Origin of the sequence: Streptomyces pseudovenezuelae (genome assembly GCF_001513955.1) — a bacterium.
Classification (GTDB): Bacteria; Actinomycetota; Actinomycetes; order Streptomycetales; family Streptomycetaceae; genus Streptomyces; species Streptomyces pseudovenezuelae.
The window spans coordinates 98,476-213,818 of the sequence record NZ_KQ948146.1 but is presented as its reverse complement, the minus strand read 5'-3'; the positions used below and the strand labels follow the sequence as shown (position 1 = coordinate 213,818).

Annotated in this window: 95 protein-coding genes and 5 pseudogenes (1 of these 100 running past the window's edge); 51 read left to right on the top strand and 49 right to left on the bottom strand. The window is 72.0% G+C overall.

Annotated features, from left to right (window positions below; genetic code table 11):
* Positions 1–103: the start of a hypothetical protein gene (locus tag AQI94_RS13085; protein WP_020134776.1), read on the bottom strand. It extends 113 nt beyond the left edge of the window; the window shows 103 of its 216 coding nt (coding positions 1–103); the start codon lies at positions 101–103; its stop codon lies beyond the left edge, outside the window.
* A 1,079-nt stretch (positions 104–1,182) separates the two neighbouring features.
* Between AQI94_RS13085 and AQI94_RS13080 the strand changes: the two genes are divergently transcribed.
* Positions 1,183–2,586, top strand: coding sequence for a S1 family peptidase (locus AQI94_RS13080; protein ID WP_062229733.1), 1,404 nt, complete (start codon positions 1,183–1,185; stop codon positions 2,584–2,586).
* A gap of 202 nt (positions 2,587–2,788) precedes the next feature.
* On the opposite strand, the gene AQI94_RS13075 is transcribed toward AQI94_RS13080, so the two are convergent.
* A complete protein-coding gene (locus AQI94_RS13075) occupies positions 2,789–4,933 on the bottom strand; it encodes a SpoIIE family protein phosphatase (protein ID WP_031052725.1) in 2,145 nt (714 codons plus the stop codon).
* A gap of 280 nt (positions 4,934–5,213) precedes the next feature.
* On the opposite strand from AQI94_RS13075, the pseudogene AQI94_RS42745 reads away from it, so the two are divergent.
* Positions 5,214–5,798, top strand: a pseudogene (locus AQI94_RS42745) (LuxR C-terminal-related transcriptional regulator); the annotation flags it as partial.
* On the opposite strand, the gene AQI94_RS46390 reads toward AQI94_RS42745, so the two are convergent.
* From AQI94_RS46390 to lanKC, 4 genes are all read right to left on the bottom strand, one after another.
* Positions 5,721–7,841 carry an ATP-binding cassette domain-containing protein gene (locus tag AQI94_RS46390; RefSeq protein WP_318658106.1) on the bottom strand — a complete coding sequence of 707 codons (2,121 nt, stop codon included), beginning with the start codon at positions 7,839–7,841 and terminating at the stop codon, positions 5,721–5,723. The pseudogene AQI94_RS42745 and the gene AQI94_RS46390 sit on opposite strands and share 78 nt — an antisense overlap.
* Positions 7,838–9,550 carry an ABC transporter ATP-binding protein gene (locus AQI94_RS13065; protein ID WP_062229732.1) on the bottom strand — a complete coding sequence of 571 codons (1,713 nt, stop codon included), beginning with the start codon at positions 9,548–9,550 and terminating at the stop codon, positions 7,838–7,840. The genes AQI94_RS46390 and AQI94_RS13065 overlap by 4 nt, the downstream gene beginning before the upstream one ends.
* A gap of 88 nt (positions 9,551–9,638) precedes the next feature.
* Positions 9,639–9,755, bottom strand: a complete 117-nt coding sequence (locus AQI94_RS13060) for a SapB/AmfS family lanthipeptide (RefSeq protein WP_020117173.1) — start codon at positions 9,753–9,755, stop codon at positions 9,639–9,641.
* A 59-nt stretch (positions 9,756–9,814) separates the two neighbouring features.
* Positions 9,815–12,439, bottom strand: coding sequence for a class III lanthionine synthetase LanKC (gene lanKC, locus AQI94_RS13055; RefSeq protein WP_031052148.1), 2,625 nt, complete (start codon positions 12,437–12,439; stop codon positions 9,815–9,817).
* Positions 12,440–12,633: 194 nt separating this feature from the next.
* Between lanKC and AQI94_RS13050 the strand changes: the two genes are divergently transcribed.
* From AQI94_RS13050 to AQI94_RS13035, 5 genes are all read left to right on the top strand, one after another.
* On the top strand, positions 12,634–15,081 hold the full coding sequence (locus tag AQI94_RS13050) for a SpoIIE family protein phosphatase (RefSeq protein WP_062229731.1): 2,448 nt from the start codon (positions 12,634–12,636) through the stop codon (positions 15,079–15,081).
* A gap of 47 nt (positions 15,082–15,128) precedes the next feature.
* Positions 15,129–15,548 (top strand): CBS domain-containing protein, encoded by a 420-nt coding sequence (locus tag AQI94_RS13045; RefSeq protein WP_031049913.1) that lies wholly within the window; start codon positions 15,129–15,131, stop codon positions 15,546–15,548.
* A 154-nt stretch (positions 15,549–15,702) separates the two neighbouring features.
* Positions 15,703–15,879 (top strand): hypothetical protein, encoded by a 177-nt coding sequence (locus AQI94_RS45020; RefSeq protein ID WP_167364499.1) that lies wholly within the window; start codon positions 15,703–15,705, stop codon positions 15,877–15,879.
* Between the two features lie 76 nt (positions 15,880–15,955).
* A complete protein-coding gene (locus AQI94_RS13040; protein ID WP_107064282.1) occupies positions 15,956–16,324 on the top strand; it encodes a glycosyltransferase family protein in 369 nt (122 codons plus the stop codon).
* Between the two features lie 421 nt (positions 16,325–16,745).
* The gene (locus AQI94_RS13035) at positions 16,746–17,549 is read left to right on the top strand and encodes a class I SAM-dependent methyltransferase (protein WP_031049907.1); all 804 of its coding nucleotides are present in this window, start codon (positions 16,746–16,748) and stop codon (positions 17,547–17,549) included.
* A 71-nt stretch (positions 17,550–17,620) separates the two neighbouring features.
* Here the strand turns inward: AQI94_RS13035 and AQI94_RS13030 are convergent, their stop codons facing one another.
* Positions 17,621–19,573: a glycosyltransferase family 2 protein gene (locus tag AQI94_RS13030; protein WP_031049905.1), complete on the bottom strand. Its 1,953-nt coding sequence runs from the start codon at positions 19,571–19,573 to the stop codon at positions 17,621–17,623.
* Between the two features lie 312 nt (positions 19,574–19,885).
* On the opposite strand from AQI94_RS13030, the gene AQI94_RS13025 reads away from it, so the two are divergent.
* Positions 19,886–20,398 (top strand): metallophosphoesterase family protein, encoded by a 513-nt coding sequence (locus AQI94_RS13025; protein WP_031049902.1) that lies wholly within the window; start codon positions 19,886–19,888, stop codon positions 20,396–20,398.
* Positions 20,399–20,725: 327 nt separating this feature from the next.
* Here the strand turns inward: AQI94_RS13025 and AQI94_RS13020 are convergent, their stop codons facing one another.
* Genes AQI94_RS13020 through AQI94_RS12990 form a run of 7 tightly spaced genes read right to left on the bottom strand, consistent with a single transcriptional unit; the run spans position 20,726 to position 28,127 of the window.
* A complete protein-coding gene (locus tag AQI94_RS13020; RefSeq protein ID WP_031049899.1) occupies positions 20,726–21,349 on the bottom strand; it encodes an SRPBCC family protein in 624 nt (207 codons plus the stop codon).
* Positions 21,350–21,368: 19 nt separating this feature from the next.
* Positions 21,369–22,469, bottom strand: a complete 1,101-nt coding sequence (locus tag AQI94_RS13015; protein WP_031049895.1) for an XdhC family protein — start codon at positions 22,467–22,469, stop codon at positions 21,369–21,371.
* The gene (locus tag AQI94_RS13010) at positions 22,462–23,571 is read right to left on the bottom strand and encodes a vWA domain-containing protein (RefSeq protein ID WP_062229782.1); all 1,110 of its coding nucleotides are present in this window, start codon (positions 23,569–23,571) and stop codon (positions 22,462–22,464) included. Before AQI94_RS13010 ends, AQI94_RS13015 begins: the two co-directional genes overlap by 8 nt.
* A gap of 5 nt (positions 23,572–23,576) precedes the next feature.
* Positions 23,577–24,458, bottom strand: coding sequence for an AAA family ATPase (locus AQI94_RS13005; RefSeq protein WP_078902864.1), 882 nt, complete (start codon positions 24,456–24,458; stop codon positions 23,577–23,579).
* Positions 24,455–25,309, bottom strand: a complete 855-nt coding sequence (locus AQI94_RS13000) for an FAD binding domain-containing protein (RefSeq protein ID WP_062229730.1) — start codon at positions 25,307–25,309, stop codon at positions 24,455–24,457. Before AQI94_RS13000 ends, AQI94_RS13005 begins: the two co-directional genes overlap by 4 nt.
* Positions 25,306–27,651 (bottom strand): xanthine dehydrogenase family protein molybdopterin-binding subunit, encoded by a 2,346-nt coding sequence (locus AQI94_RS12995; protein ID WP_031046537.1) that lies wholly within the window; start codon positions 27,649–27,651, stop codon positions 25,306–25,308. Before AQI94_RS12995 ends, AQI94_RS13000 begins: the two co-directional genes overlap by 4 nt.
* Positions 27,648–28,127, bottom strand: a complete 480-nt coding sequence (locus tag AQI94_RS12990; protein WP_031046540.1) for a (2Fe-2S)-binding protein — start codon at positions 28,125–28,127, stop codon at positions 27,648–27,650. Before AQI94_RS12990 ends, AQI94_RS12995 begins: the two co-directional genes overlap by 4 nt.
* 227 nt (positions 28,128–28,354) lie before the next feature.
* Between AQI94_RS12990 and AQI94_RS12985 the strand changes: the two genes are divergently transcribed.
* Together AQI94_RS12985 and AQI94_RS12980 are read left to right on the top strand one after the other, a co-directional pair.
* Positions 28,355–30,319, top strand: a complete 1,965-nt coding sequence (locus AQI94_RS12985) for an elongation factor G (protein WP_031046543.1) — start codon at positions 28,355–28,357, stop codon at positions 30,317–30,319.
* A 76-nt stretch (positions 30,320–30,395) separates the two neighbouring features.
* Complete coding sequence (locus AQI94_RS12980) at positions 30,396–32,255, top strand: cellulase family glycosylhydrolase (RefSeq protein WP_031046546.1); 1,860 nt, start codon at positions 30,396–30,398, stop codon at positions 32,253–32,255.
* A 98-nt stretch (positions 32,256–32,353) separates the two neighbouring features.
* Here AQI94_RS12980 and AQI94_RS12975 read toward each other — a convergent pair whose 3' ends face one another.
* Entirely contained in the window at positions 32,354–33,598 is a 1,245-nt protein-coding gene (locus AQI94_RS12975; protein ID WP_031046548.1) for a YncE family protein, read from the bottom strand.
* Positions 33,599–33,783: 185 nt separating this feature from the next.
* Here AQI94_RS12975 and AQI94_RS12970 point away from each other — a divergent pair, with 185 nt between their 5' ends.
* Positions 33,784–34,446 carry a TetR/AcrR family transcriptional regulator gene (locus tag AQI94_RS12970; protein WP_031046552.1) on the top strand — a complete coding sequence of 221 codons (663 nt, stop codon included), beginning with the start codon at positions 33,784–33,786 and terminating at the stop codon, positions 34,444–34,446.
* Between the two features lie 196 nt (positions 34,447–34,642).
* Here the strand turns inward: AQI94_RS12970 and AQI94_RS12965 are convergent, their stop codons facing one another.
* Positions 34,643–35,875 (bottom strand): glycosyltransferase, encoded by a 1,233-nt coding sequence (locus AQI94_RS12965; protein WP_031046556.1) that lies wholly within the window; start codon positions 35,873–35,875, stop codon positions 34,643–34,645.
* Between the two features lie 206 nt (positions 35,876–36,081).
* On the opposite strand from AQI94_RS12965, the gene AQI94_RS12960 reads away from it, so the two are divergent.
* Positions 36,082–38,049, top strand: a complete 1,968-nt coding sequence (locus AQI94_RS12960) for a ricin-type beta-trefoil lectin domain protein (protein WP_031046559.1) — start codon at positions 36,082–36,084, stop codon at positions 38,047–38,049.
* Positions 38,050–38,139: 90 nt separating this feature from the next.
* Here AQI94_RS12960 and AQI94_RS12955 read toward each other — a convergent pair whose 3' ends face one another.
* Positions 38,140–38,505, bottom strand: a complete 366-nt coding sequence (locus AQI94_RS12955; protein WP_031046562.1) for a nuclear transport factor 2 family protein — start codon at positions 38,503–38,505, stop codon at positions 38,140–38,142.
* A gap of 173 nt (positions 38,506–38,678) precedes the next feature.
* Between AQI94_RS12955 and AQI94_RS12950 the strand changes: the two genes are divergently transcribed.
* Positions 38,679–38,972, top strand: coding sequence for a hypothetical protein (locus tag AQI94_RS12950; protein WP_031046565.1), 294 nt, complete (start codon positions 38,679–38,681; stop codon positions 38,970–38,972).
* Positions 38,973–39,033: 61 nt separating this feature from the next.
* Here AQI94_RS12950 and AQI94_RS42740 read toward each other — a convergent pair.
* The 3 genes and pseudogenes from AQI94_RS42740 to AQI94_RS12940 form a co-directional block, all read right to left on the bottom strand.
* Positions 39,034–39,264, bottom strand: a pseudogene (locus AQI94_RS42740) (type III PLP-dependent enzyme); the annotation flags it as partial.
* Between the two features lie 10 nt (positions 39,265–39,274).
* Positions 39,275–41,029, bottom strand: a complete 1,755-nt coding sequence (locus tag AQI94_RS12945; RefSeq protein ID WP_031046569.1) for an ABC transporter ATP-binding protein — start codon at positions 41,027–41,029, stop codon at positions 39,275–39,277.
* 34 nt (positions 41,030–41,063) lie between these two features.
* Positions 41,064–41,681, bottom strand: a complete 618-nt coding sequence (locus AQI94_RS12940) for a rhodanese-like domain-containing protein (protein ID WP_079062539.1) — start codon at positions 41,679–41,681, stop codon at positions 41,064–41,066.
* 90 nt (positions 41,682–41,771) lie between these two features.
* Here AQI94_RS12940 and AQI94_RS12935 point away from each other — a divergent pair, with 90 nt between their 5' ends.
* Positions 41,772–42,059, top strand: a complete 288-nt coding sequence (locus AQI94_RS12935) for a metal-sensitive transcriptional regulator (protein WP_028807630.1) — start codon at positions 41,772–41,774, stop codon at positions 42,057–42,059.
* A 3-nt stretch (positions 42,060–42,062) separates the two neighbouring features.
* Here the strand turns inward: AQI94_RS12935 and AQI94_RS12930 are convergent, their stop codons facing one another.
* From AQI94_RS12930 to AQI94_RS12925, 3 genes and pseudogenes are all read right to left on the bottom strand, one after another.
* Positions 42,063–42,812: a sulfite exporter TauE/SafE family protein gene (locus AQI94_RS12930; protein WP_031054136.1), complete on the bottom strand. Its 750-nt coding sequence runs from the start codon at positions 42,810–42,812 to the stop codon at positions 42,063–42,065.
* A pseudogene (locus tag AQI94_RS45560) lies at positions 42,809–43,627 on the bottom strand (rhodanese-like domain-containing protein); the annotation flags it as partial. The pseudogene AQI94_RS45560 and the gene AQI94_RS12930, both read right to left, overlap by 4 nt.
* A 72-nt stretch (positions 43,628–43,699) precedes the next feature.
* Positions 43,700–45,049 (bottom strand): annotated as a pseudogene (locus AQI94_RS12925) (MBL fold metallo-hydrolase); the annotation flags it as partial.
* 174 nt (positions 45,050–45,223) lie between these two features.
* Between AQI94_RS12925 and AQI94_RS12920 the strand changes: the two are divergent.
* The 4 genes from AQI94_RS12920 (at position 45,224) to AQI94_RS12905 (ending at position 48,298) form a co-directional block, all read left to right on the top strand.
* Positions 45,224–46,309, top strand: coding sequence for an S-(hydroxymethyl)mycothiol dehydrogenase (locus AQI94_RS12920; protein ID WP_031038956.1), 1,086 nt, complete (start codon positions 45,224–45,226; stop codon positions 46,307–46,309).
* The gene (locus tag AQI94_RS12915; protein WP_007386653.1) at positions 46,309–46,938 is read left to right on the top strand and encodes an MBL fold metallo-hydrolase; all 630 of its coding nucleotides are present in this window, start codon (positions 46,309–46,311) and stop codon (positions 46,936–46,938) included. Before AQI94_RS12920 ends, AQI94_RS12915 begins: the two co-directional genes overlap by 1 nt.
* Positions 46,928–47,302, top strand: coding sequence for a DUF4180 domain-containing protein (locus AQI94_RS12910; protein ID WP_031038963.1), 375 nt, complete (start codon positions 46,928–46,930; stop codon positions 47,300–47,302). Before AQI94_RS12915 ends, AQI94_RS12910 begins: the two co-directional genes overlap by 11 nt.
* Positions 47,303–47,383: 81 nt before the next feature.
* On the top strand, positions 47,384–48,298 hold the full coding sequence (locus AQI94_RS12905; RefSeq protein ID WP_031038967.1) for an SDR family oxidoreductase: 915 nt from the start codon (positions 47,384–47,386) through the stop codon (positions 48,296–48,298).
* Here AQI94_RS12905 and AQI94_RS12900 read toward each other — a convergent pair.
* On the bottom strand, positions 48,289–48,834 hold the full coding sequence (locus AQI94_RS12900; RefSeq protein WP_031038970.1) for a hypothetical protein: 546 nt from the start codon (positions 48,832–48,834) through the stop codon (positions 48,289–48,291). The genes AQI94_RS12905 and AQI94_RS12900 overlap by 10 nt on opposite strands.
* Positions 48,835–48,883: 49 nt before the next feature.
* Between AQI94_RS12900 and AQI94_RS12895 the strand changes: the two genes are divergently transcribed.
* Both AQI94_RS12895 and AQI94_RS12890 read left to right on the top strand, forming a co-directional pair.
* Positions 48,884–49,687, top strand: coding sequence for an SDR family NAD(P)-dependent oxidoreductase (locus AQI94_RS12895; RefSeq protein WP_031038973.1), 804 nt, complete (start codon positions 48,884–48,886; stop codon positions 49,685–49,687).
* A gap of 103 nt (positions 49,688–49,790) precedes the next feature.
* Positions 49,791–50,486 carry a L,D-transpeptidase family protein gene (locus tag AQI94_RS12890; RefSeq protein ID WP_031038976.1) on the top strand — a complete coding sequence of 232 codons (696 nt, stop codon included), beginning with the start codon at positions 49,791–49,793 and terminating at the stop codon, positions 50,484–50,486.
* 29 nt (positions 50,487–50,515) lie between these two features.
* Here the strand turns inward: AQI94_RS12890 and AQI94_RS12885 are convergent, their stop codons facing one another.
* From AQI94_RS12885 to AQI94_RS12870, 4 genes are read right to left on the bottom strand one after another with little or no spacing between them, the layout of a single operon-like run.
* Positions 50,516–51,718: a Gfo/Idh/MocA family protein gene (locus AQI94_RS12885; RefSeq protein WP_031038979.1), complete on the bottom strand. Its 1,203-nt coding sequence runs from the start codon at positions 51,716–51,718 to the stop codon at positions 50,516–50,518.
* 29 nt (positions 51,719–51,747) lie between these two features.
* Positions 51,748–53,088, bottom strand: a complete 1,341-nt coding sequence (locus AQI94_RS12880) for an ABC transporter substrate-binding protein (protein ID WP_031038982.1) — start codon at positions 53,086–53,088, stop codon at positions 51,748–51,750.
* A 10-nt stretch (positions 53,089–53,098) separates the two neighbouring features.
* Positions 53,099–54,031 carry a carbohydrate ABC transporter permease gene (locus AQI94_RS12875; RefSeq protein ID WP_031038985.1) on the bottom strand — a complete coding sequence of 311 codons (933 nt, stop codon included), beginning with the start codon at positions 54,029–54,031 and terminating at the stop codon, positions 53,099–53,101.
* A gap of 16 nt (positions 54,032–54,047) precedes the next feature.
* On the bottom strand, positions 54,048–55,013 hold the full coding sequence (locus AQI94_RS12870) for a carbohydrate ABC transporter permease (RefSeq protein ID WP_031038988.1): 966 nt from the start codon (positions 55,011–55,013) through the stop codon (positions 54,048–54,050).
* Between the two features lie 169 nt (positions 55,014–55,182).
* On the opposite strand from AQI94_RS12870, the gene AQI94_RS12865 reads away from it, so the two are divergent.
* Positions 55,183–56,343, top strand: a complete 1,161-nt coding sequence (locus AQI94_RS12865) for an ROK family transcriptional regulator (RefSeq protein ID WP_031038992.1) — start codon at positions 55,183–55,185, stop codon at positions 56,341–56,343.
* Between the two features lie 113 nt (positions 56,344–56,456).
* Entirely contained in the window at positions 56,457–56,642 is a 186-nt protein-coding gene (locus AQI94_RS12860; RefSeq protein ID WP_007386663.1) for a hypothetical protein, read from the top strand.
* A gap of 209 nt (positions 56,643–56,851) precedes the next feature.
* Here AQI94_RS12860 and AQI94_RS12855 read toward each other — a convergent pair whose 3' ends face one another.
* Positions 56,852–58,219, bottom strand: a complete 1,368-nt coding sequence (locus AQI94_RS12855) for a S1 family peptidase (RefSeq protein ID WP_031038994.1) — start codon at positions 58,217–58,219, stop codon at positions 56,852–56,854.
* 319 nt (positions 58,220–58,538) lie between these two features.
* Between AQI94_RS12855 and AQI94_RS12850 the strand changes: the two genes are divergently transcribed.
* Positions 58,539–58,919 (top strand): PPOX class F420-dependent oxidoreductase, encoded by a 381-nt coding sequence (locus AQI94_RS12850; protein ID WP_031038997.1) that lies wholly within the window; start codon positions 58,539–58,541, stop codon positions 58,917–58,919.
* 70 nt (positions 58,920–58,989) lie between these two features.
* Here AQI94_RS12850 and AQI94_RS12845 read toward each other — a convergent pair whose 3' ends face one another.
* Positions 58,990–61,734, bottom strand: coding sequence for an alpha/beta hydrolase (locus AQI94_RS12845; protein ID WP_031038999.1), 2,745 nt, complete (start codon positions 61,732–61,734; stop codon positions 58,990–58,992).
* 209 nt (positions 61,735–61,943) lie between these two features.
* Between AQI94_RS12845 and AQI94_RS12840 the strand changes: the two genes are divergently transcribed.
* On the top strand, positions 61,944–63,296 hold the full coding sequence (locus tag AQI94_RS12840) for a Gfo/Idh/MocA family protein (protein ID WP_031039002.1): 1,353 nt from the start codon (positions 61,944–61,946) through the stop codon (positions 63,294–63,296).
* Between the two features lie 21 nt (positions 63,297–63,317).
* Here the strand turns inward: AQI94_RS12840 and AQI94_RS12835 are convergent, their stop codons facing one another.
* Together AQI94_RS12835 and AQI94_RS12830 are read right to left on the bottom strand one after the other, a co-directional pair.
* A complete protein-coding gene (locus AQI94_RS12835) occupies positions 63,318–63,728 on the bottom strand; it encodes a Zn-ribbon domain-containing OB-fold protein (RefSeq protein WP_031039005.1) in 411 nt (136 codons plus the stop codon).
* A gap of 172 nt (positions 63,729–63,900) precedes the next feature.
* Positions 63,901–64,590 (bottom strand): TetR family transcriptional regulator, encoded by a 690-nt coding sequence (locus AQI94_RS12830; protein ID WP_031039008.1) that lies wholly within the window; start codon positions 64,588–64,590, stop codon positions 63,901–63,903.
* 135 nt (positions 64,591–64,725) lie between these two features.
* Between AQI94_RS12830 and AQI94_RS12825 the strand changes: the two genes are divergently transcribed.
* The 3 genes from AQI94_RS12825 to AQI94_RS12815 all read left to right on the top strand — a co-directional run bounded on the left by AQI94_RS12825 (position 64,726) and on the right by AQI94_RS12815 (position 66,831).
* Entirely contained in the window at positions 64,726–65,559 is an 834-nt protein-coding gene (locus AQI94_RS12825; protein ID WP_031039010.1) for an ATP-grasp domain-containing protein, read from the top strand.
* A 109-nt stretch (positions 65,560–65,668) separates the two neighbouring features.
* Positions 65,669–66,331: a peptidoglycan-binding domain-containing protein gene (locus AQI94_RS12820; protein ID WP_031039014.1), complete on the top strand. Its 663-nt coding sequence runs from the start codon at positions 65,669–65,671 to the stop codon at positions 66,329–66,331.
* A gap of 17 nt (positions 66,332–66,348) precedes the next feature.
* A complete protein-coding gene (locus AQI94_RS12815) occupies positions 66,349–66,831 on the top strand; it encodes a flavin reductase family protein (RefSeq protein ID WP_031039018.1) in 483 nt (160 codons plus the stop codon).
* A gap of 34 nt (positions 66,832–66,865) precedes the next feature.
* Here the strand turns inward: AQI94_RS12815 and AQI94_RS12810 are convergent, their stop codons facing one another.
* From AQI94_RS12810 to AQI94_RS12795, 4 genes are all read right to left on the bottom strand, one after another.
* Entirely contained in the window at positions 66,866–69,277 is a 2,412-nt protein-coding gene (locus AQI94_RS12810) for a SpoIIE family protein phosphatase (RefSeq protein WP_031039021.1), read from the bottom strand.
* 162 nt (positions 69,278–69,439) lie between these two features.
* Positions 69,440–70,006, bottom strand: a complete 567-nt coding sequence (locus AQI94_RS12805; protein ID WP_031039024.1) for an antibiotic biosynthesis monooxygenase — start codon at positions 70,004–70,006, stop codon at positions 69,440–69,442.
* 48 nt (positions 70,007–70,054) lie between these two features.
* A complete protein-coding gene (locus AQI94_RS12800) occupies positions 70,055–70,441 on the bottom strand; it encodes a hypothetical protein (protein WP_031039026.1) in 387 nt (128 codons plus the stop codon).
* A gap of 354 nt (positions 70,442–70,795) precedes the next feature.
* Positions 70,796–71,719 carry a MurR/RpiR family transcriptional regulator gene (locus AQI94_RS12795; RefSeq protein ID WP_031039029.1) on the bottom strand — a complete coding sequence of 308 codons (924 nt, stop codon included), beginning with the start codon at positions 71,717–71,719 and terminating at the stop codon, positions 70,796–70,798.
* A gap of 169 nt (positions 71,720–71,888) precedes the next feature.
* On the opposite strand from AQI94_RS12795, the gene AQI94_RS45015 reads away from it, so the two are divergent.
* Together AQI94_RS45015 and AQI94_RS12790 are read left to right on the top strand one after the other, a co-directional pair.
* Complete coding sequence (locus AQI94_RS45015; RefSeq protein WP_167364498.1) at positions 71,889–72,053, top strand: hypothetical protein; 165 nt, start codon at positions 71,889–71,891, stop codon at positions 72,051–72,053.
* A 40-nt stretch (positions 72,054–72,093) separates the two neighbouring features.
* Positions 72,094–72,495, top strand: coding sequence for a DUF3662 domain-containing protein (locus AQI94_RS12790; RefSeq protein WP_031039032.1), 402 nt, complete (start codon positions 72,094–72,096; stop codon positions 72,493–72,495).
* A 29-nt stretch (positions 72,496–72,524) separates the two neighbouring features.
* Here the strand turns inward: AQI94_RS12790 and AQI94_RS12785 are convergent, their stop codons facing one another.
* The 3 genes from AQI94_RS12785 to AQI94_RS12775 all read right to left on the bottom strand — a co-directional run bounded on the left by AQI94_RS12785 (position 72,525) and on the right by AQI94_RS12775 (position 77,301).
* The gene (locus AQI94_RS12785) at positions 72,525–74,204 is read right to left on the bottom strand and encodes an ArnT family glycosyltransferase (RefSeq protein ID WP_167364497.1); all 1,680 of its coding nucleotides are present in this window, start codon (positions 74,202–74,204) and stop codon (positions 72,525–72,527) included.
* A gap of 94 nt (positions 74,205–74,298) precedes the next feature.
* On the bottom strand, positions 74,299–76,230 hold the full coding sequence (locus AQI94_RS12780) for a phosphatase PAP2 family protein (RefSeq protein ID WP_031039041.1): 1,932 nt from the start codon (positions 76,228–76,230) through the stop codon (positions 74,299–74,301).
* 171 nt (positions 76,231–76,401) lie between these two features.
* The gene (locus AQI94_RS12775; RefSeq protein ID WP_062229729.1) at positions 76,402–77,301 is read right to left on the bottom strand and encodes an N-acetylglucosamine kinase; all 900 of its coding nucleotides are present in this window, start codon (positions 77,299–77,301) and stop codon (positions 76,402–76,404) included.
* A 309-nt stretch (positions 77,302–77,610) separates the two neighbouring features.
* Between AQI94_RS12775 and AQI94_RS12770 the strand changes: the two genes are divergently transcribed.
* From AQI94_RS12770 to AQI94_RS12745, 6 genes are all read left to right on the top strand, one after another.
* The gene (locus tag AQI94_RS12770; protein WP_225890182.1) at positions 77,611–78,732 is read left to right on the top strand and encodes an ROK family protein; all 1,122 of its coding nucleotides are present in this window, start codon (positions 77,611–77,613) and stop codon (positions 78,730–78,732) included.
* A gap of 276 nt (positions 78,733–79,008) precedes the next feature.
* Entirely contained in the window at positions 79,009–80,331 is a 1,323-nt protein-coding gene (locus AQI94_RS12765; RefSeq protein ID WP_031042402.1) for an extracellular solute-binding protein, read from the top strand.
* 125 nt (positions 80,332–80,456) lie between these two features.
* Complete coding sequence (locus AQI94_RS12760) at positions 80,457–81,377, top strand: carbohydrate ABC transporter permease (protein ID WP_031042401.1); 921 nt, start codon at positions 80,457–80,459, stop codon at positions 81,375–81,377.
* On the top strand, positions 81,374–82,276 hold the full coding sequence (locus AQI94_RS12755) for a carbohydrate ABC transporter permease (RefSeq protein WP_031042399.1): 903 nt from the start codon (positions 81,374–81,376) through the stop codon (positions 82,274–82,276). Before AQI94_RS12760 ends, AQI94_RS12755 begins: the two co-directional genes overlap by 4 nt.
* Positions 82,277–82,278: 2 nt before the next feature.
* Positions 82,279–83,970: a hypothetical protein gene (locus AQI94_RS12750; RefSeq protein ID WP_031042394.1), complete on the top strand. Its 1,692-nt coding sequence runs from the start codon at positions 82,279–82,281 to the stop codon at positions 83,968–83,970.
* 13 nt (positions 83,971–83,983) lie between these two features.
* The gene (locus AQI94_RS12745; protein WP_031042391.1) at positions 83,984–85,816 is read left to right on the top strand and encodes a hypothetical protein; all 1,833 of its coding nucleotides are present in this window, start codon (positions 83,984–83,986) and stop codon (positions 85,814–85,816) included.
* A gap of 27 nt (positions 85,817–85,843) precedes the next feature.
* Here AQI94_RS12745 and AQI94_RS12740 read toward each other — a convergent pair whose 3' ends face one another.
* Positions 85,844–86,500, bottom strand: a complete 657-nt coding sequence (locus AQI94_RS12740; RefSeq protein WP_031042387.1) for a nucleoside/nucleotide kinase family protein — start codon at positions 86,498–86,500, stop codon at positions 85,844–85,846.
* Positions 86,501–86,577: 77 nt separating this feature from the next.
* On the opposite strand from AQI94_RS12740, the gene AQI94_RS12735 reads away from it, so the two are divergent.
* From AQI94_RS12735 to nicT, 6 genes are all read left to right on the top strand, one after another.
* Positions 86,578–87,018: a YybH family protein gene (locus AQI94_RS12735; RefSeq protein ID WP_051832042.1), complete on the top strand. Its 441-nt coding sequence runs from the start codon at positions 86,578–86,580 to the stop codon at positions 87,016–87,018.
* A gap of 42 nt (positions 87,019–87,060) precedes the next feature.
* A complete protein-coding gene (locus AQI94_RS12730; protein ID WP_031042373.1) occupies positions 87,061–87,798 on the top strand; it encodes a beta-phosphoglucomutase family hydrolase in 738 nt (245 codons plus the stop codon).
* A complete protein-coding gene (locus AQI94_RS12725; RefSeq protein WP_031042370.1) occupies positions 87,795–90,149 on the top strand; it encodes a glycoside hydrolase family 65 protein in 2,355 nt (784 codons plus the stop codon). The genes AQI94_RS12730 and AQI94_RS12725 overlap by 4 nt, the downstream gene beginning before the upstream one ends.
* Before the next feature lie 132 nt (positions 90,150–90,281).
* On the top strand, positions 90,282–91,769 hold the full coding sequence (locus AQI94_RS12720; protein ID WP_031042367.1) for a hypothetical protein: 1,488 nt from the start codon (positions 90,282–90,284) through the stop codon (positions 91,767–91,769).
* Entirely contained in the window at positions 91,766–92,707 is a 942-nt protein-coding gene (locus tag AQI94_RS12715) for a lysylphosphatidylglycerol synthase domain-containing protein (RefSeq protein WP_031042365.1), read from the top strand. Before AQI94_RS12720 ends, AQI94_RS12715 begins: the two co-directional genes overlap by 4 nt.
* 271 nt (positions 92,708–92,978) lie before the next feature.
* Positions 92,979–94,136: a Nickel transporter NicT gene (nicT, locus tag AQI94_RS12710; RefSeq protein ID WP_031042362.1), complete on the top strand. Its 1,158-nt coding sequence runs from the start codon at positions 92,979–92,981 to the stop codon at positions 94,134–94,136.
* A gap of 68 nt (positions 94,137–94,204) precedes the next feature.
* On the opposite strand, the gene AQI94_RS12705 is transcribed toward nicT, so the two are convergent.
* Positions 94,205–95,164 (bottom strand): hypothetical protein, encoded by a 960-nt coding sequence (locus tag AQI94_RS12705; RefSeq protein ID WP_031042359.1) that lies wholly within the window; start codon positions 95,162–95,164, stop codon positions 94,205–94,207.
* Between the two features lie 11 nt (positions 95,165–95,175).
* The gene (locus AQI94_RS12700; protein WP_031042356.1) at positions 95,176–96,648 is read right to left on the bottom strand and encodes an APC family permease; all 1,473 of its coding nucleotides are present in this window, start codon (positions 96,646–96,648) and stop codon (positions 95,176–95,178) included.
* Between the two features lie 359 nt (positions 96,649–97,007).
* On the opposite strand from AQI94_RS12700, the gene AQI94_RS12695 reads away from it, so the two are divergent.
* Positions 97,008–97,490: a DUF5709 domain-containing protein gene (locus AQI94_RS12695; RefSeq protein ID WP_031042353.1), complete on the top strand. Its 483-nt coding sequence runs from the start codon at positions 97,008–97,010 to the stop codon at positions 97,488–97,490.
* Between the two features lie 5 nt (positions 97,491–97,495).
* Here the strand turns inward: AQI94_RS12695 and sthA are convergent, their stop codons facing one another.
* On the bottom strand, positions 97,496–98,899 hold the full coding sequence (gene sthA, locus AQI94_RS12690; protein ID WP_031042350.1) for a Si-specific NAD(P)(+) transhydrogenase: 1,404 nt from the start codon (positions 98,897–98,899) through the stop codon (positions 97,496–97,498).
* Positions 98,900–99,054: 155 nt separating this feature from the next.
* Here sthA and AQI94_RS12685 point away from each other — a divergent pair, with 155 nt between their 5' ends.
* Positions 99,055–100,194, top strand: a complete 1,140-nt coding sequence (locus AQI94_RS12685) for a sulfite oxidase (protein WP_031042347.1) — start codon at positions 99,055–99,057, stop codon at positions 100,192–100,194.
* A gap of 69 nt (positions 100,195–100,263) precedes the next feature.
* On the opposite strand, the gene AQI94_RS12680 is transcribed toward AQI94_RS12685, so the two are convergent.
* Positions 100,264–100,470, bottom strand: coding sequence for a hypothetical protein (locus AQI94_RS12680; protein ID WP_007386699.1), 207 nt, complete (start codon positions 100,468–100,470; stop codon positions 100,264–100,266).
* 180 nt (positions 100,471–100,650) lie between these two features.
* On the opposite strand from AQI94_RS12680, the gene AQI94_RS12675 reads away from it, so the two are divergent.
* Complete coding sequence (locus AQI94_RS12675; protein WP_031042344.1) at positions 100,651–102,900, top strand: MMPL family transporter; 2,250 nt, start codon at positions 100,651–100,653, stop codon at positions 102,898–102,900.
* On the opposite strand, the gene AQI94_RS12670 is transcribed toward AQI94_RS12675, so the two are convergent.
* Both AQI94_RS12670 and AQI94_RS12665 read right to left on the bottom strand, forming a co-directional pair.
* Complete coding sequence (locus AQI94_RS12670; RefSeq protein ID WP_062229727.1) at positions 102,857–103,936, bottom strand: PP2C family protein-serine/threonine phosphatase; 1,080 nt, start codon at positions 103,934–103,936, stop codon at positions 102,857–102,859. The genes AQI94_RS12675 and AQI94_RS12670 overlap by 44 nt on opposite strands.
* Before the next feature lie 56 nt (positions 103,937–103,992).
* A complete protein-coding gene (locus AQI94_RS12665) occupies positions 103,993–105,180 on the bottom strand; it encodes a beta-1,3-glucanase family protein (protein ID WP_031037401.1) in 1,188 nt (395 codons plus the stop codon).
* 343 nt (positions 105,181–105,523) lie between these two features.
* Between AQI94_RS12665 and AQI94_RS12660 the strand changes: the two genes are divergently transcribed.
* Complete coding sequence (locus tag AQI94_RS12660; RefSeq protein ID WP_031037398.1) at positions 105,524–106,420, top strand: GNAT family N-acetyltransferase; 897 nt, start codon at positions 105,524–105,526, stop codon at positions 106,418–106,420.
* Positions 106,421–106,458: 38 nt separating this feature from the next.
* Positions 106,459–106,744, top strand: a pseudogene (locus AQI94_RS45555) (hypothetical protein).
* A gap of 487 nt (positions 106,745–107,231) precedes the next feature.
* Here AQI94_RS45555 and AQI94_RS12655 read toward each other — a convergent pair.
* A complete protein-coding gene (locus tag AQI94_RS12655; RefSeq protein WP_031037382.1) occupies positions 107,232–108,131 on the bottom strand; it encodes a Gfo/Idh/MocA family protein in 900 nt (299 codons plus the stop codon).
* Positions 108,132–108,389: 258 nt separating this feature from the next.
* Here AQI94_RS12655 and AQI94_RS12650 point away from each other — a divergent pair, with 258 nt between their 5' ends.
* Positions 108,390–109,247 (top strand): aldo/keto reductase, encoded by an 858-nt coding sequence (locus AQI94_RS12650; protein ID WP_031037379.1) that lies wholly within the window; start codon positions 108,390–108,392, stop codon positions 109,245–109,247.
* 102 nt (positions 109,248–109,349) lie between these two features.
* Positions 109,350–110,168, top strand: coding sequence for an SAM-dependent methyltransferase (locus tag AQI94_RS12645; RefSeq protein WP_031037376.1), 819 nt, complete (start codon positions 109,350–109,352; stop codon positions 110,166–110,168).
* 724 nt (positions 110,169–110,892) lie between these two features.
* Here AQI94_RS12645 and AQI94_RS12640 read toward each other — a convergent pair.
* Together AQI94_RS12640 and AQI94_RS12635 are read right to left on the bottom strand one after the other, a co-directional pair.
* Positions 110,893–111,810, bottom strand: a complete 918-nt coding sequence (locus tag AQI94_RS12640; protein WP_031037373.1) for a helix-turn-helix domain-containing protein — start codon at positions 111,808–111,810, stop codon at positions 110,893–110,895.
* Between the two features lie 131 nt (positions 111,811–111,941).
* Complete coding sequence (locus tag AQI94_RS12635; protein WP_031037370.1) at positions 111,942–112,172, bottom strand: DUF397 domain-containing protein; 231 nt, start codon at positions 112,170–112,172, stop codon at positions 111,942–111,944.
* A 209-nt stretch (positions 112,173–112,381) separates the two neighbouring features.
* On the opposite strand from AQI94_RS12635, the gene AQI94_RS12630 reads away from it, so the two are divergent.
* From AQI94_RS12630 to AQI94_RS12620, 3 genes are all read left to right on the top strand, one after another.
* Positions 112,382–112,933 carry an ATP-binding protein gene (locus tag AQI94_RS12630; RefSeq protein ID WP_037941041.1) on the top strand — a complete coding sequence of 184 codons (552 nt, stop codon included), beginning with the start codon at positions 112,382–112,384 and terminating at the stop codon, positions 112,931–112,933.
* A 28-nt stretch (positions 112,934–112,961) separates the two neighbouring features.
* On the top strand, positions 112,962–113,504 hold the full coding sequence (locus AQI94_RS12625) for a hypothetical protein (RefSeq protein ID WP_031037366.1): 543 nt from the start codon (positions 112,962–112,964) through the stop codon (positions 113,502–113,504).
* A gap of 88 nt (positions 113,505–113,592) precedes the next feature.
* Positions 113,593–115,343, top strand: a 1,751-nt coding sequence (locus AQI94_RS12620; RefSeq protein ID WP_062229781.1) for an ABC transporter ATP-binding protein, incomplete at its 3' end; no start/stop codon positions are given.

Below are 115,343 nucleotides of genomic sequence, written 5' to 3'. Positions count from 1 at the left end.
GGCTGGTGACGGTGCCGAGGGCGTTGAGCTGCAGGCCGCCGGAGACGTTGTCGAGGTCGGCGTCCGAGATCTCGACGGTCTCAACCTGGGGGGTGGAGTTCATGATGGAACTTCCCTTCGTATGGGTATTTCACAAGGGGGGAGCGGCCCCCTCTGGGGACAGATGACGGCCGCAATCGCATGGCGCCGGATCCCGTTTCCGGGAAACCCAACGGCCCTGCGGTGCGATGGATCAAAGCACGCTGCGGCTCCGCGCTTCCAATTAACCACCGGTCTCACCAGGGCACTTGAGTCACAGAAGCCTTCATCCGTGCAGGCTTGCGCACGCCTTGGTGCCGACTTCTTCACATTCCATGGCGCGGCGGCGCGAAGTGCCTCTTGCTGTCGCCGCGGCGAATGCGACACACCTCGCCAATGACATGGGTGCCGGGCCGCGCTTGTGCAGAACTCCCGCTCGCGGTGACTTGGTTGCGCATTCGATGTGCAGATTCGCTGGAGGGAGGATTCGGGGCGCTGTTCACGACGGACCGCTGTCGACCGATCGCTGAGCGTGTCAGTCCGGAAGTGTGCGGACCATGCTCGCCCGAGCCGCGGGATCGCCCCTCGCGAAATCGGTCATCGTGCGGTCGGCGAACGCCATCCGCCGGCCCGGCCGGGTGCCGACCGCCCTGATCAGGACATCCCCAACCGGCCACCGCCCGCCGGAAGCCCGGGGACTGCCGCACCGTCGTCACCGGAACGCGGACACCCCGGACCCCCGGGACGGCGATCACGATGGCGGTGTCGGCGGTCGCCGTCGGAGTCCGGCCCGACAGCGCTCCCGCCCTCCCGTGCCGACCGCTGCGACCAGGAAAGACGCAGGACAGAAGCAGGACAGACGCAGGACGGCGCGGTCGCCGGCGAGCCCCCCGACCGGCAGGCCGGGGGGCCAGGACCCAAGGGGCGAAGCTGTCGGCGAGGGTCTTGTCGGCTTCGGTGGGCGTCATCGCCATATGGGGGATTGGTCCCACCCGTCGCGCGCCCGGGACGGCACGTGGCCGGATCGGCATGGCAATCGGCGCGTAAAGAAACGGCATTGAACGCCCCGCGCACACCGTGCGTACCCATGGCCATCCAGGCGCCCCGAACAACCGACTGCCGTACGGCGGTTACAGACTCCGGTCCCCCAGGAGGTCGAGAAGTTTGAGTCACAAGCGAATTCCGAAGCGCAAGGCCGCATTCGCGGCAGGCACCGTAGTGGCGCTCGGAGCCGCCGCGATTCTGCTGCCCAACGCCAACGCGTCCCAGGACGGCTCGTCGAACGACGCGGCGGCCATCGCGCCGAAGACTCTGAAGGCGACGGACGCCTCGGATCTCGCCTCGCAGCTGGAGAAGTTGCTCGGCGACTCCTTCGCCGGGTCCTACTACGACTCCGACAGCAAACAGCTCGTCGTGAACGTCATATCCGGTGACAGCAATGTCGTCGTCCAGGCGAAGAAGGCCGGCGCCGAGGTCCGCGAGGTCGACAACAGCCTCACCGAACTGGCCGCCGGCGCGAAGACGCTGAAGGAAGAGGCGACCATCCCGGGCACCGCCTGGGCCGTCGACCCGCGCACCAACAAGATCCTGGTGACCGCCGACAGCACGGTCACCGGCGACAAGTGGAACACCCTTGAGTCGACCGTGAAGAGCCTCGGCTCCGACATGGCGACCGTGAAGAAGTCGGCCGGCACCTTCAAGACCTTCGTGTCCGGCGGTGACGCCATCTTCGGTGGCGGCGCCCGCTGCTCGCTCGGCTTCAACGTCACCGCGGGCGACGGCAGCCCCGCCTTCCTGACGGCCGGTCACTGCGGGGTCGCGGCCGAGCAGTGGTCGGACACCCAGGACGGCCAGCCGATCGCCACCGTCGACCAGGCCACCTTCCCCGGCGACGGCGACTTCGCCCTGGTCAAGTACGACGACCCGGCGACCCAGGCACCCAGCGAGGTCAACGTCGGCGGCGGACAGACCGTCGCGATCAGCCAGGCCGCGGACGCCGAGGTCGGCCTCCAGGTCTTCCGGATGGGCAGCACCACGGGCCTCGCCGACGGCCAGGTCCTCGGACTCGACGCCACCGTGAACTACCCCGAGGGCACGGTCACCGGCCTCATCCAGACCGACGTCTGTGCCGAGCCCGGCGACAGCGGCGGCTCGCTGTTCACGCAGGACGGCTCGGCGATCGGCCTGACCTCCGGCGGCAGCGGCGACTGCACGGTCGGCGGCGAGACGTTCTTCCAGCCGGTCACCACCGCCCTCCAGGCGGTCGGCGCCACCCTCGGCGCCGGTGACGCGGCGGGCGGCGCGGGCGACCAGGCCGGCGGCGAGGAGGCCGGTGCCGGCGACGAGGCGGGCGCCGGTGGCGACGCCGGAGCCGGTGCGGGCGAGGAGGCCGGTGCCGGTGGCGACGCCAGCGCCAGCCCCGGTGACGAGGCCGGTGCGGGTCAGGAAGTCGGCGGCGAGCAGGCCGGCGGTGACGTGATCGGCGGCGAGGAGGCCGGCAACGGCCAGGAGACCGGCAACGGCGCCGGCGATGCCGCGGGCGACGCCGCGGGCCAGGCGCACAACTGACCGCCCGGTCCGGCACCACCCCGTGAACCGGCCGCGTCGGCAGCGGCCCCCCACACCCTCCGCTGCCGACGCAGGCCACGTCTCCACCTCCCGGCCACCCTGCGGTTCCGGCCCGGGAAGGTGCAACGGTCCGGCCCTCCGGCGGGAGGGCCGGACCGGCGCGTTCCCACCGCCACCCGGCCGGCGCCGGCTCAGCTCCGGCTCAGCCGTCCGCCCGCAGCAGCAGCAGCGCCACGTCGTCGATCCGCTCCCGCGCGGCCGCGCTGTGGCGCACGAGCTCGTCGGCCAGTTCGTCCAGCGGACGGTCGCCGGCCTCGGCGAGCCGCCGTCCCAGCTCGGCGAGCGCGTCCTCGATGTCGACGCCGGGGGACTCGATCAGGCCGTCCGTGTAGAGGACGAGGACGGAACCGGGCGCGAGTTCCACCTCCGTCGTCGGGTAGACGGCCGAGCCGTCGATCCCCAGCAGCGGGCCTCCGGCCAGGTCCAGCACCCGCACCCGGCCGTCCGGCCGCCGGAGCAGCGGCGGCGGATGCCCCGCCCGGGCCATGACCGCCCGCCCCCGCCCCGGATCGAGCCGCAGATACAGGCAGCTGGCGAACAGCTCGGCGCCGAGGTCGATCAGCAGCCGGTTGGTCGAGCGCATGACCTCCTCCGGACTCTGGCCGACGGTCGTGTACGCCCGTACCGCCGTCCGGATCTGCCCCATCAGCCCGGCCGCCGTCACATTGTGGCCCTGCACGTCCCCGATCACGGCGGCCGCCAGCCCGGCGACCGGCACCAGGTCGTAGAAGTCACCGCCGATGTCCATGCCCTGGGTGGCCGGCAGATAGCGGGCCGCCGCGTCGATGCCGGGCAGCGTCGGCAGGGTGTGCGGCAGCAGGGCGGCCTGGAGACCGTGCGCCAACTGGTGCTTCACGTCGTACAGGACGGCCCGCTCCAGGGCCTGCGCGATCAGTCCGCCCAGACTCGTGAGCACCGCCCGCTCGTCCGCGGGGAAGAGGTGCGGCTCGGCGTAGGCCAGCACACAGGTGCCCACCGGGCGGCCGGAGGCGATCAGCGGCAGATAGGCCCAGGCCGCGAACCCGTCGGGGGTGGCGTGCCGCAGCGGGTACAGGCGCTCCAGCTGTTCCCTGGTGTCGAAGAACGCCGGCACCCCGGTGTTCAGCGCGTGGGTGCCCGGTGTCGGTTCGGCCAGCGGCATCCCGTCGAACCGCTCCACGACCCGCGCGTCCGGATATCCGCGATGCCCGAGCACGTGCAGCCGTCCGGACCGCGAACCGAGCATCACCACCGCCTGGCTCCCCACCGCCGGGACGACCTCGTCCGCCACCAGCTGCACCACGTCCTGCACACCGACCGCCTCGGTCAGTGCCCCGGCCAGGCTCAGCACCTGAGAGATCGTGACCAGCCGGGACGGCGCGTCCCCGGGCCGCGGACCCGCCCGGCTCATCTCCGCCACCGCCCGCGCCCGGCTGACCCGCACGCTCAGCCCGGTGGTGCTCGGATACAGCCGGAACGACAGCCAGTCCCCGGGCGGCCGCAGCGCCACGAACGACGTGCTGTGCTGGCTGAGCAGCGCGGCCCGGTAACGGTCCTCGTAGACCGGGTCGTTGAGCCAGGGCGCCGCCGCCCACAGCTGCGAGCCGAGCAACTGGGAGACCGGGACGCCGATCAGCTCGGCGGCGGCCGCGTTGGCGAAGGAGATCCGCCCGTGCAGATCCAGCGAGCACAGCCCGTACGGCAGCCGCGCCACCATCCGCGCCGCCTCGACCGTGCCCAGCGTCCCGGCCGCGCCGGCGGCATGGGCCGAGGGGAGCAGATCCGGTTCGGCGTGCGGCGACACGCTGTCCTCCACCGCCCGTTCCAGCCGCACCGCCAGCCGCCCGCAGGCCGCCGTCAGATGGTCCCGCTCCCGCTCGGACAGGTCCGGGGGGTGCGAACCGGGCCAGGTCACGAAGACCGCGCCGTACACCTTGGCCGAGGTCGCCACCGGCACCGCGGCCAGCGCGAACGGGTAGGGCAGCACCACGGCGATCCGCGGATAGCGGCGCGCCATCTCCTGCTCGCCGCCCACCCACACCAGCCGCCGCTCCCGCACCGCCTCGGCCACCGGGATCGGCGCGCTCAGCCCCACCCGCTCCCAGGGCGCCGCGAACGCCCGCGGCAGACCCGCCATCACGGCCATCTCCAGTACGGGCTCGTCGGCGGCCATGAGATACACGGCGCCGGAGTGGGCGTGCACCTCGTCCATCATCGACGCCAGGGCGAGCGAGAGCAGCGGCCGTCCCACCCGGGTCCGGGCGCCCGCCGGGGCCGGGGACATATGCCCGTCGGACACGCCGACCACCTCCTCGCACGGGCGCGGCCCGGAAGGAGCGCGGGCCGCTGTCGCGTGCCGGGCCCCCAGGGATCAAATCTCCACCCTTACGGCGCGTCCCGCACGGCGAGCGTTCCCGGGTGCGGGCACACGGGTGCCCGTGCGACGGCGAGGACGGCCGCGTACCCCTTCGGCCCCGGACCATGCCCCCACAGTCGAAGCGCGCCACGGCACACGGGCGCCGCTCGTGCGCCCCCGCGCACCCTGATGGCCAATTCTTCGCGCCCGAGGTCGGTCCGGGACCCGAACAATGGGGCACGCGTTTCATGCCACGGAACCGAGCAGGGCGAATCGAGGGGGACGAACAGTGATCCGGGTGCTTCTGGTGCACGACGCGTGTCTGGTGAGATCGGCCCTGGCGGAGTGGCTCCGCCGGGAACCCGATCTCGGGGTGTTCGACACCCCGTGGCACAGCGCGCCCGGCCGTCTGCGGACCGTGCGGCCCGACGTCTGCGCGGCCGACCTCGAATGCTCGGACGCCTACGGCATCCCACCGCTGGGGGAGTTAGCCGTGCGCGAGCCGGACCGCAGTCCGCCGCGCCTACTCGTGATGGCCAGCGCCAACCGGCCGGGACTGCTGAAGCGGGCCGTCGACGCGGGGGCGCTCGGATACGTGGACAAGGAGGGGGCGGCGCCGGACCGGCTCGTGCGCGGAATCCGCCGGGTCGCCGAAGGGAAACGTTTCGTCGACGACTCGCTGGGCTTCGGCTTCCTCCAGGCCGCGGAGATGCCGCTGACCCGACGGGAGCTGAGCGTGTTATCCCTCGCGGCCGAGGGGGCCTCCATCGCGGAGATCGCGGGGAACCTGTGCCTGTCGCACGGGACCGTGCGCAACTACATGGCCGCGATCACCCGCAAGACCGGGGCCCGCAACCGCATCGACGCGATCCGGATCTCCCAGGGCCAGGGCTGGCTCTGACCGCGTCGGGGGTACGGCGGTCCAGCCGCCCACGAGCGCGCGGTACGCGGCCGAGTCGCGCACCAGCTCGTCGTGGGAGCCGTACGCCGTGCGCGAGCCGTCCATCAGCAGCACGCGGCCGGCCCGGCGGGCCGAGCTGATCCGGTGGGCGACGACCAGCAGCGTGGTGCCGGGCCGGTGCGCGAAGGCCAGCTCGGCGCGCTCCTCGGCCCCGGGGTCCAGATGGCAGGTGGCCTCGTCGAGCAGGACCAGGGGGGCGTACGACAGATAGGCCCGGGTCAGCGCCACGAGCTGCCGCTCACCGGCGGAGAGGGCCGCCGGGTCGACGCTCGCCTGCGGCCCGCCGAGCGCTTCGAGGAGCGGGGTCAGCCCGACGGCCTCCGCCGCCGCGAGCAGCTCCGGCTCGGGCACCGGGTCCGTCCGCAGGTGCCCGAGGTTCTCGGCGAGCGTGCCGGTGTGGACGTACGCCTCCTGCGGGATGAGCACGCGCAGCGCGGCCGCGTCGGGGGAGGGCACGGGGTGTCCGCACAGCCGGATGCTTCCGCCGGTGGGCTGAAGGAGCCCGGCGACCAGAGCGGTGAGCGTGGACTTCCCGATGCCGCTGGGGCCCACGACGGCCAGGTGGGCGCCGGGGGCCAGGGTGAGGTCGAGGTGGTCCACGACGGGGGTGGCGGCGGGGCCGTAGGCGAAGGAGACGGCGGTGAGGGAGAGGGCGGGGGCCCCATCTGTAGGGCGTGCGGATGTGCGCGGGCGGGCGCTGTGGCCCGGCCGGCCGTACCGGTCGGCGGGCCGCGCGTCGGTCCGGTCGTCGGGCCGCGGGGGGAGGGGTCGGTTCGGGTCGGGAGCGAGGGCGGGGGCCGCGGGGTGTGTGGTGTCGGGGTGTGCGGGAGCGGACGGGGCTGTGGAGACGCCGGCGGGCTCGGCGCCGTCGCCGCCCGGCCCGGGGGCGGCGGTGCGGCTGGGCGGGGGAGGGCTGCCTTGTACCCGGGTCCGAACGCCCGATCCCCCTGCGGCCCCAGCAGGCGTGGGCTCACGGACCAGTCGCCGCAGGACCACCACCAGGCGGGAGCCGCTCGTGCCCAGGCCGTGGACCAGGTTGCGCAGGGCCGGGAAGAGGGACTGGGTGACGTAGGCCAGGGCGCCGACCAGGGCGCCCGTGGTGACCCCGCGGGCCAGCAGCCAGGGAGCGCAGGCGAGCAGGAGGACGATCGGAAGCTGGCCGCCGAGGGCGAGGGAGGCCACGCGCAGGACGGACCAGCGGGCGAGGGCGTTCGCGGCCCGCTGTTCGGTGTCGACAAGTCGGCCCGTGTTGGCGGCGACCCGCTCCTCCGCACCGGCGGCCGTGATGTCCCGCAGCCCCGGGCAGACCCTGCCGAGACCGTCCGCCAGCGCCTCGTCGGCGACGAGGAACTCCTCCTGACGGCGGGCCAGCGGACGCAACGTGGCCGCGAACAGGCCCAGTCCGGCGGCGAGCGGGGGCATCACGACCAGCAGGAGCAGCGGGTCGAGCGAGGCCAGTCCGACAACCGCGCCGACCGCCGTGAACAGGAACGAGCGCGACACCATCACCAGCCCGGCGAACGTGTCCCGCGCGATCTCCACCTGCTGGGTCAGCCCGGACAGCGCCCCCGCGTCCGCCTCCCGCACCCCGCGCTCCACGACCCGCCCGACCAGGAGGTCCCGCAGCGGCTCGACCAACGCGGCGACGGCGGCGTACACCCGCACCGTCCCGTACGCGCCCACGAGCACGCCGATCCCGGCCACGGCGAGCCACCCGAGTCCGGCACCGGGCCGCCCGGCCAGGAACCCCTCGTCCAGGGCGCGGGCGGGCGCGTACCCGGTGAGGAAGGTCTGCCCGGTCTCCAGCACCGACCACCCGCCGAGCCGGACGAGAACCCGCCACCGGGCCCGCAGGTGGCGCAGACCGCGCCCGTAGATCCCGGCCGAACCGTCGCTCACGACTGCCCTCCGTCCGCGGCGTCCGCCCCGCCCCCGAACACCGCCCGGTACTCGGCCAGCCGCCAGAGCTCCTCGTGCGGTCCCACCGCACGCACGCGCCCCCCGTCCAGCCAGGCCACCGCGTCCGCGCGGGCCGCCGTGGCGGCGCGGTGGGCGACGAGCAGACGGGTGCCGCGCGCGCCGCCGCTCACCAGGGCCTCGGCGATGCGCGCCTCGGTGACCGTGTCGAGGCTGGAGAGGGCGTCGTCGAGGATGAGCAGCCGGCCGCCGTGGGCGAACGCCCGGGCCAGACCGAGCCGTTGGGACTCCCCGCCGGAGCGTGGGGCGTCGGCGACGAGGGTGTCGTACCCCTCGGGCAGCCGGCGTACGAAGTCGTCCGCGTGGGCGGTGCGGGCGGCCTCCCGGACCTGGGCGGGGGAGCGGGACGGGAGGGCGAGGCCGATCTCCTCCTCGACGGTGCCACCGAGCAGGGCGGGGCGTTCGAAGGCGTAGCCGATCGAGCGGCGCAGTGCGTCGTGGGTGAGCTCGCGCAGCGGCACCCCGTCGAGCAGGACCTCCCCGGCGTCCGGTTCGGCGAGCCGTCCGGCCAGCGCGGCGAGCAGTGACTTGCCCGCCCCCGAGCGGCCCACCACCGCGAGCGTCGTCCCGCCCGGTACGACGAGGTCGACCCCGTCGAGCACGGCACGTGGGCCGCGCAGGGCGGTGACGCCCCGCAGTTCGAGGCGGCCGGGGCCGGGCGGCAGCCCGCGCTCGCCGTGCCGGACGACCGGTTCCGCGAGGACCTCGTCCAGTCGTCCGGCCGCCGCCCGGGCCCGGGCCAGGCCGGCGAGCTGGCCCACCAGGACGCCGACGCCGGTCGCGAGGACCGCGTACCGGGAGGCGGCGAGGACCTCGCCCACCGTGACGCGGTGCCGGGCCAGCAGGACCCCGGCCACGGCGAGGACACCGAGCTGGAGCAGCGGGGCCACGGCGACGGACTGGCCCGAGGCCCGGCCCTGGACCCGCCACATGCGGTGACCGGCCTCGGACAGCTCGGGCAGCGGGCGCAGGACGCGGGCCGTCTCCCGGTCCTCGGTTCCCGCGGCGCGGATGGTGCGGTGTCCGCCGACGGCCTCAGAGAGGGCCTGCGCGATCCGCCCCTGCACCTCCTGGTAGCGCGTCACGCATTCCCGGGTGTCGCGGGCGAAGGCGCGCAGCAGCAGGGCGAGCACCGGTGCTCCGGCCAGGAACACGGCCGCGAGCCAGGGTGAGATGAGGCCGAGGGCCACGACGCCGCCGACCGGTCCGGCCAGCGCGGCGAGCAGGGCGGCGCGGGCGGTCGGTGCGGTACCGGCCTGTGCGGCGTTGCCGACCAGGCGGGCGACGAGGTCGCCGGGCCCGAAGCGGGCGGTGGCACGCGGGCCGACGGCCAGGACATGACCGGTGAGGCGGCGGCGCAGCCAGGCGGTGGTGCGGGCGTCGAGGGTGCCGCCCAGGACGGTCTCGGCGGCGTCGAGCAGCGCGAGCAGCAGGACCAGTCCGGCGCAGTACAGGACCCAGCGGGTGGCCGGCGCCTGCGCCAGCAGCAGGTCGAGGGCGCGGCCGAGGGCCGCGGGCAGCAGCAGTCCGGCGCCGGTCGCCGCCGTGCTCACCAGGCACAGGAGCAGACAGCGGGCGGGGGCCGGGCCCAGGAGGCCGTGCGGGGCCGGTGGCGAGGTGCGAGTCGTCATACGGCGGCCTTCCGGAGGTGTGCAGAACCCCGGGCGGTCCCTCCCTCGCGGGAGTGGACCGCCCGGAGTCATGGGCGCACGATGCCTGTCAGAGACAGAGCGTGACGCTCGCGGCGCTGACACAGGACAGCAGGCTCAGCGTGCTGTTGCCGCCGCCGCCGGTGTGCTCGTCGGACTCCATCGTCTGCAGGTCGAGAAGTGCCATCTCGGTTTCCTTTCCTCGGTGTCGTCCACCCGTGGGGACGGGGTTGGGTCACGGCTCCGTTACATCGCGGAACCGCGTTCTTGGGGCCGCCCGAGGGGCGGCAGGAACGGCAGGTGTGCGGTGGCCGGGGCGCCGGGGGCCGCGTGGGCCGCGCCGAGCGCGAGCAGGCACCCTGCCGTTCCGGTGCCCAGGTCCATCGACAGCCGCATCATCTGGTGGCCCGGGAAGGCCAGTTGGCCCTGGTAGTCCATGGAGAACCAGCCGAGCCCGTCGATCTGTCCGGCAAGCCGCTCGCGGGTCGCCCCGGGGGTGTCGGTGCGTGCGAGGTGCAGGATCATCCCGGCACGGCCCTGGAAGAGACCGGGCTGCACATAGAAGCGGCTGGTGGCGGCGGTCAGCACCCCGGCCCGCGCCCGCTCGAACTCGCCCTCGGTGTCGGCGCCCTGGGCGAGGTAGTCGTCCAGGACCATCCCGATGCCGACGCTTCCCTCGCCCAGGTAGGGCAGCGTGCGCCAGCCCTCGTCGACCTCCAGCGAGCCGCCCGGGTGCGTCACGCAGCACTCCAGATCCCTGCGCAACGCGACCTCGGCCGCCCTCAACAGCAGCGGCTCACCGGTGTGTTCGTACTGCCGCAGCAGGAACAGCGCGGGCCCGGTCCACCCCTTCAGCAGCCCGGCCCGGCGCCGCTTGGTGTCCGCGGGAGGCTGCGCGAGCCGTCGTACGAGGACGTCTGCCGCCTCGGCGGCACGGTCCCGCAGCTCCGACTCGCCCGTCGTGCGGGCCAGTTCGCCGAGGACCAGGCCGAGCCCGGCCAGGCCGCCGTGCAGGTCGGAGGAGAGGTTCTGCCAGCGTTCCGCGAGGACGCGGTCGACCAGGTCGAGAGCGCGTCGGCGGTGGCCGAGCCGGTCCAGGACGTGCGCGACGCCCGTGAGACCGTCGTAGAGCCCGAGCGGGGTGCCCGTGGGCGGGGGTGCGGTGCGGGCCAGGAGCCAGCGCTCGCCCTCCTCGTACCGCTCGGCGCCGACGGCGTCCAGCGCGTACAGCACCCCGGCCGCGCCGTGGGCGAGTCCGAGGCCGCCGCCGTCGTTGAACTGGGTGATGTCACCGGGGAAGAGCCGGTCCTCGCGCTCCGGTGTGGCCGAGGCGAGCAGCGCCTTGACCATGGAGTCGCGGCTGCTCGGCCAGTCGCCGGGTTCCACGAAGGACGGCACCGCCCTCAGCGGCGTACGCCCGCCGCCGGTGTCCGGGGCGATGTCCCGGGTGATCTCCGCGACCGCCTCGTCGAGGAACTCCTTCGGCACGTCCGGGAACTGACGCAGGATCACCTCGGCCAGATGGGCCGCCTTCCCGCGGTCGACCACGAACAGCGTGGTCACCGGCAGGAACAGGGCGATCCGCAGACAGGCCAGGGCGTAGCGGTCGACGTCGATGCCCTTGCGGTCCGGCGGGGCGAAGAAGCCGGGGTGGGCGACCACCTGGCGGCCGTTCTCCTCGACGGGCGCCGCCGCCTCGAAGTCGAGCAGGGAGACCGACTCCTCGTCGGGGCCGACCATGATGTTGAAGACGTGCAGGTCGTTGAAGACGATCCCGCGTGCGTGCACCGCCTCCACGGCCCGCTCCACCGCTCCGTGGATGCGCACCGCCCACGCCGTGTAGTCGGCCACGGCCTTCGGATCGGGATCCGGACCGAGCAGCGGATGCCGCTCGGCGAAGAACGAGTTCAGCGGGCGCCCCTCCAGGAAGTCCATGACGAGGAACCGGTGGTCGCCGAGGGTGAACCAGTCCCGCACCTCGGGCACCACGCCCGTACCCGCCACCTGCTCCAGGGCGTCCTTCTCCCGCTCCAGACGGGCGATCGCGTCCGCCCCGTCGGCGGCCAGGCCCGCGTGCGGCCGGCCCTCCTTCAGGACGACCTTGCGCCCGTCGCGGGTGTCGGTGCCGGTGTAGACCCCGCCGCCGTTGGAGAAGTGCAGCGCCTTCTCGATCCGGTACGGCAGCTCGCCGACCGTCGTGGTGTTGCGGGCCTCCAGGTGCGGCTCCAGGAAGTCGGGGAGCTTCACCCAGTCGGGCACCTGGAAGGAGGGCGCACGCCGGTCCGGCACCAGCGTCCCCTCGCCGTCCCGCACCGCCGGCACCAGGGAGCCCCGGTCGTCGACGACGAACATGCGCGCGAAAGCGCCGTAGCGGACGTAGAGCGGGCCCTCGGACCAGCGCAGATCGGTGAGGATGTACGGCCCCTCGAAGCCCTCCAGGAGCTTGCCCAGCTCACGGAGCACCTCGTGCAGCTGCTCCTCGTCGGCCGGGTAGATCGTGACGAACTTGCCGCTGGTGTCGCGGGCCGCGTACTTGGTGTTGCGCAGGTGCAGCAGGTGCGGGCCGGGGACGAACTTGAACGAGATGCGCCGGGGCACGCAGTAGTCCCACACGATCGCGGCGATCCGCTCGGCGTTCTCCCGGGTGGCCGAGGCGTGGATCTTCCAGCCCTGCGACGGACCCGGCGCCGGCTTCCCGTCCGCGCCGAGCGGCGTCAGCGTCAGCCAGTCACCGATGCGTGCCGCGTCCCACCCGTCCGGCACCGCGCGGCGCGCCGTCTCGTAGACGGGCGCCTCACCGGCGGAGATCCGGTCGGGCGTCTCGTAGAAGTGTCTGTCGGCGAGCGCGTACACCTCGTAGCGCTTGTCCATGCGTCCCCTCCTTGGCCCACCACAGAGCCTTCCAGCGAGGCGGTGGCCACGGACAGTCACGGCTGTCACGAGATCACCGTGCGAAACGCATGCGTCAAGATTTGTTCGAGGGGTTTCGAGCGCGGCGGCCGCGGGCGCTCCCCCGAAGGCCCACAGGGGCTGCGCACATGCCGTATTAGCGCTGTAATGGCGAAGTGGTGAGTGAGGGCGCTGCGGGACGCAGAGGGAGGACGCTGCGTGCCGAAAACGCCCTGACCTCGCTCACGGACGGTCCCCGGTCGCCGGAAAGGCTGCGCCGCGTCCTGGAGCAGGCGCTCGTCTTCACCGGGGCGACCCTCGCCGCCGTGTACAGGCCCGGTGCGGACGGCGATCTGCTGTGCCTGGTCGAGTCGGCCGGCGTCCCCCGGACGGTGTACGGGCTGCGCGACAGCTATCCGGGCTCCAGCGACTTCCCACCCGCCGACGCCTACCGCACGGGCCGGCCGGTCTTCCTCAGCCCGGAGGAAGTCGCCACCTGCGCCGATTCGCGCAGGGTGGCCCGGCGGGACTTCCACCTGGCCGTGCTGCCCGCGCACGGTGACGACGGCCGGGCCTGTCTCGTCGCCGTCAGCGAGGATCCGCACGGATTCGACGACGAGGACCGCAAGTGCCTCGAACTGATCGCCGACGCGGTGGTCTGTCCCGTGCCCGTCCCCGCCCCGGAAGGCGCGGAACTGGGCTCGCACGCGTTCAGCCTCGCCATCGACACCGGCCGGGTCGAGGTCGGCGACGGCATCCTGGAGCTGTTCGGCATGAGCCGGGCCGCCTTCGACGGAAAGATCGAGACCCTGCTCGGCCTGACCGTCCCCGAGGACCTGCCCTCGCTGATGTCCCTGTTCGAGGCCGGTCACATGTCCGTCGGCGACCGGGAACTGGAGTTCCGCATCCTCCAGCCCTCGGGACCGCCCAAGTGGCTCAGACTGCGCGGCCGTATGCCGGCCGGCGGCGAGGGCGGTCCGGCCCGGCTCGTGGGCACCGTCGCCGACGCCTCCACCCTGCGCTCCGACGTCACCGACGTGGCCCGCGTCCAGCGCCTGGCCGCCGCCCTCGCGATGGCGGGCACCGTCCGCGACGTCAGTCAGGCCGTCGTCTCCGCCCTCCGCGCCCCGCTCAGGGCCGACCGCATCGCCCTCGCCGAGCTGGAGAACGACCGGCTCGTCGTGACCGTCCTCGACCCGCCCGAACCGGAGTCCTGGCCCGAGCTGTGGCGCCTGGAGTGGCGCAGCGAGTGGCCCGAGGCACCCGTGCGGGCCATGCCCACCCTGGCCACCGCCCTGCGGGAGGGCCGCGCCCAGATCTGGCCGGCCGGCACCGTCCTCGAACCCGCACTCGCCGACGTCGGCCCCGGCGGCCTCGCCGTCCTGCCGCTGCCCGCCGCGGGCCGCATGGCCGGCGCCTGCCTCATCGGCTGGGACACCCCCCACCACTTCGACCCCGACGAACGCGCCCTGCTGACCGCCTCCGCCGGTCTCGCGGGGCAGGCGCTGATGCGTGCGCACGCCCTCGACGCCGAGCACGAGCTCGTCGGCATGCTCCAGCGCCAGCTGCTGCCGCGCCGTCTGCCCACCCTGCCCGGCGCGGTCGCCGTCGCCCGCTATCTGCCCAGCACCGCGGGCCTGGAGCTCGGCGGCGACTGGTACGACGTGATCCCGCTGCCCGACAACCACGTCGCCCTGGTCATCGGCGACGTCCAGGGTCACAGCGCCGCCGCCGCCACCCTCATGGGGCAGATGCGCACCGCCCTGCGCGCCTACGCCGTCGAGGGACACCCCCCGGACGTCGTCGTCGCCCACGCCAACCGCCTCCTCATGGACCTGGAGACCGACCTCTTCGTCACCTGCACCTATGTGGACGTCGACATGGAGGAGGGCACGGCCTGGTGCGTCCGCGCCGGACATCTGCCGCCGGTGCTGCGCCACCCCGACGGCACCACCGACATCGCCGAGAGCGACGGCGGCCCCCCGCTCGGCGTGGTGGCCCAGGCCGACTTCCCGATGACCCCGCTCCGGCTGCGGCCCGGCACCCTGATCGCCCTGACCACCGACGGCCTCGTCGAGTCCACCGAGGCCGACATCGACGAGGGCATGAACCACTTCGCGCACGGGCTGGCCGTCTCCGACCCGGCCCACCTCGGCCTCGTCGCCGACGCGCTGCTCGGAGGCGCCCGCCGCAGCGACGACGTCGCCCTGCTCCTGCTGCGCTACGACGGCATGGCCACCCAGCCGCTCCGGGAGAGCTGGACCGTCTGGCGGGTCCCCGAGGCCGCCCGGCACGCCCGCCGCTTCACCCGGCGCACCCTGCGCGTCTGGGGCGTCCCCGAGGACGCCATGGACACCGCCCTGCTCGTCGTGTCCGAACTCGTCACCAACGCCCTCGTGCACACCGGCGGGCAGGTGCGTCTCGACCTCACCCTCATCGGGAGGCGGCTGCGGGTCTCCGTCGCCGACACCTCGCCGCGCACCCCCGCCAAGCCCACCAACATCGGCTGGGAGGCCACCGGAGGCCGCGGCATCCTCCTCGTCGAGGCCGTGTCGGCGGCCTGGGGCAGCGTCCCCGTCAGCGGCGGCAAACAGGTGTGGAGCGAGATCGCACTCGACGGCTGAGGCGGGGTACCCGGAGCGGACCATCCCCGCACACGGAGAGGTACGCCATGACTCAGCACGTCAGCGACATCATGACCAGCGCCCCGGCCACCGTGGAACCGCAGACCTCCGTGACGGCCGTCGCGAGGATCATGCGCGACCAGGACCTCGGCGCCGTCCTGGTCACCGACAGCGACGAACTGCGCGGCCTGGTCACCGACCGTGACCTCGTCGTGCGCTCCCTCGCCGAGGGTGGCGACCCGGAACAGATCACCGTGGCCGCCGCGTGCAGCGACGACCTGGTGACCGTCACGCCCGAGGACGACCTGGACCACGCGATCGCGCTCATGCGCGAGCACGCCGTGCGCCGCATCCCGGTCGTCGAGCACGGCCATGCCGTCGGCATCGTCTCCCTCGGCGACACGGCCATGGAACGCGATCCCGGATCTGCTCTGGGCGACATCAGCGTGGCACGGCCCAACACCTGAACAGGGCGGACCGGTTCGACCGGCCGTCAAGTTCCGGCGCCCCGGTTCCTCGACGAATATGTGTGCGGGCCGAGGAGGCGGAGGGCTTTCCGGTCCGTTTGTCCCGCGGCCCCCGGGGGACCCGGAGGGGAGCATGGAAGGACGGTGAACCACCGTGACCCCGCAGACCGTTGACAAGCCTCTCGCACGCCGGCCCGAGACGGGCTGGTCCAGGGCCCGCCGCCTGCACGGCAAGGGAGACCTGCGGACCTGCCTGCCCGCGGTGGAGGACCGGGTCGGACCCACCACGGCGCACACGGGCGAGGACAACATCTTCCGCGGCGAGGACTGAGCGCCCACCCCGCACCACCCCCAAGTCACCCCCCTGCCATGGCCCGTTCTTCCTGATCCGGGCTAGGGTGGCGCAGATGAAGGCTCTCGTGCTGTCCGGCGGGGCCGGTACCCGGTCGCGGCCGAGCAGGCACGCCTCGGCCGGCCGACCGGTGCCCGTCGCCGACCAGGCCGTCCCGTTCCCCGGCCGGACCTCCCGCGCGGACGCCGGGGGCACCCGGGCCGGTGCGCTCGTCGGAGACACGCCCGAGTCCGGCCCCGCGGAGAGGCTCCAGCAGCCGCGGCGTGACCGCGCCCGCGGCGGTGTGCGTGTGGGCACGCCGGTCGTCCATGACGCCGTACGGGCCGTCGAGCCGTCCCGGCGGGGCGAGTTGGAGACGCTTGGCGTGCCCCGGGGCCGCTGTCCCGTCCGTGGAGACCACGGCGAGGTGCGGCACCCTTCATGAGTCTCCCCGCTCTTCTCATGACGCTCCCCGCCGCCGCACCCGTCCGCGCAGACGAGCGGGGCCCCGGGGCCGTCACCCGGAGGGTCACCCTCCGTCTTTCCGCACTTTGCCCTCCTTTTCCCTCAGGATCACGCTCCTCGGCGCGAAGTCCTGTCATGGGAAGCTCACAGCAGGTATGTTCCACGGAAACCGGTTCCGGCCCGGGCAGCCGGTACGGACCCGGGCGGGGAATGTCCCGGCACCTCGGCCGACCCGGACCGGGACGGCCCCACCAGCAGCGGGGTCTTGAACGGGCCCGCACCACGCCCCGCCTACAGCGCCCTAGGGCGCGACGGTGGACGGAGGTCGCGCCGGCCTCGCACCGGGACCGGCGGTCCGCCCTGCACGAAGCACTGCCACACATCCGCAAGGAGATTTCCCAGTGAAACGTCACGAGTTCCTGCGGGGGCTCCACAAAGCCAGCGCGAACCGCAACTACCTGGAGATCGGCGTCAACGACGGCCGCAGCCTGACGTTCTCCCGGGTACCGAGCATCGCGATCGACCCGGCGTTCAAGGTGGTCTCCGAGATCCGCTGCGACGTCCATCTGGCGAAGGCCACCAGCGACGACTTCTTCGCGCGCGAGAACCCGCTGCAGCACCTCAAGGGCGGCCGCCACCCGCTGCGCAACATCGTCCGCAACCGCAGCCCGTTCGGCTACTGGAAGGACGTCACGCTCGACCTGGCGTTCATCGACGGTATGCACCTGTTCGAGTACGCGCTGCGCGACTTCATCAACGTCGAGAAGTACGCGGACTGGGCCAGCGTGATCGTCTTCGACGACATGCTCCCGCGCAACGTGGACGAGGCGGCCCGCGACCGCCACACCAACGCCTGGACCGGTGACGTGTACAAGGTCATCGAGGTCCTGAACCGCTACCGGCCCGACCTGGTGACGGTTCTGGTCGACACCGAGCCCACCGGGCAGCTCGTGGTCTTCGGCGCGGACCCGACCAACACGGTGCTGAAGGACAAGTACGACGAGATCATCGCGGAGTACGTGGTCCCCGACCCGCAGAAGGTGCCGGAGACGGTCCTGGAGCGGACCGTGGCGATCAAGCCGGAGACGCTGATCGACGCCGCCTTCTGGAAGGCCCTGGTGAACGCCCGCAACCGCGGCAGCAAGCGGGACCGCAGCTGGGAGCACCTGCGCACCAGCCTGAAGCAGCTCAGCGACGCCGGCTGAGCCAAGCGCGGTGAGCCGGGGAGGACGCGGACGCGTCCTCCCCGGCTCTGTTTGTCCCCGCGGCTCTGCCGCTACTTGGCGCGTGCCCTGAACCGGCGGACCAGCCTTCCGGCCAGCCGCCTCGCCCTGCGGACCAACGGCTGTCCGGTGGCGGGCCGGGGCGGGCGCACGGCCACGACCTGGACGCCGCCCCCCTTCACCCGCAGTTCGAACGGCAGCGGATGGAAGCGGGGTTCCTCGGCGTGGGGCGCCGGGCTCAGCGCCACCCGCCAGGCCGCTCCGGTCAGGTCGCCCACCGGCAGCACCGCCTCCAGGAGGGCCCCGGAGTCCTGGGGACGCAGCGTGCCGGTCACCTCCTTCGCGGACGCGGCGCCGGAACCACCGGTGAGCCTGAGCAGCACCGGCGTGTCACCGGGCACGTGGAAGGGCACCGGCACCTCGACGCGGTCACCGGTGACCGTGACCTCCCCGGGCGTGACCCGCCCGAGCTGCAGGCGCTCGCCCGCCGTGTCGACGTCCAGGGCGAGGGTGCCCTGCTTCGCGGTCCAGTACGGCAGCACGACCCGGCCGCCCGCCACACCGGCGTCCGCGGCCGTACGCCCCTTGAGGGAGACCGGGCCCAGCCGGGACTGCTTGGTCCAGCCGCCCAGCTTGACGCGGACGAACACGTCCCACAGCCCGGCGTCGAGCGGGCCGCCGTCGGCCGCGGTGGCCGGATCCAGGGCTGCCGTGCCCCGCAGCACCAGCCGCACCCGGCCGTCCTCACCCGGGACGGTCTCCCGGGTGAACTCCACCGGCTGGAAGTACTGGGCGGAGCTGGAGCGTTCCCGCAGCAGCAGGTCGACCGTGGCGCGCTTGAAGCCGGCCACGCTGTGGGCGCCGACCCAGTCCACGGCCTCCGCGACCGAGGCCGGCGGCCCGGTGAGCGGGGCGGCGCTGCCCTCGGCGGGGAACGTCATCGGCTTGCCGTCGGTCGTGAGCTCGGCGGACAGACCGACGCGCAGCACACCCCCGTCCCACTCGACGCCGTCCGGCTCGACGCTGGAGGCGACCGAGACCTCCCACTCGGCGAAGGCGACCAGGTCGTCGAGCCGGCCGTCGGCGATCAGCGCGGCGACGACCTGCTGGGTGGGCTGGAGGCCCGCCGAGACACCGGGCCCGAAGCGCTCGACGACCACCGAGCGGATCTCGGTGAAGAGCTCCTTGCGGTAGTCCTCGGGCGCGGCGAGCAGGCGCCTGCCGCGCATCCGCTCGACCATCTCGTTGCGCAGCCAGCGACGGAACAGCCGGTCGCGGGTCGGCCCCGGCTCGGTGTACTTCTCGACGACGTCGAGCGCCTCGCGCAGGTTCGCGAAGTAGCCCACCGGGTCGAAGCGCTGGAAGCCCGCGTTGGAGGCGTCGTCGCGCTTGAGGTGGTAGTAGCAGACGTAGTCGCTGAGCACGGAGACGTTGTCCGCGCGCAGATACGCCTCCGTGACGAAGACGTGGTCCTCCAGCCGGCGCCTGCCCTCGGGGAAGCGCAGGCCGATCCGGTCGAGGAAGGCGCGCCGGAACATCTTGTGCGGTGTGAGGCTGTCGATCAGCGGGGCGTTGTCGACGGTGGCACGGGGGTGGTTGCGGCGGAACAGCTCCACCGGTACGCCCCGGCCCTTGCCGGCCATCTTGCCCACGACCACGTCGGCGCCGTTGGCCACCGCGTAGTCGTACATCCGCTCCAGGGCCTCGTCGCCGAGGTAGTCGTCGTTGTCGACGAACATGACGAACTCGCCCTGGGAGGCGGCGATCCCGACGTTGCGGGGCTTGCCGGACCAGCCCGAGGCCTCCTGGTGGATGACCTTGATGTTCTCGACCTCGGCGGCCAGCGCGTCGAGCCGGGCCGGCGTGTCGTCGGTCGAACCGTCGTCGACGAAGATCGCCTCGAACTCGTCCGGGGGCAGGGACTGCCTGCGCAGCGAGGCGACGCAGTCCTCGATGTAGGTCCCCGGGTTGTAGACGGGGATGACGACGCTGACCTTGACCGGCATCGGTGTCCGGACTCCTTGGGTGGCTTGTGGCTTGCGTCACGGATTGACGCTTTGTGCGCCGATGTTAACGCCGCCGGACAAGTGCCGCGGCAGCAGGCTGCCTTGACCGGCGACGCACCCGGCGATCGAGCGGTGCGCGTCGGACCCGGGGCGGTGACGCCGGTTACGGCCGACGCCGCGATCGGCGTGCCGCGTGGGTAAAGAGGGCAGACGGGCGTCGTTGGTTCCTCGACAACGGCATCGACTTCGCCCTCGGCACAGACACGCCCCTCATGAGGCGGGGCCGGCCGCGAGCTCCTCTAGGGTGATCCCGTGCGCCTGCTCCTGATGTCCGACACCCACCTCCCCCGGCGCGCCAAGCGGCTCCCGGCCCCGCTGCTCGCCGAACTCCCGCACGCCGACGTCGTGTTCCACGCCGGCGACTGGGTGGACACCGCCACCCTGGACCTGCTGGAGAGCCGCAGCGCCCGGCTGGTCGGGGTCCACGGCAACAACGACGGGCCCGAGCTGCGCGCCAGGCTTCCCGAGGTGGCCTACGCCGAACTGGGCGGCCTGCGCTTCGCCGTCGTCCACGAAACCGGTGCCGCCCAGGGGCGCGAGGCCCGCTGCGCCGCCCGGTACCCCGACGCCGACGTCCTGGTCTTCGGCCACAGCCACATCCCCTGGGACACCACCGCGCCCGGCGGACTGCGGCTGCTGAACCCAGGCTCGCCGACCGACCGGCGCCGCCAGCCCCACTGCACCTACATGACGGCCACCGTCTCCGGCGGCCGCCTCACGGACGTGACCCTGCACCGCCTGCCGCCACGGCCCGTTTCGCCCTAGGGCCCACAGGCGCCCGCGCTCTCAGCGCCGGCTGATGACAACACCGCACGGCGGACGGGTGGGGTGATCGGGATCGCGGAGGCGGGCGCTCGGCCGCTGCTACGCGGCCGCCGCGGCGTTGGCGCCGACCGTGCTGCCGGGCGCGCTCGCACAGATCCACCGGCGTTCATGAGATCCGGGCCGCTCCGCGTACAAGGAAGCGGCCCGGACGCTACGAGTGTGCGCTTTCACGGACCTCCTTCCCGATCGGAGGCGGGGTGAGGGCTCGGACGCCCTCTCCCGTACTCGGCGCGTACCCCTTCGGACGGGCCTCACACCTTGTGAGCGTCACACTTTCCGGCTGCGTCGACGTATCCGCGTGACCACGACCACCACGACGGCGGCCGCGGCCAGCGCGGCCGCCGTCCGCTTGGCGACCGGTACGCCGAGCGCGCGCAGCAGATCGAGCGGTTCGTCGTCGGCCTCCTCGGCCTCCTCGGCCGTCCGGGCCGCCTCCGGGGCCTCCTCGCGCTCGCCCAGCCGCTCCGCCAGACATGCGGAGAACCGGCCGACCAGCCGGTCGCCGACCTCCGCCAGGACACCCCGCCCGAACTGCGCCGGGCGCCCGGTCACCGCCAGATCCGTGCGCACCGACACGGCCGTACCGCCGTCCTGTCCGGTGAGCGTGCCGGTCACCGTGGCCCGCGCGGTGCCCTGGCCGCGGATCTCCCGTCCGCTCGCGATCAGCACCAGGCGGTGCGCGGCCTCGTCCTGCTCCTCGAAGACTGCGGTCCCCTTGTACGTCACGGTGATCGGCCCGACCTTGACCTTCACCGAGCCGGTCACGGTCCTGCCGTCGTAGTCCTCGACCACCGCCCCGGGCATACAGGGCGCGACACGTTCGATGTCGAGGAGTGCCCGCCAGGCCTCGTCGACCGGGACGGGCACGGTGAACTCGTGGTGCAGTTCCATGACTTCCTCCAGGCAGGCCCTACGGAGAAGGGTGGATCGCCCCGGCCGTCGCGGTCAGCGGGGTGCCGCTGCCGCCCCAGCGCAGGGCGACGATCTCGGCGGCCACGGACACGGCGACCTCCTCGGGCGTACGGGCCCCGAGGTCCAGGCCGACCGGCGAGCGCAGCCGGGACAGCTCGGCCTCGGTGAGCCCCGATTCGCCGAGCCGCTTCATCCGGTCTTCGTGTGTACGGCGGCTGCCCATCGCACCGATGTACGCCGCGGGCCGGCGCAGTGCCTCCTCCAGCAGGGGCACGTCGAACTTCGGGTCGTGGGTCAGGACGCAGATCACCGTGCGCTCGTCGGTGCCGGTGCCGCCGAGGTAGCGGTGCGGCCAGTCCACGACGACCTCCACGCCCTCCGGGAAGCGCTTCGGTGTGGCGAAGACCGGGCGGGCGTCGCAGACGGTGACCCGGTAGCCGAGGAAGGCGCCGATCCGGGCGACCGCGGCCGCGTAGTCGATCGCGCCGAAGACGAGCATGCGGGGCGGCGGGGCGAAGGAGTGCAGGAAAACGCCGACCGCGTCCTCGCGCCGCTCCCCGCGCGGACCGTAGTGCCTCAACCCGGTGGCGCCCAGGGCGAGTTCACCGCGCGCGTCGGCGGTGACCGCCACGTCGAGGCCGGTGGTGCCGAGGGTGCCCGCGACGCGGTCCGGCCACACGGCGAGCGTGGCGCCCCGGGGTGCGGGGCCGTCGGTCACCGTCGCCACGGTCACCGGACGGCCCGCGGCGACCGACTCCGCGATCTCACCGAACGCGGGATCGGTGGCGGCCGTCACGGACCGTACGAGCAGCGTGATCTCCCCGCCGCAGGTCAGTCCCACCGCGAACGCGTCCTCGTCGCTGTAGCCGAAGGTCTCCAGGCGGGGCTCGCCGCTCGCCACGACCTCCTGGGCCAGCTCGAAGACGGCCCCCTCGACACAGCCGCCGGACACACTGCCGACGACCTCGTCGTCCGGGCCGACGGCCATGGCCGCACCCGGATCGCGCGGCGCGCTGCGGCTCGTGGAGACGACCGTGGCCAGTCCGAACGGCAGCCCTGCCGTGTACCAGCTGTTCAGCACCGGGAGGATCTCACGCATCGTCGGCTCCTTTCACCACCGCCGCCAGACGCTCCAGCGCGGCCAGGCTGTGCCCCTCGACGAACGCGTCCACGCTCGGCAGCGCGGCCGCCATCCCGGCGGCCAGGGGCGCGTATCCGGGGCGCGCCTTGAGCGGATTGGCCCAGATCACCCGGTGCGCCAGCCGGTGCAAGCGTCGCATCTGGTCCGCGAGGAGCTCCGGATCGCCACGCTCCCAGCCGTCCGACAGCACCACCACGACCGCCCCGCGGGCCGTGCCCCGCTGCCCCCAGCGGTCCAGGAACTCGCGCAGCAGCTCACCGAGCCGAGTACCCCCGCGCCAGTCGGGCACGGCGGTGGCGAGCGCCGCCATCGCCCGGTCGGGATCGCGGTGCGAGAGCGCGCGGGTGACGCGGGTCAGCCGGGTGGCGACGGTGAACACCTCGGTGCGGGTGCCACGGGCGGCAGCGTGGGCGAAGCGCAGCAGCGCGTCGGCGTACGGCGCCATCGATCCGCTGACGTCCACGAGCAGGACCACCCGGCGGGGACGCTCGGCCCGTTCGTGGTGCCCCAGCCGGGCCGGCTCCCCGCCCCGCCGCAGCAGCTCCCGCACGCTCCGGCGCGGATCGACCCGCCCGCGCCGGGCGGGGCGGCGGCGGGCCGTACGCCGGGTCCGGCCGGGCAGCGCGAACGCGGTCAGCAGGCGGTGGAGGGCGGCGCGTTCGGCGGCGTCCAGTCCGGCGATGTCACGGTGGCGCAGGACGTCGGCGGAACTGGCCAGGGCGGCCGCCGGTGGGAGGGCGGGCTCGGCTCCGGCACGCGCGGGGCGGCCCGCCGTGCTCTCGGGGACGGTGAGGCGCGGGCGCGGCGGGGGGAGGCCGGCCGGTGGCGTGGCGGGTCCGGCACCGGCGAAGCAGGCCGCGAACACCTGGTCGTAGCGCTCCAGGTCGTCGTGGTTCGCGCACAGGGTCAGGCGCCCGGCCCAGTACACCCGCGCCGGCCCCAGCTCGGCGACCGCGCGCAGGAAGGCGTGCACGCGCTCGGGGCTCGCGTCGACACCGGCGGTGCGCAGGGCGTGCGCGAAGGCGAGGAGGGCCGCGTCGGCCGGTTCCGTGCCCGTCACGGTGATCACGGGTCCCGCCGGGCCGCCAGCAGGTCGCGGGCCCGCTCCGCGTCCTCCCGGTACTTCAGCACCGACCCCAGGGTCGCCAGCGCCCGCTGCGTATCCACCTCGCTGGCCCCCAGCGCGTCCAGCGCCTCGGCCCAGTCGATCGTCTCGGCCACGCCGGGCGGCTTGAGCAGGTCCGCGGAGCGCAGTGTCTGCACCAGCGCGGTCACCTGCTCGGCCAGCCGCGCCGACACGCCGGGCAACCGCCGCCGCACGATGGCGAGTTCACGGTCGAAGCCGGGATGCTCGAACCAGTGGTACAGGCAGCGGCGCTTCAGGGCGTCGTGCACCTCACGGGTCCGGTTCGAGGTGAGGACGACCACCGGCGGCACCCGCGCCCGCACGGTGCCCAGCTCCGGAACCGTCACCGAGTACTCCGACAGCAGCTCCAGCAGGAACGCCTCGAACTCGTCGTCCGCCCGGTCGATCTCGTCGATCAGCAGCACCGACGGGCAGGTCTCCAGGGCCCTCAGCAGCGGCCGGGCGATCAGGAACCGGCGGTCGTACAGCTCACCCTCCAGCCGGTCGGCGTCCACGGCCCCGGCCGCCTCGGCGGCCCGCAGATGCAGCAGCTGACGGGGGAAGTCCCAGTCGTACAGGGCCTGTGAGGCGTCGATGCCCTCGTGGCACTGCAGCCGGATCAGCGGGGCGCCGAGCGCCTCGGCGAGGGCGGTGGCGAGCGCGGTCTTGCCGACGCCCGCGTCGCCCTCGCAGAACAGCGGCCGGTGCAGCCGCAGAGCCAGGAAGCAGGCCACGGCCAGCCCGTCGTCGACGAGGTATCCGGTCTCCTCCAGGCGGGCCCGGACGTCGTCCGGCTCCTTGAAGTCCGGGATGCGGCTCACCCCGTCCCCGCGGCGGCCAGCACCGCCCGCCTGGTCAGCACCCGCGCCAGATGCTCCCGGTACTCGGGCGACCCCGACAGGTCCCGTGGCGGCCGGGTCCCCGTCGCCGCCGACTCCGCGGCCCGTGCCACCGCCCGGGTGTCCCCGCTGCCGGGCAGCGCCTCCTCGGTCGCCGTGGCACGCAGGGGAGTGGAGCCCATGTTGGTCAGCCCGATCCTGGCCTCGGCGATGTGCCCGTCGTCCCGCCGCACCAGCGCGGCCACGCCGACGACCGCCCAGGACTGCGCCGAGCGGTGGAACTTCTCGTAGTGGAAGCCCCAGCCGTCGGTCTTCGGGATCCGGATCTCCACCAGGAGCTCGTCGGGCTCCAGCGCGCTCTGGAGGTAGTCGACGAAGAACTCCCGCGCGGGGATCGCCCGCCTGCCGCCCGGCCCCGCGGCGATCAACTCCGCGTCCAGGGCGAGCACCACGGCGGGCAGGTCCCCGGCCGGGTCGGCGTGCGCGAGCGAGCCGCCGAGGGTGCCCCGATGCCGTACGGCGGGGTCCCCGACCCCGGCCGTGGCGGCGGCCAGGAGGCCCGCGTGCCGGCGCACCAGCGGGTCGCGGACCACGTCGTGGTGGGTGGTCATCGCGCCGACGACGAGGGTTGTGCCCTCCTCGCGCACCCCGGCCAGCCCGGGGACGCGACCGACGTCCACCACCAGTTCGGGAAAGGCCAGCCGGAGCCTGAGCAGCGGCAGCAGACTCTGTCCGCCGGCCAGCACCTTGGCGTCCTCGCCGCCTTCGGAGAGCACGCGTACCGTCTCCTCGACGCTGCCGGGGCGGGCGTACTCGAAGCTGGGAGGAATCATGCCGAGGCCTCCTTCAGGGCCTGCCAGACCCGCTCGGGCGTGCAGGGCATCCGCAGGTCGCGCACGCCGAGCGGCCGCAGCGCGTCCACGACCGCGCCCACGACGGCCGGGGTGGAGGCGATCGTGCCCGCCTCCCCGACGCCCTTGACGCCCAGGGGGTTCGTGGTCGCGGGCGTCCGGGCCCGCTCGGTCACGAACTCGGGCAGGTCCGGTGCCGACGGCACGAGATAGTCGGCCATCGTGCCGGAGACCAGGTTGCCCTCGTCGTCGTAGACCGCCTCCTCGTACAGGGCCTGCGCGATGCCCTGCGCGAGTCCGCCGTGCACCTGCCCCTCGACGATCATCGGGTTGATCACCCGGCCGACGTCGTCCACGGCGACGTACGACCTGATCCGGGTCTGCCCGGTCTCGGTGTCGACCTCCACCGCGCACAGGTGGGTGCCGTGCGGATAGGAGAAGTCGTCCGGGTCGGTCAGGTGCCCGGCGTTGATGGTGGGTTCCACGCCGTCGGGCAGGTCGTGCGAGGTGAACGTCTCGAAGGCGATCTCCTGGATGGTCCTGCGCGCGTCCGGCGACCCCTTCACGGAGAAGACGCCGTCGGTGAACTCCAGGTCCCGCTCGCTCGCTTCGAGCAGATGCGCGGCGACCTTCCGCGCCTTGTCCACCACCTTCGTGGCCGCCTGGTGCACGGCGGTGCCGCCGACCACCAGCGACCGCGAGCCGTAGGTGTCCATGCCCTGCGGGGCCGCCCGGGTGTCCCCGTGCACCACCTGGACGTCCTCGAAGGGCACCCCGAGCACGTCGGCCGCGATCTGGCTCCAGCAGGTCACGTGCCCCTGCCCGTGCGGACTGGTCCCGGTGACCACCTCGACCTTGCCGGTGGGCAGCATGCGCACGCTCGCCGCCTCCCAGCCGCCGGCCGCGTACCTGAGGTCCCTGAGCACCCGGCTCGGCGCGAGCCCGCACATCTCGGTGTACGTCGACACCCCGATCCCGAGCCGTACGGTGTCACCGCGCTGGTTGCGGTCCGCCTGCTCGGCACGCAGCTTGTCGTAGTCGAACAGCGCGAGGGCCTTGTCGGTCGCGGCCTCGTAGTTGCCGCTGTCGTAGGTCAGACCCGCGATCGTCGTGTACGGGAACTCCTCGTGCCGGATCCAGTTGCGGCGCCGCAACTCCACCGGATCCAGGCCGAGTTCGACCGCGAGCTCGTCCATGATCCGTTCGATGGCGTACGTGGCCTCGGGGCGCCCGGCGCCACGGTAGGCGTCGGTGGGCGTCCTGGTCGTGAAGACGCCGGTGACGCCCAGCTCGTAGGACCTCATCTTGTAGATGCCCGGGTACATGAACGCGCCCAGGATCGGGATGCCCGGGGTGACCAGCATCAGATAGGCGCCCATGTCGACGAGCAGGTCGACCTTGAGGCCCAGCAGCCGGCCGTCGCGGTTCGCGGCGATCTCGACGTCCTGGATCATGCCCCGGCCGTGGTGGGTGGCGAGGTAGCCCTCGGAGCGGGACTCGGTCCACTTCACGGGCCGCCCGAGACGGCGTGCCACCGCGAGGGTGATCGCCTCCTCGCCGTACACCTGGAGCTTGGAGCCGAAGCCGCCGCCCACGTCCGGGGCGACCACCCGCAGTCTGTGCTCGGGGACTTCGGTGACCACGGCCAGCATGACCCTCAGGATGTGCGGGATCTGGGTGGACGAGTACACCGTGTACTCGTCCGAGGCGGCGACCGGGGTGACGACGACCGCGCGCGGCTCCATGGCGTTGGGGATCAGCCGCTGCTGGTGGTAGCGGCGTTTGAGGGTCACCTCGGCGCGCTGCCGTACGGCGGCGAAGTCCTCGCCGGTGCGCAGCGGCCAGTCGTAGCAGCGGTTGGTGCCCTTGTCGGAGTGGACCAGCGGGGCGCCCTCGGCGAGTGCGGCCTCCAGGTCCAGGACCGGGGGCAGCGGCGTGTACTCGACCTCGACCGCCTCCAGGGCGTCGGCGGCCGTGTACCGGTCGCGGGCCACCACCACGGCCACCGGGTCACCGGCGTACCGCACCTCGTCGACCGCGATCGGCGGGTGTTCGGGCAGCACGATGTCCTCGGTCACCGGCCAGGCGCAGGGCAGCGATCCCAGGTCCGGCGCGAGGTCCGCGCCGCTGAACGCGGCGACCACGCCGGGACGTTCGAGCGCGGCGGAGACGTCGACCCGGTCGATCCGGGCGTGTGCCATGGGGCTGCGCAGCACGGCCAGGTGGAGCAGCCCGGGGGCGTCGATGTTGTCGGTCCAGCGGGTCTGTCCGGTGAGCAGCCGGGCGTCCTCCTTGCGGAGCCGGGCGGTGCCGACCTCGCTCATGTCGCCGCCCCCTGCCCGGCTGTCTCCGCGGCGGCCAGCACGGCCCGCACGATGTTCTGGTAGCCCGTGCAGCGGCACAGGTTGCCCTCCAGGGCGTGGCGCACCTCGTCCGGGGTCGGATGCGGGTTCTCGCGCAGCAGGTCCCGTGCCGCCATGAGCATGCCCGGCGTGCAGTAGCCGCACTGGAGGGCGTGCCGCTCGTGGAAGGCGCGCTGGAGGCCGGTCCACTCGCCGTCCGTGGCCAGTCCCTCCACGGTGGTCACTTCGCCGCCGTCCGCCTGGACGGCGAGCACCGAGCAGCTCTTGACGCTCGCACCGTCCAGATCGACCGTGCAGACCCCGCAGTTGGAGGTGTCACAGCCGATCGGGGTGCCGGTCAGGCCCAGCCGGTCACGCAGGTAGTGGATCAGCAGAAGACGGGGTTCGACCTCGTCCTGATACACCGTGCCGTCCACCTTCACCGAGATACGGGTCATGTGCCCTCCCAGGACCACGGACGTGATGTGCGTCACTCTAGGACCGCTCCGGGGAGGGGGCGAGGGTCGGGACGCGACTGGTTGAGCGTTAATCCGTTGCCGCCGGGAGCCCGCACCTGCTGCACTTCGGATGTCTCTGCCGTCGCACGATCCTGGAGCCGTAATGCGCACTGCGTCCATGTCCATCCCGGAAGGAATCTCCCTCTCTCCAAAGGACATGACGCTTCGTGCACCTGCTCAACCTCGGGATCCTCGCCCACGTCGACGCCGGTAAGACCAGCCTGACCGAGCGGCTGCTGCACTCGGTCGGAGTCATCGACGAGATCGGCAGCGTCGACGCCGGCAGCACACAGACCGACACCCTCGCGCTGGAGCGCCGGCGCGGTATCACCATCAAGTCCGCCGTCGTCTCCTTCGCGGTCGACGACGTGACCGTCAACCTCATCGACACCCCCGGCCACCCGGACTTCATCGCCGAGGTGGAGCGCGTCCTCGGCGTGCTCGACGGCGCCGTGCTCGTCGTCTCGGCCGTCGAGGGCGTCCAGGCGCAGACCCGGGTCCTGATGCGGACCCTGGAGCGGCTGCGCATCCCGACCCTCGTCTTCGTCAACAAGATCGACCGGCGCGGAGCCCGGTGCGACGATGTCCTGCGGGCCGTCGCCGAGCGGCTCACCCCGGCGATCGTGCCGATGGGGACGGTGGACCGACCCGGTACGCGCGCGGCCCGGTTCCTCCCGGGGATCGGCCCCTACGACGTCCTCGCGGACCACGACGACGACCTGCTGTCGGCCTGGGTCGAGGGGCGGGTCGACGCGGATCTGCTGCACAGGGCCCTGGTCACGCGGACCGGGCAGGCCCTGGTGCACCCGGTGTACTTCGGGTCGGCGGTCACGGGCGCCGGCGTGCCCGAACTGATCACCGGCATCAAGGAGTTGCTGCCCGGCGCCGACGGCGACCCGGAAGGGCCCGTCTCCGGCACGGTGTTCAAGGTCGAAAGGGGCCCGGCGGGGGAGAAGATCGCGTACGCGCGCCTGTTCTCCGGCACGCTCGGCGTCCGCGACCGGATTCCCTTCGGCGAGGCGCGCACCGAGGGCCGTGTCACCGCGATCAGCGTGTTCGACGGGGGCACCGAGACCCGCCGGGACGCGGTCCCGGCGGGACGGATCGCCAAGCTCTGGGGCCTCACCGGCACCCGCGTCGGCGACACGCTCGGCGAACCCCGCAAGGCGCACGGCCGCTTCTTCGCCCCGCCCTCCCTCGAAACGGTCGTCGTCCCGGGACCGGACACCGACGCCCGGTCCCTCCACCTCGCCCTCACCCGGCTCGCCGAGCAGGACCCGCTGATCGACCTGCGCCACGACGAGGTCCGCCAGGAGACCTCCGTCTCCCTCTACGGCGAGGTCCAGAAGGAGGTCGTCCAGGCCACGCTCGCCGAGGAGTTCGGCCTCGACGTCACCTTCCGCGAGACCACGCCCCTGTGCATCGAGCGCCCGGCCGGGAGCGGCGCGGCCGCCGAGTTCGTCAAGAAGGACGACAACCCCTTCCTGGCCACCGTCGGTCTGCGCGTCGACCCGGCGCCGGTCGGCTCCGGAGTGTCCTTCCGGCTGGAGGTGGAGCTCGGCGCCATGCCGTACGCCTTCTTCAAGGCCGTCGAGGACACCGTGCGCGAGACCCTCGGCCAGGGCCTCGACGGCTGGCAGGTCACCGACTGCACGGTCACCATGACCCACTGCGGCTACTGCCCCCGGCAGAGCCACGCCCACCAGGGCTTCGACAAGAGCATGTCCAGTACCGGGGCCGACTTCCGGGGCCTGACCCCGCTGGTCCTCGTCGAGGCGCTGCGCCGGGCGGGCACCCGGGTGCACGAACCGATGCACCGGTTCCGCGTCGAGGCCCCGGCCGACACCCTCGGCGCCCTGCTGCCCGTGCTGGCCGCGCTGCGGGCCGTACCGCGGACGACGGAGACCCGGGGCGACCGGTGTGTCCTGGAGGGTGCGGTACCGGCCGCCCGGGTGCACGGACTGGAACAGCGACTGCCCGGACTGACGCGCGGGGAGGGGGAGTTGGAGAGCGGGTTCGACCACTACGCGCCGGTCTCGCACGGAACCGTTCCGCGACGCCCACGCAGTGATCACAATCCCCTCAACCGCAAGGAGTATCTGTTGAACGTGACGCGTCGGGTCGGCGGATGAGGCGGCAGATGCGACGAAAGTGAAACTTACTCACTAGTCAGAAGTGTTGACGTTGTACCGAAATGGTCGGACTGTAATGGACATGCCGAATAAACGCGCACGTCTGCTCGTTGTTCTGGTTGTCCTCTGTGGATTCCTGACGGTCGCGGGCGTCCGGCCCGCTTCCGCCGACGCCCTCACCGACTCCCTCTCGTTCGACGACACCCCCCTCACCGTCCAGAACGGACGGTTCGTCGACGGCAACGGCCGCGAGATCGTGCTGCGTGGCTACAACGTCTCCGGCGAGACCAAGCTCGCCGAGAACAAGGGCCTGCCCTTCGCCTCGGTCGCCGACGCCAGGAAGTCGGCCACCGCGCTCAGAACCCTCGGCGGCGGCAACTCCGTGCGCTTCCTGCTCTCCTGGGCCTACGCGGAACCGGTGAAGGGCCAGGTCGACACCACCTACCTGGCGAACGCCACCGCGCAGATGCGCGCGTTCCTCGACGCGGGCATCCGGGTCTACCCCGACTTCCACCAGGACCTGTACTCCCGGTGGCTCTTCGACTCCGACAGCTGGTACACCGGCGACGGCGCCCCCAAGTGGGCGGTGGACCTGGGCAGTTACCCCGACGAGTCCTGCGGCATCTGCCTCCTGTGGGGCCAGAACATCACCCAGAACGGCGCGGTGAAGGCCGCCCAGTACGACTTCTGGCACAACAACCACGGCCTCCAGGACTCCTTCCTGGCCACCGCCCAGAAGACCATGGCGTACCTCAAGGCGAACCTCGCCGCCGAGGAGTTCGCTGGAGTGGTCGGCTTCGACCCCTACAACGAGCCCTACGCCGGCAGCTACGACTCGGGGCAGAACAGCCGCACCTGGGAACGCGACCTGCTGTGGCCCTTCTACGTGAAGTTCCGGGCCCGGATGGACGCGGCGGGCTGGACGGACAAGCCCGCCCTGGTCGAGCCGAACCTCTTCTGGAACGGCAACGTCTCCAAGGAGGAGGGCGGCCTCCTCGACGCCGGCACGCTCGGCTCCCGGTACGTCTTCAACACCCACTTCTACGACCAGAAGGCCATCTCCGGCATCCTGATGTGGGGCAACGCCTCCGACGGTCAGTACGTCGGCGACTTCGGCACGGTCCGCGACCGTGCGGCGGCGGCCGGGACGACGGCCGTGGTCAGCGAGTTCGGGCACCCGCTGAACGGCTCGACCGCGGGCAAGGCACCCACCGTCCTCAAAGCCATGTACCAGGCCCTCGACTCCCGGGTGAAGGGCGCCAACTGGTGGTCGGCGCCCGCCGGTTCGGGGCCGGTCCTCTCCGGCACGCAGTGGCAGTGGGACATCTACAACGGCCGTCACCACGAGCTGATGAACGACAACCCCGACAAGGTCATGGCCTCGGGCGACGCCTGGAACGACGAGGACCTGTCGGCCGTGAAGCTGAACGACTCGGGCACGGCGGTACTACGCCAGGACGCCCGGCTCCTCGACCGGATCTACCCGAGTGCCACCTCCGGTTCCACGGCCGCCTTCACCTACGAGGACCGCTCGCGCGACGGCTCCACGACACTGACCTGGAACCCGGTGCCGAGCGGCCTGCCGCAGGTGTCGTCGCTGGTCGGGTCGGGCCAGTACGCGGTGCTGGTGTGGCGCTCGGGCAGCGGCTCGGCGCCCACCGAACTGCATCTGCCCGCCTCCTTCCCGACCGTGACGACCACCGTCGTCTCCGACCTGGGCACGGTCTACGGCCCGCCCGCGTACAGCTCGTCGACCCCGGTCGGCGCGGCGGTCGAACCGGGCGGCACGGGCAGTCGCCGACTGCTGCTCACCGACGCGGACTCCGGCGTCCTGCACTACGCGCTGGTGACCAACGGGGCGACCTCGCCCTCCGCGTCCGCGCTCGCCGCGGCCAGGTCCGAGCTCGCGGCCTGGACGGCGCAGAAGTTCGGCTGACCCCGCGTACATCGGACAGCAGGGCCGGTACCCCCTCCCCCTGGAGGCGGTACCGGCCCTGCTGCGCCGTCCGCTCGGACCGCGCGTCGACGCGCCCGCTACGAGGACGGACTCGTCCAGTCGGCGGCCACATGCCCGAGGCGCACCCGCTGCGGATGGTCGCCGACCGGCACGGACACCGTCTTCTGCCCGGTCGCGAAGTCGATCGCGGTGACCTGGTCGGCGCCGCTCTCGGACACGACACAGCTCTTGCCGTCACCGCTGACGGTCGCCCAGTAGGGCTTCGAGGCGGGCACGAGGGGGCCCTCCTGGAGGGTGGTGCGGTTCACGACGGTCGCGTAGTCGTCCATCGTGCCCGCGACGCACAGCTTGCTGCCGTCCGGGCTCATCGACAGGCCGTGGTGGCGCGAGTCGTTGACCATGGTGGTGCGGTCGTCGCTGGTCGCCGGGTTCTTCGGCAGGGTCTTCGTACGGGTGATCTTGTCGGTGGCGAGGTCGTACTCGAAGAAGCCGTTGAAGAACGACACCTGGAAGTACAGCTTGGACTCGTCCGGCGAGAACACGGCGGGGCGGACGGCGTCGGAGTAGTCCGTGAGGCCGATCGCGTTCAGCTTGTCCCGCATGTCGATGGTCTTGACCTGCTTGTAGGTGGTCGCGTCCACCACCGTGATGTGCCGGTCGCCCTTCGTCCAGTCCAGCCAGGGCGCGTCGGAGTCGGTGTTCACGTCTCCGATCGCCATGTTGTAGATGTACTTGCCGTCCTTGGTGAAGATGTTCTCGTGCGGCTTGTCACCGGTGGCGAACGAGCCGAGCTGCTTGCCCGTGTTGATGTCCAGCACATGCACGGTGTTCGCCGTCGAGGCCGACACCGCGACCCGGGTGCCGTCGGGGGAGACCGCCATGTGGTCCGCGCGGTAACCCGACACCGGGAAGCGCCAGTTGACCTTCCCGGAGGCCAGGTCGATCGACACCACGTCCGCGAAGCTCGGCCGTGAGACGACCACCGACCTGCCGTCCGGCGTGGAGTACATGTCGTCGGCGAACTGGTCGTGGCCCTCGCCGACGCTGTTGCGGATCGCCATGAAGTAGATCCACTTGATCGGATCGGCGTTGATCGCCGCCATCCGGGCGTCCTTGTCGGGGATGACGTTGATCCGGCCGATCTTCGCCAGGTCGCCGGAGGACTTGAGGACGTCGGCGGTGCCGTCCCAGTTGTTGCCCACGAACAGCACCTCGCGCAGGGCGGCGGTGTCCGCGGCGGAGGCAACAGTCGCGGGGGCGGTGACGGTCAGGACGACGGCGGCGGCCATGGCACACAGGTGTCTGGGCTTGAGAACAGGCATGACGGGTCTCCCTCTAAGGCGGCTCATGACGGGGGCATGCCAAGACGGCGAAACTGAAGACGCGTGCTTTCAGAGTCAACTTACTGCAAAGTAAGGAAGGGGGGCCCTTCTCCACAAGACTGCGTGCACGACAAACTTGGCGCTCATACGGAAGGCCGGACACTCCGGCCCGGGTGGGAGGTGTGGTGACGGGCAGGCTCAAGGCCCCGACCGGTCGCTACGGCGGCAAGACGGCCGCGGAACGGCAGGCCGAGCGGCGCCGCCGCTTCCTGGCCGCGGCCCTCCAGCTCTTCGGGGACGCTCCCGGCTACCGCGCCACGACCGTCGCGGCCCTCAGCGAGGCCGCGGGCCTTTCCACCCGCCAGTTCTACGAGGAGTTCCGCACCCTGGAGGACGTGCTGGCCGCGCTGCATCTGGAGGTCAACGACTGGGCGACGGCGGCTGTGGTGGCCGCGGTGGCCGACGCGGACCACCTGCCGCTCGCCGAGCGCGCGGCCGCGATCTTCCGCGCGTACGCGGCGAACGTCACGTCCGATCCGCGCCGGGTGCGGATCACGTTCGTCGAGATCATCGGCGTCAGTCCGCGTCTGGAGGAACAACGGCTGGCCCGCCGGGCGCACTGGGTCGACCTGGTGTGCGCCGAGGCGAACCGGGCCGTCACGCGGGGCGAGGCGGCCCAGCGGGACTACCGGCTCGCGGCGACCGGATTCATCGGCAGCGTCAACGGGCTGCTGCACGACTGGAGCGCCGGCTGGGTGGACGCCACGCTGGACGAGGTCGTGGAGGAACTGGTGCGACAGCTGCTGGGCATCCTCCAGCCGGCGGGCTGGGAGCCGGGCCGGGGGTGAGGGGGCGGCGCTGGCCGTGCGGTGCAGGTCGGTGCGCTCAGGGTTGGTCGGGGCCGGTTGGTGCGGGTGCCGGTGCGTCTTGGCTGGTTGCCGTCATGGGGTGGAGGAGTGAGTGCTTCGCAGCCGTTGGCATCCGTGCGGCTGAGGCGTCGAACATCGACAGGGACCCGCGTCCCTGAGGGGACGGACGGCGTGGTCAGTGGCGTCGTAGTCGGTGCACCGCTTCCACCACGGGTGTCACGCCGTCCTCCGCCCGGATGTGTGCGCCCAGCGCCCGCGCCCGCTCCCGATGGCCGGAGTCCTGCGTCGCCCGGAGCAGCGCCTGCTCCAGTGCCTCGGCGGTCAGGTGTCGCAGGGGCAGGGCGCGCGGGGCCACGCCCAGGGTGACCAGCCGGGCCGCCCAGAAGCTCTCGTCGAACTGGATCGGTACCGGAACGGCCGGTACCCCCGCGCGCAGGCCCGCCGCCGTCGTGCCCGCGCCCGCGTGGTGGACCACGGCCGCCATGTGGGGAAAGAGCGCGGAGTGGGGTGTCTCGTCGATGGTGAGCATGTCGTCGCCCGTCGCCGTCAGGCCCGCCCAGCCGCGCTGGATCACACCGCGCAGCCCGGCCCGGCGCAGCGCCCGTACGATCGCGGCGCTGATGCGCGCGGGATCGGGCACGGTCGCGCTGCCCAGGCCCACGAAGACCGGGGCGGGCCCGGCTCCGAGGAAGGCCCGCAGCTCGTCGGGGAGCGGGGCGTCGCCGTCGTACGGCCACCAGTAACCCGTCACGTCGAGTCCGGAACGCCAGTCGCGGGGCCGGGCGACCACCCGGGGGCTGAAGCCGTGCAGGACCGGCCAGCCCTGCCGCTCACGGGCGCGCAGTGCCGCGGCCGGGCTCAGTGGAGGCAGGCCCAGCCGGGCCCGGAGTGGCGGGAGGGCCGCGCCGAAGAGCTGCTCCACCGCCAGGTTCAGGCCCAGCCCGGCGACCCGGTTGCCGAACGGTCCCCAGGAGCCGACGCCCAGCATGGGAGGTACGAACTCCCGCGTGGCCGCCAGGGGTTGGAGGTTGAGTCCGAGGCTGGGCAGGCCCAAGCCCTCGGCGACGGCGTGGCCCAGCGGGGCCACCGATCCGGACAGGAGCAGCGCGTCGCTCGCCCCGGCGGCCGTCACCAGGTCGTCCGCGATCCGCCCGGCCAGGGCCCGGCCCATCGCGACCACCCGCACCAGCTTGCCCACTCCGGTCGTGCTGCGGTGCAGCGCCCGTCCGCGGGAGGACTCCAGCTCCGCCCGGGGATCGAGCGGCAGCGCGTGGAAACCGATCCCGGCCCGCGTCGCCAACGGCTCGAAGCGCTCATGGGTGACCAGGGTGACCTCGTGCCCGGCCCGTGCCAGACCGTGCCCCAGCCCCGTGAACGGAGCCACGTCGCCCCGGGAACCCGCCGTCATGATCGCTACTCGCACGCCGGACAGTATGGCGCCGCGGGCGGTCGGCCCGCGCGAAAGAGCGTTGGTCTCAGGCCAGTTCACCCGTGTCACATCCGTTGACTTCACCCTCCGGTGGCTCTAGCTTCAGCGCGCACGATGTTCGAATCACCGGTCCAAGTTCGATATATCGACCAAGGTGCTGGTGTTCCCCCCACTGAAGGAGCCGCATGTACCCCCCGCCGCGAACGACCCGCACGGGTCTCGCCGAACGACTCCGAGCCACGGCCGTCCGCGCTCTGGTCCTCGCCCTGACCGCCTGCGCCGCGCTGCTCTTCGCCCAGCCGGCCCCCGCGCAGGCCGCGACCGGCCGACAGATACCGGTGCCCTCCGCGCCCATGGGCTGGGCCTCCTGGAACAGCTTCGCCGCGAAGATCGACTACAGCGTGATCAAGGCGCAGGTCGACGCGTTCGTCGCGTCCGGGCTTCCGGCGGCGGGATACAAGTACATCAACATCGACGAGGGCTGGTGGCAGGGCACGCGCGACAGCGCCGGGAACATCACCGTCGACCAGTCCGAGTGGCCCGGCGGCATGAAGGCCATCGCCGACTACATCCACGGCAAGGGACTCAAGGCCGGCATCTACACGGACGCGGGCAAGGACGGCTGCGGCTACTACTACCCGACGGGCCGCCCCGCCGCCCCCGGCTCCGGCAGCGAGGGCCACTACGACCAGGACATGCTGCAGTTCTCCCAGTGGGGCTTCGACTTCGTGAAGGTCGACTGGTGCGGCGGTGACGCGGAGGGACTCGACGCGAAGACGACGTACCAGTCGATCAGCGACGCGATCACCAGGGCCACCGCCGCCACGGGCCGCCCGATGACCCTGTCGCTGTGCAACTGGGGACGGCAGAACCCGTGGAACTGGGCGCCGGGGCAGGGCGCGATGTGGCGGACCAACGACGACATCATCCTCTACGGCAACAAGCCGTCGATGACGAACCTGTTGACCAACTACGACCGCAACCTCCACCCCACCGCCCAGCACACCGGCTACTACAACGACCCGGACATGCTGATGGTCGGCATGGACGGCTTCACGGCCGCCCAGAACCGCACCCACATGAACCTGTGGGCCGTCTCCGGAGCCCCGCTCCTGGCCGGCAACAACCTGGCCACCATGACCACCGGGACCGCGACCATCCTCAAGAACCCCGAGGTCATCGCCGTCGACCAGGACCCGCGCGGCCTCCAGGGCGTCAAGGTCGCCGAGGACACCACCGGGCTCCAGGTCTACGGCAAGGTCCTGTCCGGCACCGGCAACCGTGCCGTCGTCCTCCTCAACCGCACCTCCGCCGCCCAGAACATCACCGTCCGCTGGTCCGACCTCGGCCTCACCAGCGCGAGCGCGACCGTCCGTGACCTGTGGGCGCGTTCCGACACCGGCTCGTACGGCACCGGCTACACCACCGGTGTCCCGGCGGGTGGCTCGGTGATGCTCACGGTCACCGGCGGCACCGAGGCCGCGAGCAGCACCTATGCCGGCACGTCGAGCTTCACCGGAGTGGTCGCAGGAAACACCGGGATCAAGACCGTCGACGTCGCCTACACCAACAACACCTCGGCGGCCCGCACCGCGACCCTCAAGGTCAACGGCCAGGGCGCGACCACCGTGTCCTTCCCGCCCACCGGCTCCTCCCAGGGCACCGTCTCGGTCCAGGTGGCCCTGTCCAAGGGCTCCTCGAACACGCTGACCTTCACGGGCGCCCCGACGCTCGCCGACATCACGGTCCACCCGCTGCCCGGCACCGACAGCACCCTCGCCGTCGGCACCCAGTCCGGCCGCTGCCTGGACGTCTACGACAACACCATCGGCAACGGCACCCAGGCCGAACTGTGGGACTGCAACGGCGGCCAGAACCAGCAGTGGACGTACACCTCCCGCAAGGAACTCGTGGTGTACGGCAACAAGTGCCTGGACGCCTACAACCTCGGCACGACCAACGGCACCAAGGTCGTGATCTGGGACTGCAACGGCCAGAACAACCAGAAGTGGAACGTCAACAGCGACGGCACGATCACCAACGTCAACGCCGGTCTCTGCCTGGACGCCTACAACGCGGGCACCGCCAACGGCACCCAGACGGTGCTGTGGTCGTGCAACGGCCAGGCCAACCAGAAGTGGACACTGAGCTGACCCAGCGCCAGTCACGATCGGCGTGCGGCGAGCATGCCGCGAAGGTCCAGGTCGGTCGGATCGTGATCTGGACCTTCGGCACCTTTCTCGTTACTCGTCCCAGGCCTGGATCATGGTCTGTTCGACGATCTTGCCGTCCCGGAGCGTCAGCATCGACTCGGACAGGACGCGGACCCCGTCGGAGTACCGGCAGGACTCGCTGAAGGCGACGCGGTCACCGTCCATGACGCACTGTTCCAGCTTGTGCGTCATGTCGCGGCTGTAGACGTCGTCGAGCATCGCGCTGATCTCGTCCCTGCCGTGCAGCACTGTGGGATGGCTGGGCTGACTGTTGCGGTCCACGACGCGTATCTCGGCGTCGTCCGCGTAGAGCGACAGAAGATTCGCCGCAGAGTTTCCTTCGATGACGCTGCGCAGGGTTTCGGTGGTGAAGCCGGAGCTTGCCGCGGTGCCCATGGTGACCTCCTTCGAGGGCCGCGGCCCGACGAGGAGCGGACCGCGCAGGCCCTGTTTCTTCGAGACTCCTCCGCCCGGGCGGCCACGGCAAGCGCAGGCCGGGCGCTCCGCCTGACGGGTGAGGGGGCGCGGCCGGCCGTGTCCGGGAGGGGCCCGCCCCCGTTGCTGACAACATGATCTCAACTCGACGCATCGTCGCCGCCGTCGGTCTCGCCGTCGGCGTCACCGGCCTCACCGCCCCCCTCGCGAACGCGGCCGACGCGGCCGCCCCGGACGCCGGGCAGCTCAACCCGATCGCGGTGATCGACTCGCTCGCGATGAGTGACATCCCCGCGGAGCACAGGGACGAGATCCCGCCGGTCTCCCGGCAGCTGGCCGGCCTCAACCGGGTCAACGACCTGAACCAGCTGGGCCAGGTGACCGGCCTCGTCGCCCCCGTCACCGGCCTGGTGCCGGCCGTCCACTGACCCACCCGTACAAGAACCGAGGGCCGCCCGGATCACCGGGCGGCCCTCGACGCATGCCCCCTCACGTGTCCAGGAAGTGGACCGCGGGCCGGGGATGCATCAGGAAGTCGTGGTGCGCGATGTTCCACGCGTAGGCGCCGGCCGGCGAGAACAGCACCCGGTCACCCGCGCGCAGGCCGGGCGCGGGCACCCGGCGGGCCAGCACGTCCTTCGGGGTGCACAGCTGTCCGACCAGGGTGATCCGCTCACCTGCGGCGGCAGGCAGATGACGGGTGCCGCCCCGGACGGCGGCGGTGGTGCGCTCACCCTGCGGTGGCCAGGAATTGTGTGGCCGCGAGTTCCGCGTACAACGGGTCCCCGGCGACCAGCTCCCTGTGCGTCCCCACTGCCCGAACGCGTCCCGCGTCCATGACCACGATCCGGTCGGCCATCGTCACCGTGGACAGCCGGTGCGCGACGACCAGCACCGTGGTCGTCCGGGCGACGTCCGCCACCGTGTCCCGCAGGGCCGCCTCGTTGACCGCGTCCAGCTGGGACGTGGCCTCGTCCAGCAGCAACAGCCGGGGCCGCCGCAGCAGAGCCCGGGCGATCGCCACCCGCTGGCGCTCCCCGCCCGACAGCTTGGTACCCCGATGCCCGACCAGCGTCTCCAGCCCGCTCGGCAGCTTGGCCACCAGACCGTCGAGCCGGGTCGTCTTCAGCACGCGCGTCACCGCGCCCTCGTCCGCCTCCGGGTTGCCGAGCAGCAGATTCTCCCGCAGCGACCCCGACAGGGCGGGAGCGTCCTGCTCCACGTACCCGATCGCGGACCGGAGTTGCGGCAGCTCCCACTCCGCGAGGTCCCGCCCGTCCACCGTCACGACCCCGGCCTCGGGGTCGTAGAACCGCTCGATCAGCGAGAACACCGTCGTCTTCCCCGCCCCCGACGGCCCGACGAACGCCGTCATCCCCCGAGCGGGCACATCGAAGGTCACCCCGTGATGGACGTAGGGCAGATCGTCGGCATAGCGGAACCGGACGTCCGAGAAGGCGACGGAAGCCGGTGCGGCCCCGTCGGCGGGCAACGGGGCGGGCAGCGCCGCCGGTTCGGCGGGCAGGTGCAGGGCCTCCTGGATACGGGCCAGCGCCGCCGCCCCTGTCTGGTACTGCGTGACCGCCCCGACGACCTGCTGGATCGGCGACATCAGATAGAAGACATAGAGCAGGAACGCCACCAGCGTGCCGACCTCGATGGCACCGGTGGCGACCCGCGCGCCGCCCACCGCGAGCACCGTGATGAACGCGATCTGCATCGCGAGCCCCGCCGTGTTGCCCGCGGCTGCCGCCCACTTGGCGGCCCGCACGCTCTGCCGCCACGACTCCTCGGCCGCCGCGTGCAGCGTCCGCTCCTCGCGGTGCTCGGCGCCGGACGCCTTCACTGTGCGCAGCGCCCCGAGGATGCGCTCCAGTGCGGCGCCCATCACGCCGACGGCGTCCTGCGCCTGCCGGCTCGCCCGGTTGATGCGCGGCACGATCACCCCGAGGACCGTGCCCGCGACCACGATCACCGCCAGCGTGACGCCCAGCAGCACCGGGTCGACCAGCCCCATCATCACCACGGTCGCCACCAGCGTGAGCCCGCCGGTCCCGAGACCCACGAGCGAGTCGGTGGTGACCTCGCGCAGCAGCGTGGTGTCCGAGGTGATCCTGGCCATCAGGTCGCCGGGCTCGGTGCGGTCGACGGCCGTGATGCGCAGGCGCAGCAGATACGACGACAGCGCGCGCCGCGCACCGAGCACCACCGACTCCGCGGTGCGCCGCAGCACGTACGAACCCAGCCCGCCCAACGCCGCGTTGGCGATCACCAGTCCCGACATGACGAACAACGCGCCGGTGATCGTACGGTCGTGGGAGAGGTCGTCGATCAACTCCCGTGCCACCAGGGGCAGCAGCAGACCGGTGGCTCCCGTCAGGAGCGACAGCAGGGCACCGGTGAGGAGGGTCCACCGGTGGGGCCGTACGTATCCGAGGAGCAGCCGCCAGGTCGGCGGCGCGGTCTCCGTCTCGGTGCTGCTCACGGTGCTCCTCGGGTCCCGACGGCGTGCGGAGCCTTCAGGCTACGTCGGCGCTCCCTCGCGGGGCTCGCGGGTTCGGGGCGCCGTCGGGGTCAGCGGGGGCGAGCGCGGCCAGGGTCGTGTCGAGGTCGGCGGCCCGTGACCGGTTGTGCGGCAGCCTGCCCAGCAGGGCGGCCATGCCACAGGTGTTGGTGAGCGCGGAGAAGACCAGTCCGCCCGCGACGGCCGCGGAGAGCAACTGCCAGGCGGGGTACAGGAGTCCGAGCCCGAGCCCGGCCAGGACCAGGCTGCCCGCGGTGAAGCGGACCTGGCGTTCCATGGCCCAGTCGGTACGGGCGCCCGCGGCCGGCCGGTCGAGCCGCCGCCCGGCCGCCGCCCAGCTCTGGGTGCCGCCGGTCAGGGTGAGGGCCCGGATGCCGTGCCCGGCGAGGACCTGGCACGCGTTCAGCGAACGGGCCCCGGAGGCGCAGACGACGAGCAGTTCGCCGCGCACCTCCCGCAGTGCGGGCAGGGCGCGTCCGAGCTGGTCCAGGGGGATGTTGAGCGCGCCGGGCAGATGTCCGGAGGCGTACTCGCCCGGGGTCCGGACATCGACGACGGTCAGTTCGTCCAGGCGGGCGCCCGCCTGCGAGACGTCGAGAGCGGTGGGGGGCATGTCGTACGTGATCCTTCCTGAGAGGCTGGTGACAGCCGGTGGTGACCCCGAGGAGGTAAAATACCCCCAAGGGTATGTAGAGGAGTGATGGTGGAGCTTCAGTTCGAGGGCGATGAGCTCAAGTCGGTGCTGAACCGGCTGCGCCGGGCGCAGGGTCAGATCTCCGGAGTGATCAAGATGATCGAGGAGGGCCGGGACTGCGAGGACGTGGTCACGCAGCTCGCCGCGGCCTCCCGCGCCCTCGACCGGGCCGGTTTCGCGATCATCGCGACGGGGCTTCAGCAGTGTCTGACCGATCCCGAGGGGAACCGGGTCGACGGCGAGACGACGGAGCAGATGAAGGCCCGGCTGGAAAAGCTGTTCCTGTCCCTGGCGTGACCGTCACAGGACGGCGTCCGCCAGCATGAACGCGGCCACGGCCAGGAGCGCCACGGCGAACGTCCGCTGGAGCGCGCCGGCCGACACCTTGGCGGCCAGACGCCTGCCGTCCCACGCGCCGAGCACCGCGGTCCCCGCGAACGGGGCGACGGCAGCCCAGTCGACGTCCACGGTCGTGCCCGCCCGGGCCGCCAGCGCGGCGAGGGAGTTGACCGTGATGACCAGCAGGCTGGTTCCGACGGCGGCCCTCATGCGCAGCCCTACGACGTTCACCAGGGCCGGTACGGCGAGGAATCCGCCGCCCACGCCCAGGACGCCGGTCACCGCGCCGAGCCCCGCCCCGGTTCGGGCGACGCGCCCCGTACGCACCGGCGCCTCGTCCGGCCGTACGGCCGCCGGGGGCCGGAGCATCCGGACGGCGGCGAGGGCGGCGACCACGGCGAAGGCTCCCGTGAGCACGCCGGAGGGCAGCTGTCCGGACACCGCCCCGCCGATCGCCGCGGGCACCAGTCCGGCCGCTGCGAACAGAACACCCTCGCGCCAGCGCACCGCGCCCCCGCGGGCGTGGGTGACCAGCGCGGTCACGGAGGTGAGGGTGACGACGACCAGTCCGGCGGTGGTGGCCGCGGCCGGACTGAACCCGAGCAGGTAGATCAACGCGGGTACGGCGAGCATGCTGCCGCCACCGCCGAGCGCCCCGAGCGCCAGCCCGGTGAGACCGCCGGCGAGCAGAGCGAGGACGAGGGCGCTCACGCGGGACGGGCGGCGGTGTCGACCGCGGCTCGGGTGGCCGGGGTGCGGCGTGCCACGGCGCCCGACGCGGGGGCGCGGCCCTCGGCACCCGGGGAGCCGTCCGCCGCTTGGGCGGGGGTGTGGCCCGGAGTGCTCGTCTCGGCGGGTGCGGTGGGGGTTTGGCTTGGCGCCGCGGTCTTGGCGGGTTCGGTGGCGGTGTCGCCCGGCGCCCTGGTCACGCCAGGTCCGGTGGCGGTGTCGCTCTCCGCTCCGGTCACTTCAGGCTCGGCGCGGACATCGTCGGGCACACCGCTGCCTCCGGCTTCCGCGGCGGTGTCGCCGGACCCACCGTCCACGTCAGGCTCGGTGACGGCTGAACCATCCCCTGCGGATCCGGCTCGCGCAGGAGTCGGGTCGGCGCCCGTCACCGTAGGCCCCGAGCCTGGGCAGGCGGCGCCTGTCACCTCGGGCCCTGAGCTTGAGCAGGCGCCGTCCGTCACCGCAGGCCCCGGGACCGGGCCGGCGGCGCCCGTCACCGCCGCCCCCGACCCTTGGCAGGCGGCACTCGTCCCCGTTGGCCCCGCGCCCGAGGACGCGGCACTCTCCACCGGGAGTCCCGCCCGTGTCCAGGCCTCCATCCCGCCCAGGACGTCCACCGCGTCCGCGCCCCGCGCCGTGAGCAGTTCGGCCGCGGCACGGGACCGCTTCCCGGAGCGGCAGATCGCGATCACCGGGCGGTTCTCCGCGGCCCGGGGCAGCCGCCCGCCCGACCTCAGCTCCGACAGGGGAGCGTGCACGGCGCCGGGCGCATGTCCCGCCTCCCATTCCTCCTGCTCACGGACGTCCAGGAGGACGGCCTCGGCCTCGGCCCCCGTCCGCTCGTGCGCCTGTTCCGCCGTGATTCTCGCCATCGGGAGCCCGGCCGTGGCCGCCGACGCGAACCCGTCGTCCACGGCGACCACGTCACGCCCCGCCGCGTCGAGGATCGAGGCGCCCACGGCGGCCCGCATCCCACCGGCGCAGTGCACCCACACCGTGCCGTCGGGTATCTCCGCCAGCCGCTCCCGCAGCCGGTGCAAGGGAATGTGCACCGAGCCCCTGAGGTGTCCGGCCGACCGCTCCGAGTCCCGCCGCACATCCAGCACGACGACCCCGTGGGACCCCTGAGCGGCCAGGTCGGCGAACGTGGCACGCGGGAACGAGCGCGGCACATCCCCGTCCCGTACCCACTCGGCGGGCGAGCCGGTCGCCGCCGCGGCGGGCCGGTCGATGCCGACACGGACCAGTTCCCGCTGGGCGTCGGCGAGTTGGGCCGGTGTGGCGGCCAGCAGCGTGACCGGCCTGCCCCACGGCACCAGCCAGGCCAGATAGGTCGCGAGCTGCCCCTCGGCCTCGAAGTTGAACGTCCCGGCGACATGCCCCTCGGCGAACGCGCGCCGGTCCCGCAGGTCCACCACCCACTCGCCGGCCGCCAGCCGCGCCGCGATCTCCTCGCGGCCCGCGCGGCGAGGCGGGGTCAGATCCACCGGGCCGGGGCCCTGCGCGTTCACCGGGCCCATGTGCGCGTAGTACGCGGGCACGTCGTCCAGGCCCGCGAGCAGGTCGGCGACGAACGTATCGATGTCCTTCACCAGCGCCTCGTTCGAACGGCGCTCGCGCCCGATGGTCGTCGTCGCCCCGCCCTCCGCCTGCCCGGCGGAACAGAAACTGCCGAACCCGTGGGTGGGCAGCACCTCCGTCTCGTCGGGCAGCTCCGCGGCCAGCCGGTGCGCCGAGTCGTACTGCGCCCGCGCCAGCCGCCCGGTCAGCCCCGGTTCCACGAGGTCGGGCCGCCCCACCGTGCCGATCAGCAGCGAGCCGCCGGTGAAGACGACCGCCGCCCGCCCGGCCTCCTCCAGGGCGTACGACGTGTGGTGCGGGGTGTGACCCGGTGTGGCCAGGGCCCGCAGCGCCAGCCCGTCCTCGATCTCCGTCACGTCCCCGTCGGCGACCGGTGTCCGCTCGAACGCGACCAGCGCCCCGGCCGGCACCAGATAGGCGGCCCCCGTGATCCGCGCCAGCTCCAGGCCGCCGGTCACGTAGTCGTTGTGGACATGCGTCTCGGCGACGTGGGTGATCCGCACCCCGCGCCGGGCCGCGGCCGCGATCACCCGGTCCACGTCCCGCGGCGGATCCACCACCACGGCGCTGCGGGCGCCGCCCGCCAGGTAGCCGCGGTTGCCGAGCCCCGGCACCTCGATGGTGTCGACGAAGTGCACGACAACACTCCTCTCCTCGCGAAAGCCCGGGGTGGAGTACCCCCGGGGGTATGCATTCCACCGTAGCAGAGGTACCCCAGGGGGTATTTTTCCGCTCGGGGACCTGTGCCGTTACTGATCAGTCACGCGTAGGGTCGGAGGGACGTACACCGGGCGAACGAAGGGGTCAGGGCCATGGCGCAGGAGGTACGCGGAGTGATCGCACCCGGCAAGGACGAGCCGGTGCGGGTGGAGACGATCGTGGTGCCCGATCCAGGACCGGGGGAGGCCGTCGTCCAGGTGCAGGCCTGCGGGGTCTGCCACACCGACCTGCACTACAAGCAGGGCGGGATCAACGACGACTTCCCGTTCCTCCTCGGCCATGAGGCCGCCGGTGTCGTGGAGTCGGTCGGCGAGGGGGTGACCGATGTCGCGCCCGGCGACTTCGTGATCCTCAACTGGCGTGCCGTATGCGGCAATTGCCGGGCCTGTCTGCGAGGGCGGCCCTGGTACTGCTTCAACACGCACAACGCCAAGCAGAAGATGACCCTCACCGACGGCACCGAGCTCTCGCCCGCCCTGGGCATCGGCGCCTTCGCCGAGAAGACGCTGGTCGCCGCCGGACAGTGCACCAAGGTCGACCCCTCCGTCTCGGCCGCGGTCGCCGGGCTCCTGGGCTGCGGCGTGATGGCCGGCATCGGTGCCGCCATCAACACGGGCAACGTCGGCCGGGGCGACACCGTCGCCGTCATCGGCTGCGGCGGCGTCGGCGACGCGGCGATCGCCGGCTCGAACCTCGCGGGCGCTGCGAAGATCATCGCCGTGGACCTCGACGACCGGAAGCTGGAGAAGGCCCGCACGATGGGCGCGACCCACACCGTGAACTCGAAGGACTCCGACCCGGTCGAGGCGATCCGTGAACTGACCGGCGGCTTCGGCGCCGACGTCGTCATCGAGGCGGTCGGCCGTCCCGAGACGTACAAGCAGGCCTTCTACGCCCGCGACCTCGCCGGCACCGTCGTCCTCGTCGGCGTGCCCACCCCCGAGATGAAGCTGGAGCTGCCGCTCCTCGACGTCTTCGGGCGCGGTGGGTCGCTCAAGTCGTCCTGGTACGGCGACTGCCTGCCCTCCCGCGACTTCCCCATGCTGATCGACCTGCATCTGCAAGGCCGCCTGGACCTGGAGGCGTTCGTGACCGAGACCATCCAACTCGACGAGGTGGAGAAGGCGTTCGAGCGCATGCACCACGGCGACGTCCTGCGCTCGGTGGTGGTGCTCTGATGGCCGCTCGCATCGAACGCCTCGTCACCTCGGGGCAGTTCAGCCTCGACGGCGGCACCTGGGACGTCGACAACAACGTCTGGATCGTCGGTGACGACCACGAGGTGATCGTCATCGACGCCGCCCACGACGCGGACGCCATCCTGGAGGCCGTCGGCGACCGCAGGCTGACCGCCATCGTCTGCACCCACGCCCACAACGACCACATCGACGCCGCGCCCGCCCTCGCCGACCGCACCGGCGCCACGATCTGGCTGCACCCCGACGACCTGCCGCTGTGGAAGCAGACCCACCCCGACCGCGACCCGGACGCCCATCTGCGCGACGGCCAGGTCATCGAGGCCGCGGGCATCGACCTCCAGGTGCTGCACACCCCCGGCCACGCCCCGGGTGCGGTCTGCCTCTACGACCCGGGCCTCGGCACCGTCTTCACCGGCGACACCCTCTTCCAGGGCGGTCCTGGTGCCACCGGCCGCTCCTGGTCCCACTTCCCGACGATCATCGACTCGATCCGCGACCGTCTGCTCGCCCTGCCGCCCGAGACGAAGGTCCTCACCGGTCACGGCGACCCCACCACCATCGGCGCCGAGGCTCCTCACCTGCAGGAATGGATCGACCGTGGCCACTGACGAGGTCGTGCACGGCAGCGGCCAGAACGTCCTGCACTGTGCCCCCGACGGCCCGCCGCTGGACGGCGAGCGGGCGGCCCTCGACCTGATCGGCGACGCCATGGGCCGCGACGCCCAGGTGGTCGCCGTACCGGTGGCCCGGGTCCCCGAGGAGTTCTTCCGGCTGCGGACGGGTGTCGCGGGCGCGGTGATGCAGAAGTTCGTGACCTACCGGGTCCGGCTGGCGATCATCGGTGACGTCACCCGCCGGCTCGACGACAGCACGGCCCTGCGGGACTTCGTCCACGAGACGAACCAGGGCGGTCACATCTGGTTCCTGCCGGATCTGGACACCCTGGACGAGAAACTGCGCGCGGCCGGGTGACTCTCCCGTAAATCACGACAGAGGTTGTCCGGCTTCCCGGCCATGCTCGACGAGACATCGGGCGCAAACGGGAGGTCGGACATGTCACAGCCGCTGCGGGACAGGGTCGCACTGGTCGCCGGGGCCACACGAGGGGCCGGGCGCGGGATCGCCGTGGAACTGGGAGCGGCGGGCGCCACCGTCTACGTCACCGGACGCAGCACCCGCACCCGCCGCTCGGAGTACGACCGCCCCGAGACCGTCGAGGACACCGCCGACCTCGTCACCGCGGCCGGCGGCCATGGCATCGCCGTCCCCACCGACCACCTGGACCCCGTGCAGGTCCGCGCGCTCGTCGACCGGATCGCCGACGAGCAGGGCCGCCTCGACGTGCTCGTCAACGACATCTGGGGCGGCGAGCACCTCTTCGCGTGGGACAGCCCCGTGTGGGAGCACGACCTCGACGACGGCCTGCGGCTGCTCAGGCTCGCCGTCGACACCCACGCCATCACCAGCCACCACGCCCTGCCCCTGCTGCTGCGCCGGCCCGGCGGCCTGGTCGTCGAGATGACCGACGGGACCGACGCCTACAACCGCGAGAACTACCGCGTCTCCTTCTTCTACGACCTCGCCAAGACCTCCGTCATCCGCATGGCCTTCGCCCTCGGCCGTGAACTCGGGCCGCGCGGCGCCACCGCCCTCGCGCTCACCCCGGGCTGGCTGCGCTCGGAGATGATGCTCGACACCTTCGGCGTGCGGGAGGACAACTGGCGCGACGCCCTCGACCGCGTCCCTCACTTCGCCATCTCCGAGACCCCGCACTACGTGGGCCGCGCCGTCGCCGCACTGGCCGCCGACCCCGACGTGGCCCGCTGGAACGGCCAGTCCCTCGACAGCGGCTCGCTCGCCCGGACGTACGGCTTCACCGACCTCGACGGCAGCCGCCCCGACGCCTGGCGCTATCTGGTCGAGGTCCAGGACGCGGACAAGCCGGCGGACGTGACCGGTTACCGCTGAGGCGGTGTGCCGCTCGACGTCAGGGCCCAGCGCGCCGAGTGGCCCGGCGGCAGCGCGAGATCCTCCCGTACGGCCCGGTAGTACCCCTCGCGTCCGGCGCGCTGCCGGTCCATCAGTGCCTGCCACGCGGCCGGGTCACGCGTCCCGGCGCGCAGGAAGGCCTCCATCTCCATCACGGTGACGACCCAGGTCCGGGCCTGCTCCACCACCGCGGGGCTGCCGAGCAGGATCAGCGCCTCCCCGGCCGGGTCCCGTGCGATCGTCGCCTCGGCCAGCTGCGGCTCGGCCTCCTGGGGCGTCAGGGGGTGCGGGTGCGGATCGTTGCCGAAGTGGGCGGCGACCCGGTAGGTCAGCGTCACGGACCTCTTCAACGCCCGCGCGTATTCGGCGTACACCGCGAACTTCCGGTCCTCCCAGCGGGCCGCCTGCTCCCGCTGGAACCGCACCCGGTCGCCCCGCACGACCGCCAGATAGGAGCCGAGTGCGCCGATGACGACGCCGATGAGCGCGGGGAGCTGCTGTATGAACGCGGTCATGGACGCACGGTATCTGCCCCGTTGATCACCGAGGAGCTATCTTCGGCGCATGACCCACACCGAGCGCTTCGAGGGACACACGGCACTGGTGACGGGCGCCGCCCGCGGAATCGGCGCGGCGGTGGCCCGCAGGCTCGCCGAGGAGGGGGCGCGGGTCGTGCTGACCGACCGCGACGGGCTGGTGGTCGAGGACACGGCCGCGCGTCTGCGCGAACAGGGCCTCACCGCGCGGGCGTTGGAGTGCGACGTGGCGGACCGTACGGCGGTCGAGGCGGCCGTCGAGCACGCGGTGACGACGTTCGGCGCCCTCGACGTCCTGGTCAACTGCGCCGCCAGGTGCACCCCGGAGACCCCGCTCTTCGAGGACGACCTGGACGAGGAGTGGGCGCGGGACCTGGACATCACGCTGAGCGGCCCGTACCGCTGCTCGCGGGCGGCGCTGCCGCACCTGGTGGCCTCGGGACGCGGCGCGATCGTCAACATCGGCTCCGTCAACGGTCTCCAGGACTTCGGCAACCACGCCTACAGCGCGGCCAAGGCCGGTCTAGGCTCCCTGACCCGCACCCTCGCCGGGCACGCGGCCGCCCGCGGGGTCCGCGTCAACCTCGTCGTCCCTGGCACGGTCCGCACCTCCGCCTGGGAAGGGCGGGAGGCCGAGCTCGCCGGGATGCGGCGGCTGTATCCCCTCGGCCGGGTCGGCGAACCCGAGGACATCGCCGCCGCGGTCGCCTTCCTCGCCTCCCGCGACGCGGCGTGGATCACCGGCACCACGCTCGTCGTGGACGGAGGTCTCACCGCGGTCAACACGGGCTTCCACGCGACGGTCCATCCGGACCGCGGGGCTGCGTCGTGAGCTTTGTCACCGTTCCGTCCCAGCGTGCCCTGCGGTACAACGAAGTGGCTCGAAGACCTGGTTAGAGGTAAGAGATCGCAGGACCTATGAAGGGGACAGGGCCATGGGGGACATACGCAGACGAGGTGCCGTCGCACTCGGCATCACCGGACTCGTCGCACCGCTGACCATCGCGCTGGGCGCCACGCCCGCGCAGGCGGCCGGCTGCACCACGCAGGCGGGGCCGTACCAGAAGAAGGTCGAGAAGTTCCTCGGCCGCCCGGTCGACGGCAGGCAGTCCACCGCCGACTGCAAGGCGATCAGGGCCTTCCAGACCAAGCACGGCATCACACCGAACATCGGCTACGCGGGATCCGTCACCTGGGGCGTGATGGATCTCATGAACAAGCAGAAGGCCGTCGGCAGCAACCCCAACCGGGACGGCAAGTGCCCGACCAACAAGGGCCGCATCGCCTGCGTGAACCTCACCCTCCAGCTGAGCTGGATCCAGGACGGCTCCCGGCTCGTCTACGGCCCCGTCCCGGTCCGCACCGGGCGCGACGGCTACGAGACCCGCACCGGCCTGAAGAAGATCTACTGGCGTGACATCGACCACGTGTCGAACATCTACAACGTGCCGATGCCCTACAGCCAGTTCTTCGACGGCGGCCAGGCCTTCCACTCGGTGAATCTCAGCATGTGGAACCCGCCCGGCTCGCACGGCTGCACCAACATGACCCCGAAGGACGCCAAGAAGTACTGGTCCCTGCTGAAGACCGGCGACGACGTCTTCGTGTACGGCCGCAAGCCGGGCACCTGAGACACCAGGCGCCCGGCGTGACGACGGCGTCACGCGTCGGGCGCGTCCCCGAAGTCCGGGATCTCCAGCCTCGCTCCACCCTGCCGCGCCGAGTCGTGCGCGACGATGCCCGGCAGGGTGTAGCGGGCCGCCACCCAGGCGTTGACCGACGGCAGGGTGCGGTTGTTCACCGCGGTCACGAAGTCGTCCACCAGGAAGTGGTGGCTGCCCTCGTGGCCGTTGTGCAGATGGTCGAACTCCCGGGGCAGTCGCGCCCGGTCGTGCACCGGAGCGGACCCGGACGTGAAGGCGGCCCGCAGATCCGGCGCGATGTGCTGGAGTGACGGATCGTCAGGAGCCATGGTGGGCTTGGGCTCAAGCAGCTCACTGATGTCCTTCACCCCCTTCTTGTCCTGCCAGAAAGCGACCGTGGCGAGCTGCTCCATGCTCGCCTCCGTGCCGAAGAACCGGAAACGCGACTCCCGGATGTGGGACGGATAGCCGACCCGCCGGAACTCGTTCGTACGGAACGACCCGCCGCCCGCCACCTCGAACAGGGCGGTCGCGTTGGAGAAGTCGTTGCCGAACCGGCTGACCTCCTTGTCGAACACGCCGTCGCCGCGGTCGTCGACCACACCGATCGCCGACACGCTCACCGCGTGCGTCTGCCAGGCACCCAGCACCCCGCCCACCGAGTGCGTGGGGTAGAGCAGCGGGGGATAGCTGGCGGTCTCCTTCCACTTCTCGCCGCCGCTGTACTGGTACGCCTCGTAGAACCCGAGGTCCATGTCGTGGACGTAGTCGCCCTCGGCGTAGAAGAGCCGCCCGAAGGCACCCTCGGCGATCTGGTTGCGGGCGTGCACGGTCGCCGGGTTGTACTGGCTGGTCTCGCCCATCATGTACGTCAGCCCGGTCGCCCGGACCGCGTCGATGATCGCCGCTATCTCCTCGGTGGTGATGGCCATGGGGACCGCGGAGTACACGTGCTTGCCGGCGTTCAGGCCCTGGAGCACCAGGGGGCCGTGCGTCCAGCGCTGGGTGAAGATCGCGACCGCGTCGACCTCCTTCGACTCCAGCATGGCCTCGTAGGTGGGGAAGGTGCCGGCCAGTCCCTGCGCCGAGGCGAGCTGCTCGGCGCGTTCGGGCAGCAGATCGGTGACGTACACGTCGCCGACGCCGGGGTGGGCCTGGAACAGCGTCGCGAACTGGCCGGAGAACTGGCCGGCGCCGACGATGCCGAGGGAGAACGTCATGAAGTGCGTGCCCTTCACTGGTCGCGGGATCACTGCGAGAGGATCAGGTTGATCTGGTCGTTGGTCTGGTCGAGGCTGGTCACGGACCGGCCGTTGCCGAAGATGTCCTGCATGGCGGGATGCATCAACGCGTACACGTCCGCGGCGTAGTTGGTGATGGGGTAGGAGAAGGTCGTGAAGTCCTTCTTGTCGGCGACCGGCTCGGTGAAGGCCGTGACGTCGATCCCCTTCTTCCGGTAGGCGGCCACGGCGGCCGCGGTGCCGTCAGGGGTGGCGGGGAACACGATGCCGTAGCCGCCCACCGTCCTCTGGCACTCGTCCGACGCCAGGTACTTCACCCACTTGCGGGCGCCCTCCTTGTTGCGGGCGTTCTTGGTGATGGAGTCGGCGAGACCGTTCATCATGGTGGCCCGCTTGCCGGTGGGGCCCTCGGGCGTGACCGCGGTACGCATGTCCAGGCCCTTGAACCCGGCGTACGTCGAGATCATCCAGGCGCCGTCGAAGGCGGTCGCCGCCTTGCCGGCCGCGATCTGGGTGTTGGCCTGGTTGGACTGGGAGTTGTAGTCGGTGAAGGGCGCCATGTAGCCCTTCTTCGCCAGCCCGAAGTACCACTTGACGGCGGACTGGTAGGCGGGGCTGTCGTACTTGTACTTCGTGCCCCACCGCTTCTTGTCCGTGTAGCTCCAGCCGGCGGAGGCGGTGAAGGTGCTCCACTGGGTCTGGCCGTCGCCGTCCCCGCCGCCGTTGGTGGCGAGGCCGTACACCTTGACGTGGTTCTTGTCGAAGCCCGGCTCGTCGCCCCGCTTGCCGTTCCTGTCGACGGTGAGGTGGGCGACGGCCTTCTCGAAGCTGCCGCCGTCCCCGGGGTTCCAGGCGAGGTCGTTCAGCTGGGCCGCCGTGAGCCCGGCCGCGTCGGTCATCTTCTTGTTGTAGAAGAGGGCGACGGTGTCCCAGTCCTTGGGGGAGCCGTAGCGGTGGCCGTCCTGGCCCATCCAGTTGGCCGCGAGCCCGGGCTGGTAGGCGGACTCGTCGATGCCCAGGTCGTCGAGCGGTTCGAGGACCTTCAGGTCGGCGAACTGGCCGAACTTCTGGATGTGGTCGGTGAACACGTCCGGCTCGGTGCCCGCGATGAAGCTCGCGGTGAGCTTGGTCCAGTAGTCGTCCCAGCCCAACTGGGTTATTTTCACGTGCAGTCCGGGGTTGCGCTGCTCGAAGTCCTTGGCGCAGGCCTGGTAGGCGGGCTGCTGGTTGGAGTCCCACAGCCAGTACGTCACGGTGTGCGAGGAGGACCCCGCGGAGCCGCTCCGCGCACACCCCGTCAGACACAGGGCCAGTGCGCCGGCCAGTGCGGTCAGCGTACGAAGTCGCATCAGGAGTCCCTCACTTGATCCCGGTGAAGCTGATGGTGGACACGATGCGGCGGGCGAAGAACCCGAACAGCACCAGCATCGGCAGCGCGGCGATGAGCGTCGCCGCCATGAGGCCCGACCAGTCGACACCCGACTGCGGGGTCTGGGCGCGGAAGATGGCCAGCGCGACGGTCAGGACGCGGGAGCTGTCGCTGTAGGACACCATCAGCGGCCAGAAGTAGTCGTTCCAGGACGTGATGTACGTCAGCACGGCCAGGGTGAGAACCGGCGCGGACGCCATCGGCAGCAGCACCCGGAAGAAGATCCGCACCTTTCCGGCACCGTCCAGCAGGGCCGCCTCCTCGACCTCGCGGGGCACGTTCATGAAGAACTGCCTCAGGAAGAACACCGCGAACGGCGTCATGAACATCGTGGGCAGCGCGATGCCCAACAGGTTGTCGATCAGGCCGAGTTCCTTGATGAGCACGAAGTTGGGCAGCAGGGTGAAGATGGTCGGCACCATCAGCCCGGCCAGGAACAGCGCGAACACCTGGTCGCGGCCCCGCCAGCGCAGCCGGGCGAAGGCGTACGCGGCCATCGCGGAGAAGAAGATCTGGCAGACCGTCACCAGGGTCGAGACGACCACCGAGTTGAGCAGGTACCGCCAGAACTTCAGCCCGCCGCCCGCGCCGCCCTGGGCGATCGCGTCCTTCGTGGACTCCAGGCCCAGGGCGCGGGCGAATCCGGTGCCGGTCGGGTCCACCGGCAGCGGGTCGGAGGCGTGGGCGGCGAGCCCGGAGTTGGAGGACAGCGCGGTGCGCAGGATCCAGTAGAAGGGCAGCAGGGTCACGAGCACGATCGCGCCCATCGCCGTCCAGGCCAGGACCCGGCCGGGGGTGAGGGGGCGGCGCCCGGTGGGCCGTACACGTGTCGTCGTGGTCGCGGTGCTGGTCACGGCAGCCATGTCGAGTCCTTCCGGGTCAGCCGAGATCGGTCTGGCCGGCCCGGGTGAGCCGGTACTGCAGGACGGTGATCGCGCTCAGCACGACCAGGAGGGCGACGGACATGGCGGACGCGTAGCCGAACTGGAAGCGGCCGAAGGCCGATTGGTAGATGTAGAACTGGAGCACGTTGGTCGCGTTCGCCGGACCGCCCGCGGTCGTCACGGCGACGGTGTCGAACACCTGGAACGAACCGATCACCGTCATGATCAGAACCACCGCCAGCACCGGTCGCAGCAGGGGCATGGTGATCCGCCAGAACATCCGCCACTCGCTCGCGCCGTCCACCTTCGCCGCCTCGTACATGTCGTTCGGGATGGCCATGAGGCCCGCGAACAGCAGCAGCGCGGTGTAGCCGACATGCCGCCACACGTTGATCAGGGCGATCGTCGGGATCGCCCAGGTCTCGTCGGCGAGGAAGGGGACGCGGTCGAAGCCGAGCCCGGCGATGATCTCGTTGCCGATGCCGAGCTGGTTGTCGAGGATCCACAGCCAGACCAGACCCGCGACGACGTTCGACATCAGATACGGCGTCAGCACGATCCCGCGCAGCACCGGGGACTGTGTCAGACGCTGCAGGAGCACGGCGATGGCGAGGGCGGAGACCGTCTGGACGCCGATGTTGATGACCACGTACTCCACGGTGACCTTCAGCGACTCCCAGAAGATGGGGTCGTGGATCATCCGGTCGTAGTTGGCGAACCCGACCCACTCCGCGGGGGTCAGCAGATTGAAGCGGGTGAAGCTGAGATAGATGCCCCGCAGCGTCGGCCAGAGCAGGAAGACCACGAAACCGATGAGGGCCGGGGCGATGAACACCGCGGCCAGACGCCCGTCGCCCCCGTTCGACCGCCTGGAGGCCCGGTCCGTGCCCGGTTCGGTCCGTGCCCCTTCGGCGCCGCTGAGCGGCAGCCGCGACGGAGGGCTGCTGGAGGCGATGGTCATCGGGAGACTCCCTCGTCTGCGGTGGCGGCTCGTCCTCGGCCACTTACTTTTGTTGCGAAAGAATCCACCCGTCAAGAGGTCGGTCAACATCTTTTCAGTACCGCCTCGCCGCCTTAATCTGGGCATGTTGTTTTTACGTCGAAAGAAATCATGTGGGAGTCTGACCTTCATGACCGCAGTTGCCGCCAGCTGGCTACCCCTGAGCGCCGGTGAGCGCTCGGTGGCGATCGAGGTGCTCGTCCACGGCCCGCTGTCGCGCACCGAACTCGCCCACCGGCTCGACCTCTCCGCGGGCAGCCTCACCCGGCTGACCAAACCGCTCATCGAGTCGGGTCTGCTGATCGAGGTCCCCGAGGCGGGCGCCCCGGCCGAGGTGCGCCAGGGGCGCCCCTCGCAACCCCTCGACGTCGTCGCCGAGTCCCGGTCCTTCATCGGCTTCAAGATCACCGAGGACATGGTCTACGGCGTCGTCACCACCCTCCGGAGCGAGATCGTCGCCCGCCACGACCGGCCCCTCGCAAGCCACGACCCCGCCGAAGTCGCCGACCTGCTCGCGGAGATGACGCGCGAACTGGCCCGCTCGTACCCACGGCTCGCCGGCATTGGCATCGGGGTCGGCGGCTTCGTCCAGGAACGTGCCGTGGTCGGCGAGTCCCCCTTCCTGCACTGGCGGGACGTCCCCCTCGGTGAACTCGTCGAGGAGCGCACGGGGTTGCCGGTGGTCGTCGAGAACGACGTGGCCGCCCTCGTCGAGGCGGAGACATGGTTCGGCGCGGGTCGCGGCCTCGACCGCTTCGTCGTCCTCACCATCGGTGCCGGCATCGGCTACGGCCTGGTCATCGGCGGCCGGCGCGTCCCCTACGCCGAGGAGGACCGCGGCTTCGGGCGGCACTGGATCATCGACCCCCATGGGCCCCTCACGCCCGACGGCAACCGCGGCAGCGCGGTCTCCCTGCTCACCATTCCCAACATCCGCTATCAGGTGCAGGCCGCCACCGGCCGCGACCACACCTACGAGGAGATCCTCGCCCTCGCCGCGGCCGGCGACGCCATGCCCGCCCGCGTCATCGACGAGGCCGGGCGCGCCCTCGGTGTCCTGGTCGCCCAGATCGCCAACTTCGCCATGCCGCAGAAGATCATGCTGGCCGGAGAAGGCGTCGGCCTGATGGACGTGGCGGGCAGGACGGTCGAGGACGCGATCCGCTCCCACCGCCACCCCCTGGCCACCCCGATCGACCTGGAGACGAGAGTGTCCGACTTCCACGACTGGGCCCGGGGGGCCGCCGTGCTGGCGATCCAGGTGCTGGTCCTCGGTGCGGCCGAAGTGTGAAGCGGGCCACAGGTCTTGACAGGGGGCGCCAGCACCCGGGCGTGATCAGTAACACTGTCCGATATGACGGTTTCTGGTGTGATTACTCACGGCGCCTTCACTTCCGGAGCCGTATGCTTCACACCATGTCCACCACTGTTGAACCCGTGACCGATCGATCGGCCGACGAGGTCAACGAGGAGATCCGGGCCCTGTGGCGCCGGGCGGGCGGGACACTGAGCGGCGAGCAGCGCGAGGAGTATCAGCGCCTCGTCCTGGAGTGGGCCGCCGCCGCTCCGCAGCCGGTCCGGGCGGCCTGACCCGACGGACCCCGCGGGGCGTCACCGCCCCGCCTCCGGGCCCCCGTACGGGATGGGCCCTCTCCTCGTATCGACCTCGGCGGTCCGCCGCCCCGCCCCGCCCTGCCCACTTCGCCGCCCTCACCTTCCTCGGCCGGACCGGCGGCGGCGTCCCCGTGGTGTGCGGGGTGCCGCCGGCCGACCTCGCGGCCTGGCGGGACGGCCGGGTCTCAGCCCCACGTCGCCGAGTAGTACCGCTGATACGCCTTGCGGTCCTGTTCCGAGCGGATGTACCGGGTGGCCACCAGCGCGATCAGGCTCCCTCCGAGGACCAGCAGGCCGGGCCCGACGTTCCGGGTGTCCGTGAGCCGGCTCAGCAGGGGCGTCCCCTGTGCCCCCTGTACCGCCGCCGAGGAGCCGGGAGAGGCGGCACCCGGAGCGATCGAGCCCTGGGCGGAGGTGGCCGACGGCGCGGGAGAGGCGCCGCCCGCGGCGGCCGGGTTCGAGACGATCAGCTGCATGCCGAGCTCGGACAGGGCCTTCGTCACCGGCTGGAAGAACGTCGTACCGCCCTGGGTGCAGTCACCGCTGCCGCCCGAGGTGATGCCGAGCGCGATCCCCTCGGAGAACATCGGGCCGCCGCTGTCCCCGGGCTCCGCGCAGACGTTCGTCTCGATCAGTCCGGTGACCGTGCCCTCCGGGTAGTTCACCGTCGAGTTGACCCCCGTCACCTGACCGTCGCGCAGCCCGCTGGTGCTGCCGCTGCGGAACACCCGCTGCCCGATGGACGGATCGCCCGCGCCGGTGATCTGCACGCCCTTGCCGTTGCCGATGAACACCACACCGGCGCCGTCGCCCGCCTTCCCGTTGGCGTACTGCACCAGCGAGAAGTCGTTGCCGGGGAAGCTCTGGCTGACCGTCTTGCCGAGCTGGTTGGTGCCCCCGGTGTCCGCGAACCAGACGGAGCCGGTGGGTCCGCAGTGCCCGGCCGTGAGGATGAAGTCGCTCTGACCGTTGGTCACGTTGAAGCCGGCCGAACAGCGTCCGCCGGTCGACAGGATCGGCTGGGCCCCGTTCAGGCGGGGCGTGAAGCTGCCCTCGGTGCGCTCCATGCGGACGAAACCGCCGATCCCGTGGGCGACCTTCCCCATCGCGGCCCAGTCGGACGCCGAGACGGTGCTGTCACCCTGCACCACCACCTCGTTGGTCCGGTAGTCCATGGACCACGCGGTCCCGGCGACCCGGGGCGCGGAACGCAGGGTCTTCGCCGCCGACTTGAGCTCGTCCATGCTGTGCCCGACGACCTTCGCCTTCGCACCGGCCTTGCGCACCTCGGCGGCCGCCTGCTCGTCGGTGACCGCGACAACCGGCTTGCCGTCGGCGCCGATCCAGGTGCCGGCGGTACGGGAGCTGCCGAGTTGCGACACGAGATCCGTTCCCGTCTGCCCCGCCTTCATGGCGTAGGTGCGGGGCACGGCGGTGGTCGCGGGAGGCTCGCTCGCCACGGCTCGCGTGACCATCGCACCTCCCAGGAGGAGTCCGCCGACTGCCGCCAGCCGTGTCACTCGCCGGACGACCCGTCGTCGTGCGTGCCTCATGCGTGGCTCCCGAACCAGAACAAGCGGTGTCTGCACCGCGGGGCCCTCCGGTCGTTGAGCACCCTCCTTGCATACGCGCCCCGGGCCGGGCGCGTTCACGACAGCCGGTGATCCTGTGCGCCGAAATCCCGCCGAGGCGCCTCAACCAGCCATACCCCAAAGCGTGTTGGCCGGATCTCCGTGCATGCGAGTCTCCGTGCACAGTGGTCCTCGCGCACAGGGGTCTCCGCTCGTGCGGGGCCGAGCCCGAGCCCTGGCCCGAGCCCCGAAGCGTGCGCCGCACCTGCGCCGGTCGAACATGTTTGCCTAGACTTGCGACATGGACGACACGCAGCTTGAACGGCTCGGCAAGGGCAAGTACCTGCTGCTCACCAGCTTCCGCAAGAACGGCACGCCGGTCGCCACCCCCGTCTGGGTGGTCCGCGACGGGGACACGCTCGGCGTGTGGACGGTCGCCGACGCGGGGAAGGTGAAACGGATCAGGGCCCGCGCGGACGTCCTCGTCGGCCCCTGCGACCTGCGGGGCAACCCGACCGGCGACCAGATGCCGGCCACCGCGGAGATCTGTGACGCGGCGACCACCGCCCGCTACCGCAAGCTCCTGGCCCGGAAGTACGGCGTTCTCGGCCGGGTCACGCTCCTCGGCAGCAAGCTGCGCCGGGGAGCAGACGGCACGGTCGGGATCCGCGTGACCCTGTGATGACGAACGGGGCCCGGTCGGACCGGGCCCCGTAGCGAAGGTCACCTCACGCTGTCGTAGGACAGTGTGCTCACGGCCTGTCGAGCACCGTCCCGGTCAGCGCCGGCCTGTCGGGCAGCGGCTCGGCGTTGCGGTCGGTCAGCGCGACCCGCATCGACTCGGTCGGCTCGGCCAGCTGGTCCCGGACGGTCGGCGTGACGAAGTCCACGCTGGTGCTCCCGGGCGGGATGTTCAGCCACACCCACAGGTTCGCGTCGGACAGCCGGCGCTCGGGGTCGGGCACGTCACCGGACCAGTCCTTGAGCCACTGCGGGTCCACGTCCTTGGTGGACAGTTCGGTGCCCTCGGTGACCGGAAGCACCCGGACCGGCTCCCAGAGGTCCACCGTCACGGGCGCGTCGATGGAGAGCCGCCAGGTCAGCGTCTCTCCCTCGGTCACCCGGTCCGCGACCGGCGACAGGGTGATCACCGGCTCGGGGTCGTCGTTCTGGGCGGTGAGCCCGCCCCGGTGCGCGCCGACCACGGCGTTGTGCACGGCCTTGACCGCGATGTCGTGCTGCACGTCCTCGCCGTAGGCCGTGTCGCCCTTCACCTCGACCGGCACGTCGATCGCGTTGCTGCCCGGCCGCACGGTGACCAGCCTGCTCTCGGCCCGGCCGCTGTCCGGGGCGAGGACGTACACCCGGACCTTGCCGCTGCCGTGCCCGGAGATCTTGACCGGGATCCGGTAGGTGCGGGTGCCCGAGTCGCCCTCCTTGACGACCGTGCGGCCCACGTCGACGCGGGGCATCGCGGCCGCCCTGACCGCGGGCGTACCCGGCGCCCAACCCCAGGCGTCCATCAGCCACGCCCGCCCGGACCGCGAACGGGGCGTCAGCTCAAGGGACTTGACGTGCCGGAGATCGAGCCCGGCCCTGGTCGCCGCCGTCAGCGGGACCCGCAGCTCCTGCGCCCAGTAGGACGCGGTCCGCTCGGAACCCGGCAGGCCCGCCACCCTGGCCCGGCCCAGCGTGGCCCGGCGGTTCGCGGAGTCGGTGACGGACACGTCGAAGGTCGTGCCGGTGGTGTTCGGCGGTACGAAGACCCGCAGCGCGAGTTTCTGCGAGCCATGGAGGGAGACCGGCTTGGCAGGGGTGACGCGTGCGGCCCTGCCCGGTGCGGACCACTTCAGGTCCACCGCGCCGCGGCCGGTCTCCTTCTCCGTCTCCCACCACGCGAAGTGCGGGGACGAGCCGGGGGTGTCCGGGGCCAGACAGGCAGCCGCCGGGTCCGGGTCGACCGCGGCGCACAGCCGGGCTCCGGTCACCTTGGCACCGGCGTCGGGCAGGAAGCCGCCGACACGACGGCCGCCGACCGCGTGGGTCAGCACCCGTGCCGGGTCGGCGGAGGGGGCCCGCCTGCCGGAACCGTCGAGCAGCGGAAGCACCCGGTTGTCCCCGGCGACGAAGAGCCGGGCCGCCGCGGCGATGTAGGTGGAGCCCGCCTTGTGCTGCTGGGCGGCGGTCAGCCGGGTCGCGGCGCCCGGCGAGCACACCGGGTCCCGCTGGTCGGGGTCGGTCCCGAAGTCGTCGTCGGCCGGCGCCTCGGCCTGGCCCGGGGTCCACTCGCTGTTGAAGAAGTTGTGGTTGGCGCCGACCACGTAGACCGCGCTGTGCAGCGCGGTGCCCTTGCTGACGCCGCGGGTGCCGTCGACGAAGTCCTCGCCCTGCAGGTCCGACACATCGCCGTCGCAGCCGGGCAGCAGGGTCACGGACGGCACGTCGGCGACCGGATTCTGGCCGAAGATCGTCGGTCCGATGAGCACGGTCCCGCGCACCTTCCAGCGCACCGGCCCCCGGTAGCCGTCCTCGGCTGCCGGCGGCGGGTAGAGGCTGTCCATGGCGGCCCGGTTGACGCCCTCGCCGCCGCGCGAGTGGCCGACGAGCAGGACCCGGGAGAGATCCGCCTTCGGTGCCTCGCGTACGACCGCCGGGGCGGTGGAGCGGTGGGCGGTCCAGTCGGCCCAGCGGGCGAGATGCTGCCGTACCAGCGAGGAGCGCGCCTGTGCGCCGGCGTCCTCGGCCTGCCAGTCCTGGGCGTTGATGCCGTTGGCCGAGATCGAGACGGTCACATAGCCCTGGGAGGCCAGGAGTTTCTGGTCGCGCAGATAGCCCTTGTCGCTGGGGATCGGCTTGTAGCCCTCGGCGCAGGGCCAGTCGATGGTCACGTCGTCCTCGCTGCCCGGCTTGTAGCAGGTCGCGTGACGGCCGTGCAGGAACAGCGCGAGCGGCCGGCTGCCGGTGGCACCCTTCGGCGCCACCACCTGGGCGCGCATCTCGACCGGGGTGGCGAATCCCGGCAGACGTACCGGGGGGAGGTCGTACTCGCCGGTGACCGTGCGGTACGAACCGGGCTTCCCGGGATCGACACCGTTTGCCGGTGCCTGCGCGGGGAGCCGCACCCCCTGTGCGTCGGTCTCGCGCGGCTCCTCGGCCGCCGCGTCCAACCGGCGTCCCGCCGCGGTGACCTGCAGATCCGTCAGTCCGGTCGCGGCGGCCTTGTCGAGGGCGAGCCGGAAGGTCCGCCCGTCCTTCGCCGGTCTCGGCACTCCGAGCAGCCGGTTCCCGGTGCGGAACTCGACGCGTGCGTCCCCCATGGGCACGGTCTTCGGCGCGCGCCACACCAGCTCACGTGCCCCGCGCTCCCCGTCGATCCGCCACCCCGGCGGCAGTCCGTCGTCGTTCGTCGCGCTCAACGATCCCGCGTGGGAAGGCTGTTGAGCCTGTGCCAGTCCGGGCGATCCCGCCAGGGCCGCCAGTACCGCCACGGCGGTCACACATATTCGCCGGGCAGGGTTCAATGGTCTCTCCTCAAAACCCCGTGCGCAGACGTCCCGTCGGTCCCGGGCGCCTCTCGCGTCACGTAGGACGGGGCAGGGCCGTCTGTGGGTTGTCTGTGCGCGGCCGTGGATCGCGGCCCGGCGACGCGATCAAGCCAACGACCTCGTGGGGACTAGCGGATCACCGGACGGGGGAAGCGCTTGCCATGAGCCGAACTCCCCACCTCCGCGCGGCCGTCGTCGGCACCGGCCACCGCGCCCAGCTGTTCACCCGGGCCCTCGCCGCACGACCCGGCCACCGGGTCGCCGCCCTGTGCGATCCCAGCCCCACCCGCATGGCCTTCCACAACCGTCTGCTCGCCGAGGCCGGCGAACCCGCCGCCGTCCAGGGGGACCCCGACCACTTCGCCCGCCTGCTCGCCGAGGAGGACATCGACGAGGTCGTCGTCACCACCGTCGACGCCGCCCACGACCGCTACATCGTCCCCGCGCTCCGGGCCGGCTGCCGGGTGGTCACCGAGAAGCCGATGACCGTCGACGCCGACCGCTGCGCCCGCATCCTCGACACGGTCCGGGCCACCGGCAACTCCCTCACCGTCGCCTTCAACTACCGCTTCAACCCCGTGCACGAGAAGGTCCGGGCCCTGCTCGCCGACGGCGCCGTCGGCGAGATCCTCTCCGTGCACTTCGAATGGCTCCTCGACACCCGGCACGGAGCCGACTACTTCCGCCGCTGGCACCGCGAGAAGCGGCACAGCGGCGGCCTGATGGTCCACAAGGCGAGCCACCACTTCGACCTGGTCAACTGGTGGCTCGCCGACGAACCGCAGGAGGTCTTCGGGTACGGGCGGCTCGGCTTCTACGGCCCTGAGGCGGGCGCCCGCCACGGACTGCGCCGCGACTACACCCGGGCCCACGGGGCCGACCCGGCGGCCGACGACCCCTTCGCCCTCGACCTCGCGGCCGACGACACGCTGCGTTCCCTGTACCTCGACGCGGAGCGGGACGACGGTTACCTGCGCGACCGCAATGTCTTCGACGGGCCCGTCACCATCGAGGACGACATGGCACTCGTGGTCCGCCACGCCCGGGGCGCGACGATGACGTACCACCTCACCGCCTACTCCCCGTGGGAGGGCTACCGGGTGATGTTCAACGGCAGCGGGGGCCGGCTGGAACTGGAGGTCGAGGAGAGCCGCTGGCAGGAGCCACGGACCAGGATCACCTCGGCGAGCGGCGCACTGCACGGGGACACCGCGGCCGACCACGCGGGCGGCGCGCGTCTGACCCTGCGGCCGCTGTGGCAGCCCCCGGTCGAGGTACCGCTCGTGACCGCCCACGAGGCGCACGGCGGGGGAGACCCGCGCATGCTCGACGCGCTCTTCGGGCCGGTGGACCCCGGGGCGGGACCCGCGGGCGAGGACACCGGTGCCGCGACGCATCCGACGGCCACCGAACGGGACGGTGCCCTGGCGCTGGGCGTGGGCATCGCCGCCAACCGTTGCTTCGAGACGGGGCGGCCGGTGCGGGTACGAGACCTGATCCCGGGGGCGTGGTGAGGCCCGGGGGCTGTCGAGGTGTCAGCTCCAGGCGCGGTAGGGCTCGTCGAGCAGCTGGAAGACCGGCTCGCCGCGGACCGGGTCCTTGGCCGTCGACATCCGCACCCGGTCACCGCTGTGGATCACGGCGGGCGGGCCCATGACCCGGCCCCGGACGACGAATCCCTCGGCCAGCTCGATCAGCGACACATTGCGGGCGGCGGGCGTGTTGCGGTGGACCACGGTGGAGTGGCGGACCGTGCCCACCCCCTCGCTGCGCTCGGTGCGCAGGTCACCGCCCTGGCAGACCGGACACAGCAGCCGGTGGTACATGGTCGTGCCGCACCAGGTGCAGCGCTGGAAGAGGATCGCGTCCGTGGCCGGAGCGGCGGGCTCGAGTACGCCCGTGCCGAAGCCGGCTGCCTGACGAGCAATGCCTGAGTGGTGGTACACGCTGGTCAACTCCCTGCGCTCGGCCGGAATCCCACGTGCCCGGGTAACCGTGCACGGACGTGCGCGGCTCCCGTGCCGCCGTGCACACCGTCAGCGTATGGCACTGAGTGTCAGCCGTAAAGGTACTGCGTACCCTCAACTTGCGCGGAAAAGAAGTCGGGGGTCGTGCGGCTCAGTCCCGTTCGAGCGTGGACTCGATCTCCTGGACCACCCGCCACAGCGGGGCGCCGCGGCGGGAGACGATCACCACCACGTCCTCGGGCGGTGCGTCGGCGGCCGGGGCGCCGGCCGAGCCGAAGGCGGCCTGGACATAGCCGAGCGCGTGCTCCACCGCCTGCTCGGCGTCGCCGTGCCCGTCCGAGCGCAGCCAGGAGCGCAGGGCGTTGTTGTGCGCCGCGGCCACGGCGGCGGCGATCACGTCGGCCCGCAGCGTCCCGTCGTGCAGCCCTTTCAGGCGCCCGCGCAGATACTCGGCGAAGGCGCGCTCGTAACGCCACACCACGGACAGCTCGTAGGCGCGCAGCCCCGGCACCTGCTTGGTGAGGCGGTAGCGCTGCACCGAGAAGGTCGGGTTCTCGGTGTACATGCGCAGCACCAGCCGCACCGCCTCGCAGACCCGTTCCAGCGGGTCGCACCCGGGGTCGCTAGCGGCCAGGAAGGCGGTCATGTCGGTCAGGCACCGCTCGTGGTCGGGGAAGACCACGTCCTCCTTGGACGGGAAGTACCGGAAGAACGACCGGCGCCCGACTCCGGCGAGCGCGACGATGTCGTCGACGGTGGTCTGCTCGTAACCCCGTTCCAGGAACAACTGGAAGGCGGCCGCGACCAGCGCGTCCCGCATGGCGGGCTTGGTGGAGCTCATGGTCGCGAACGTAGCACCTGAACCATCGATATGGCACTGGGTGCAGCTTTGTGAGGGAACTGAGTGCAGTCATGTGCGTTGTCGGTCGACTGCTCCGCCGCGTAATATCGGCGCCCGCCCGCCGAGGAGTCCCGCATGCCCCGCCGCCCCGCCCTCCTGTACGTCACCGACCTCGCCTACCGGGCCCGCGGGCGCCGCTACTGCGACGAGGACATCCATCTCACCTCGCGCCTGCGGGAGGACTTCGACCTCGCCCTGTGCCATCCCCGGGACGCCGCCGCGCTGGCGGACGGCTTCGACGCGGTCGTCGTCCGCAACAGCGGGCCGGTCCTGGCCTACCAGGAGGCCTACGACGCGTTCCGCGAGGGGGCGCTGCGCAACGGCACGCGCGTGTACAACCCCTTGTCCGGCAAGGCCGACATGGCGGGCAAGCAGTACCTGCTCGACCTCACGGCCGCGGGGTACCCCGTCATCCCGACCGCCGACCGTGCCGAGGACCTGCACCGGCTGCCGGCCGCGGACCGGTACGTCGTCAAGCCCCGGCTCGGCGCCGACTCCATAGGCCTGCGGATCGTGTCGGCCGCCGACGTGCGCGGCCACCTCGACGGACAGGTCCTCGTCCAGCCGTGCGTCGACTTCGTTTACGAGGTGTCCTTCTACTTCGTCGACCACGACTTCCAGTACGCCCTGTACGCCCCGCACGTGGAGCGGCGCTGGGCCCTGGAGCCGTACCGGCCCACCTCCGACGACCTGGAGTTCGCCCGGCGCTTCATCGACTGGAACGCCCTCGGCCACGGCATCCAGCGCGTGGACGCCTGCCGGGCCCCCGACGGCGGACTCCTCCTGGTGGAGCTGGAGGACCTCAATCCGTATCTCTCCCTGGACGCCCTGGACGACGAGGGCAGGGACGCCTTCGTCGCGGCCATGAAGACATCCCTGCACGGGTTCCTGGCCGCCCCTCGCCGATGAGCGGCAGGCGGGGGAGAGCGCGCACGCACTGAACTCCCGGGCCCGCGGCGCCGTATCACTTGCCGGGGGACGGCCCAGACCCGTGTGCGCGGGACGGAAGGAGACCAGGATGCCGACACCGTCCGACCGAGGGGTGCCGCCGGACGGGCCGCCCATCGAACCCATCCGGGTACTGCGTCCGCGCCGCACCGACGCGCTCGCCGAACTGATGAAGGACCTGCCGCCCCGAGCGGCCGTCGGATACGAGTCCTTCGCGCTGCCCGGCCCGCAGGCGGCGACCGAGGACGCGACCGAGGAACTGCCCCCCGTCAGGGACGACCGCGCCCGGCGCTCCCGTGATCTCCCTCGGGGACGGATGCCGGGACTGCCCCGCGCGGCGGTCGCGGCGGCCGTGACCGCGGCCGCCGTGATCGGCTTCGGCTGCGCTCTTCTGCTCGCCGATCGTGGGGAGAGCGCCGCAGCGGCGGCCCCGCGGCCGAGCGCGACCGTGTCGGAGGCCCCCACCCCCACTCCCACGGCCTCCGGCGCCACCGACCCCGACGGACCCGGCACCCTCCGCCAGGGAGACAGCGGCCCCGAGGTGAGCGACCTCCAGGAACGCCTGCGGCACATCCCGAACGTCTACGACAACGGCTCCACCGACGGCACCTACGACACGACCCTGACCGAGGCCGTGGCCCGCTTCCAGCTCTGGTACGGCATCCGCGGCGACGAGGACGGTGTCTACGGCGACGACACGAGGCGGGACCTGGAGTCCCGTACGGGCGGCTGAGCGAGGAAGATGGCGGCATGGACGTCTTCACCGACCGGCTCGACCCCGACATGTGTGTCGTGACCGCCGCTGCCGGCGGCGACCGCGCGGGTTGTCTCGTCGGGTTCGCCTCACAGTGCTCGATCGAGCCCGTGCGGTACGCGGTGTGGCTGTCGAAGGCCAACCGCACCTACCGGGTGGCCCGTACCGCGCACCGCCTCGCCGTCCATCTGCTCACCCGCGAACAGCGGGGCCTCGCCGAGCTGTTCGGCGGGGAGACGGGGGACCGCACGGACAAGTTCGCCCGGGTCCGCTGGCGGGAGGAGGCCGGTGGGGCCGTCGTGCTGGACGAGGCGGCGGCCTGGTTCGTGGGCAGGGTCGTACAGCGGGTCGAGGGCGGTGACCACGAGGGGTTCGTCCTGGAACCGGAGACGTGGGGCGGGCGTGCGGGCACCGAGGGCGCCGATCTGCTGCGGCTGTCGGACGCGACCTCCATCTCGCCCGGCCACCCGGCGGACTGAGCCCGCACGCCCGTACCGCGGACGGCCCGGCGGCTCACTCCGCTTCGGACGGCACCCGGATGTCCACCACGCAGACGTCGTCGCGCCGCTCGCCCTCCAGCACCGAGGCCAGCAGCGGGGCCAGCGAGCCGGGCTCGTCCGCGTGGTGGACCGCGACGGCCGCCGCGAGCCGGTCCAGCCCGTGGTCGATGCCCTCCGAGGGCCGCTCGACCAGGCCGTCGGTGTAGAAGAGGACGCGGTCACCCGGCTCCAGGACGCAGCGTGCCTCCTGGAAGTCCGGATCGGAGCACGCCCCCAGCAGCATGCCGAGCGGGCGCTCCAGATAGCGCACCTGTCCCTCGCGCACCAGCAGCGGGGGCGGATGGCCGGCCTGCGCCCACTCCAGGCAGCGCTCGACGGGGTCGTAGCGGGCCAGGACCATCGTCGCGGTGCCGTGGGAGTCGCGCGAGTGCAGCAGCAGGGTGTTGAGACGGGTGAGCGCCCCGGTCAGCGACGAGCCCGTGATGACCATGCCCTTGGCGGTGAAGCGCAGTTGCGCCATCGTGGCCACGGCGTCGATGCCGTGCCCGGCGACGTCACCGACCACGAACAGGGCGTCGCCGTAGGGCAGTTCGATGGCGCTGAACCAGTCGCCGCTGACATGGATCCCCGACTGGGCGGGCAGATAGGCCACTTCGACGCGCAGGCCGGCGAGGCTGACCGGCCGGGTGGGCAGCGGCAGCAGCGCGTGCTGGAGACGGGCGGCCAGGGTCCGCTCGGCGTGCAGCACCCCGTGCTGCGTCACGATCTCCTGCTCGCTCTGGACGAGCGCCAGTTCGGCGTTGCGCTGTGCGGTGAGGTCCTGGACGAAGCCGTGCACCTCCACGGGTTCGTTCTCGGTGTCCGTCACCACTTCGGCGACCATCCGCAGATGGCGGACCTCGCTCCCGGCCCGGATCCGGAACGGGACGTCGAACTGGACTCCCGAGCGCACGAGTTGCCGCACGGCGTGGGCCAGCACCGCGGTGTCCTCGGGCAGCGCGAGCCCCGGAAGGTCGGCCAGCCGGACCGGCCCGAGCTCGGGGTCCCGGTTCATGACGAGGAAGGTCTGCGAGGACCAGCTGCCCTCGCCGGTGACCAGGTTCCAGTTCGCCCAGCCCAGGTTCCCCAGCCGCTGTACGTCCGCCAGGCGCTGTTCCTGCCGGTCGGAGGAGTCGTGGCGGACCCAGGTGACGACCAGGGCGCCGCCGAGACGGGCCGCGTGCAGGGCGTAGGTGGACAGTTCGGCGGCGCCGTCCACGACCTCCTGGTAGGCGAACGGCTCGCCCTCGAACGGCTCGCCGGTGGTCAGTGTGCGCAGACAGCCGTGCCACACGACGTCGTCCGCCATGCTCGGGAAGCACTCCAGGATCCGCCGGCCGAGCAGCTCGCTGCCGGTGCGGCCCGCGACGTCGACGGCGTGCTGGGTGGCGGCGTCGATGCGGTAGTCCGCGACCTCTCCGGAGGGGCCGCGCAGCGGCGTGAGCAGCATCGCCGAGCCCGGCAGCGCGTCGAACACGGGCTGGGCGGCGGCGGCCGCTTCGGCGGTGCTGTGCTCCGGCCGGGCGCCGAAGGACCGCAGCCAGCCCGCGCACAGCCGGACGACGGCCCGCAGGAGCTGCCGGTCCTGCGACGAGAACGTCCCGCTCCGCGCGCGCATGATCCCGATGCAGACCTCGGCCTCGTCGCCGCTCGGCACCGGCAGCCAGGCGCGGGACAGCCAGCGCTCGGGCGGGTCCCCTATCAGCAGGTGGCGGTCCCGGTCCGTCGCGAAGTCCTCCAGCCAGCGCGGCTCCCGGGCCCGCAGCGCCTCAAGGGCGGCGATGCCGTTCAGCGGCGGAACCTGCGCCCACTGGGCGGCCAGCGTGGCGTCGACGCCGGCATGGCCGATCAGTTCGAGCCCTCCGGTCCGTAGGGAACGGAACAGCAGCAGCGCGTCGGCGTCGACGTCCGCCCTGAGCTCCTCCAGGAGACAGCCGGCCAGGTCCTGGGGAGTGGCCACATGGACGAGGGCCTTGCCGAGCCGGCCGAGCGCCGTGAAACCGTCGTCCAAGTCGCTGGTGTCCCGCCCGGCGGGCATGGCGGTACCCGGCCGGACGGAGCGAGGACCGGTCGGTGCCGGAATCGCGGACAGGGTGGCGCCGTGAGGGCTGTCGCCGACGCGGGGTTCCGTGGGGGTGCCGAGGGGTTCGGTGGGGGTGCCGAGCGGGCGCAGGGAGCCGAGGGTGATCCAGCACTCCTCCAGCAGCGTGCGGTTGCCGGCCTTGGCGCGTTGCAGCAGATCCTCGCCGGCGGCGTCCGGGGTGCACCCGGTCAGCGCCATGATCGCGCCCTTGGCACGCTCCACGACGGCCGAGGTGGCGGCCTGGTCCCGCAATCGGTCCATTTCGGCACGTTGCCTGGCCACGACCTTGGCCAGCGCGGCCATGTCGGGCGCGGCACCGGCGTGCGCGGGGCCGGTCGGCTCGCTCGTCACGCGTTGAGCATCGCACATGCGTCAGGTGCCGATCGCGCTCTTGTGAACACGCATCCCACACACCGGTGACACCGGTGGTTGACGAAACCGGCCGGGCCCCCCGTTCGCGGCGGGTCAGTGGTCGGGCGGGGGGTACAGCCACCGTCGCAGCAGCCGGCTCAGCAGCGGCATCACCAGATAGGTGAGTACCGGCAGCAGCATCACCGGGAAGACCGCGGCCCGCAGCGGCAGCGGCCAGGCGGCGGTGCGGGGCGCCACCAGCCACTGGATCAGCAGTGTGCAGGGGAAGGCGCCGAGGAACGTGGTGAGCACCATCTTCCAGCGCACCGGGGGCCGCACCGTGGTGCCGGGCAGGCTGAACCAGGTCTCGAGCCCGGTCGTCGACTGCCGTTCGCTGCCGAGTTCCGTGGCGATGTCGTCGATCCGCGCGTGCCAGGCCGCCCGCTCGTCCGACTCCAGCCAGGCGGTCAGCCGGTGCGCGTCGGACCAGCGCAGCACCGCGTGGAAGCGGTGGCCGTCCTCGGGGCGCAGCCAGGAGACGCCCTCGTTGCCGGGGAACCGTCTGGCGCAGCGGGTGATCCCGAGCGTCCAGCGCTCGAACTCCTGCTCCCGGCCGGGGCGCACCTCCCAGGTGAGGACCGTGGTGACCGGATCGCCGCGTCGTACTTCGGTGGTGCTCATGGTCACCACGGGTCCCACGTAGGGCGTGGGTCATGCCCCGCCCGGGGGTCAGCGGCCGTGGTGGTGGCCGACCAGGGCCTCGGTGACCGCGCGGATGCTGCGGGCGATGTGCTGGAGCTGGAGTACCTCGGCCGCGTACAGCTTGATCGTGTGCTCGATGACCGACTCCGGCAGGCCGAGCGCCGGCAGATCCGCCCGGGCGGTCTGCAGCGCGGTGCGGGCGACCCGGATCTCGTGCTGGACCTGGATCTGCGCGTGCCGGGCGAGGAGGACGGTGTGCCGCATCAGGGCCGGATAACTCGCGTACCGCGCCGGCACCAGCTCGCGCAGCCACTTGGCCGCCGAGCGCTCCCAGTCGTAGCTGCCGGGGGTCTTGACCTGGCACGGCCAGTCCGGGCCGGGACGGGTCGAGGTGCGCGTGGTCGTCAGGGGCATGGTGATCGCTTCCGGGTGTGCGGCGTCGTGTGGGTGTTCCGACGGTTTGGGCGGCCCCGGCCTAGGGGATGACCGGGGCCGCCATGGGCTCGCGTGCAGGCGAGGCCCTACCGAACATCCCGGGCGCCGACGCGGGTAGGTGACGACGGCACGGGATGTCCGTGAAGGAGCCCTTTCGGGCGTCGTGGGGGTGGGTGACGGGGACAGGGGTGCGGACGGTCCCCGAGCGGTCCGGGGGTGATCCGTGAGAAGTATTTATATATGCCGTCCGCTTGGCAAGGAGTATGAAAACATTCATGCGCGATTTATTGCGGATGGTCCCGTTGTGAAGCCGTATGGCCGGGGTGGCGGGGGTCAGTCCCTGAGGAAGAACTGGTGCTGGTCGGAGATCTGCTCGTACTCCTCCAGCCGCGCCTGGGTCCGCTCGGGGTCGGCGTCGGTCATGGCCTGGAGCAGGGCGGCGGCGATCACGCCGGGCGCGGCGTAGGTGTCGAAGACCAGCCGGGACCCCGTGCCGGTGGAGAAGAGGACGTCGGCCTCGTCGGCCACGTGCCCGAGCGCCAGGTCCGTGACGAGGGCGATCTTCAGTCCGGCGCTGCGGGCGACCCGCAGGGCGGTGAGGGTCTCCTGGGCATGCCGGGGCATCGAGAACGCGAGCACCCAGGTGCCGCCCGCCTCGCGAGACTGGAGGAGGGCGTCGTAGGCGACGCTGCCCCCGCGCGTGACCAGCCGTACGTCGGGATGGATACGGCGTGCCGCGTAGGCGAAGTACTCGGCCAGGGACGCCGAGATGCGCAGGCCCAGAATGGTCAGCGGGGTCGACTCGGACAGCTTGCGGCCGAGTTCGATCATCTCGTCGGGGTCGGCGAAGTCGCGGCGGAGGTTCTCCAGGTTCTCGATCTCCGCGTCGACCGCGGCCTGGAGCTCGTTGCCGCGCGACTCGTCGTCGGCGACCGGTCCGCCGGCGAGCGTGCCGAGCGCGATGGCCTGGAGCTTCTCCCGCAGGGCGGGGTAGCCGCTGAAGCCCACGGCCGCGGCGAACCGCGTCACCGAGGGCTGGCTCACGCCCACCCGCTCCGCCAGATCGGTGATGGAGAGGAACGCCGCCTCGGTGATGTGCTCGATCAGGTACTGCGCGATGCGCCGCTGCCCGGGGGAGAGCCGGGGCCGGTCGAAGAGTGTCCTGAGCTGGGAGGCCGGGGCGGCCTCCGCCTCCGGTGCGGTCTTGCCCGAGGTGATCGCGGATGCCTGTGCGCGTGCCTGCTGCGGCGATGACACCGGGACGCCTCCTTTGTCTGCCACGGGGAGTCAACATAGCTCACACCCCCCGGTGACCAGCGCTTGTACGCAGGCGTCCGGCCACCTCCGATCGGGACGGGTACGCCGCGCCCGAACGGGCACCCGCCGCTGGGCAGGACCTTCGACGACATCTGAGGAGCAGCCCCGTATGACGGCCCCCGAGGAGAACCGGCGCAAGACCGGCACCACCGACGGCCTTTCGGCGCACCACCACGAGGAGGGCGAGGCCCCCGCCCCCGGTGGCAGCGGACGCACCCTGCGCGAGGCGTTCGAGGAAGCGCGGGTGGAACCCGACGACTTCGCCCAGGAATGACACCGCACGCGAAACCAGAGCTATCGGCAGGTGAGACGCAATGGGTGCGCTGAGCGCGCTGGAACAGGCAATGGAGCACGGGTGGGAGGCGCTGTGGGCGCGGGTCGTCGGCCGGGAGCCGGTCGAACTCCTCGACGCGCTGCGCCGTGAGTGCGACAGCAACGTGGTGGTGTGCAGCGAGAGCAGGGTGGTGGTCCCGAACGCGTACGACGTCGAGCTCGCCGACTTCGCCTACGACGAACTGGTGCGCCGGGGCAGCGATGTGGGCCAGGAACTGACGGACAGTCTGGCCCGCCACGGCGAGCGCCAGGGCTACGAGTGGGCGGGCCCGCTCACCGTGCACATCTCCAGGTCCGGCCAGGTGCCCAACGGCCGCTACCGCGTGACGAGCGGGGCGATGCCGCATGTGAGCGCCGAGGGGTTCCAGCAGGCGGTCCGCTGAGCGCGGCCGCCCCAGGCGCGCGGCGATGGTCATCGGCGGTAGATCGTGATCGAGTGGCCGACCTCGTCGACCGGACGGCTGCTGTCGATCAACTCGGCCAGCCGGCCCTTCGCCTTGGCGACCGACGAGTCCGACACCACCAGCAGTCCGCGCACGTCGGCCGCCGGTACCCCGCGCGGATCGGAGGCCTCGATGCCGTAGGCGGACGGCACTCCGCTGCCCTTGTAGACGAGCCAGATCCGCTCGCCCGGGTAACGCTCGCGCAGCCGGTCGGCGAGCCGGCCGAGGTCCTGGCCCCAGTCGACGTTGGAGTCGTGCAGCCGCAGATGGGTGCGGGCCGGTCCGCCGAACGCCTCGTTGGAGTACGGCAGATAGTAGGGAAAGGCCCGCACCGAGCTGACCGCGACGAACAGGACCAGCGCCCCGGTCGCGATCGCCGCCCAGCGCCGGCGCACCGCGAGGACACAGCCGGCGGCCACCGTCAGGAACAGGGGCAGGAAGAGCGCGTACCGGGTGCCGAAGTCGCGTGAGCCCGTCATGGCCGAGGCGAGCAGTACCCCGGCGGGCACCAGCAGATACGGCGCGGCGGGCCGCAGCCGCCGTACCGCCACCAGCACGACGGCACCCGCGGCCCACAGCGCGAGCAGGCCCAGCGGGGTCTTCACCAGGATGGCGGCGGGCAGGTAGTACCAGAGGTGCCCGGTGTAGACCCGCCCGAACAGGAAGCCCTCCCACGGGTAGTTCTCGAAATGGAACTGGATCCGCATCCCGTCCGCGTAGGCCTGCGGGAACGGCAGCAGGTCGACGAGGATCCCGCGCAGCCCGTGCACCACCGGTACCTGGTCCCGGGACGTCCACCGCAGCCGTGGATCGACGACGAGATACGACGCCCATACGACGGCGACGGCGACCAGGGTCAGGACCGCGGCCCCGGCGAGCACGCGCAGCAGCCGTCGGCGCGTCCCGTCACCGTGACACGCGGTCCACACCGAGAGGGCGGCCAGCCCCAGCAGGACCGGCACGGCCGGCAGCGCGCTCATCTTGGTCGCCAGGGCCGCCCCGAGAGCAAGGCCGGCGAGCGGCACGTACAGCCGTGGCCGTACGCGGGCCCGCCACAGCAGCCACACCGAGGTGAGCAGGAAACCCGCCATGGGCACGTCGAGCGTGGCCAGCGCGCCGTGGGCGACGACGTCGGGGGAGAAGGCGTACAGGGCGAGTGCCGTGAGGCCCGCCGCGCGTCCGGCGAGTTCCCGGGCGAAGGCGAACACGACCAGCCCGAACAGCAGCGTCAGCACGATCACCGGGAGCCGGGCCCAGAACATCAGCCGCCAGGGGTCGTTGCCCGACTCGTACAGCAGATGGGGGCCGAGGGCGATCTGGGGCCCGTCGAACGCCGTGTCCACGTGCGGGTCGGCGATCGCCACCCCGACGGCGATCACCAGTTTGCCGAGGGGCGGGTGCTCGGGGTTGTAGCGGATGCCCTGACCGTGGAGGTACTCGGCGGCCGTGGCCACGTAGACCGGTTCGTCGATCGTGGGCGTCTGCTGGACGGCGGTCGTCACCATGGCGGCCGCCATCTGCGCGAGCAGCACGACGACGAGGAGCGGCACCAGCCACCGCCGGACCGGTCGCGGCCGCCGCACCTCGTCGTCGTGGGCCCCGGACCCGGGGACCGGGGCCAGGACCGTCTGCTGCTCGTTCGCCATCATCCGCCCCGCGGTGGGACCGGCCGGGCGGTGGCGGGAGCGATCCGGAGCCACCTCATGAGGGCCACTCTCGCATCAGGCTCCCGCCCCGCGGGCGTCACCGCTTCAGGAGTCGTACCGACAGACCGTCCGTCGTGTAGACGGGTACGGCCCGCAGGCTGTCGGAGTTCAGTTCGACGCGGTCGAACTGGCCGCGCAGTCCGTGACAGCCGAGCACCCGGACCGTGTGTCCGGCCTTCGGCGGCCTGTGCGCGTCGAGCTGCAGCGAGAGCACGCTGCCGGCGCCCAGCACCGCGCGCCGGGTGACCTCCAGGACCGGCTCCTGGCCCGAGCGCAGGGTCAGCTCCAGCGCGCCGGACTCCTGGCTGTACGTGCCGTGGACCTGGAGCGAGGTGCTGCCCAGCGTCAGCTTGCCGCCCTGTACCCGCACGTCGCCGTGGCCGAGTGCGTGCGCCGAGCCGGCGACCAGCGCACCTTCCTTGAGCACGGTCCCGCCGGTGTAGCGGTTGTGTCCCGTCAGGGTGAGCGTGCCGCTGCCCTTCTTGGTCAGGCCGCCGCAGCCGTCGATGTCGTTGCGCCAGGCGTCGGCCGCGTGGAAGCCGCCCGCGGCCGCGTCCAGGGTGACGGTGACGTCGGAGTCGAAGGAGCCGTAACCGTCCGCCGCGGTGAACAGGTCGAGCCGGCCCCACTGCTCGAAGCCGTCCAGCAGGACATAGCCCGAGGGCAGCCCGGTGGTCCGCAGCACCTCACGGCGCTGTCCCGCGTCCAGGTAGGGCTGACGCGTCTCCAGCAGCACCTCGGCCCCCTTGGGCACGGTGAACGGCTCGTTGCCGCCCTCCCGGTGCAGTACGTAGGTCAGGCGGGGCTTGACGGAGCGGGCGTTGGCGTCCCGGTCCGCGTACGCGTCGGCGGTGTCCGAGTGGGCGTAGGCGAAGAGGGTGTCGGCCGTGGTGCCGGTCCGCTCGGTGAAGTACTGCAGCGCCTGGGCCCGCGCCGCGGCCTTGAGGTCGGCGTTCGCGGAGTCGGCCAGGGTGGCGGCGGCCAGCGCGGTGGCCATGATGCGGCCGCCCATGACGTCGACCGTCGAGTGCATGCCGGACATGATCCGGGTGTGGCTCAGCTCGAACGCGCGGGTCACCAGTTCCTGGAAGCGCTCGGGCACGGCGTACGCGAACGCGAGGCCCGCCAGGTGGAAGGCGTTGGTGTGGCCGCTGGGGAAGCCGCCGTCGTCCACCGGGGAGGTGTTGCGCTGGCGCAGCAGCTGGGGGGCGACGATCACCTCGGAGTCGTAGACCGGGAAGCCGAGCGCGTCCTTGGCGCCGGTGTCGACGACCTGGCTGTCCTCGTTCATGCGCCACGGGCGCGGGTACTGGAAGGCGTACTTGCCCGGGTTGCCGGAGGCGTACGGGCCGCGCACGGTGTCGACCAGCTTGGCCACCAGGCCGAGCGAGGAGTCGTAGGAGCCGGCGCCGAGCGCGGAGCCCGCGGGGGCGTCGGCCGGGACGGCGTCGCTGATCGTCGTCGCCGGGGTGGTGTCGGGCGCGCTGGTGATCGAGGTGACCGCCTTGGCGCCGGACCGGTAGAGGCCGGCGAGCGGGCCGAGGCCGCCGATCATGGCGTAGCTCTGGTGCTGGCGGTCGTAGAGGAAGGCGTCCTTGGCCTCCGCCTGGGTGCGCGCCTTGGTGACGCGGGCGCAGTAGCGCATGTTGGCGCGCAGGATCTCGGGCCGCAGCGGGGTGCCGGTGTTCCAGGCGGCGCCGGTCTTCCATATGCGGGCGAAGCCGCCGAGGGCGCGCACCACCGCGTTCGTCTCGGGCGTCAGGTTCGCCATGACGTTGGACTTGTAGTCGTCCACGAAGGCGAGCGCGGCGGTGGCGGCCTTGGCGTCCGCGGCGCCAAGCCAGGAGGCGAAGGTGGGCGCGGCCAGGACGCCGGCCGAGGCGCCCAGGGACGTCTTGAGGAATCCCCTTCGCCTCATGGCGCGTTCGGTGAGCGGCGCGGGGGAGTGCTGCCCGGCGGATGACGGCATGGAGTGGGCCTCTCTCTGGAGTTCTGCGGCCGTGCGGCCGGGGAGGTGGTGCGGACGCGACTCATGATGCGCCGGACGACGGGTGCGCCGAACGCGCTTTCTGAAGTCGTACGAGCGAAGATCTACGGGCGGGTCATGGCGGACCGGAGGAGACTCGGCGTCCGGCGGATGTCACAGAAGTGAACGGGCCATCGCCACCGCGCCGTCCACCGGAGGTGCCCGCAGGGGGCGCGGCCGTGCCGTCGGCACGCCGTCCGCGAGCGCCGACGCGAACGCGTCGTACAGCGACGGCTGGGCGAGGACGGTACTGCCCGCGACCACGACGTCGTCGACCACCACCCCGCGGGCGGCGAGCCGTTCGACGAGCGCGGCCAGGGCGCGGCCCGCCTCGGCGATCACGGTGCGGGCGAGCGGGGACCCGGCCTCGGCGGCGGCGAAGACGGCCGGGGCGTGCCGGCCCCAGTCGGCGGAGGCGGCCGTGGCGTGTTCCAGCGCGGCACCGAGCGCGGGTACGTCCGGGACGTCGAACCCGGACAGCAGACCGAGTGCCAGCGCGTCGGGCTCCTCGCCGCGGTCGTGCGCGCCCCAGACGGCCCGTACGGCCTCGCGGACCAGACCGGCGGCACCGCCCTCGTCGCCGAGGAGCGCGCCCCAGCCGCCGACCTGGACCGGTGTGCCGTCGGGGAACCGGCCCACGGCGACCGAGCCGGTGCCGGCGACCAGGCCGACCCCCTTGTCCAGTCCCGCCGCGGGGACCAGGAGTTCGGCGTCTCCCACGACCAGCGCGGGCGCGTCGAAGTGGAGTTGGAGGGCGGTGCGGATCTGCGCGCACTGGCGCGGGGTCTCGCAGGCGTGACCGCCGACGGCGAGGGAGGACGGGCGGGTGCCCGCCGGAAGCGCGTCGGCGGTCAGCGCGGCCAGCCAGCCGGCGGCGGCCACCGGGTCGTGGGGCCGCCAGCCGCTGCTGGAGCGGACGTGGTCGGCGACAAGGGTGTCGCCGACGAGGGCACGGAGCTGTGTCTTGGTGCCGCCCACGTCTATGCCGACAACCAGGGGTGCGGTGTCCTGCACGGAACCTCTTTCGTCGTTGCGCTGTGTGCTGCGACGGTGGGCGAACCGTGTCTGAGGGCAAGGCGGTTGAAGAACTAGCGAAGCCCCGGGACGGGCCTCTGACGGACCACGGCAGGCGAGTACCGTGACGTTCGTTAGGAAGTTAACTAACGAAGTACAGTGCGTGTCAATAGCCGTCGCGCGGTCGGCTTCCCGAGCCTTTCGCCCGGGGTCGGAACGTGCGACGCCGGAGCAACCCATCGCCGCCTCCCGCCGAGCCGCTCGGCTCTGGAGAGCGGCCTGTGACCTGGGGGTACTGTGGAATACGACGTGGTGAGAGCCCCCCGTCTGACCGAAAGCGCGAGCGCGGTCTTCGCCGTGCTTGCCCAGGCGGGCACCGCGACGCGGCCGCAGCTGGCGAGCCTCGCGCGGCTGTCCAAGCCGACGGTCTCCTCCGCCGTCGCCGAACTGGAGGGCGTGCACCTCGCCGCCCACTCGGGCACCTCCTCCGGCGCCACCGGCCGCAGCGCCGCCGTCTACCGCCTCGGCCCGGCCGCGGGCGCGGTGCTCGCCGTCGACCTCGGCCCCGCCCTCACCCGGGTCCGCGGCTGCGCCCTGGACGGCACCCTGCTCGCCGAGGCCACCGGCCCCCGGGAGGACGCCGCCGACGTCGTACGGGAGGCGCTCTCCGCGCTGCCCGCCGACGCTCCGCTGCGCACCATCGTGGTGGCCGTCGGTGACGTCACCGCGCCGCAGAAGATGCGCCCCGCCACCGCCAAGGCCGGCCCCGTCTTCGACGCGGTGGCCGTCGCGCTGCCGCCCGGCGTGCCCGTCCACCTGGAGAACAACGTCAACTGCGCCGCCCTCGCCGAGCTGCACGAGGGCGCGGCCCGCGGCCGTCACACCTTCGGCTACCTGCGGATCGGCGTCGGTATCGGTCTCGGCATCGTCGTGGGCGGCCAGGTGCTGGCCGGTGCCAACGGCGCCGCCGGAGAGCTCGCCAGACTGCCCTACCCCTGGGACGACGGCCTGGAGCCCCGCCACGAGGCCCTGGAGGAGTACATCGGGTCCCGGTCCCTGCTGCGCCGGGCCGGGGCGGCCTGGCCGGAATCCGACGGCGCACGCCCCCGCACGGCCGAGCAGCTCTTCGCCCTCGCCCAGCGGGGCAGCGACGCGGCCCGCGCGGTCGTCGACCGACATGCCGTGGACGTGGGCCGGCTGGCCGCCGCCGTGACCGCCGTCCTGGACCCGGGACTGCTCGTGCTGGGCGGCAGCACGGGCTCGTTTCCGCAGCTCCTGCCCGGTGTGCGGGCCGAGCTGGAGCGACTGAGCTGGCCCACCGAGGTGGTCAGCAGTCAGGTGGGCGATCTCGGCACCGTCGTGGGCGCCGCCCGCCTCGCGGTCGCCCGAGGAGTCCAAACCGTGACCGAGGCGGCGCGGAAGAAGGATTGACGGTTTCGGACTCGGTCTGCCAATGTCCGGACAAGCGCTTTCTAAGTCGGCCGGGACGCCGGCTTGGGCGAGCGTCCCGCCCGTACTCGACGTACGGCAACCGCACGAGGGCGTGCCCGTGCGGTGGCGGCCACAGCGGCCGGGGACCCTTGTCCGTCAGGATGACGCGGCCGGGCGAGGCCGCGCCCTCGGAAAGCAAACCTCCTGCAAACTGCACCAGTGCCGCCTCCGTCGGCGCCGTGCTCCGTCCCCTACGACGAAAAAAAGGGATCGAAGATGACCACTGTGGGTGTGCGGCGCTCTCGCCGACTCGGCCGCGGCGGCACGCGCCGCCTGGTTTCCCTCGCTGCCGCTCTCACGGCAGGTGCCCTGACGCTCACCGCCTGTGGCGGGGACTCCGGCTCCGGCGGCACTTCCAAGTCGCTGACGTTCTGGATCTCCACGGTTCCGGGGCAGGACGCGGGCTGGAAGAAGATGGTGGCGCAGTACAAGAAGGAAACCGGCGTCAACCTCAAGCTCGTCAACATTCCCTACGACGGCTACACCACGAAGCTGCACAACGCCGCGCAGGCGAACTCCCTGCCCGACGTGGCGGCCGTGCCGGCGCTGGACCCGATCTGGTCGAGCAAGCTGATCGACCTCAGCTCCATCGCCAACAAGAAGAGCAACAACATCAACCAGAACTTCCTCGCGAAGGACTCGTCCGGGAAGGTGCTGTCCATCCCCTCGGACGTCACCGCGTCCGGCCTGTTCATCAACAAGTCGCTGTTCGAGAAGGCGGGCGTCTCCTTCCCGACCGAGCCGTCGAAGACCTGGACCTGGACCGACTTCATCGCCGCGGCCAACAAGGTCCGCGAGAAGACCGGCGCCAAGTACTCCCTGACCTTCGACCAGTCGCCCTCGCGGCTGCGCGCCATGGTGTACGAGATGGGCGGCAAGTACGTCCACGCCGACGACTCCGGCAAGTTCTCGGTGGACGCGGCGACCAAGAAGGCCGTGAACACCTTCGTCGGATGGAACGACGACAAGACCATGCCGAAGTCGGTGTGGACCAGCGGCGCCGACCCGTCCGCCATGTTCCAGAGCGGTGACGTGGTCGCCTACTGGTCCGGCGTGTGGCAGGTCGCCTCCTTCGCGGACAGCATCAAGAAGTTCGAGTGGGCCAGCGTCCCGACCCCCGCCCAGCCGGTGCAGGCCAGTGACGTCAACAGCGGCGGCATGGTGGTCGGCTTCAACAACAACGGCGACGCGTCCAAGGCCGCGACGAAGTTCCTGTCCTGGCTGTACGAGCCGGCCCACTACAAGGCCCTGTGCGAGGCGTCCGGCTTCCTGCCGGTCGAGAGCGGTCTGAACCCGACGTACCCCTTCAAGTCCGATGCGGCGCAGGCGGCGTTCAAGCTCTACAACGAGGAGATCCCGCTCTACGCCCCGATCTCCGGCTACTTCAACAGCGCGCAGACGAACTGGGTGCTGAAGGGCAAGAGCATCACCGAGGACCCGACCAAGACGGAGCTCGGCAAGGCGATCAACGGCCAGCAGTCGGCCGACAAGGCCCTGCAGAACATCGTGGACGGCTACAACCAGCAGGTCGGCGGCTGATCACAGGCCACCAGCGCCCGGGCGGCGGTGTCCCGACCCCGCCGCCCGGCCCGGCCGCCCACGTGTCGCAGGGCTCACGGCCCGAGCCCACCGCAATCCCCTTCCACCAGCACGGAGTCAGGAAGATGACAAAACGCGCCTCGGACGTGTCTGTGAGCCCGCCGAGTCCGCCCAGGAGACGCAGTAAGTACACCCTTGCGCCGCTCGTCCTCATCGCGGCCAACGTCGTGCTCTTCGCGCTGTTCTTCGTCTGGCCGGCGGTGATCGGGCTCATCTACTCCTTCACGAACTACACGGGCGTGGGGGTGTTCCAGTGGGTCGGGCTGGACAACTACCAGAACCTGTTCGGGGACTCCACGTTCTACGACGCGCTGACCCGGACGCTGCTGTACACCGTCCTCTTCGTCCCGCTGAACTTCGTGGTCTCCCTGCTCGCCGCCAACCTGGTGGTGAGCAAGCACGCCAAGGGCGGGTCGGTCGCCCGTGTCCTCTTCTTCATCCCGTGGCTGCTGTCGCCCATCGTCGTGGGTGTCCTGTGGCGGTGGATGTTCGGCGAGAACTTCGGCCTGGTGAACTACATCATCGAGAAGTTCGGCGGGGACGCCGTTCCGTGGCAGTCCAACGCGGACCTCTCGTTGCTCGTGGTGGTGATGGCGGCGGCCTGGGCCTGGACCGGTTTCACCATGCTGCTGTTCATCGCGGCGATCAAGAACGTGCCGGTGTCGTACTACGAGGCCGCCTCGCTCGACGGCGCCGGCCCCTGGCGCCAGTTCTTCAGCATCACGCTGCCGAGCATCGCGCCCACCTCGTTCATCGTGATCCTGCTCAACACGATCAACTCGATGAAGGAGTACCCGGTGTTCGTCGCCCTCAACAACGGCGGACCCGGCACCTCGAACAACCTGCTCGTCCAGTACATCTACGAGACCGGCTTCAAACGGGGCCAGATCGGCTACGCGAGCGCCGCGTCCTTCGTGCTCATGCTCATCCTGATGGCCGTCGCGGTCGTCCAGCTGATCGTCAACCGGCGGGTGGAGAACCGATGACAACCACAGACATCCCGCGCCCGGCCGACGTCGGCTCCGGACGGCGAGTCCCCGGGAAGCGTCCCCGCAAGACGGCCAGTGGTGGGCTCCGGCAGGCGGTGTCCGCGACGACACTGCTGTGGATCATGGCGTGCCTGTACGGCTTCCCGGTGCTGTGGTTCGTCCTCAGCTCCTTCAAGCCGGCCAGCGACCTGTTCTCCTATCCGCTGACGCTGGTCCCGCACAACCCCACCCTGTCCGGGTTCAGAGCGGCGTGGGACAGCGCCAACTTCTCCCAGTACTTCATCAACACGGCCCTCGTGTGTGTGATCACGACGATCCTCACGGTGGGGGTCAGCTGCTGCACCGGATACGCGCTGGCCAAGTACGACAACAGATGGCTCAAGGCGTTCTTCATCTGCATCCTGGCCACCACGATGCTGCCGGGCGAGGTCATGCTCGCCCCGGAGTTCCTGGTGGTCCGCAACCTCGGCCTCTACAACTCGTTCGCCGGCATCATCCTCCCGGCCGTGCTCACGGCGACCGGCTGCTTCATGTTCCGCCAGTTCTTCCTGACGGTCCCCGACGAACTCGTGGAAGCCGCGCGCATCGACGGCGCCAAGGAGCTGTCGATCTTCCTGCGGATCATGGTGCCGCTCTCCCGGCCCATCATGCTGACCCTCGCCATCCTGTCCTTCCAGTGGCGCTGGAACGACTACATCTGGCCGCTGCTGATGCTGAACGACCCCAACAAGTTCACCGTCCAGATCGGCATCCAGAGCATCGTCGGCGCGCAGAACATCAACTGGTCGGTCCTGCTGGGCGCGTCGGTCATCTCGATGATCCCGCTGATCGCGATCTTCCTGGTCTTCCAGAAGTACGTCATGGGTGCCGACATCAACGCCGGACTGAAGGACTGACCTTGCCGTTCCCGCTCGACCACGAGTTCGTCCGCGCGGCAGCGCTCGCAGCCGACGGGTCGGCCGACCCGTCGGCGGAGTTCATCGAGCCGCACCGCGCCCTGGCCCGGCGGGTGAAGACCCTGGTCGCGGCGTACCGCTCGCCGGAGTCGGCCCTGCACGGCAGCGAGCGGGCCGTCGCCGGCGCGCTGACCCACCTGCGTGCCCTGCGGTCCGTGCAGACGCCCTCCGGCCTCTTCGCGGGCGGCGACAACGTCCAGTCGCCGCCGGACTCCGCGTTCACCGTCAACGACGTGTGCGACGCGCACGTCCTGGCGGCGGCCGCGGGGCCCGAACTCGCCGACGTCACGGCCGCGCTCGCCGAGATCGCCGGCGCCGCCACCGCGAGCCTCCTGACCGGTGGGGTGCACACCCCCAACCACCGCTGGGAGCTGTCCGCGGCGCTGGCCCGGCTGCACCGCTCGTTCCCCGACCACCGGCTGCTCGCCCGCGCCGAGGAGTGGCTCGCCGAGGGCGTCGACATCGACGCCGACGGCCTGTACTCGGAACGCAGCGCCGTCTACGCGTCCATCGTGACCAACCCGGCGCTGCTGCTGCTGGCCGAGGTGCTCGGGCGTCCCGAGCTGGTGGACGCCGTCGAACGCAACCTCACCGCGACCCTGGACCTGATCAGGCCGGACGGCACGGTGGAGACCGTCCACTCGCGCCGCCAGGACCAGAGGCAGTCGTTCGCGCTGTGGCCCTACCTGCCGCACTACCGGCTGCTCGCGATCCGCACCGGCCGGGGCGACTTCGCCCGCGCGGCCCGTCTGGCGGCCGCCGACGGCATCCACGATCCCGACCTGCTCGCCCAGACCCTCCTCACCCCGGATCTGGCACGCGCCCTGCCCGCTCCGGACCCGGAGGAACTCCCGCGCGACCGGTACCTCCCCACCGCACGCCTCGCCGCCCACGTCTCGGAGACCGCGCACACCGTCGTGTACGGCGGTTCAGACGTGCCCGAGCACCGGCGCATCCGCTCGGGCCTGGCCTGCAACCCCACCTTCCTGCGCCTGTTCGCCGGTGCCGCGGTCCTCGACGCGGTCCGGCTCTCCCGCGGCTTCTTCGACCTGGGCCCGTTCCGCGCCGCCGAGACGGAACGGCTCGCCGACCACCGGTACCGGCTCACCCAGACCCTCACCAGCGCCTACTACCAGCCGCTCCCGAAGGACCGCAGGCGCGACGACGGCACCTACCGTCTGGTGGACGAGGGCCGTTTCTCCGCGGCGATGGACTTCCCCAACCGCCCCCAGGACGAGGTCTCCCACACCACGCGGGTCGAGGTCGACCTGCGGGACGACGGGGCCGACCTGCGGATCGACATCAGCGGCCCGTCGGTGCCGTGGTCCCTCGAACTGACCTTCCGGCCGGGCGGCGAGCCGCAGGGCGCCGTACCGCTCGGCGACGGACGCTGGTGCATGACGACCGAGCCCCTGACCTACCGCGTCGGCGACGACGAGATCCGGGTCGAGGCCGTCGTCGAGACGGGCGAACCGCTCGTCGGCCCGGACCGGAGCGAGGTGCTGCGCTACGACCCCGGGCAGGACTACACCGTGGCCGGCGGCACCGACGCGACGACCGGGAACCGCGTCCACCTCGGCGGGCACGGACCGCAGACACTGACTCTCACACTGCGTGCCGGCTCCCCGGCATGAAGGGCTGATCTCCTTGCACCTCCCACGCCAGCTCGCGCCGCTGCACGACCTGCCGGACAGCCCGGAGGCGTACGACGCCGTCCTCGCCGACGTCACCGAGCAGGCCCTCGCGCGCCTCACGCCCGAGGGCAACCTCGAACACCCCGACTGCGTCGACGACATCGGGGACACCTCGCTCGGCATCACCTCCCTGCTCGCGTTCGCCTGGCAGCGCGGCAAGGACCCGAGACTGCCGGAGGCGGTCGCCCGCAGCCTCGCCTTCCATCTGCGCGAGCGGGTCCACCGGGACGACAATCCCGGCTACCCGAACCTGAAGCTGCGCAACTCCGGTCTGCCGTACGCCCGTTACACCCTGGCGGCGGGCGCGCACCCCATCGGCGACTGGCCGAGCACGGTGTGGGCGCTGCTCCAGGCGGTCAACGTGCTGGACGCGGCGGACGGGCTCGTCGACGACGGCCCGCGGGCCGAACTCCTCGACGTGGCCCGCGGATACTGGCGCTGGCTGACCGAGGCGACCTTCTTCAACCCGCAGGAGGCGGGCAACCAGGCGATCGGCTGTGTGGTCGGCGGCCTGATGCTGGCCGCCCATCTGCCGGGCCCGGAGGCGGAGTCGGTGCGCGCGCGGGCCCTGCGCCTGTACCGCGACGAGATCCGCGCCCACCGCGTCGTGGACCGCGGCGCGGCCCTGCCCCCCGAGCACGGCGGCGCCTACGACAACAACTACGGCCCGATCTCCCTGTCCTTCCTCGCCCAGGCCCACCGGGTCAGCGGCGAGGAGATCTTCGCCGAGGACGGCGACACCCTGGCCCGCTACCTCGACGCCCGCCTGACCAACGGCGGCTTCGACAACGGCGGTCCGCGCTACAGCGAGCAGCACTCCGCCTTCGAGTCGGTCCTCGGCCTGCGCTACTTCGGCGCCCGTGTCGGCGCCGACCTCGGCCGCTACCGGGGCGACAGCCGCTGGGCCCGGCACGCGGTCAAGGAGGACGGCGGGGTGGACGGCCACTTCGCCTGGATGCTGGTCTGGCAGATCCAGGACACCACACGCTGGCACCGGGAGCCGTCCACCACGACCGCCCGCCACCAACTGCGCGCGGGCACGGTCTCGGTGGCCTTCGACTCCGCGATGACCCCGGCGCTCGTCGAGGCCGCGGGCACCTACTACCTGCCCGCCGCCGTCAACCGCCAGCACGGCTTCGGCCCGGTCGTCGACGGCTTCCTGTTGTGCCGTCCCATGGGCGAGGTCCGGGTCCGTGACGTGCGCACCGACGGCCTCGCGGCCAAGCTGGTCACCAAGCCGGTCGTCGGCCGCGACCATGTGCTGCGCCATCTGCAGTCCCTGTACGTCACGGACGGCACCAGCCTGTGGACCACGGTCACCGTGGAACGCCTCCCCGGCACCCCCTACCTCCTGGCCGGGCTGCCGTACGCCGAGGACGACGGCGACCGGGTGCGCCGCACGGCCGAGGGCGAGGTGACCTCCGTGGGCGCGCTGCGGCTGACGCACCCCGCGGCGGAGGGCACCGACCACTTCGACGCCCGCTCGGAGGCGACCCAGGAGCAGGCCGCCTTCGCGCTGGCCGCCGACCCCCGCGGCTACGGCAACCCCGACGAGGGCTGGCGCCACCTGGTCAGCTCCACGGCCCTGGAGGCCGGCCCCGTCCCGGACACCCCGCACGACCTGCACGCCTTCGCCGTGCGCTACGGCCCCGGCGCGGTCCTGACGGCGGCCTTCGCACGCGACGGGGCCGGACTGACGGTACGCACCGAGGCGTTCACGGCGTGGATCGGCGACCCGGCGGGCGACGCCCACGGCGAGCCGGAACTGACGCTGTCCGCCTGCTGACACCCGGGGGAGGGGGCGCCCCCTCCCTCACACGTCCACGCGCGGCAGGGCCGACACCGGCACCACGAGGTCGGCCCGGTCCCGGGTCGCCGCCACCAGCTCCGCGTTGCGCTGGTCCGAGCGCCGCACCCACGCCACCGCCTCCTCGTGGGTCTTGCCGAACTCCTCGTGCCGGGCGACCAGCCGGCGCACCCGCTCGTCCTCGTCCGGCGCGCAGAACCACACCTCGTCCAGGGCCGGCCGGACGCGCCTCCAGGCCCCGGTGTCGAGCAGCAGGTAGTTCCCCTCGGTGACGACCAGACGGGCCGTCGGCGGCACCGGGATCGCCCCGGCGATCGGCTGCTCCAGGACCCGCTCGAAGCCCGGCGCGTACACGGTGTCCCCGTCCGTCTCCTCGCGCAGCCGCCGCAGCAGCGCCGCGTACCCCGCCGCGTCGAAGGTCTCGGGCGCCCCCTTGCGGTCGCGCAGCCCGAGCCGGTCCAGCTCCACGTCCGCCAGATGGAAGCCGTCCATCGGGACGTGCGCCACCCAGGGGTCCCCGGAGCCGTTGAGCGCCCGCACCAAGTGCTCGGCCAGGGTCGTCTTGCCCGCGCCGGGGGAGCCGGCGACACCGAGAACGGCCCGCCCTCCGGGCTCGGCGAGGGAACGCGCGCGGGTCACGAGGTCGTCGAAGGTCAGCGGCACACGCCGAGTGTGTCATTCGAGGACTTCAGGCCGGCGAGGCACCCTGGAGAGCGGAAGGGGGAGAAAGGAGCCCGGTCGTGCCCCAGTACTCCGACGAGTCCGACGCCTCGGACACCTCCGGCACGGGCGACGACGAGGCGCAGATCCGCGCCCTCATCACCGGCTGGGCCGCGGCCGTGCACCGCGGCGACCTCGCGGGCGTGATCGCCGACCACGCCCAGGACCTCGTGATGTTCGACGTGCCGCCGCCCCACCACGGCATCCGGGGCCTCGCCGCCTACCGCGCGGCCTGGCCCCCGTTCTTCGCGTGGCAGGCCCAGGGCGCCTGCTTCGACATCGAGTCCCTCCACATCACCGCCGGGACCGACGTCGCCTACGCACACGCCCTGGTGCGCTGTGCCACCCCGGAGGAACTCGCCGCCCACCCCGGTTTCCGGCTCAGGCTCACCTTCGGCCTGCGCAAGGAGCGCGGCCGCTGGCTGGTGGCCCACGAGCACCACTCCTTCCCGCACGACTGAATCCGTCTGTTGACACCGCGCCTCGCAGGGAACGGGTTGTGTATGACGGAGCTCGGTCTGCCAGAAGAGATCAAGGCCTGCCTGTTCGACCTCGACGGGGTCGTCACCAGGACGGCCGTCGTACACGCGGCCGCGTGGAAGGAGATGTTCGACGCGTTCCTGCGTGAACGCGAGGGCGAACACTTCCGGCCTTTCGACGACCACGACTACGACGAGTACGTCGACGGCCTGCCGCGGGCCGACGGTGTGCGCACCTTCCTCGCCTCCCGCGGCATCGGACTGCCGGACGGGAAGCCGGAGGACCCCCCGGGCGCGGAGACGGTCCACGGCCTCGGCAACCGCAAGAACGCTCTCGTGCTGGAGAAGATCCGCACGGACGGCGTCGAGGCCTACGACGACACCCTGACCTACATCCGCGCGGCCCGCGCCCAGGGGCTGCGCACCGCGATCGTCTCCTCCAGCGCCAACTGCCGTGACGTACTGCGCGCGATCGACGCCGAGGACCTCTTCGACGTACGCATCGACGGCGTGGTCGCGGCGGAGCGCAAGCTGCCCGGCAAGCCCCACCCCGACACCTTCCTCGCCGCCGCCCACGACCTGGGCCTGGACGCCCCCCGCTCCGCCGTCTTCGAGGACGCCCTCGCCGGCATGGACGCCGGCCGCGCGGGAGGCTTCGGGTTCGTCGTCGGCCTCGACCGCGTCGGACAGGCCGACGCCCTGTACGAGCACGGCGCGGACATCGTCGTGAAGGGCCTCGCCGAGCTGGGAGGGGAGGCGTGATCACCCACCGCTCCTACACCGTCGAGCCCTGGGCCGTCCGCGAGACCTCTCTCAACCTCGATGTCCTGGCCCAGAGCGAGTCCGTGTTCGCCCTGTCCAACGGCCATGTCGGCTGGCGCGGCAACCTCGACGAGGGCGAGCCGCACGGCCTGCCCGGCTCCTACCTCAACGGCGTCCACGAACTGCACCCGCTGCCGTACGCCGAGGCCGGTTACGGCTATCCGGAGTCCGGTCAGACCGTCATCGACGTCACCAACGGCAAGATCGTGCGGCTCCTCGTCGACGACGAGCCCTTCGACCTGCGCTACGGCCGTCTGGTGGCCCACGAACGCTGCCTCGACCTGCGCCGGGGCGTCCTGGAGCGGTCCTGCGAGTGGATCTCGCCGGCCGGCTCGCGGATAAGGGTGCGCTCGACCCGGCTCGTCTCGCTCGCCCAGCGGGCCGTCGCCGCGGTGGCCTACGAGGTGGAGCCCGTCGACAGCCGCACCCGTGTGGTGATCCAGTCCGAACTCGTCACCAACGAGAGTCTGCCCGGGGCGAACGGCGACCCGCGCGCCTCCAAGGTCCTGAAGTCCCCGCTGGAGCACGAGGAGGGCTTCGCCGACGGCACCCGGCTGCGGCTGGTGCACCGCACCCGGCACAGCGGACTGCGGGTCGCCGTGGCCGCCGACCACGTGATCGAGGGGCCCGAACGCACCACCACGAGCAGCGAGGAGACGGTGGACCTGGCCCGGCTGACCGTCACCTCCGTCCTGGAGCCGGGGCAGCGGCTGCGGGTGGAGAAACTGGTCGCGCACGGCTGGTCCGGCACCCGCTCCCGGCCCGCGATGAGCGACCAGGTCGACGCGGCCCTGGCGGCCGCCGCCCACAGCGGCTGGGACGGACTCCTGGACGAACAGCGCGGCTATCTCGACGACTTCTGGGCCCGCGCCGACGTCGAGGTCGACGGCGACGAGGAGATCCAGCAGGCCGTCCGCTTCGCCCTCTTCCACGTCCTCCAGGCGGGCGCCCGTGCGGAGCAACGGGCCATTCCCGCCAAGGGACTGACCGGTTCCGGATATGACGGGCACGCCTTCTGGGACACCGAGACCTTCGTGCTGCCCCTGCTCACCTACACCGAGCCGCGTGCCGTGGCCGAGGCCCTGCGCTGGCGGCAGACGACACTGCCCGCCGCCCGAGAGCGCGCCGTGCAACTCGGTCTGAACGGCGCCGCGTTCCCGTGGCGAACCATCGAGGGCTCGGAGGGCTCGGCGTACTGGCCCGCCGGCACCGCCGCCTTCCACGTCAACGCCGCCGTCGCGGACGCCGTGGTGCGCTACACCGAGGCCACCGGCGACACGGACTTCGAACGGGACACCGGCGTCGAACTCCTCGTGGAGACGGCCCGGTTGTGGCGCTCGCTGGGCCACCACGACCATCACGGCGTCTTCCACATCGACGGTGTCACCGGCCCCGACGAGTACAGCGCGGTCGCCGACGACAACACGTACACCAACCTCATGGCCCGCGCGAACCTCCTCGCGGCCGCCGACGTCTGCGCCCGGCATCCGCAGCGGGCCGCAGCGCTCGGCGTCGACGACGAGGAGAGCGCCGCCTGGCGGGACGCCGCCGAGGCCGTGCACATCCCGTACAACGACGACCTCGGCGTGCACGAGCAGCACGCGGGCTTCACCCGCTACCAGCAGTGGGACTTCGCCGGCACCCGCGCCGACCAGTACCCGCTGATGCTGCACTTCCCCTACTTCGACATCTACCGCAAGCAGGTCGTCAAGCAGGCTGACCTGGTGCTGGCGATGTACCTGTGCAGCGGCTGGTTCGAGGAGTTCCACGACGACGAGCAGATCGCCCGCAACTTCGCCTACTACGAGCCCCTGACCGTACGCGACTCCTCCCTGTCGGCCTGCGTCCAGGCGGTCGTCGCCGCCCGCGCGGGACACCTGAACCTCGCCTACGCCTACACGGCCGAGGCGGCGTTGATGGACCTCGCCGACCTGGAGAACAACACCCGCGACGGCCTGCACATCGCCTCCCTCGCCGGCACCTGGACGGCCCTCGTCGCCGGGTTCGGCGGTCTGCGCCGCGACGGTGAGTCCCTGCGGTTCGCACCCCGCCTGCCCGAGCGGTTCAGCCGCCTCGCCTTCAACCTGCAGCTCATGGGCCGCTGCCTGCGGGTCGAGATCGGCCCGGACAAGGCGACGTACACCCTGATGGCGGGCGCTCCCCTGACGATCCGCCATCACGGCACGCCGCTCACCGTGAACGGGGACGGGCCCGTCGTCCGCCCCGTCCCGGCACCGAGGGACCGCCCGGCCCCGAGCCAGCCCCCGCACCGCGCCCCGCACGCCCGCTGACCCCGACGGGCGAGCCGGACAGGCACCGCTTGGCCGAACTCCGCCCTGCACCCCCTGCTGCCGCGGGTTACCTTGTCCAGGCCTTTGTGGATCGGACCAGGTTCCCGCGGCATACGGGGTGAGGGGTGGACGATGGGCCACGGCGACAGTGCTCTGCTCGTCGGGGGTGACCGGCGGACGCCGCCGGTCACCCCCGACACCTCCGGGCGAGCCAGAGGCCACTGGCCGTCGGCGGTCGTGGCCGCCGCCTTCACCCTGGCCCAACTCGTCCTCGTCCGCCCCGGCATGGGCCTCGGCTGGGACGAGACCGTGTACGTCAGCCAGGTAGGTGCCCAGGCCCCGGCCGCGTTCTTCAGCGCCCCGCGCGCCCGCGGTGTGTCGTTGCTGGTGGCGCCGGTCGCGAGCTGGTCGACCTCGACGGAACTCCTGCGCGTCTATCTCGCCGTGCTGTCCGGCCTCGGCCTCTACCTGGCCCTGCGCGCCTGGCGCGGCCTCTTCCCGGCCCGCGTCCTCGCCGTCGGCGGTGCCCTGTTCGCTTCCCTGTGGATCACTCTGTTCTACGGCCCGCAGGCCATGCCCAACTACTGGGTCGCCGTCGGCGGGCTGGGTGCCGTCGGCTGCTTCTTACGGGCCCGCGAGAACCCGAAGGCCCTGTGGGGGGTCGTGGCGGGTGCCGCGCTCATGGCGTGGATGCGGCCCACCGACGCCGTGTGGGTCACCCTCCCGCTCCTCGCGGCCGCCGCGGTCCGCCGCTGTCCACGCTCCGCCCTCGCCCTCGTGGCCGGACTCGTCGCGGGCGGCGCGCAGTGGGTGATCGAGGCGTACCTCAGCTACGGCGGTCTGGTCGAACGGCTGCATGAGGGCTCCCGGATCCAGGGCGGCCTCGGCCCGCAGTTCGCCGTCGACGACCAACTGCGCAGTCTGGGCGGCCGGTCCCTGTGCCGCCCCTGCACCGGGCCGCTGCCGGACCCCGCGGTCATGGCCTGGTGGGCCGTCCTCCCGCTGCTGGCCGCCGTCGGGCTGGTGGTCGCCGTCCGGGCCGGGCGCACCCGGACCACCCTCGTCCCGCTGGCCTGCGCCACCACGGCCGCCGTGCCCTACCTCTTCCTGATCGGGTACGCGGCTCCGCGCTTCCTGCTGCCCGCCTACGCCCTGCTGGCGATCCCGGTCGCCGACGCGCTGTTCCACCTCGCGACCACCCCGGCCGGCCGGTGGCGTCCGGTGGCGGCGGTGCTGCTCGCGATCGGGGTGACGGGTCACCTGGCGGTGCAGTACGTGGTGCTGGAGCGCACGGTGGACCGCACCACGGGCCATCACCGCGACTGGGCCCGCACCGCGGCCGAACTGAACCGTCTCGGGGTGCGCCCGCCCTGTCTGCTCACCGGCCGGCTGTCGGTCCCCGTCGCGTACTACGCCGGGTGCACCTCCGCGGCGGCATGGGGCCACAACACCAACAGCACCGAGTCCGGGATCGTCGGTGCGTCCCGCCGTATGCCCGTCGCCGTCCTCACCCGGCCCGGCGGTGCGCCACCCGCCTACGCGCGCGACTGGCACACCGTGCCGGCCGCCGGGATGGACCTCCACGTCGCACCGACCGTGCGCGGACCCGGGCCGACATGACGTCCGGGCACATCGCCGTCACGGCCGGCCGGCGACGCGCCTGCGGGCAACTCGCCCTGACCCTCGCCGTGCTGGCCGCCGCCGGCTGGCTGGTCCGGCGCCACTGGCCCGTGCTGGAGACCGGTGCCCTCAGGCTCGCCGTCGCCGACCAGGGCTGGTTGCTCGTCGCCGCCGCGGCAGCCTCCGCGACCTGGGCGTGCTCGGCGCTCGCCCAGCAGGGCGCGGTGCTGCGGCCCCTGCCGCCCAGGCATCTGGTGGCCGCACAGTTCGCCGCCTCCGCCGCCGGCCAGTTGCTGCCCGCGGGACTCGGCTCAGGCGCGGTCAACCTCCGTTTCCTCATGCGCTGCGGACTGTCGGCGGGACGCGCCGCGACCGCGCTCGCGGTGAAGGCCACGACGGGCGGGCTGGTGCGGGCCGTCCTCATCGTCGTCCTCGCGACGGCCTGCCCCGGGGTCCTCGTCCTGCCACGCCTGCCGGCGGTGTGGCCGGGGCTCGCCGTCGCCGCCGTCGCGCTCGTCCTGCTCCTGGGCACCGCGCTGTGGCCGCACTGCCGACGGGCCCTGGCCCTCGTGCTGACCGACCTCAGGGCCGTCCACGCGCACCCGCACCGGGCGGCGGCCCTGTGGGGCGGCTCCCTGGGCTTCGCCGTACTGCACGCGCTCGTCCTGATCGCCGTCACCCGGGCCGTCGCCCTCCCGCTGGCCCCGACCCTGGTGGCCCTGCTCTACCTCGCCGCGAGCTGCGCGGCCGCCCTGCTGCCCACCCCGGCCGGCATCGGCTCCCTCGACGCGGCGCTCGCCCTCGCCCTCACCGCCGGGGGAGCGCCCGCCGTGACGGCCGCCTCCGCGGTGCTGGGCTACCGGCTGCTGACCGTGTGGCTGCCCCTGCTGCCGGGCCTGTTGGTGCTCGCCCTCCTCGTCCGCCGCAAGGCGCTCTGAGCGCGACCGGCGTCTCCGGCGCCGGCACTCCTGGTAGGACTCGGAGGTCGGCGCGACGGCGAGGGCGGTGAGATGGAGGCGCTCAGCCGCGAGACGGTCGAGCGGCGTCGCGACCGTCCGGACGGCCCGGCCGCGACGCCCTGACAGGGTGTTTTCCCCAGTCGTGGGAAAGACCTGTCACGGCCTTTACTGCACATGACTTGCAGGTACCGCAGGATGGCACGAGGCTGCTGATCGCGGCCGTAGCCCCTGCAGAAGGAATCTCCGCCCGATGACGGCCGCCCCTGACTCCGCTCCGCCCCTCCTCCCCGCCACCGCCCCCGCGAGGGGCTCGGTATGGCACCGCGTCCGTGGCTCCATGACGCGGCAGGAGTGGGTCAGGGCGGGCGGCATGGCCGCGGTCGTGGTGGCCCTGCACGTGATCGGCTGGTTCGTCCTCGTCGCGATCGTCGCCCCGCACCACTACGGCGTCGGCGAGAAGTCCTTCGGCATCGGCATCGGCGTGACCGCCTACACCCTCGGGATGCGGCACGCCTTCGACGCCGACCACATCGCGGCCATCGACAACACCACGCGCAAGCTGATGGGGGAGGGGCAGCGGCCGCTGTCGGTGGGCTTCTGGTTCTCGCTCGGCCACTCCAGCGTGGTCTTCGTCCTGGCTCTGCTGCTCTCGCTCGGGGTGAAGGCCCTCGCGGGACCGGTCCGCGACGGCGACTCCCGCCTGCACGACGTGACCGCGTTGATCGGTACGACCGTCTCGGGCGCGTTCCTCTATCTGATCGCCGCGGTCAACCTGGTCGTCCTGGGGGGCATCTGGAAGGTGTTCCGGCGGATGCGCTCCGGCCGCTACGACGAGGCGGCCCTGGAGGAGCAGCTGAACCACCGCGGGTTCATGAACCGCCTGCTCGGCCGGGTCATGAAGTCGATCACCAAGTCCTGGCAGATGTACCCGCTGGGCCTCCTGTTCGGCCTGGGCTTCGACACGGCCACGGAGATCGCGCTGCTGGTCCTGGCCGGGTCGGGCGCGGCCTCGGGACTGCCCTGGTACGCGATCCTCACCCTGCCCGTCCTCTTCGCCGCCGGCATGTCCCTGCTCGACACGATCGACGGCTCCTTCATGAACTTCGCCTACGGCTGGGCGTTCTCGAAGCCGGTCCGCAAGGTCTACTACAACCTCACGATCACCGGTCTGTCGGTCGCGGTGGCCCTCCTCATCGGCACGGCCGAGCTCCTCGGCCTGCTCGCCGACAGGCTCGCCCTCCACGGCCTCTTCTGGGACTGGATCAGCGGCCTCGACCTCAACCTCCTCGGCTTCGCCATCGTGGGCCTCTTCTTCGCCACATGGATCATCGCCCTGCTGGTGTGGAAGGTCGGCCGGATCGAGGAGAAGTGGACCGCGGGGCTGGCGGGCGAGACAGCGACGAAATAGACAACCGCGCCGGCGCCGAGCACGTCGACCGCGATCACCCTGAGCCGTGCCCGTCCGTGCGCGTCGGCTCAGGCCCGCACCCGGAACTCCTTTCGCCACTTGGTGAACTCATGCTCCGGTTCCCCGGTGTACGACCACGGCGTGCGGGTGCCCCGGCGGTCCAGCAGTTGCAGGAGGGGGACCGCGACCTCCGCCAGGCCCGCGTGGCAGGCCGCGTGGGTCAGGTAGTTGAGGTCACGGAGCTCGCCGGGAGCCACCGTGGGGTCGGCGCGGCCCACGATCCAGCGCTGCCAGGTGCGCCGGGTGTCACTGATGGCCCCGTCGTTCTTCCAGTGCTGTCCGAGCCCCACGGACGTGCGTCTGTCCTCGGCGGCGTCCGTCGCGGTGCGGTACTCCTCGACCCGCGCGTACTGCACCAGCACCGGCAGCGCCGAACCCGGCGGTGCCACGCCGGCCGCGTCGCGGGCGAAGTCGTACATCAGGCCGTTCGACCCGTGCCAGCGGGCCGAGTAGTAGTGCAGCACCTGCAGGTGGCCCTCGACGCTGTACGGGTCACGCCCGTGCAACTCGTCCCACCAGCGCCCCAGTTCCTGCCGCCGCACCCCGGCCGGGTACAGCCGTGCCACCGAGATCAGGGAGATCCACGGCGTGGGATCGTCCACGAACGCCTCCGACGCCTGGAGACAGGCCATCACCGCGGCGTCGACGCGACGCTGGTCGATCGGCACGCCCCGGCCCGCGGCGATGGCCATGTTGAACGCCCTGGCCGTCTCGGTGGCCGCCCGCAGCACGAGGGCGTCCCCGTTGTGCGGCTCGGCCGCCAGCCACGACTCGACCGTGGAACTGCCCGCGCAGGCCTGGGCGAGCATCCGCACCCGGTGGCCCCGCGAGAGCCAGTCGGGCCCGGTGGCACGCAGCAGTTCACGCAGACCCTGCCAGCGGCCGATGACGATGTCCTGGCGGGCGCTGGTGAGCGGCACGTCCCCGCAGTCGGGATCGAACTCGGGGGCGAAACGGTCTCTCGCCATCGCACAACCCCTCAGAAGTCGGTGGGGAGACCCTCGTGGACGAGCGAGGGCCCGGCCGTCGCGCCGTCGGGCAGGTAGTCCGTCTCGACGGTACGGCTCGCGTCGAGCCGCGCCGGACGGTAGTAGTCGCTGCCCCGCCGCCAGTACCAGAGCATCGGGACCAGCCCCACGGCCAGCCCGCCGACCCCGATCGTGATCGCGGCGGTGCTCAGCTCGCCCAGCGACTCGACGAAGATCCAGAACATGAACAAGGCGCCCAGCAGCGGCCACAGCCCGCCGAGCAGGAAGTCGGCCGGGGACTTCAGCAGCATCCTGCGGTACGCCACGACGACCGCGAGCCCGCTGAGGCCGTAGTAGACGGCGATCTGCAGACCGATCGCCGAGATCGCGTCGGAGAGGATGTCGCCCACCGAGCCCAGCGCGTTGGAGGCGATGAACATCAGCAGCGCCACCGCGCCGACCACCACGATCGCCACCCACGGGGTGTTCCAGCGGCGGTGCACCCGGCCCAGTGCGGACGGCATCGTGCGGTCCCGGCCCATCGCGAAGAGCGAGCGCGTGACCTGGATCAGGGTGGTCTCCAGGGTGGCGATGGTCGACAGCATCACCGCGACGATCAGCAGCTTGCCGCCCCAGCCCGGCCAGACCTCCTCGCCGAGCACGGCCAGCACGTTGGCGTCGTTCTCCTCGATCTGCTTCGAGGTGAGGATGACGTTCACCGCGATGGTGAACACCTCGAACAGCAGGAAGACGATGCCGACCCCGATGAGCCCCGCGAGTCCGGTCGTACGGCGGCTGTTGCGGGTCTCCTCGCTCAGGTTGCTGGTGACGTCCCAGCCCCAGTAGTAGAACGCGGCGATCAGCGCGCCCGAGGCGAAGCCCTGCATGCCGTCGAAGTGGCCGAAGCCCAGCCAGGACCACTCGAAGGAGCGCGCGTTGCCCGTGTGGAAGAAGGCGAGGACCGCGAACAGGGCCAGTATCGCCAGCTCCACACCCGACATGACGAGCTGGGCGCGCACGGTGAGCCGGGCGCCGCCGAGCACCACGAGCAGCATCAGCACGAACCAGGCCGCGCCCACGACCGTCGACAGGGCGGTGTTGTCCGCGAGGCCCTCGTCGAAGAGGGCCAGCGTCATCGAACCGGCGGGCAGCGAACCGGCCACCATGAAGATGGTCGCCGAGATCACCAGCGCCCAGCCGGAGACGAAGCCGAGAAAGGGATGGAGCGTCCGGCCCACCCAGGAGTAACTGGCGCCCGCGTTCACGTCGATCCGGCTGAGATAGCTGAACGCGAGGGCGATGCCCAGCATGGGTATCGCGCAGTACAGCAGAGCCGCCGGACTGGCCAGGCCCACCGAGCCGACCAGCACCGCGGTGGTCGCGGCGATCGAGTACGCCGGCGCGCTGCCCGCGACGGCCATCACCACCGTGTCGAAGGTTCCGAGGGCGTTGGCCTGCAGCCCTCTGCCCCTGCTGATGCTCATGGTTGTGCTGCTTTCCGTAGGGCACGACGCACGGCGGAGGGGACCGTACGGCGCAAAAGGAGGTGGGGGGGGTGGCTCCGCTCCGGACCTCGAGAGGGATGGCCTCGGGCAGGGGCGGCGTGAAGGGAGGGATTAAGGGGGCGCGGACGACCGTACGACCGCTGCGTGGACGGCCGGTCACTCCGTGTGTGCGAGTGATGATAGCCCTATTCCTTGACCCTTCAAGATTAACTGGGGGGTAACCTTCCGGCTGTGGAATGCCTTACTCCGGCAGCCTTTTGAGGTTGGGGAGCGCATACGGGGAAACGCGGATCGGGACACCGCACGGAACCGTACGCGACGCGCGAGGGAGGCAGCCCATGGGCACCGAACCGACACCTGCCGAGCCGATGGCCGACGACGCCTACCAGCCCACCGGAACCAACGAGGAGCAGGAGGACGCGGCGCCGCTGGACCTCCAGGACGCCGTCGACGAACGGACCTACGACGACACCCTCGACGAGGGCTACTCGCCGCCGGAGAAGCCCCTCGGCGTCACCCGGCACGGCACCACCGCCGCCGAACAGCACGAGGGCGAGACCCTCGACGAACGCCTCGCCCAGGAGCTCCCCGAGGCGGCCGCGCCCCTCGGCGACGAGATCGGCGACGTGCCCGGCGGGGAGGGCGAACCGGTCGACCCGCAGGCCGGAGCCGACCGCGCCGGACGCCTCGTCGCCCCCGACGAGGGCGCCCACCCGACCACCACGAAGGACGAGGTGGCCACCGACGTGGGCATCGACGCGGGCGCGGCCGGCGCCGAGGAGGCCGCCGTGCACGTGGTCGAGGACCCCGCGGACCTCTGACGGGGTCAGTCCCCGATGCGGTCGATCTGGCGGAGTTTGTTGGTGGCGTCCAGGGCCGCGACCTTGTAGGACTCCGCCAGCGTCGGGTAGTTGAACACCGCGTCGACCAGGTAGTCGACCGTGCCGCCGCAGCCCATCACGGTCTGACCGATGTGGATCAGCTCGGTGGCCCCGGTGCCGAAGCAGTGCACCCCCAGCAAGGTGCGGTCCTCGGGGGAGACCAGCAGTTTCAGCATGCCGTGGGAGTCCCCGATGATCTGGCCGCGGGCGAGCTCGCGGTACCGGGAGATGCCGACCTCGAAGGGCACGCTGTCCTCGGTGAGCTGGTCCTCGGTGCGCCCGACGAAGCTGATCTCGGGGATGGTGTAGATGCCGATGGGCTGCAGGCGTTGCATCTGCCCGACCGGTTCGCCGAAGGCGTGGTAGGCGGCCGACCTGCCCTGTTCCATGGCGGTCGCCGCCAGCGCCGGGAAGCCGATCACGTCCCCCACGGCGTAGATGTGCGGCACCTCGGTGCGGTAGTGCTCGTCGACCGTGATCCGGCCGCGCCGGTCGGCGGTCAACCCGGCCTTGTCCAGATCGAGTTCGTCGGTCAGGCCCTGCCGGCCGGCGGAGTACATCACGGCGTCGGCCGGGATCTTCTTGCCGCTCTCCAGGATGGTCAGCGTGCCCCGCGGGTGGCGCTCGACCGCGGCGACGGTCTCACCGAACCGGAACGTCACCGCGAGGTCCCGCAGGTGGTACTTCAGCGCCTCGATGACCTCGACGTCACAGATGTCGAGCATTCCGGGCCGCTTCTCGACGACCGTCACCTTGCTGCCGAGCGCGGCGAACATGGAGGCGTACTCCATCCCGATGACCCCGGCGCCGACGATGACCATGGAGCGCGGGACGCGTTCGAGAGCGAGGACGTTGTCGGAGTCCATGATCGTGCGGCCGTCGAACTCGACACTGTCCGGCCGTGCCGGGCGGGTACCGGTGGCGATGATGATGTTCTCCGCGCTGAGCAGCCGTTCGTGACCGGTGACCTCGCGCAGGGCGACGGTGTGCGGGTCCACGAAACGGCCGGTGCCGGCGTGGAGGGCGATGTGGTTGCGGGAGAGCTGGCTGCGGATCACGTCGACCTCGCGGCCGACCACGTGCTGGGTGCGCGCGGTCAGGTCGGAGACGGTGATGTCCTCCTTGAGCCGGTAGCTCTGGCCGTACAGATCGCGCTGGGTGAGGCCGGTCAGGTACAGCACCGCCTCGCGCAGGGTCTTGGAGGGGATGGTGCCGGTGTGGATGGAGACCCCGCCGACCATGTCGGGGCGGTCGACGACGGCGACCCGGCGGCCCAGCTTGGCCGCGGCGATGGCGGCCTTCTGGCCACCCGGACCTGATCCGATGACAAGCATGTCGAAGTCGGGCACCCTCGGAAGTCTGGCAGTCGCGGGGCCCCTTCCGATAGGGCGGGCGGCAATCCGTTCGAACTCCGTATCGGCACAGGACGCGGGGAGTTGCCGCCGCCTGCCGGAAATGTGCCGCAGACCGCGACAGCCCCGGCGGACCGCGGGACAATACGGCCATGGGTCACCGACTCGCCGACACCAGCACCCCGGCCCGGATCGCCGCCCCCGACGAGGGCATCGGCCGGGACGAACTGGCGCTCGCCACCCGCAACCACGGCCTGCCGCTCGAAGCGATGCGCCACGACCTCACCCCGCCGGGTCTGCACTACGTCCTCACGCACTACGACATCCCGTACGTCCCCGAGGACGCCCCCTGGCAACTGGCCCTCGGCGGCCGGGTCCGCCGTCCGCTCACCCTGACCCTGGCCGACCTGCGGGCCCTTCCCCAGGTCACCACGCGGGTCACGCTGGAGTGTGCGGGCAACGGCCGGGCCCTGCTCGCGCCCCGCCCGGTCAGCCAGCCCTGGCTGGTCGAGGCCGTCGGCACCGCCGAGTGGACCGGAGTGCCGCTGCGACTGCTGCTCGCCGCGGCCGGAGCGGAGCCCGATGCCGTCGACGTGGTGTGCACCGGCGCCGACCACGGGGTGGAGCGCGGTGTCGAACAGGACTACCAGCGGGCCCTGCCCCTCGACGTGGCCACCGGCACCGACCCCGAGGTGCTGGTGGCCTACGAGATGAACGGCGTCCCGCTGCCGCCGCAGCACGGCCGGCCGTTCCGGCTCGTCGTGCCCGGCTGGTACGGCATGGCCCAGGTGAAGTGGCTGCGCGAGATCACCGTCACCGACACGCCGTTCACCGGGTTCCAGCAGGCCGTCGCCTACCGGCTCCGCCAGGACGCGGGGGACGAGGGCGAGCCGGTCACCCGGATCGCGCCGCGCGCCCTGCTCGTCCCGCCCGGATTCCCGGACTTCATGTCGCGGACCCGCGTGGTCCGGCCCGGCACGGTGACACTGGAGGGGCGTGCCTGGTCGGGGCGTGCGCCGGTGACCCGGGCCGAGGTCAGCACGGACGCGGGACGCTCCTGGCACCGGGCGGACCTCGAACCGGACACCGGTCACCCGTGGGCATGGCGGCGCTGGCGCTTCAACTGGCGTGCGGAACCGGGGGAGTTCGTGCTCAGCGCGCGGGCCACCGACGCCGAGGGGCACACCCAGCCGCTGGAACAGCCCTGGAACCGGGGCGGCTTCGCCAACAACCTCGTGCAGCGGGTCGATGTGCTCTGCCTGGACGAGGAGTTCACCCAACCGGGGCGCTGAGGAACCGCACGACGCCGTCGTCGCCGTGCGCGCTCGGCTGCCCGGGGGCAGCCGAGCACCCGGTCGTGGCTAGGGAAGCAGCTTGTCGAGCGCTGCCGGGCCCTCCGCGGCCAGCTTGCGCCGGGCCCATTCGAGGCTGTGCGGGGTGATGTCCTTGCCCGAGGCAAGGACGACGTCCTCCGGCGACACTTCGGTGCCGGTACGGGCGTGGAGCAGGTCGTCCGGGGTGGCGCGGTCCTCGGACGGCCCGGACACGTCGGGCTGTGACGTCGGCATGAGTGCTCCTCGGATCCGGATCGCTGTGGTCCCGGTGGTGTCAACGGGTCCGATATCACCATTCAACGCCCGGGCCGACCCTGCATCCCGAAGGGCTGGATATATCCGGGATGCCTGGATGATCGGAAAGGCGTGTAATGGGAGTACTGCTTTCCCGGGTACGGCAGGGAAGACGATGCCATGGCCAGTACGCGAAACAGTCCCAAGGGTGGTCTGCGCAGGCTGGGGGAGTGGTGCGCCCGGCACTTCGTGATCGTGCTGGTGGCCTGGCTCGTGGCGCTGGTCGCCCTGCAGACCCTGAACCGTTCCTTCGGCGGGGACTACTCCGACAACTTCTCCCTGCCCGGAGTCCAGTCGCAGGAAGGCCTCGACGTGCTGAAGAAGCACGATCCGGCCGCCGGCGGCTACAGCAGCCAGATCGTGCTGCACGACGGTGACAAGGCGCTCTCCTCGCTCAGCTCGCAGATGTCCACGGCCGTCACCGATCTCCAGAAGCTGCCGCACGTCCTGTCGGCGCAGAACCCGCTGTCCACGCCCGCCTCGAAGGTCGGTCCGCTGTCCTCGGACGGCAAGACGGCGTACATCACGGTCCGCTTCGACGTCCAGCCCTCGACCCTGGGTGACGGCTACCTGCACGGCGTCGACAACGCCGTGCACCCGCTGCGCGCGGCCGGGGCCGACGTGGAGTACGGCGGACCCCTCGGCGAACTCGCACGGCCCGCCGCCGACGACCGGGTGAGCGAACTGATCGGCTTCGCCGTGGCGATCGTCGTGCTGCTGGTGGGCTTCGGCAGTGTCATCGCCGCCGGAATCCCCCTGGTCACCGCGCTGATCAGCGTGATCGGGGGGCTCGCGTGCCTGGGGCTGCTGGCCTCGGCGTTCACGTTCGCCACCGTCTCGCCCACGCTGGCCACGATGATCGGACTGGGCGTCGGGATCGACTACGCGCTCTTCCAGATCACCCGCCACCGGCAGAGCCTGATGGACGGGAAGGACCCGGTGAGCGCGGCGGGCGGGGCCACCGCCACCAGCGGGCGGGCCGTCCTGGTCTCCGGCTGCACAGTGATCATCGCCCTGGCCGGGCTGTCCGCGTCCGGGGTGTCGTTCATCGGGAAACTCGGTCTCGCCGCCGCCGTGACGGTCGTCTCCGCCGTCCTGGGCGCCCTCACCCTGGTCCCGGCCCTGCTGGGCCTGATCGGCAAGCGGATCGACCGCTACCGGGTGCGCGAGCCGGTCGCCGAGACCGGCGCGGCCGGGGGCGAGACCGCGCAGGGGACCTGGCACCGGTACGCCCAGCGGGTCGAGCGACGGCCGTGGCGCTACCTGGCGGCGGGCGTGACGGCCGTCGTCGTCCTCGCCATCCCGGTCTTCTCCCTCCAGCTGGGCCACATCGGCGACGGCGCCGACCCCACCTCCTTCACCGACCGGCGGGCCTACGACCTGATGACCGACGCCTTCGGCCCCGGCTCCAACGGCCCGCTCACCGTCGTCATCGACCAGACGTCCGTGTCGTCCTCCCAGCGCTCGGCGCTGTCCTCCACCGCGCAGAAGACCCTCGACGGCGTGTCCGGCGCGGCCGTGGTGACCCAGCTGACGCCCACCAAGGACGGGGACGTCCTGATCGCCACCGTCTACTCCAAGCAGTCCCCGCAGAGCGCCACCACGACGGACCTCACCAACCGACTGGTCGACACCACACTGCCCGCCGCGGTCGCCGGCACCGACGCCAAGGGATACGTCACCGGCACGACGGCCGCCCAGGTCGACTTCCGGGACATCGTCTCCAGCCGGCTGCCCCTGATCATCGGCGTGGTCGTCGCCCTGGCCTTCCTGATCATCCTCGCGGTCTTCCGCGGCCTGCTCGTCGCGGTGAAGGCGGCCGTCCTCAACATCCTGTCGATCGCGGCCTCCTACGGCGTGGTGGTCGCCGTCTTCCAGTGGGGCTGGGGCGGTCCCGCGCTCGGCGTCTCCGGCAAGGTGCCCATCGAGAGCTATGTGCCGATGATGATGTTCGCGATCATCTTCGGCCTGAGCATGGACTACGAGATCTTCCTGCTCTCCCGGGTGCACGAGGCCTGGCTGCGCACCGGGGACGCCAAGGCCTCCGTGGCCCACGCCCTGGAGATCACCGCCCGGGTCATCACCTGCGCGGCCCTGATCATGGTGAGCGTCTTCGCCGCGTTCATCGTCAGCGACAACATTGTGGTCAAGATGCTCGGACTGGGCCTCGCGGTGAGCGTGCTGATCGACGCGACCGTCGTACGGCTGCTCATGGTCCCGGCGGTGATGACCCTGCTGGGCCCGCACGCCTGGTGGACACCCCGGTGGCTCGACCGGATCCTGCCGCACATCGACGCCGAGGGGGAGCAGGACGCGGACGAGTCGGTCAGCGGGACTCCGGGACGGCCGGCGCGAGAACGAGCATCGTGACGTCGTCCTGGAGCTCCGGGGCGTAGCGCACGAGGTCGGACCACACCCGCTCGACGAGCTCCGGGAGGTCACCCGGGAACCCGGTGATCCGGTCGAGCAGCGGATAGAAGGCCCCGGAGGCGTCGCGTGCCTCCCAGACGCCGTCCGAGGCCAGGAAGAGCCGGTCACCGGCCCGCAGCGGGACCGTGACCCCGGCCGGTGGTGAGGCGTCGGCCAGGCCCAGGCCCAGCGGGGTGCCCACCGGGACGTCGAGTGCCACGGCCAGACCGTCGCGCAGCAGGACCGGGCCTGGCTGCCCGCAGGCGACGATCCGCACCGCCGTCGCGTCGGCGCCGAACTCCAGCACCACCGCCGTCGCGAACAGCTCCGAGTGCCGTACGGCCGCGGAGTCCACCACCAGCCGGCGGTCCAGTCGCGCGACCACCGACTCGGGATCCGGCCGGTCCAGCACCGCCTCCCGGAAGGCTCCCAGCAGGGAGGCGACGGTGGCGACGGCCGACAGCCCGTGCCCCTGCACGTCACCCATCACCGCCCGCACCCCGCAGGGCCCCTCCCGCACATCGAAGAAGTCGCCCCCGACCAGCGTCCCGCTCTGCGCCGCCCGGTACAGCCCCGAACACCGCACCGCCGCCACCCGCTCGGGCAGCGGCGGCACGACGGCGCGTTGCGCGGCCTCCGCGACCGCCCGCTCGGTCACCAGCTGGGCGTCCCGGCGGCTCCGCACGAACGACACGATCACACTCAGCGCCGCGACGAAGCCGACGGTCAGCAGGTCGGTGCTGCCCGGATCGTTCAGCCGGAACGCGGGCACGTTCAGCACGACCAGGACGAGCGCGCCGAGCACGGCGGTCGCCAGCGGTCCGTACGACAGCACGGCCAGCGGTGGGATGGCCCCGAGCAGGAACCCGATGTCGAGCGGATCCGGGCTCGCGAGGGTGGCCGCGCACACCCCCGCCAGCATCGCGGCGGGCAGCACCCGCACCCAGCCGGGCGGCGGCGCGCCCCGCAGCCAGCTCCGCCGGTTTCGGTCGCGCACTCCGCTCACACCACCACGCTGCTACGACCCGCCCGGCCCCGCACCCCGAGCCGCGGCTAGAACGGGGTGAGCGTCAGCCGGATCCCGGTCGGTGCGGTGTCCTGGACGTAGGAGGCGAAGTCGGCCACGTCGTCGAAGGCGAAGCCGTACGCCTTGCCGTCGGCCGTGGCCTCGTGCATGGCCTTGGCGTAGTGGTTGGTGAGCGTGTCCCGGTAGAAGGAGGCGGGGTCGGTGGTCGGCTGCGCGGAGGAGCTCACCAGTGTCGAGCGGTTGAACCCGGCCCCGAGCACCGCGGCGACCGGCCCTGTCGTGCCGTCGTTGGGAGCGGCGAGCGTGCCGTCGCAGAAGAGCACGTCACGGGTCGACGGCCGGGTGAAAGAGACCTGCGCGGGCCCGGTGAACACCAGCTGCCCGCCGCGCACCCGGCCGGTGAAGGTGCCGGCGTTCGTGGTGACGGTCAGGTCCTTGCCGGTGTACGTGCTCCACACCTCGTCGATGTACGGCGCGAGATGGTCCGCCGGGAACAGGCCGGCGTCCAGACCGTGACCGGGCGCTATGACACGCGTGTCGTCCACGACGAGCGGCGCGAACTCCTCGACCTGGCGCACGGCGGCGAAGGCGTCGGCCCGCCCGGCGGCGCGCAGGGTGCCCGTCGTCTGGTCCTGGGCGCCGGTCAGCCGGATGCTCAGCGGCACGCTGAACATGTCCACCATGGTCGTGTTGCAGAACATGCCCGCCGCGTTGTACGTGAACTCTGCGCAGTCGTGCAGCACCGGGTAGTTGGGATCCGAGGCCACCCAGCCGGCCGGGTACTGGAGGGCCGGGTTGCCGTTGCCGTCGGTGACGACCTTGAACTTGAGCTTCGCGCCCAGGGAGACGTAGATACGGCCGGACAGGTAGGGGAGGACCAGATCGGTCTCGCCGCTCGCGGCCAGGCCTATCGCGTAGTCGGTGTAACCGTCGGCGCCGTTGTCGGAGAGGGCGATCGGAGCGAGGGTGCCGTCCGGGGTGACACGGACCTGCCTGCCGTCCTGGTTGCCCACGATGTAGACGTGGACGTTCGCGTTGTCGAAGGCGCCGGTGTTGTTGACGACGGTCAACGGCAGCGACCCGGCCGCCGTGGTGCGGTGGCCGTCGGCGAAGGCGTGGGGGGCCAGTGCGGCGGCGGGGGCGGCCGCCAGCGCTCCGCCGAGGGCGAAGAGGACCTTGCGGCGAGCCGGCCGGCGTGGGTGACGAGGGGTCATGTGGGGGGTCTCCTCGGAGAATCGAGAGCTTTGAGAGCGCTCTCACACGGTGGGCGAGGCCCGATCGTACGGACGGCGGCCGGCGCGGTATACGAAGCTGACGGCCTTTAACCCGGCCTTAAGAACCGTTTAAGCAGCGGCGCGAGGACCGAACGAACCTCGCGAAAACCGATGGACGGCACTAACGGAGATCCCGTAACGTGAGCGTCCACGCCCCGAGACCAGCGGAAGGAGGCGAGTGCCGTGCAGTTCACCCCACTTCAGCGCTCCCTCTCCGTGGCCCCGGCGTGCTTCGCCTGACCGGGAGCGCTCCACGCAGTACGCATCCCGGAGGAATCCACCCATGACCGATCTGGTCATCCGCGCGCTCGACGAGCGCACAGCACACCTCTTCGACGAGCTTCCCGACCCGCTCGCCGCCCGTGAGGCCCACCGGCTCACCCGGCACCGCCCCGACTGGAAGCGCGTCGCCCTGCGCGACGGCAAGGTCGTGGCACGCGGCGCCTGGTGGGGCGGCCCCGACGACACCGCACCCCTCAACATCAACTGGTTCGACGTGGCCGAGGGGGAGGAGGAGGCCGGCGCCGAACTCCTGCGCACCGCGCCCTGGCAGGTCGAGCTGGAGATCAACCTGCCCGTGGGCTGGCGCGAGGACCCCCGGCTGCGGGCCGCAGCCGAGGCCCGCTTCACCGCCATGCGCAAGGCCGGACACGAGCTCCTGGTCGAGCGGCTCCTGTACCGGTGGACGCCGGAGCACGGACTGCCCGAGCGGCCCGGACGCCTGGAGTTCCGCCCCGAACCGGACGACGCGGTCTTCTTCGACCTGCTGCGCCGCATCCACTCCGCCACTCTCGACGCGCACTCCCTCAAGGCCATCGAGGAGGGCGGATTCGACCTGGCCGCCCAGGAGGAACTCGACTTCTTCCACTGGTGCCCCTCGCCCCGCGAGTGGTGGCGGATCGCCTACACCCCGCAGGGGGAGGCGGTCGGCACCCACATTCCGCTGCACAACCCGTCGGGGCCCTGCGTCGGGTTCATCGGGGTCGTGCCGGAACACCGCGGCCACGGCTACGCCTACGACCTGCTCGCCGAGTGCACCCACCATCTGGTCGAGCGGGGCGCCGAGTTCGTGACCGGCGCCACGGACCGGGGGAACTTCCCCATGGCCGCGAACTTCACCAAGGCGGGCTATCCCGTCGTACGGGAGCGTCTCAACTACCAGCCGACGGGCACCGCCTGAGCTCGTCCAGGTGATCGTCGGCTAAGTGCGGGAGACAGGTGGGGTTCGAAGGCGAGGTCTGGCAGGTACGTGGTGTCGACGAGCCGGTCGGGGACCTCCTGATCGACGACGCCGACTTCCCGTGGCTGTCGGGCCGCCCCACCGCGGAACCCGGATTCGCCGGTGTGCGCGAGCTGTTCGCGGGCGAGCTCGGGAGGTGGCCCACGATGAACGGCTCGTCGCGCCGAGCGGTCCGGTGCCTGAGTTCCTGCTGCACATCGACGGTGACCGGGCCTGGTTCCACTGGAGCGCGAGCCGTTCGTCGAGGACGGCACGGCTGAGTGACCCCGCGCGGCGGTCGGTACGTACGCCGCGCGGGCGTCGGTGGGTCTCTTGGCCGTGCTTGCGGTGGGCCCGTCGGCCGGCGGGGTCTCCGCCTCGACGAGGATCTAGGTGACCCGCGGGTCGAATGTGCCGTCGCGCGGGTGGGGTTGTCCGGGCCGGCGCCGTGAGCCTTCTGGCGAAGGGCCGGTCGGTGTCTAGGCCGTGTTTGCGGTGGTCCGGTGGTCCGGCAGGGTCTTCGCGTCGAAGAGTGTCCTGGTCTCCTGCAGCCGACCGTGGTGTCGCGCGGGTGGGGCGCTCCGGGCCGGCGCCGTGAGCCTTCCGGTGACGCGGCGGTCGGTGGCTAGGGCGTGCCTGTCGTGGTGCCGTTGGTCAGCAGGGTTTCCGCTTCGATGAGGATCTTGGTGACCCGCGGGCCGAATGTGCCGTCGCGCGGGTGGGGTTGTCCGGGCCGGCGCCGTGAGCCTTCCGGTGACGCGGCGGTGGGTGGCTAGGGCGTGCCTGTCGTGGTGCCGTTGGTCAGCAGGGTTTCCGCTTCGACGAGGATCTCGGTGACGCGCAGGCCGAACGTGGCGTCGCACGGGTGGGGCTGTCCGGTGCGGGCGGCGGTGAGCAGGCCGTCGGCGGCTCGGAGCACGGCCGGTACGACTCCCTCGGTCGACTCCGGGAGCAGGGCGACTCCGCCCGCGCCCCGCAGTTCGACGCCGACTCCCGCGGCCGCGGGCGGGGCCGTGAGGCTCAGGGTCAGCGTGCTCGACGCGCCCCCGGTGTGCCGCAGGACCAGATGCACGGTGTCCCCGGGACCGTGCGCGGCCGCCGCCACCTCGCGCACCTCGCCCAGCACCGGCAGGAGTACCGACAGCGCATGGGGGCCCACGTCCCACAGGGCGCCCTTCTCCTGCCGCCACGGTGAGTCGGCGAAGGGGCTGTCCTCCGTGAACACCGACCCCAGCCACTCGGCCCGGCCCGTGAACCAGCCCTCCACGCCCGCCTGTTCACCGATCCACGTTTCGGTCTCGGCGAGGAAGCGCGAGGTGAAGAACACCACCGAGGCGACCCCGGTCTCCCGGACGGCCTCGACCACAGCCCGGCCCTGCTCGACCGTCGTCGCGAGGGGCTTGTCCAGCAGGAGATGGCAGCCGGCTCGCGCGGCCCGGGCGGCGAGGTCCGCCTGCACACTCGGCGGCAGGGCGACCGCGACGGCGTCCACGTCGGCGAGCAGCGCGTCGACGTCGTCGTACGCGCGCGTGCCGTGCTCCTCGGCCAGGGCCTTGGCGGCCTCCGGGCGGCGGCCCCACACGCCGGCGAAGTCCAGCTCCGGATGCGCGCCGAGCGCGGGGGCGTGAGCCATCCTGGCCCAGGGACCGGTGCCGAGCAGTCCGATACGCATGCCGTTGCCTCTTTCGCCGTACCGCGAACCTCACGATGACCGGACTGGACCATCTGCCCGTCGAGGCGAGGGTGTCATACCGGCAGCGCGGACACGCAACCCCGTCTCGCCCCCCGGTCGGCGCGGACGCGGCACGGCCGGGATTCAGCACTGCCGTCGCTGAATGCGTTCTCCTTCTTCTATTGGACCTCCGGTGCGTGCGGCGGCCAGGCTGAGAGGAGCCCAGATCCGCGGGACAGGCGAAAGAGGTCCAAGGTCATGCACACCCGCCGCATCGGTGATGTCGAAGTGAGCTCGATCGGTCTGGGCGGGATGCCCATGTCCATCGAGGGACGACCGGACGAGGCACGCTCCATCGCCACCATCCACGCCGCGATCGACGCGGGCGTCACCCTGATCGACACCGCCGACGCCTACCACCGGGACGCCGACGAGGTCGGTCACAACGAGGCCCTGATCGCCAAGGCCCTCGCCTCCCACGACCGGGGCGGTGACGTCCTCGTCGCCACGAAGGGCGGGCATCTGCGCCCGGGGGACGGCAGCTGGACGCTCGACGGCAGCCCCCGCCACCTCAAGGAGGCCTGCGAGGCCTCGCTGAGCCGGCTCGGTGTGGAGGCGATCGGGCTCTACCAGTTCCACCGCCCCGACCCCCGGGTCCCCTACGAGGAGTCCGTCGGCGCCGTGCGCGACCTCCTCGACGAGGGCAAGATCCTCCAGGCGGGCATCTCCAACGCGAACCCCGACCAGATCCGGCTCGCCAACGAGGTCCTGGGCGGCCGGCTGGTCTCCGTGCAGAACCAGTTCTCCCCGGCTTTCCGCTCCAGCGAGCCGGAACTGCGCCTGTGCGACGAACTCGGCATCGCCTTCCTGCCCTGGAGCCCCCTCGGAGGCATCTCCCGAGCCGGTGAACTGGGCTCGGCGCACGCCCCGTTCGCGCGGATCGCCGAGAAGTACGGGGTGAGCCCGCAGCAGGTCTGCCTGGCGTGGATGCTCGCCAAGTCGCCGGTGGTCGTGCCGATCCCGGGCGCGAGCCGCCCCGAGACGATCCGCGACTCGCTCGCCGCGGCCGATCTCGTGCTCGCCGAGGACGAACTCGCGGAGCTGGACGCCGCCTGACGCCTCGTTCGCCCACGTGCGGACTGGCACCGGCGATCGGGGTGTCCCTAGGATGGACTCCCTGTCCTGCCGGGCCAGTTGGCGGCACAAGCTGGGGGAATGATGAGCACCGGAAAGAACCTGTCCACGTCGATCGACGCCTCGGTACCCACGGCCGCGCGCATGTACGACCACTACCTGGGCGGCAAGGACAACTACGCGGCCGACCGGGCGGCCTGCGAGGAGCTCGACAAGGTCGTCCCGAGCACCCGCAGGCTCGCGGTCAACAACCGGCGCTTCCTCCAGCGGGTGGTGCGCACCCTGTCGACGGAGTTCGGCATCCGGCAGTACCTGGACCACGGCTCCGGCCTGCCCACCCAGGACAACGTCCACCAGGTCGCCCAGCGCATCGACCCCACCACGCACGTGGTCTACGTCGACAACGACCCGATGGTCCTCGTGCACGGCCGCGCGCTGCTGGAGCAGGACGAGCGGACCGTCGTCATCCACGCCGACATGCGCGAGACCGACGCGATCTTCGACCACGCGGACACCCAGCGGCTGATCGACTTCTCGCAGCCCGTCGCCGTGCTGTTCAACTCGGTCATGCACTGCATCCCCGACAGTGACACGGACGGTCCCGCCGCCCTGGCCCGCCGGGTGCGCGAGCGGCTCGCGCCCGGCAGCTTCATGGTGATGTGCCAGCTCGTCAGTGAGGACCCCGAGGTCCGCGCCTTCGTCACCGACTTCATGGACCAGGCGACCCAGGGCCACTGGGGCCGGGTCCGCCAGGAGAAGGACGTCGCCGAGTGGTTCGAGGGTCTGGAGATCCTCGAACCGGGCCTCGTGGAGGTCTCCACCTGGCGCCCCGACACCGACGTGGCCCCTCGCCAGCTCACCCACGAGTGGATCGAGTTCGGCGGCGTCGCCCGCATCGTCTGACCCGGCCACGAACGCCCCCGGCGCGACCGCGAAGGTCCCGCGCCGGGGGCGCAACCGTGCCGGCAGCGCGCACATCCGTGCGCCGGCGCACATGATTCACGTTCTGGGGAAGGGCCGCTTTCCGCTCCCGCGGCCGATCGCCGGACCGCAGACGCCGTACCGAGAACCCCGGTACCCGGACCGAGGACGCTGGTACCCGGCAGGACGACCTCTACGTGGACCGCTCCAGGCCGGTTTCCCTCTTCGTGGCGAAGCCGGGCGAGAACCTGGCGCCGTACCTCGGCCGCGGGCTCGTCATCACCGGCCGGTGCCCTCGATCGGACAACGGCAACGTCATGCCCGGCCTCCAGCAGCTCCTCGTCTTCGCCCTGATGATCGCCCCCCTGTACGTGCGGGGCGCCGGTCTGCCGCGCCGCGGTGAGGGCTGCGGACCGGTCCGCGACGCGCCGCAGCTCGCCTCCCTGGTTTCGAGGTCGACGCCGCCGCCCGAGGCAGGGAGCGCGCGCACGAGACGGCGGCCGAGGTCCGCGCCGGCATCGCCTGTCGCGCCGAGGGAGCGATGGGATCCGAACTGTCGGACGTGGACTTCTCCCGACAGGAGCGGCTCACGGGCGGTCTCGCCCCACGGCCGGGTCCCTGCCCCAGATCTTCCGCGACCTGTCTGCTCCGGTGAACTCTGCCCGTGGACGGGTCTGTGCGGCCGTGACGGCTGACGGGGGCGCTCTCAGCCGCCGTAGCGCTGCTGCATCGTCTCTTCCAACAGCTGCAGCGAGGCCCGGGGTTCGAGGGCGTCGTCCGCCAGCCGGTCGAGGGCGAGGCGGTACTCCTCCGTCTCGTCCCGGTCCTCCAGGAAGTTGGCGCTCTTGATGTGCTCCAGGTAGACGACGTCCGGCAGGTCGAGCCCGCCGAAGCGCAGATACGTGATCGGAATGGCCGGGGCGGAGGCGTTCGTCACGTCCAACGGGATGACCTGCACCGTCACGTTGGGGCGCTTCGCCATCTCGATGAGGTGGGCCAGCTGGGCCCGCATGACCTCCCGGCTGCCCAGCACCCGCAGCAGCACCGACTCGTCGATCACCGCCCACAGCTGCGGGGCGTCCTCACGCATCAGCAGCTGGGCTCGCCGCATGCGCAGTTCGACGCGCCGCGCCACCTCGTTCGCCGCCGCGGACGGCAGACCGCGCTCCACCACCGCGCGTGTGTAGTCCGCGGTCTGCAGCAGGCCGGGGACGTACTGGATCTCGAAGGTTCGGATGGCCGCGGCCGCCTCCTGGAGCCCGACCAGCCGGTCGAACCACTCGGGCATCAGCCGCTTGTCGAACCGCTGCCACCAGCCCGGCTCACCGGCCCGCTGGAGCAGCTTGAGGAGCACCGAGGACTCGTAGTCCTCGGTGCCGTACAGCTCGAGGAGGGCGCGGACGTCGGTCTCCGACGGGGGTCTGCGGCCCTTGCCCGACTCGATGCGGGACAGCTTGGCGGGGCTGAACCCGAGCGCCCGCGCCGCCTGGTCCTGGGCGAACCCGGCATCCTCGCGGAATCCCGCCAACTGGACCCCGACCAGCATCTTCAGCAGGGTCGGAGCCGGTTCGGACCGGTCCAGATACGGTTCCAGGCGGGAGGTGCGGTGGGACGCGGCGGACATCCTGACTCCCAGTAAACCGACACAGAGACGACTCACACTATCGCACGCTGTGTGGCCGTACCGCATCATTCCGTAGATGCCGGTGCCGTCACGGGAGTTGAGGCCGACGTCGGCCGGGACCCCGCGGCTCCTCACAGCAGGTGGTCGAACTCGCCGTCCTTCGCGCCGGCGAGGAAGGCCGCGACCTCGGCCGGGGTGTAGACCAGCGCGGGGCCGTCGGGATCACGGGAGTTGCGCAGCGCGACGCCACCGCCGACGAGTGACGCCACTTCGACGCAGTTGCCCTCGGCGTTGCTGTGACGGCTCTTGACCCAGCGGGCGTCGAGCGAACTCGCCCGCACTCCGTTCTGCACTGCTGGCACTGCAGTCTCCTTGCTGTTCACGTTCTGTGCCGGGCCCTGTGCCCGGCCGTGCGGGACGGTCGGGGCGCACAACGGCAACCTCCTTGGCCCCACCCGTCGTTCGCGCAATTTCTCGTGCAATTGCACGCGGGCGCCTTCAGCGTGGATAATAGCTCCGGCGTCAACCCCTGCGGTTGCGCCCCGTCTTGACGTCGCATCAAGGAGATGCCGTGTCGTCACCTGCGAACCATGTGCTCCGGCCGCCGAGCCAGGCTGTGCCGGAAGTGGGTGATGCGGGCCCGGCCGGTGAGACCCTCCGGCGTCCGGGGCCCGTCGGCGTACAGCGGCGGCCGCCGGGGCGCGGTTCGGTCGTCTCCGCCGCGCTGCTCGTCAGTTGCAGCGCGGAGGGGTTCGCCCGGGCCCGCGCCTTCACCCGCGAGACGCTCAGCTGCTGGTCCCTGGACCACCGCAGCGACGACGCCACCCTCGTGATCACCGAACTCGCGGCCAACGCCGTGGCCCACGCGGTGCTCCGGCCCGCGGCGGGCGGTGCCGCCGAGGTGTGGCTGGGCCTGTCCTTCGACCCCACCCATCTGCTGGTGACCGTCTCCGACCCCGGTGACGAGCCGCCCGCGTACACGCCCGGCGATGTCACCGCCCTGCGGGAGCACGGCCGAGGCCTGTACATCGTCGACGCCCTGGCCCAGGAGTGGGGCTGGACCTCCCGGCCCCCGGCCGGCAAGACCGTCTGGGCCAAGCTGTCGACCACTCCTCCTCCCTGACATGACCGCCGCGGAAAGGTTTCACGCCATGCGCACCGCTCCGGACCAGCCGAGCAACGAGCGCACCAGCTGCCCCGTGCCCACGACCGGGGTGGCGCACACCACGCCCCTCGCGGCGCTGAGCCGGGTGCCCTGGGGCGAGATCCAGGACTCCACCGGCTGCGCCTCGGCCATCCCCCTGCTCCTCAACAGCGTGGCCTGGGGGGACCGCGAGACCGCCGACGCCGCACTCGGCGACCTGCGCAGGCGCATCTGCCAGTACGGCTTCGTGGTGGAGCAGGCCACCGCCGCCACGGTCCCCTTCCTCTGGGAGCTGGCCCAACTGCCCCAGGTGACCTGCCGGGCGGAGATCATCCAGCTGCTCAGGAGCATCGCCGGCGCCCGCCAGTGGGAGAGCACCGCGGCCGTCTACCCCAAGCTGCTCAACCACCGTGAGAACCCCGTGGTGTGGGAGCGCCGGGCCCGTCAGGCCGTCCGTGCCAAGAGCGGTGTGCTCAGCCGGCTGATGGCCGACGACGACCGCGAGATCGCCCACGCCACCACGGAGCTGGCCCGCACCCTGGACGAGTAGGAGCGCGCGCCGCCACCTGGTGTAGTCCTGGCCGACGAGGGGCAGAAAGCGCTTGCCCCTGACTCGGCAACCGGAAGGACCACCGACGATGGCCTCGTCGCTGGAAAGACCACTCGACCATCGCTACCGGGGCGAACACCCGATCCGCACGCTCGCCTATCTGCTGCGCGGAGACCGCCGCCGCCTGGGCGGGGCCGTCGCGGTGTTCACCGTCAAGCACAGCCCGATCTGGCTGCTGCCCCTGATCACCGCGTCCATCATCGACACCGTCGTCCAGCACCAGCCCATCTCCCGGCTCTGGACGAGCACCGGCGTCATCCTGTTCATCCTGCTGGTCAACTACCCCCTGCACCTCCTCTACGTCCGCCTCCTGTACGGCAGCGTCCGCCGCATGGGCACCACCCTGCGCTCCGCCCTGTGCACCCGCATGCAGCAACTGTCCATCGGCTACCACTCCCGGGTCAGCGCCGGTGTGCTCCAGGCCAAGGTCGTGCGGGACGTCGAGACGGTCGAACAGATGGTGCAGCAGACCGCGGAGACCGGCCTGGGCGCCACCACGGTGCTGATCGGCGGACTGGCCATCATCGCCGTACGGACACCGGAGTTCGTGCCCGTCTTCCTCGTCGTCGTACCCGCCGCCGCCCTCGTCGTGGCCCGCCTCAGGGCCCGCTTGCGCACCCACAACGAGCACTTCCGGCACGAGGTCGAGACCCTGTCGTCCCGGGTCACGGAGATGACCCGCCTCATCCCGGTCACCCGCGCCCACGGCCTGGAGGGCAAGGCGCTGCGCCGCATGGACGGCACCCTGGACCGGCTGCTGACCTCCGGGATGCGCCTCGACCTCGTCAACGGCCGCTTCGGCTCGCTGTCCTGGGTCGTGCTCAACGTGGTCGGCGTGCTGGTCCTCGCCGGGGCCGCCCTGGTGTCGTACTACGGTGTCTGGGGCGTCACCCCCGGAGACGTCGTGATGCTCAGCGCGTTCCTGACCACGCTCACCAACTCCACGACCACGCTGGCGGGGCTCGCCCCCGTCATCACCAAGGGCCTGGAGTCCGTCCGTTCCGTCGGCGAGGTGCTCCAGGCCCCCGAACTGGAGGACAACGAGGGCAAGACCAGGGTCGACACGGTGCGCGGCGCCGTCGAGTTCCGGGGCGTGGGCCACGCGTACGACAACGGACGCCCCGCCGTACGGGACTTCACCCTGTCCGTCACCCCCGGCGAGACCGTCGCCCTCGTCGGCGCGTCCGGAGCGGGCAAGTCCACCGTCCTCAACCTCGTCATCGGTTTCATCCGGCCCACATCGGGGCGGCTGCTGCTCGACGGGGCCGACATGAACACCCTCGACCTGCGCACCTACCGGCGCTTCCTGTCCGTCGTCCCGCAGGAGTCCGTCCTGTTCGACGGCACGATCCGCGACAACGTCGCCTACGGCATGGACGACGCCGACGAACAGACGGTACGCGCGGCCCTGCGCGACGCGAACGCGCTGGAGTTCGTCGACCGGCTGCCGCAGGGTCTGGACACCCTGGTCGGCGACCGCGGGGCCCGGCTGTCGGGCGGGCAGCGCCAGCGCCTGGCCATCGCCCGGGCCCTGATCCGCGACCCGCGGGTGCTGGTCCTCGACGAGGCGACCTCGGCCCTGGACACGCGCTCCGAGGCGCTCGTCCAGCAGGCGCTGGCCCGGCTGCTGCACGGACGGACGACCTTCGTGGTCGCGCACCGGCTGTCGACCGTGCGGGGCGCCGACCGGATCGTGGTGATGGGGGAGGGCCGGATCCTGGAGACCGGCACCCACGAGGAACTCCTGCGCCGCGGCGGCGCCTACACCGCGCTGCACGC

What these genes read in the sequence shown, in the direction of transcription:
- AQI94_RS13065 (WP_062229732.1), bottom strand. Translation starts at nt 9,550, where the DNA reads ATGACGACTCGCACCTCGCCACCGGCCCCGCACGGCCTCCTGGGCCCG.
- AQI94_RS13060 (WP_020117173.1), bottom strand. Translation starts at nt 9,755, where the DNA reads ATGGCACTTCTCGACCTGCAGACGATGGAGTCCGACGAGCACACCGGC.
- lanKC (WP_031052148.1), bottom strand. Translation starts at nt 12,439, where the DNA reads ATGGACAAGCGCTACGAGGTGTACGCGCTCGCCGACAGACACTTCTAC.
- AQI94_RS13045 (WP_031049913.1), top strand. Translation starts at nt 15,129, where the DNA reads ATGACTCAGCACGTCAGCGACATCATGACCAGCGCCCCGGCCACCGTG.
- AQI94_RS13040 (WP_107064282.1), top strand. Translation starts at nt 15,956, where the DNA reads ATGAAGGCTCTCGTGCTGTCCGGCGGGGCCGGTACCCGGTCGCGGCCG.
- AQI94_RS13030 (WP_031049905.1), bottom strand. Translation starts at nt 19,573, where the DNA reads ATGCCGGTCAAGGTCAGCGTCGTCATCCCCGTCTACAACCCGGGGACC.
- AQI94_RS13020 (WP_031049899.1), bottom strand. Translation starts at nt 21,349, where the DNA reads ATGGAACTGCACCACGAGTTCACCGTGCCCGTCCCGGTCGACGAGGCC.
- AQI94_RS13015 (WP_031049895.1), bottom strand. Translation starts at nt 22,469, where the DNA reads ATGCGTGAGATCCTCCCGGTGCTGAACAGCTGGTACACGGCAGGGCTG.
- AQI94_RS13000 (WP_062229730.1), bottom strand. Translation starts at nt 25,309, where the DNA reads ATGATTCCTCCCAGCTTCGAGTACGCCCGCCCCGGCAGCGTCGAGGAG.
- AQI94_RS12995 (WP_031046537.1), bottom strand. Translation starts at nt 27,651, where the DNA reads ATGAGCGAGGTCGGCACCGCCCGGCTCCGCAAGGAGGACGCCCGGCTG.
- AQI94_RS12990 (WP_031046540.1), bottom strand. Translation starts at nt 28,127, where the DNA reads ATGACCCGTATCTCGGTGAAGGTGGACGGCACGGTGTATCAGGACGAG.
- AQI94_RS12980 (WP_031046546.1), top strand. Translation starts at nt 30,396, where the DNA reads ATGGACATGCCGAATAAACGCGCACGTCTGCTCGTTGTTCTGGTTGTC.
- AQI94_RS12975 (WP_031046548.1), bottom strand. Translation starts at nt 33,598, where the DNA reads ATGCCTGTTCTCAAGCCCAGACACCTGTGTGCCATGGCCGCCGCCGTC.
- AQI94_RS12965 (WP_031046556.1), bottom strand. Translation starts at nt 35,875, where the DNA reads ATGACGGCGGGTTCCCGGGGCGACGTGGCTCCGTTCACGGGGCTGGGG.
- AQI94_RS12960 (WP_031046559.1), top strand. Translation starts at nt 36,082, where the DNA reads ATGTACCCCCCGCCGCGAACGACCCGCACGGGTCTCGCCGAACGACTC.
- AQI94_RS12955 (WP_031046562.1), bottom strand. Translation starts at nt 38,505, where the DNA reads ATGGGCACCGCGGCAAGCTCCGGCTTCACCACCGAAACCCTGCGCAGC.
- AQI94_RS12950 (WP_031046565.1), top strand. Translation starts at nt 38,679, where the DNA reads ATGATCTCAACTCGACGCATCGTCGCCGCCGTCGGTCTCGCCGTCGGC.
- AQI94_RS12940 (WP_079062539.1), bottom strand. Translation starts at nt 41,681, where the DNA reads ATGCCCCCCACCGCTCTCGACGTCTCGCAGGCGGGCGCCCGCCTGGAC.
- AQI94_RS12920 (WP_031038956.1), top strand. Translation starts at nt 45,224, where the DNA reads ATGGCGCAGGAGGTACGCGGAGTGATCGCACCCGGCAAGGACGAGCCG.
- AQI94_RS12915 (WP_007386653.1), top strand. Translation starts at nt 46,309, where the DNA reads ATGGCCGCTCGCATCGAACGCCTCGTCACCTCGGGGCAGTTCAGCCTC.
- AQI94_RS12905 (WP_031038967.1), top strand. Translation starts at nt 47,384, where the DNA reads ATGTCACAGCCGCTGCGGGACAGGGTCGCACTGGTCGCCGGGGCCACA.
- AQI94_RS12900 (WP_031038970.1), bottom strand. Translation starts at nt 48,834, where the DNA reads ATGACCGCGTTCATACAGCAGCTCCCCGCGCTCATCGGCGTCGTCATC.
- AQI94_RS12895 (WP_031038973.1), top strand. Translation starts at nt 48,884, where the DNA reads ATGACCCACACCGAGCGCTTCGAGGGACACACGGCACTGGTGACGGGC.
- AQI94_RS12890 (WP_031038976.1), top strand. Translation starts at nt 49,791, where the DNA reads ATGGGGGACATACGCAGACGAGGTGCCGTCGCACTCGGCATCACCGGA.
- AQI94_RS12885 (WP_031038979.1), bottom strand. Translation starts at nt 51,718, where the DNA reads ATGACGTTCTCCCTCGGCATCGTCGGCGCCGGCCAGTTCTCCGGCCAG.
- AQI94_RS12880 (WP_031038982.1), bottom strand. Translation starts at nt 53,088, where the DNA reads ATGCGACTTCGTACGCTGACCGCACTGGCCGGCGCACTGGCCCTGTGT.
- AQI94_RS12875 (WP_031038985.1), bottom strand. Translation starts at nt 54,031, where the DNA reads ATGGCTGCCGTGACCAGCACCGCGACCACGACGACACGTGTACGGCCC.
- AQI94_RS12870 (WP_031038988.1), bottom strand. Translation starts at nt 55,013, where the DNA reads ATGACCATCGCCTCCAGCAGCCCTCCGTCGCGGCTGCCGCTCAGCGGC.
- AQI94_RS12865 (WP_031038992.1), top strand. Translation starts at nt 55,183, where the DNA reads ATGACCGCAGTTGCCGCCAGCTGGCTACCCCTGAGCGCCGGTGAGCGC.
- AQI94_RS12860 (WP_007386663.1), top strand. Translation starts at nt 56,457, where the DNA reads ATGCTTCACACCATGTCCACCACTGTTGAACCCGTGACCGATCGATCG.
- AQI94_RS12855 (WP_031038994.1), bottom strand. Translation starts at nt 58,219, where the DNA reads ATGAGGCACGCACGACGACGGGTCGTCCGGCGAGTGACACGGCTGGCG.
- AQI94_RS12850 (WP_031038997.1), top strand. Translation starts at nt 58,539, where the DNA reads ATGGACGACACGCAGCTTGAACGGCTCGGCAAGGGCAAGTACCTGCTG.
- AQI94_RS12840 (WP_031039002.1), top strand. Translation starts at nt 61,944, where the DNA reads ATGAGCCGAACTCCCCACCTCCGCGCGGCCGTCGTCGGCACCGGCCAC.
- AQI94_RS12830 (WP_031039008.1), bottom strand. Translation starts at nt 64,590, where the DNA reads ATGAGCTCCACCAAGCCCGCCATGCGGGACGCGCTGGTCGCGGCCGCC.
- AQI94_RS12825 (WP_031039010.1), top strand. Translation starts at nt 64,726, where the DNA reads ATGCCCCGCCGCCCCGCCCTCCTGTACGTCACCGACCTCGCCTACCGG.
- AQI94_RS12820 (WP_031039014.1), top strand. Translation starts at nt 65,669, where the DNA reads ATGCCGACACCGTCCGACCGAGGGGTGCCGCCGGACGGGCCGCCCATC.
- AQI94_RS12815 (WP_031039018.1), top strand. Translation starts at nt 66,349, where the DNA reads ATGGACGTCTTCACCGACCGGCTCGACCCCGACATGTGTGTCGTGACC.
- AQI94_RS12810 (WP_031039021.1), bottom strand. Translation starts at nt 69,277, where the DNA reads ATGGCCGCGCTGGCCAAGGTCGTGGCCAGGCAACGTGCCGAAATGGAC.
- AQI94_RS12805 (WP_031039024.1), bottom strand. Translation starts at nt 70,006, where the DNA reads ATGAGCACCACCGAAGTACGACGCGGCGATCCGGTCACCACGGTCCTC.
- AQI94_RS12800 (WP_031039026.1), bottom strand. Translation starts at nt 70,441, where the DNA reads ATGCCCCTGACGACCACGCGCACCTCGACCCGTCCCGGCCCGGACTGG.
- AQI94_RS45015 (WP_167364498.1), top strand. Translation starts at nt 71,889, where the DNA reads ATGACGGCCCCCGAGGAGAACCGGCGCAAGACCGGCACCACCGACGGC.
- AQI94_RS12790 (WP_031039032.1), top strand. Translation starts at nt 72,094, where the DNA reads ATGGGTGCGCTGAGCGCGCTGGAACAGGCAATGGAGCACGGGTGGGAG.
- AQI94_RS12785 (WP_167364497.1), bottom strand. Translation starts at nt 74,204, where the DNA reads ATGATGGCGAACGAGCAGCAGACGGTCCTGGCCCCGGTCCCCGGGTCC.
- AQI94_RS12780 (WP_031039041.1), bottom strand. Translation starts at nt 76,230, where the DNA reads ATGCCGTCATCCGCCGGGCAGCACTCCCCCGCGCCGCTCACCGAACGC.
- AQI94_RS12765 (WP_031042402.1), top strand. Translation starts at nt 79,009, where the DNA reads ATGACCACTGTGGGTGTGCGGCGCTCTCGCCGACTCGGCCGCGGCGGC.
- AQI94_RS12760 (WP_031042401.1), top strand. Translation starts at nt 80,457, where the DNA reads ATGACAAAACGCGCCTCGGACGTGTCTGTGAGCCCGCCGAGTCCGCCC.
- AQI94_RS12755 (WP_031042399.1), top strand. Translation starts at nt 81,374, where the DNA reads ATGACAACCACAGACATCCCGCGCCCGGCCGACGTCGGCTCCGGACGG.
- AQI94_RS12730 (WP_031042373.1), top strand. Translation starts at nt 87,061, where the DNA reads ATGACGGAGCTCGGTCTGCCAGAAGAGATCAAGGCCTGCCTGTTCGAC.
- AQI94_RS12720 (WP_031042367.1), top strand. Translation starts at nt 90,282, where the DNA reads ATGGGCCACGGCGACAGTGCTCTGCTCGTCGGGGGTGACCGGCGGACG.
- AQI94_RS12715 (WP_031042365.1), top strand. Translation starts at nt 91,766, where the DNA reads ATGACGTCCGGGCACATCGCCGTCACGGCCGGCCGGCGACGCGCCTGC.
- nicT (WP_031042362.1), top strand. Translation starts at nt 92,979, where the DNA reads ATGACGGCCGCCCCTGACTCCGCTCCGCCCCTCCTCCCCGCCACCGCC.
- AQI94_RS12705 (WP_031042359.1), bottom strand. Translation starts at nt 95,164, where the DNA reads ATGGCGAGAGACCGTTTCGCCCCCGAGTTCGATCCCGACTGCGGGGAC.
- AQI94_RS12700 (WP_031042356.1), bottom strand. Translation starts at nt 96,648, where the DNA reads ATGAGCATCAGCAGGGGCAGAGGGCTGCAGGCCAACGCCCTCGGAACC.
- AQI94_RS12695 (WP_031042353.1), top strand. Translation starts at nt 97,008, where the DNA reads ATGGGCACCGAACCGACACCTGCCGAGCCGATGGCCGACGACGCCTAC.
- AQI94_RS12685 (WP_031042347.1), top strand. Translation starts at nt 99,055, where the DNA reads ATGGGTCACCGACTCGCCGACACCAGCACCCCGGCCCGGATCGCCGCC.
- AQI94_RS12680 (WP_007386699.1), bottom strand. Translation starts at nt 100,470, where the DNA reads ATGCCGACGTCACAGCCCGACGTGTCCGGGCCGTCCGAGGACCGCGCC.
- AQI94_RS12675 (WP_031042344.1), top strand. Translation starts at nt 100,651, where the DNA reads ATGGCCAGTACGCGAAACAGTCCCAAGGGTGGTCTGCGCAGGCTGGGG.
- AQI94_RS12665 (WP_031037401.1), bottom strand. Translation starts at nt 105,180, where the DNA reads ATGACCCCTCGTCACCCACGCCGGCCGGCTCGCCGCAAGGTCCTCTTC.
- AQI94_RS12660 (WP_031037398.1), top strand. Translation starts at nt 105,524, where the DNA reads ATGACCGATCTGGTCATCCGCGCGCTCGACGAGCGCACAGCACACCTC.
- AQI94_RS12655 (WP_031037382.1), bottom strand. Translation starts at nt 108,131, where the DNA reads ATGCGTATCGGACTGCTCGGCACCGGTCCCTGGGCCAGGATGGCTCAC.
- AQI94_RS12650 (WP_031037379.1), top strand. Translation starts at nt 108,390, where the DNA reads ATGCACACCCGCCGCATCGGTGATGTCGAAGTGAGCTCGATCGGTCTG.
- AQI94_RS12645 (WP_031037376.1), top strand. Translation starts at nt 109,350, where the DNA reads ATGAGCACCGGAAAGAACCTGTCCACGTCGATCGACGCCTCGGTACCC.
- AQI94_RS12640 (WP_031037373.1), bottom strand. Translation starts at nt 111,810, where the DNA reads ATGTCCGCCGCGTCCCACCGCACCTCCCGCCTGGAACCGTATCTGGAC.
- AQI94_RS12625 (WP_031037366.1), top strand. Translation starts at nt 112,962, where the DNA reads ATGCGCACCGCTCCGGACCAGCCGAGCAACGAGCGCACCAGCTGCCCC.